General features: G+C 50.7%; 96 protein-coding genes, 1 tRNA gene, 1 other RNA gene and 2 pseudogenes (1 of these 100 cut by a window edge). 52 read left to right on the forward strand and 48 right to left on the reverse strand.

Annotated features, from left to right (window positions below; translation table 11 throughout):
• On the forward strand, window positions 1–206 hold the 3' portion of the coding sequence (locus I2E77_RS03320; RefSeq protein WP_195450630.1) for a Cof-type HAD-IIB family hydrolase. 586 nt of this gene lie to the left of the window's left edge; 206 of the gene's 792 nt are visible here — the last part of the coding sequence; its start codon lies beyond the left edge, outside the window; the stop codon is at window positions 204–206.
• A gap of 110 nt (window positions 207–316) precedes the next feature.
• On the opposite strand, the gene I2E77_RS03325 is transcribed toward I2E77_RS03320, so the two are convergent.
• Complete coding sequence (locus tag I2E77_RS03325; protein WP_195450631.1) at window positions 317–1,207, reverse strand: hypothetical protein; 891 nt, start codon at window positions 1,205–1,207, stop codon at window positions 317–319.
• A gap of 461 nt (window positions 1,208–1,668) precedes the next feature.
• Between I2E77_RS03325 and I2E77_RS03330 the strand changes: the two genes are divergently transcribed.
• Genes I2E77_RS03330 through I2E77_RS14065 form a run of 3 tightly spaced genes read left to right on the forward strand, consistent with a single transcriptional unit; the run spans window position 1,669 to window position 3,699 of the window.
• Window positions 1,669–2,493, forward strand: coding sequence for a helix-turn-helix domain-containing protein (locus tag I2E77_RS03330; RefSeq protein ID WP_442858918.1), 825 nt, complete (start codon window positions 1,669–1,671; stop codon window positions 2,491–2,493).
• The gene (locus I2E77_RS14060) at window positions 2,483–3,313 is read left to right on the forward strand and encodes an MFS transporter (protein WP_279323477.1); all 831 of its coding nucleotides are present in this window, start codon (window positions 2,483–2,485) and stop codon (window positions 3,311–3,313) included. The genes I2E77_RS03330 and I2E77_RS14060 overlap by 11 nt, the downstream gene beginning before the upstream one ends.
• Entirely contained in the window at window positions 3,313–3,699 is a 387-nt protein-coding gene (locus I2E77_RS14065) for an MFS transporter (protein ID WP_279323478.1), read from the forward strand. Before I2E77_RS14060 ends, I2E77_RS14065 begins: the two co-directional genes overlap by 1 nt.
• A 173-nt stretch (window positions 3,700–3,872) precedes the next feature.
• On the opposite strand, the gene I2E77_RS03340 is transcribed toward I2E77_RS14065, so the two are convergent.
• The 7 genes from I2E77_RS03340 to I2E77_RS03370 form a co-directional block, all read right to left on the reverse strand.
• Window positions 3,873–4,115 (reverse strand): hypothetical protein, encoded by a 243-nt coding sequence (locus tag I2E77_RS03340; protein WP_087232162.1) that lies wholly within the window; start codon window positions 4,113–4,115, stop codon window positions 3,873–3,875.
• Between the two features lie 336 nt (window positions 4,116–4,451).
• Window positions 4,452–5,993 carry a sensor histidine kinase gene (locus I2E77_RS03345; RefSeq protein WP_237966859.1) on the reverse strand — a complete coding sequence of 514 codons (1,542 nt, stop codon included), beginning with the start codon at window positions 5,991–5,993 and terminating at the stop codon, window positions 4,452–4,454.
• Complete coding sequence (locus I2E77_RS03350; RefSeq protein WP_087232167.1) at window positions 5,974–6,642, reverse strand: response regulator transcription factor; 669 nt, start codon at window positions 6,640–6,642, stop codon at window positions 5,974–5,976. The genes I2E77_RS03345 and I2E77_RS03350 overlap by 20 nt, the downstream gene beginning before the upstream one ends.
• Before the next feature lie 244 nt (window positions 6,643–6,886).
• A complete protein-coding gene (locus tag I2E77_RS03355) occupies window positions 6,887–8,140 on the reverse strand; it encodes an ABC transporter permease (protein ID WP_087232170.1) in 1,254 nt (417 codons plus the stop codon).
• Window positions 8,127–8,855 carry an ABC transporter ATP-binding protein gene (locus I2E77_RS03360; RefSeq protein WP_087232173.1) on the reverse strand — a complete coding sequence of 243 codons (729 nt, stop codon included), beginning with the start codon at window positions 8,853–8,855 and terminating at the stop codon, window positions 8,127–8,129. Before I2E77_RS03360 ends, I2E77_RS03355 begins: the two co-directional genes overlap by 14 nt.
• Window positions 8,848–10,623 (reverse strand): efflux RND transporter periplasmic adaptor subunit, encoded by a 1,776-nt coding sequence (locus I2E77_RS03365; protein WP_087232176.1) that lies wholly within the window; start codon window positions 10,621–10,623, stop codon window positions 8,848–8,850. The genes I2E77_RS03360 and I2E77_RS03365 overlap by 8 nt, the downstream gene beginning before the upstream one ends.
• Window positions 10,624–11,092: 469 nt before the next feature.
• Window positions 11,093–11,752 (reverse strand): CatB-related O-acetyltransferase, encoded by a 660-nt coding sequence (locus I2E77_RS03370; protein ID WP_087232289.1) that lies wholly within the window; start codon window positions 11,750–11,752, stop codon window positions 11,093–11,095.
• Window positions 11,753–12,205: 453 nt separating this feature from the next.
• On the opposite strand from I2E77_RS03370, the gene smpB reads away from it, so the two are divergent.
• The 9 genes from smpB to I2E77_RS03415 all read left to right on the forward strand — a co-directional run bounded on the left by smpB (window position 12,206) and on the right by I2E77_RS03415 (window position 19,099).
• Window positions 12,206–12,673, forward strand: a complete 468-nt coding sequence (gene smpB / locus I2E77_RS03375; RefSeq protein WP_087232179.1) for an SsrA-binding protein SmpB — start codon at window positions 12,206–12,208, stop codon at window positions 12,671–12,673.
• A gap of 12 nt (window positions 12,674–12,685) precedes the next feature.
• Window positions 12,686–13,034: a transfer-messenger RNA gene (ssrA, locus tag I2E77_RS03380) on the forward strand.
• A 417-nt stretch (window positions 13,035–13,451) separates the two neighbouring features.
• The gene (locus I2E77_RS03385) at window positions 13,452–13,949 is read left to right on the forward strand and encodes a helix-turn-helix transcriptional regulator (RefSeq protein ID WP_195450632.1); all 498 of its coding nucleotides are present in this window, start codon (window positions 13,452–13,454) and stop codon (window positions 13,947–13,949) included.
• Between the two features lie 4 nt (window positions 13,950–13,953).
• Complete coding sequence (locus I2E77_RS03390; RefSeq protein ID WP_195450633.1) at window positions 13,954–14,499, forward strand: hypothetical protein; 546 nt, start codon at window positions 13,954–13,956, stop codon at window positions 14,497–14,499.
• A 12-nt stretch (window positions 14,500–14,511) separates the two neighbouring features.
• Complete coding sequence (locus I2E77_RS03395; protein ID WP_195450634.1) at window positions 14,512–14,859, forward strand: hypothetical protein; 348 nt, start codon at window positions 14,512–14,514, stop codon at window positions 14,857–14,859.
• The gene (locus I2E77_RS03400) at window positions 14,856–15,965 is read left to right on the forward strand and encodes a hypothetical protein (protein ID WP_195450635.1); all 1,110 of its coding nucleotides are present in this window, start codon (window positions 14,856–14,858) and stop codon (window positions 15,963–15,965) included. Before I2E77_RS03395 ends, I2E77_RS03400 begins: the two co-directional genes overlap by 4 nt.
• Window positions 15,962–16,207, forward strand: coding sequence for a hypothetical protein (locus tag I2E77_RS03405; protein ID WP_195450636.1), 246 nt, complete (start codon window positions 15,962–15,964; stop codon window positions 16,205–16,207). Before I2E77_RS03400 ends, I2E77_RS03405 begins: the two co-directional genes overlap by 4 nt.
• Window positions 16,208–16,417: 210 nt before the next feature.
• Window positions 16,418–16,648, forward strand: coding sequence for a helix-turn-helix domain-containing protein (locus I2E77_RS03410; protein WP_195450637.1), 231 nt, complete (start codon window positions 16,418–16,420; stop codon window positions 16,646–16,648).
• A gap of 129 nt (window positions 16,649–16,777) precedes the next feature.
• Window positions 16,778–19,099 (forward strand): Druantia anti-phage system protein DruA, encoded by a 2,322-nt coding sequence (locus I2E77_RS03415; protein ID WP_195450638.1) that lies wholly within the window; start codon window positions 16,778–16,780, stop codon window positions 19,097–19,099.
• Between the two features lie 91 nt (window positions 19,100–19,190).
• Here the strand turns inward: I2E77_RS03415 and I2E77_RS03420 are convergent.
• Both I2E77_RS03420 and I2E77_RS03425 read right to left on the reverse strand, forming a co-directional pair.
• Window positions 19,191–19,460 (reverse strand): annotated as a pseudogene (locus I2E77_RS03420) (recombinase family protein); the annotation flags it as partial.
• Between the two features lies 1 nt (window position 19,461).
• On the reverse strand, window positions 19,462–19,665 hold the full coding sequence (locus tag I2E77_RS03425) for a transposon-encoded TnpW family protein (protein ID WP_015573777.1): 204 nt from the start codon (window positions 19,663–19,665) through the stop codon (window positions 19,462–19,464).
• 255 nt (window positions 19,666–19,920) lie between these two features.
• On the opposite strand from I2E77_RS03425, the gene I2E77_RS03430 reads away from it, so the two are divergent.
• The 3 genes from I2E77_RS03430 to I2E77_RS03440 are packed head-to-tail and all read left to right on the forward strand — an operon-like array spanning window position 19,921 to window position 23,096.
• Window positions 19,921–20,784 carry a sigma-70 family RNA polymerase sigma factor gene (locus I2E77_RS03430; protein ID WP_195450640.1) on the forward strand — a complete coding sequence of 288 codons (864 nt, stop codon included), beginning with the start codon at window positions 19,921–19,923 and terminating at the stop codon, window positions 20,782–20,784.
• 43 nt (window positions 20,785–20,827) lie between these two features.
• Complete coding sequence (locus I2E77_RS03435) at window positions 20,828–21,718, forward strand: hypothetical protein (protein WP_195450641.1); 891 nt, start codon at window positions 20,828–20,830, stop codon at window positions 21,716–21,718.
• Between the two features lie 22 nt (window positions 21,719–21,740).
• Complete coding sequence (locus I2E77_RS03440) at window positions 21,741–23,096, forward strand: ATP-binding protein (RefSeq protein WP_195450642.1); 1,356 nt, start codon at window positions 21,741–21,743, stop codon at window positions 23,094–23,096.
• 53 nt (window positions 23,097–23,149) lie between these two features.
• On the opposite strand, the gene I2E77_RS03445 is transcribed toward I2E77_RS03440, so the two are convergent.
• Window positions 23,150–23,503 (reverse strand): TnpV protein, encoded by a 354-nt coding sequence (locus I2E77_RS03445; RefSeq protein ID WP_195450643.1) that lies wholly within the window; start codon window positions 23,501–23,503, stop codon window positions 23,150–23,152.
• Window positions 23,504–23,662: 159 nt separating this feature from the next.
• Here I2E77_RS03445 and I2E77_RS14225 point away from each other — a divergent pair.
• Window positions 23,663–24,679 (forward strand): annotated as a pseudogene (locus tag I2E77_RS14225) (ATP-binding cassette domain-containing protein); the annotation flags it as partial.
• Between the two features lie 81 nt (window positions 24,680–24,760).
• Here I2E77_RS14225 and I2E77_RS13845 read toward each other — a convergent pair.
• Window positions 24,761–25,561 (reverse strand): helix-turn-helix domain-containing protein, encoded by an 801-nt coding sequence (locus I2E77_RS13845; RefSeq protein ID WP_243252510.1) that lies wholly within the window; start codon window positions 25,559–25,561, stop codon window positions 24,761–24,763.
• Window positions 25,562–25,590: 29 nt separating this feature from the next.
• The gene (locus tag I2E77_RS03455) at window positions 25,591–26,175 is read right to left on the reverse strand and encodes a sugar O-acetyltransferase (protein WP_087200398.1); all 585 of its coding nucleotides are present in this window, start codon (window positions 26,173–26,175) and stop codon (window positions 25,591–25,593) included.
• A gap of 375 nt (window positions 26,176–26,550) precedes the next feature.
• On the opposite strand from I2E77_RS03455, the gene I2E77_RS03460 reads away from it, so the two are divergent.
• The 4 genes from I2E77_RS03460 to I2E77_RS03475 all read left to right on the forward strand — a co-directional run bounded on the left by I2E77_RS03460 (window position 26,551) and on the right by I2E77_RS03475 (window position 30,183).
• The gene (locus I2E77_RS03460; protein WP_442858916.1) at window positions 26,551–26,769 is read left to right on the forward strand and encodes a cysteine-rich VLP protein; all 219 of its coding nucleotides are present in this window, start codon (window positions 26,551–26,553) and stop codon (window positions 26,767–26,769) included.
• Between the two features lie 102 nt (window positions 26,770–26,871).
• Entirely contained in the window at window positions 26,872–27,555 is a 684-nt protein-coding gene (locus I2E77_RS03465) for an ABC transporter ATP-binding protein (protein WP_195450665.1), read from the forward strand.
• On the forward strand, window positions 27,552–29,366 hold the full coding sequence (locus I2E77_RS03470) for an ABC transporter permease (protein WP_195450645.1): 1,815 nt from the start codon (window positions 27,552–27,554) through the stop codon (window positions 29,364–29,366). Before I2E77_RS03465 ends, I2E77_RS03470 begins: the two co-directional genes overlap by 4 nt.
• A gap of 295 nt (window positions 29,367–29,661) precedes the next feature.
• Complete coding sequence (locus tag I2E77_RS03475; RefSeq protein WP_087234748.1) at window positions 29,662–30,183, forward strand: hypothetical protein; 522 nt, start codon at window positions 29,662–29,664, stop codon at window positions 30,181–30,183.
• A gap of 273 nt (window positions 30,184–30,456) precedes the next feature.
• Here I2E77_RS03475 and I2E77_RS03480 read toward each other — a convergent pair whose 3' ends face one another.
• A complete protein-coding gene (locus tag I2E77_RS03480; protein ID WP_140400389.1) occupies window positions 30,457–31,671 on the reverse strand; it encodes an O-antigen ligase family protein in 1,215 nt (404 codons plus the stop codon).
• A gap of 443 nt (window positions 31,672–32,114) precedes the next feature.
• On the opposite strand from I2E77_RS03480, the gene I2E77_RS03485 reads away from it, so the two are divergent.
• Window positions 32,115–34,508, forward strand: coding sequence for a cation-translocating P-type ATPase (locus I2E77_RS03485; RefSeq protein ID WP_087234746.1), 2,394 nt, complete (start codon window positions 32,115–32,117; stop codon window positions 34,506–34,508).
• A 121-nt stretch (window positions 34,509–34,629) separates the two neighbouring features.
• On the opposite strand, the gene I2E77_RS03490 is transcribed toward I2E77_RS03485, so the two are convergent.
• From I2E77_RS03490 to I2E77_RS03505, 4 genes are all read right to left on the reverse strand, one after another.
• Window positions 34,630–35,490: a serine hydrolase gene (locus I2E77_RS03490; RefSeq protein ID WP_195450646.1), complete on the reverse strand. Its 861-nt coding sequence runs from the start codon at window positions 35,488–35,490 to the stop codon at window positions 34,630–34,632.
• 343 nt (window positions 35,491–35,833) lie between these two features.
• Entirely contained in the window at window positions 35,834–36,028 is a 195-nt protein-coding gene (locus I2E77_RS03495; RefSeq protein WP_087234744.1) for a hypothetical protein, read from the reverse strand.
• 94 nt (window positions 36,029–36,122) lie between these two features.
• Window positions 36,123–36,863, reverse strand: a complete 741-nt coding sequence (locus I2E77_RS03500; RefSeq protein WP_087234743.1) for a tRNA threonylcarbamoyladenosine dehydratase — start codon at window positions 36,861–36,863, stop codon at window positions 36,123–36,125.
• Window positions 36,853–37,554, reverse strand: coding sequence for a sugar transferase (locus I2E77_RS03505; protein ID WP_243252511.1), 702 nt, complete (start codon window positions 37,552–37,554; stop codon window positions 36,853–36,855). Before I2E77_RS03505 ends, I2E77_RS03500 begins: the two co-directional genes overlap by 11 nt.
• 677 nt (window positions 37,555–38,231) lie before the next feature.
• On the opposite strand from I2E77_RS03505, the gene I2E77_RS03510 reads away from it, so the two are divergent.
• Window positions 38,232–39,185, forward strand: a complete 954-nt coding sequence (locus I2E77_RS03510) for an ROK family protein (RefSeq protein ID WP_087234741.1) — start codon at window positions 38,232–38,234, stop codon at window positions 39,183–39,185.
• A 44-nt stretch (window positions 39,186–39,229) separates the two neighbouring features.
• Window positions 39,230–40,291 (forward strand): aldose epimerase family protein, encoded by a 1,062-nt coding sequence (locus I2E77_RS03515; protein ID WP_195450647.1) that lies wholly within the window; start codon window positions 39,230–39,232, stop codon window positions 40,289–40,291.
• A gap of 513 nt (window positions 40,292–40,804) precedes the next feature.
• Here I2E77_RS03515 and I2E77_RS03520 read toward each other — a convergent pair.
• The 4 genes from I2E77_RS03520 to I2E77_RS03535 all read right to left on the reverse strand — a co-directional run bounded on the left by I2E77_RS03520 (window position 40,805) and on the right by I2E77_RS03535 (window position 46,304).
• Entirely contained in the window at window positions 40,805–41,743 is a 939-nt protein-coding gene (locus I2E77_RS03520) for a transketolase family protein (protein WP_087234739.1), read from the reverse strand.
• Window positions 41,744–42,628: a transketolase gene (locus I2E77_RS03525; protein WP_087234738.1), complete on the reverse strand. Its 885-nt coding sequence runs from the start codon at window positions 42,626–42,628 to the stop codon at window positions 41,744–41,746.
• 167 nt (window positions 42,629–42,795) lie between these two features.
• On the reverse strand, window positions 42,796–44,556 hold the full coding sequence (locus tag I2E77_RS03530; protein ID WP_195450648.1) for an ABC transporter ATP-binding protein: 1,761 nt from the start codon (window positions 44,554–44,556) through the stop codon (window positions 42,796–42,798).
• On the reverse strand, window positions 44,556–46,304 hold the full coding sequence (locus tag I2E77_RS03535) for an ABC transporter ATP-binding protein (protein WP_087234737.1): 1,749 nt from the start codon (window positions 46,302–46,304) through the stop codon (window positions 44,556–44,558). Before I2E77_RS03535 ends, I2E77_RS03530 begins: the two co-directional genes overlap by 1 nt.
• Before the next feature lie 357 nt (window positions 46,305–46,661).
• On the opposite strand from I2E77_RS03535, the gene I2E77_RS03540 reads away from it, so the two are divergent.
• Window positions 46,662–47,228, forward strand: a complete 567-nt coding sequence (locus I2E77_RS03540; protein ID WP_191521102.1) for a hypothetical protein — start codon at window positions 46,662–46,664, stop codon at window positions 47,226–47,228.
• Between the two features lie 85 nt (window positions 47,229–47,313).
• On the opposite strand, the gene I2E77_RS03545 is transcribed toward I2E77_RS03540, so the two are convergent.
• From I2E77_RS03545 to I2E77_RS03560, 4 genes are read right to left on the reverse strand one after another with little or no spacing between them, the layout of a single operon-like run.
• Window positions 47,314–48,051 (reverse strand): hypothetical protein, encoded by a 738-nt coding sequence (locus I2E77_RS03545; protein ID WP_191362991.1) that lies wholly within the window; start codon window positions 48,049–48,051, stop codon window positions 47,314–47,316.
• Complete coding sequence (locus I2E77_RS03550; protein ID WP_191448639.1) at window positions 48,044–50,257, reverse strand: M1 family aminopeptidase; 2,214 nt, start codon at window positions 50,255–50,257, stop codon at window positions 48,044–48,046. The genes I2E77_RS03545 and I2E77_RS03550 overlap by 8 nt, the downstream gene beginning before the upstream one ends.
• Window positions 50,254–51,120 (reverse strand): ABC transporter ATP-binding protein, encoded by an 867-nt coding sequence (locus tag I2E77_RS03555; RefSeq protein WP_087234733.1) that lies wholly within the window; start codon window positions 51,118–51,120, stop codon window positions 50,254–50,256. Before I2E77_RS03555 ends, I2E77_RS03550 begins: the two co-directional genes overlap by 4 nt.
• 37 nt (window positions 51,121–51,157) lie before the next feature.
• Window positions 51,158–51,385: a hypothetical protein gene (locus tag I2E77_RS03560; RefSeq protein WP_195450649.1), complete on the reverse strand. Its 228-nt coding sequence runs from the start codon at window positions 51,383–51,385 to the stop codon at window positions 51,158–51,160.
• A 131-nt stretch (window positions 51,386–51,516) separates the two neighbouring features.
• Between I2E77_RS03560 and I2E77_RS03565 the strand changes: the two genes are divergently transcribed.
• The 4 genes from I2E77_RS03565 to I2E77_RS03580 all read left to right on the forward strand — a co-directional run bounded on the left by I2E77_RS03565 (window position 51,517) and on the right by I2E77_RS03580 (window position 56,532).
• Entirely contained in the window at window positions 51,517–52,209 is a 693-nt protein-coding gene (locus I2E77_RS03565; protein WP_191362993.1) for a response regulator transcription factor, read from the forward strand.
• Window positions 52,206–53,435: a sensor histidine kinase gene (locus I2E77_RS03570; protein WP_087234730.1), complete on the forward strand. Its 1,230-nt coding sequence runs from the start codon at window positions 52,206–52,208 to the stop codon at window positions 53,433–53,435. Before I2E77_RS03565 ends, I2E77_RS03570 begins: the two co-directional genes overlap by 4 nt.
• A gap of 68 nt (window positions 53,436–53,503) precedes the next feature.
• Window positions 53,504–54,187, forward strand: a complete 684-nt coding sequence (locus I2E77_RS03575) for an ABC transporter ATP-binding protein (RefSeq protein ID WP_087234729.1) — start codon at window positions 53,504–53,506, stop codon at window positions 54,185–54,187.
• Window positions 54,184–56,532 carry an FtsX-like permease family protein gene (locus I2E77_RS03580; protein ID WP_195450650.1) on the forward strand — a complete coding sequence of 783 codons (2,349 nt, stop codon included), beginning with the start codon at window positions 54,184–54,186 and terminating at the stop codon, window positions 56,530–56,532. The genes I2E77_RS03575 and I2E77_RS03580 overlap by 4 nt, the downstream gene beginning before the upstream one ends.
• A 192-nt stretch (window positions 56,533–56,724) precedes the next feature.
• Here I2E77_RS03580 and I2E77_RS03585 read toward each other — a convergent pair whose 3' ends face one another.
• The 3 genes from I2E77_RS03585 to I2E77_RS03595 form a co-directional block, all read right to left on the reverse strand.
• Window positions 56,725–57,648: a 3'-5' exonuclease gene (locus tag I2E77_RS03585; protein ID WP_087234727.1), complete on the reverse strand. Its 924-nt coding sequence runs from the start codon at window positions 57,646–57,648 to the stop codon at window positions 56,725–56,727.
• A gap of 38 nt (window positions 57,649–57,686) precedes the next feature.
• Window positions 57,687–59,507: a translational GTPase TypA gene (gene typA, locus I2E77_RS03590; protein WP_087234726.1), complete on the reverse strand. Its 1,821-nt coding sequence runs from the start codon at window positions 59,505–59,507 to the stop codon at window positions 57,687–57,689.
• Window positions 59,508–59,741: 234 nt separating this feature from the next.
• Window positions 59,742–59,817: transfer RNA gene (locus I2E77_RS03595), tRNA-Gly, on the reverse strand.
• Window positions 59,818–60,036: 219 nt separating this feature from the next.
• Between I2E77_RS03595 and I2E77_RS03600 the strand changes: the two genes are divergently transcribed.
• Together I2E77_RS03600 and I2E77_RS03605 are read left to right on the forward strand one after the other, a co-directional pair.
• On the forward strand, window positions 60,037–61,062 hold the full coding sequence (locus I2E77_RS03600; protein ID WP_191521105.1) for a DnaD domain protein: 1,026 nt from the start codon (window positions 60,037–60,039) through the stop codon (window positions 61,060–61,062).
• 5 nt (window positions 61,063–61,067) lie between these two features.
• Window positions 61,068–62,066, forward strand: a complete 999-nt coding sequence (locus I2E77_RS03605; RefSeq protein WP_087234724.1) for an ATP-binding protein — start codon at window positions 61,068–61,070, stop codon at window positions 62,064–62,066.
• A 175-nt stretch (window positions 62,067–62,241) separates the two neighbouring features.
• Here the strand turns inward: I2E77_RS03605 and prfB are convergent, their stop codons facing one another.
• Entirely contained in the window at window positions 62,242–63,372 is a 1,131-nt protein-coding gene (gene prfB, locus I2E77_RS03610; RefSeq protein WP_191362997.1) for a peptide chain release factor 2, read from the reverse strand.
• A 507-nt stretch (window positions 63,373–63,879) separates the two neighbouring features.
• On the opposite strand from prfB, the gene I2E77_RS03615 reads away from it, so the two are divergent.
• Window positions 63,880–64,308, forward strand: a complete 429-nt coding sequence (locus I2E77_RS03615) for an RNHCP domain-containing protein (protein WP_087234722.1) — start codon at window positions 63,880–63,882, stop codon at window positions 64,306–64,308.
• Between the two features lie 222 nt (window positions 64,309–64,530).
• Here I2E77_RS03615 and I2E77_RS03620 read toward each other — a convergent pair whose 3' ends face one another.
• From I2E77_RS03620 to I2E77_RS03640, 5 genes are all read right to left on the reverse strand, one after another.
• The gene (locus I2E77_RS03620; RefSeq protein ID WP_087234721.1) at window positions 64,531–65,040 is read right to left on the reverse strand and encodes a GNAT family N-acetyltransferase; all 510 of its coding nucleotides are present in this window, start codon (window positions 65,038–65,040) and stop codon (window positions 64,531–64,533) included.
• Window positions 65,041–65,335: 295 nt separating this feature from the next.
• Window positions 65,336–68,722, reverse strand: a complete 3,387-nt coding sequence (locus I2E77_RS03625) for a glycoside hydrolase family 2 protein (RefSeq protein WP_087234720.1) — start codon at window positions 68,720–68,722, stop codon at window positions 65,336–65,338.
• Window positions 68,723–68,747: 25 nt separating this feature from the next.
• Window positions 68,748–69,035 carry a hypothetical protein gene (locus I2E77_RS03630; RefSeq protein WP_140400387.1) on the reverse strand — a complete coding sequence of 96 codons (288 nt, stop codon included), beginning with the start codon at window positions 69,033–69,035 and terminating at the stop codon, window positions 68,748–68,750.
• A 99-nt stretch (window positions 69,036–69,134) separates the two neighbouring features.
• Window positions 69,135–69,932 carry an N-acetylmuramoyl-L-alanine amidase gene (locus I2E77_RS03635; protein WP_191363001.1) on the reverse strand — a complete coding sequence of 266 codons (798 nt, stop codon included), beginning with the start codon at window positions 69,930–69,932 and terminating at the stop codon, window positions 69,135–69,137.
• A 67-nt stretch (window positions 69,933–69,999) separates the two neighbouring features.
• Complete coding sequence (locus I2E77_RS03640) at window positions 70,000–70,551, reverse strand: hypothetical protein (protein ID WP_087234717.1); 552 nt, start codon at window positions 70,549–70,551, stop codon at window positions 70,000–70,002.
• Between the two features lie 84 nt (window positions 70,552–70,635).
• On the opposite strand from I2E77_RS03640, the gene I2E77_RS03645 reads away from it, so the two are divergent.
• Entirely contained in the window at window positions 70,636–71,100 is a 465-nt protein-coding gene (locus I2E77_RS03645; RefSeq protein WP_087234716.1) for a TspO/MBR family protein, read from the forward strand.
• A 330-nt stretch (window positions 71,101–71,430) separates the two neighbouring features.
• Here the strand turns inward: I2E77_RS03645 and I2E77_RS03650 are convergent, their stop codons facing one another.
• From I2E77_RS03650 to I2E77_RS03690, 9 genes are all read right to left on the reverse strand, one after another.
• Window positions 71,431–71,661, reverse strand: coding sequence for a helix-turn-helix domain-containing protein (locus tag I2E77_RS03650; RefSeq protein ID WP_087234714.1), 231 nt, complete (start codon window positions 71,659–71,661; stop codon window positions 71,431–71,433).
• 256 nt (window positions 71,662–71,917) lie between these two features.
• Window positions 71,918–74,566 (reverse strand): translation factor GTPase family protein, encoded by a 2,649-nt coding sequence (locus I2E77_RS03655; RefSeq protein ID WP_191395770.1) that lies wholly within the window; start codon window positions 74,564–74,566, stop codon window positions 71,918–71,920.
• Between the two features lie 315 nt (window positions 74,567–74,881).
• Entirely contained in the window at window positions 74,882–75,553 is a 672-nt protein-coding gene (locus I2E77_RS03660; protein WP_195450651.1) for a YczE/YyaS/YitT family protein, read from the reverse strand.
• A complete protein-coding gene (locus I2E77_RS03665; protein WP_195450652.1) occupies window positions 75,550–75,978 on the reverse strand; it encodes a MarR family winged helix-turn-helix transcriptional regulator in 429 nt (142 codons plus the stop codon). Before I2E77_RS03665 ends, I2E77_RS03660 begins: the two co-directional genes overlap by 4 nt.
• Before the next feature lie 253 nt (window positions 75,979–76,231).
• On the reverse strand, window positions 76,232–76,651 hold the full coding sequence (locus tag I2E77_RS03670; RefSeq protein WP_087234710.1) for a cupin domain-containing protein: 420 nt from the start codon (window positions 76,649–76,651) through the stop codon (window positions 76,232–76,234).
• Between the two features lie 95 nt (window positions 76,652–76,746).
• Window positions 76,747–77,247, reverse strand: coding sequence for an HD domain-containing protein (locus I2E77_RS03675; RefSeq protein ID WP_172749737.1), 501 nt, complete (start codon window positions 77,245–77,247; stop codon window positions 76,747–76,749).
• A 483-nt stretch (window positions 77,248–77,730) separates the two neighbouring features.
• Entirely contained in the window at window positions 77,731–78,741 is a 1,011-nt protein-coding gene (locus tag I2E77_RS03680; RefSeq protein ID WP_172749736.1) for an LCP family protein, read from the reverse strand.
• A gap of 340 nt (window positions 78,742–79,081) precedes the next feature.
• Window positions 79,082–79,705, reverse strand: coding sequence for a CatB-related O-acetyltransferase (locus I2E77_RS03685; protein WP_419761409.1), 624 nt, complete (start codon window positions 79,703–79,705; stop codon window positions 79,082–79,084).
• Between the two features lie 174 nt (window positions 79,706–79,879).
• Complete coding sequence (locus I2E77_RS03690) at window positions 79,880–81,259, reverse strand: MATE family efflux transporter (RefSeq protein WP_191441568.1); 1,380 nt, start codon at window positions 81,257–81,259, stop codon at window positions 79,880–79,882.
• An 838-nt stretch (window positions 81,260–82,097) separates the two neighbouring features.
• Here I2E77_RS03690 and I2E77_RS03695 point away from each other — a divergent pair.
• From I2E77_RS03695 to I2E77_RS14245, 17 genes are all read left to right on the forward strand, one after another.
• Complete coding sequence (locus I2E77_RS03695; RefSeq protein ID WP_140400385.1) at window positions 82,098–82,610, forward strand: hypothetical protein; 513 nt, start codon at window positions 82,098–82,100, stop codon at window positions 82,608–82,610.
• A gap of 77 nt (window positions 82,611–82,687) precedes the next feature.
• A complete protein-coding gene (locus I2E77_RS13850) occupies window positions 82,688–83,170 on the forward strand; it encodes a hypothetical protein (protein WP_243252512.1) in 483 nt (160 codons plus the stop codon).
• A complete protein-coding gene (locus tag I2E77_RS03705) occupies window positions 83,157–83,483 on the forward strand; it encodes a DUF5713 family protein (protein ID WP_191363187.1) in 327 nt (108 codons plus the stop codon). Before I2E77_RS13850 ends, I2E77_RS03705 begins: the two co-directional genes overlap by 14 nt.
• A 5-nt stretch (window positions 83,484–83,488) precedes the next feature.
• Window positions 83,489–83,692, forward strand: coding sequence for a hypothetical protein (locus I2E77_RS14230; RefSeq protein ID WP_087234703.1), 204 nt, complete (start codon window positions 83,489–83,491; stop codon window positions 83,690–83,692).
• Between the two features lie 12 nt (window positions 83,693–83,704).
• On the forward strand, window positions 83,705–84,436 hold the full coding sequence (locus I2E77_RS03715; RefSeq protein ID WP_087234702.1) for a DUF4241 domain-containing protein: 732 nt from the start codon (window positions 83,705–83,707) through the stop codon (window positions 84,434–84,436).
• A gap of 11 nt (window positions 84,437–84,447) precedes the next feature.
• Window positions 84,448–85,407 carry an NTF2 fold immunity protein gene (locus tag I2E77_RS03720; RefSeq protein WP_195450653.1) on the forward strand — a complete coding sequence of 320 codons (960 nt, stop codon included), beginning with the start codon at window positions 84,448–84,450 and terminating at the stop codon, window positions 85,405–85,407.
• Window positions 85,408–85,417: 10 nt separating this feature from the next.
• Window positions 85,418–85,624 (forward strand): hypothetical protein, encoded by a 207-nt coding sequence (locus I2E77_RS03725; protein WP_087234700.1) that lies wholly within the window; start codon window positions 85,418–85,420, stop codon window positions 85,622–85,624.
• A gap of 118 nt (window positions 85,625–85,742) precedes the next feature.
• Window positions 85,743–85,943 carry a DKNYY domain-containing protein gene (locus I2E77_RS13855; RefSeq protein ID WP_087234699.1) on the forward strand — a complete coding sequence of 67 codons (201 nt, stop codon included), beginning with the start codon at window positions 85,743–85,745 and terminating at the stop codon, window positions 85,941–85,943.
• Between the two features lie 111 nt (window positions 85,944–86,054).
• Window positions 86,055–91,397 (forward strand): suppressor of fused domain protein, encoded by a 5,343-nt coding sequence (locus I2E77_RS03735; RefSeq protein ID WP_243252513.1) that lies wholly within the window; start codon window positions 86,055–86,057, stop codon window positions 91,395–91,397.
• Between the two features lie 15 nt (window positions 91,398–91,412).
• On the forward strand, window positions 91,413–92,276 hold the full coding sequence (locus tag I2E77_RS03740) for a CbrC family protein (protein ID WP_195450654.1): 864 nt from the start codon (window positions 91,413–91,415) through the stop codon (window positions 92,274–92,276).
• Window positions 92,277–92,292: 16 nt separating this feature from the next.
• Window positions 92,293–92,484 (forward strand): hypothetical protein, encoded by a 192-nt coding sequence (locus I2E77_RS03745; RefSeq protein ID WP_087234697.1) that lies wholly within the window; start codon window positions 92,293–92,295, stop codon window positions 92,482–92,484.
• A 97-nt stretch (window positions 92,485–92,581) separates the two neighbouring features.
• Window positions 92,582–92,755 (forward strand): hypothetical protein, encoded by a 174-nt coding sequence (locus tag I2E77_RS14235; protein ID WP_243252514.1) that lies wholly within the window; start codon window positions 92,582–92,584, stop codon window positions 92,753–92,755.
• A gap of 43 nt (window positions 92,756–92,798) precedes the next feature.
• The gene (locus I2E77_RS03755; protein WP_191363183.1) at window positions 92,799–93,098 is read left to right on the forward strand and encodes a barstar family protein; all 300 of its coding nucleotides are present in this window, start codon (window positions 92,799–92,801) and stop codon (window positions 93,096–93,098) included.
• A gap of 23 nt (window positions 93,099–93,121) precedes the next feature.
• Window positions 93,122–93,901: a hypothetical protein gene (locus tag I2E77_RS03760; protein ID WP_087234695.1), complete on the forward strand. Its 780-nt coding sequence runs from the start codon at window positions 93,122–93,124 to the stop codon at window positions 93,899–93,901.
• Window positions 93,902–94,244: 343 nt separating this feature from the next.
• A complete protein-coding gene (locus I2E77_RS14240) occupies window positions 94,245–94,619 on the forward strand; it encodes a hypothetical protein (protein WP_442858917.1) in 375 nt (124 codons plus the stop codon).
• Between the two features lie 171 nt (window positions 94,620–94,790).
• The gene (locus I2E77_RS03770; RefSeq protein ID WP_087234694.1) at window positions 94,791–95,669 is read left to right on the forward strand and encodes a DUF4261 domain-containing protein; all 879 of its coding nucleotides are present in this window, start codon (window positions 94,791–94,793) and stop codon (window positions 95,667–95,669) included.
• A 132-nt stretch (window positions 95,670–95,801) separates the two neighbouring features.
• Window positions 95,802–96,035: a hypothetical protein gene (locus I2E77_RS14245; RefSeq protein ID WP_237966888.1), complete on the forward strand. Its 234-nt coding sequence runs from the start codon at window positions 95,802–95,804 to the stop codon at window positions 96,033–96,035.
• Between the two features lie 186 nt (window positions 96,036–96,221).
• On the opposite strand, the gene I2E77_RS03780 is transcribed toward I2E77_RS14245, so the two are convergent.
• From I2E77_RS03780 to I2E77_RS03795, 4 genes are all read right to left on the reverse strand, one after another.
• Window positions 96,222–96,647, reverse strand: a complete 426-nt coding sequence (locus I2E77_RS03780) for a GNAT family N-acetyltransferase (protein WP_195450655.1) — start codon at window positions 96,645–96,647, stop codon at window positions 96,222–96,224.
• Window positions 96,648–96,889: 242 nt separating this feature from the next.
• Window positions 96,890–97,291 (reverse strand): MerR family transcriptional regulator, encoded by a 402-nt coding sequence (locus tag I2E77_RS03785; protein WP_191363181.1) that lies wholly within the window; start codon window positions 97,289–97,291, stop codon window positions 96,890–96,892.
• Window positions 97,292–97,706: 415 nt separating this feature from the next.
• Complete coding sequence (locus tag I2E77_RS03790) at window positions 97,707–98,240, reverse strand: flavodoxin (protein ID WP_195450656.1); 534 nt, start codon at window positions 98,238–98,240, stop codon at window positions 97,707–97,709.
• Between the two features lie 166 nt (window positions 98,241–98,406).
• Entirely contained in the window at window positions 98,407–99,165 is a 759-nt protein-coding gene (locus I2E77_RS03795; RefSeq protein WP_191363179.1) for a carboxymuconolactone decarboxylase family protein, read from the reverse strand.
• A gap of 223 nt (window positions 99,166–99,388) precedes the next feature.
• On the opposite strand from I2E77_RS03795, the gene I2E77_RS03800 reads away from it, so the two are divergent.
• A complete protein-coding gene (locus tag I2E77_RS03800; protein ID WP_087234689.1) occupies window positions 99,389–99,838 on the forward strand; it encodes a MarR family winged helix-turn-helix transcriptional regulator in 450 nt (149 codons plus the stop codon).
• Entirely contained in the window at window positions 99,835–101,232 is a 1,398-nt protein-coding gene (locus tag I2E77_RS03805; protein WP_087234688.1) for an MATE family efflux transporter, read from the forward strand. The genes I2E77_RS03800 and I2E77_RS03805 overlap by 4 nt, the downstream gene beginning before the upstream one ends.
• Window positions 101,233–101,360 lie beyond the last annotated feature (128 nt).

A 101,360-nucleotide genomic window follows, 5' to 3' on the forward strand; every position in this document is an offset into this window, starting at 1 on the left:
AAGTGCTCGCCTACTACCATTTAACAAAGGAGCAAGCGATTGCATTTGGGGACGGTACCAACGATATTGAAATGCTGCAAGCGGTTGGCATCGGGGTCGCAATGGGAAATGCGACAGACGATGTGAAGGCTGCCGCAGACGATTTGTGCGGCAATGTAGCGGACGATGGAATTTACTACTATTGCAAGAACCATCACATCTTATAACCGTCTTCCCTTGCGTTTTTCAATCGATAACCCACGCCATCCTTATAATAGGAGCTATGAAAAAGACCGTTCTCTTGGAACATCTCCAAGGGACGGTCTTCCTTTTGCCCTCATACGGTATAAGAACTCCGGCTGTTTTTGATCTCTTTTGACGACCGCACAATCATAGAAACAGCCATACCCAAGATCACCACGCAGATAAATCCACTAGTAGCTGCAACCATCTGTTGCTGGAAGGCAGCATCTTTAGGGCTGCCGAACCGTGCCAACATGGCGGTCTCCAAAGATAGAATCGATACAAGGGCTGCCGCTAGGTTGATTGCCTTTGCCGCAGCCAAAATGGGACTATGATGCTTTCGGTACTTTATAAAGTTCTTAGTGGCAATGATAATGGAATAGAACGCATAGGCCGCCATAAGATAGATCAACGTCCCTGGATATTCGTAACGGCGGTTCTGCTGAACGATCAAAAGGACGATCACGGCGAGCGCTTGATTCATCAGCAGCAATATGATCCCGCAGAAACGATACCGGCGAAGCGCAGACCTTCTATTTTTCTCAATGCTCTGGGGGCTTTCGCGCCACAGCAATAGGAAACGCATCAGCGCCAATAACCCATAGTAAACTGCGATAGAAACCAGCCAAAGAGAGCGGTAGTGAACGCCGGAAATAAATTTGATAACAGCATAAAGGATATTGATTGCCAATGATAGATAGAGGGAAATGTGTACACGAAACGGGACATCTGTGATATAACGGTTGACCCAGACATTCTGGCGGGCAAAACCGGCACCCTTCCGAAAGAGCAGGAACCCATTCGTACATACAACCGTTAACGAGTAGGCCGAAACAAGATAGGCTATATATGCAACTGGGCTGGCATGCTGCGTATCGGATGAGAAAGTATATGCCAGCAGAAAGGCCGACAGAAGGACACTTAAAAGGACAACGGCCTTTCCTGGGAATAGGAGTTTATGAAGGGCTTTTTTTAACGGTTCCATTGGTTTCCTCCAGCTCTTCTCTTAAAAGACATTGCCTCTCTCCTCTTTTTCTTCGATGGTGATATCGCTTTTGATATCTCTATTTTCTAAGCCAAATCCTTCCATTCCGGGAGGGACGGATTTGCCATTTCAAGTCATCTATCGGTTGTGCTACCGTTTTATGAGAAAAGACGCATGAATGTCTTTTCATCAGCGCAAGTAGAACGTCCCTCTAATTTTTATTATACTACCAAAGAGATGTTAAAGTTTTGTTTACATCTAAAATTTTATGCGCAAAGGTTACCTTTGCAATCCATCCAACGATCGGTTCAGAACGCCTATTTCTAATCTCCTTACCTATTTATGGATGGCCCACAATCTCCGCAATAATGATGAAAATATTTTCCGCTGGTTCTGTTATGATGTGTCATAGAAAGGAGGAGATATAACTGGAAAACAAAACTATCTGTGTCAATGCCGTTATCGACTATGTCGAAAGTCATCTTGATGGCAAAATCGAATTGGAAATGATTGCAGGGGCTATTCACTATTCAAAGTATCATTTGCACCGCCTTTTTGCGGAAACAGTAGGAATGACCGTGCATGATTATGTGCAACGCCGTCAACTGACCGAGGCGGCAAAATTATTGATCTTCTCTGATAAACCAATCCTTGAGATTGCCTTTCAATGCGGATATGAGAGTCAGCAGTCGTTCTCGGCAGCCTTTAAATCCATGTATAAATTGCCTCCTGCGGCGTACCGGAACAATCAAAACTTTTATCCTTTGCAGTTGCGATTTCCTTTGTGCAGAAATATATCCATCCTAGAACCCGCAAAGCAAAACATCCGCCTAGCTGAACTTGCGGACATCCCTGCTTGGATGGACTTAATGCGGCTCTCTATCGATGGATATCCAATGATGGATGAAACCGTTTATTTAAAAAAGCTCAAGGGAAGTATACTCGAAAAACGCGCGCTTGTGCTAAAAGATGGAAACATTCTGATCGCTGCAATGGCGTTTACTTATGCCCCGGGCAGCATTGAATTCTTTGGTATACACCCTCAGTATCACAGTTGCGGTATCCAAAAGCTATTTTTAAACACTTTATTAGAAACCTATCTGCCCCGGCAAGAAATTAGTACAACAACCTTTCGTGTAAATGATAAAGCCGATTTAGGCCATCGCAAGAGATTGATACAACTTGGCTTTGTAGAAAAAGAACGGCTGACTGAGTTCGGATATCCGACACAGCGCTTTGTCTTTACTCCCCCTAAAAAGGAAGAGGGACACATCCATGAAAAATAGGCAACGCATCAGCTGGAAAAAACGCGCCATCCTCTTCCTAATCAGCCAATGCATCACACTTTTTGGCTCAACGCTTGTCCAGATGGCGCTCGTATGGTATGCAACCATGCAAACATCCAGTGGTGCATGGGTGGCATCCTTTACCATTTGCTCTTATTTGCCGCAATTTTTTATTTCATTTTTGGGTGGCATATGGGCAGACCGGTATAATCGAAAAATACTAATTGCCAGCGCAGATTCTTTGATTGCTTTTGTTACCCTTTTGATGATATTTGCAATTCCACTCATTTCATCCAATACGGCTCTATTGTCCAGCCTGCTTGTTATGTCGGCCATTCGTTCTCTCGGTGCAGGAATTCAAACCCCGGCAGTGCAAGCTGTGATCCCGCAACTCGTCCCAAAAGGCCAACTCATGCGGTATAACGGTATCTATGCAACCATGCAGTCCATTGTCAATTTTGCTGCGCCAGCTGCTGCGGGGGCTGTCTTTTCCATCAGCACACTACCTGCGACTCTGATGATTGATGTTGTAACAGCACTCCTTGGAACAGGCCTTTTGTCTTTCCTTGTTCTCCCGAAGCAAAACCCTATTGCTCAAAAGGATTCCCTTTGTTCCGACATAAAAACCAGCGTAAAATATGTTTTCGCAGATAAACCGATCGGAGTACTGTTGATTGTATATGGACTGTTCACGTTCTTTTGTGTCCCAGCTGGTTATCTCGCAGGGCTTCTCGTCCGGCGCACTTTTGGAGATACTTATTGGTGTCTCACCGCAGTGGAATTGGCCGGCTTTGCAGGCATGATGGCCGGGGGGTTATAATGAGCATATGGGGCGGCTATCAGCGCGGAGAAACGACTTTGGTGATGGGCCTTTTGCTTTTTGGATTCTTTGCAGCCAGCATGGGCTTTGCAAAAAACTTTATCCTCTATTTGTGCTTCATGCTTTTTTACGGAGTGGCGCTGACAATCGTACAAACAGCTATTACCACCATGTTACAGGAAAAAGCTATCCCTTCCATGCAAGGGCGTGTTTTTGGATTATTCAGTACAATGTACGCTGGATTCTTGCCGGTTGGTATGGCAATCTTCGGCCCATTGGCCGATATGGTCCCACTGCAATGGATTATCATTGGAACTGGAATCGCGCTTATCCTCCTTGGCGGTATCGTCACCCAAGCCCGGCAGCTCAGGACGGTTCAAAAATAGCTACTCCTACACAAACTGTAATTGCTCCGCAGCGGTTTGAGATCCGATCTCAAACCGCTGTTATTTTTCATAGGACTATACTTTGCATTCAAAAGTTCCCTTTAAAAGGATGGAACACCTTTGCAGGATCATTGCCCTGGCAGATCTCGTTCCACATCAGGTTCCTTTCCATACTAATTTGGGGATTCATTTTTTCTTTGTACAACTCGGAAGCGATTTTGAGCTTGTGCAATCCGTTCGTTGATTCTTACCGCTTGTACGCCGTGTTTCGCCTGCTGTGCTGCCGTGCAATCCGGGGCTCCGCTCTTGGTTTTTGCTTCCACTTTTGCCGTTTGGAGTACGCGCTGGCCCTCATTTTGTTGAACCTTAGCGCATTCTCTCCTATCCTGAAATACACTCTTTAGAAAATTGGCCATGGTTTTCCCTCCTTTATGTCACAACCGTCTGCTTTTAAAACATCCTCGGGCCCGTGGCTTTATGCTCTTTTGCGAATGCCTGCATTGTATCATCCAAATATTTTGAAAATGCTGAAGATTTGTTTACGAAACGTAAAAATATAGCTGTATCTACCTTCGTTGAGTCCGTAGGACACAAGGAAACGGGTTTACTGCCAACCGGAAAGGGAATTCCGGCTGTAGTAAACCCGTTATGTTCCCATATTATCATCATTCCGTTTGGATAGGGCCAGCCGCGTGCCTGCCAGAAAGAGACTGTAGGTCGCCCTCAAAATAGCTCGCCCTTTCGGCAGCTGGTTACGCCTTTGGGAAAACTACTGTAGCGCGGACCCCATCCGGGACGTTTTCCATCCGATACGCCGCCCTGTGCCGGTCTAAAACCATCTTGACAATGTACAAACCCAGGCCGCTGCCACCGGTTCCGCGGCTACGGGAGGCCTCTACACGGTAAAATGCTTCAAAGAGATGCGGGAGATCCTCTATCGGGATTTGGACTCCGCTGTTAGAGATGGTGAGAATTATTTTTTCCTCTTGCTCAAAGAGGCAAACCTGTACTGTCTCCCCCTCTGGCGAATAAAGTAACGCATTAGACAGCAGATTCCCTACGGCGCGCTGCAACAGCACACGATCGCCTTCGACAATCAAATTTGACACAGCCTCGACATATAACGCCTGTCCCCGTAGCATGGCCAGCTCTTCCATTTGCTGCACCTGCTGTTCCACCAAACGAGTGAGATCCAAGGATTCGCGCTTTAACGGCACGTCTGCACGCTCCATGCGTGAAACCATCAGAATTTCCTGTACCAGCGCTTCCATCCGGCTAGCGACCGCAAGGGAACGCGCGAGATATTTTTCTCGATCCTTGTAGATATCCACCCCGGCAAGCATCCCTGAAAGCTGTCCCTTCAATACGGTAATTGGCGTCTTTAGCTCGTGAGAGGCGGCGGAGAAAAAGGTTGTCCGCTGCTTCTCCAGCTCCCGTTCGCGGTCGATGTCCTGGCGCAGCGCACAGTTGGCCTCTCGCAAATCGTTCAGAGAGGTGGAAAGGCGCTCAGAGAGTTCATTGAGGTTTCGGCCCAATACGCCGATTTCGTCACCGCGCTTTTCCTGACATTTATAGCTGAAATCCAAATTTGCCATCCGTTGCGAAATACCGCTGAGCTGCACGATTGGACGGGTGATATAACGGGAATAGATAATCGCCCCTAATAGGGAGATCACCAGGACGACAATCAATAAAAAAGGTAGCACCTGGCCCAATGCTTCGACTGTCTGGTTGGTAGCGGTGACACTGCTGAGCACTGTCATCGTATAGGGCATGTCGCTTCCCTGAAACGAAAAGGAATATTGGGCTGCGTCGCTCGTCACGGTCACCAGCTCGTCGGAGACTTGGAATGTGTCCTCCGAAGGGCTTCCAGCCTCTGTCCGCACAGCGTCTGTCTTGCTCTCTTTCACAGGCGCGCTTTCCGAACCGTCCTGGAAAACCACGACGTTGTCCTCCTCTTCCAAGCAATCGCTAGCAGTTGCAATCGCAATCGAGTTTGGTAGCTCAACCGGATTTCCCTCTGCATCGCTTACCAAGATACTCACGCCAGTGTCAAGGATAAAACGGTCTACTAAAGGGCCGCACTCAGCCAGCGTGGTTTTTTCCAACGCTTGCGTCAGCGCCGTCGCCTTTTCTGCCAGGTCGCTGTTCACAATGGTGCTGTAGGAAATCGGCGTCGCCCAAGCAACAAATCCATAGGTCAATGCGCAAGCCGCCGCCAAAATCGAAAAGGTGATTAGGAAGATGCGGAGCGTCAAGCTGCCGCCAACCCGCTTAATGCACTTTTTCCACACGATACCCCACCCCCCGGACCGTCTCAATGTAATCTCCTTTGAGCTTCTTACGCAAGTTTTTGATGTGGCTGTCTACGATGCGTTCATCACCCAAAAAATCGTAATTCCAGAGTTTTCCCAACAAGACAGACCGCGTCAGGACACGCCCCTGATTTTGCAGAAGCTCCCGCAGTAATTCAAATTCCCGGCTGGTCAGGTCGACCGGTTGGCCACCCTCCGTCACCCGGTAGGCATCCAGGTCAAGAATCAGATCCTGATAAAGCAACAGGCTATTTTCCACTTCGCCATTTCCCGCGCGGCGAAGTACAGCGGCAATTTTCCGCAACAGGACCGGCATAGAAAATGGCTTTGTCACATAATCATCGACATCCAGATCAAAGCCCTTGAGCTGGTTTTCCTCCGCATCCAGGGCGGTGAGCATGATGACGGGCACGCTGGATTCCCGGCGGATCAACTCGCAGACGCCGTACCCGTCCACCTTGGGAAGCATGATATCCAAGAGGATTAGGTTCCAAACACCGCTGTGAAAACGATCCAGAGCGGCAAGCCCATCTCCTGCCGTACCGGTTTCATATCCTGCATCGCGCAGGTACGCGCAGAGCATCTCCTGGATATCCGGATCGTCCTCCACCACGAGAATTCGTTTCATTTTCATCAACTCCTGTTTGGAAGTATAACATGGAAATTTGAAATTTGTATGGATTTTTTACCGATCCCAGATTTTCCCTCGTAAAGGCCATAAAAACCGATTGGCCGGCAGGCCGCCCAGGGAATTATAAAAGGTCTCCTTTGCGCTGGACATAAAATGCCCCCGGATGAAGCTTTTGGCTTACATCCGGGGGCAATCGCCATTGTCTCTTTACAGCACCGGGTGCTTGAAAGACAGACGGGCTTTATTCATACCGCAGGGCATCAATTGGATCGAGTTTTGCCGCTTTATTCGCCGGGTAATAACCAAAGAACACACCGATCAACATGGAGAACCCAACCGCAATCACAATGGAGACGATAGAAGGCACTGCAGGCATTCCCAACAGGACACCGCCCGCATAGCCGAGCAAGGCGCCCAACAGGATTCCCAACGCACCGCCGATGACACAGATGATCATGGATTCCACGATGAACTGCGTCCGTATCGCACTATCTGGCGCGCCAAGCGCTTTGCGGATGCCGATTTCACGGGTACGTTCTGTTACAGACACCAACATGATGTTCATCACGCCAATGCCGCCGACTAGAAGCGAAATGCCAGCAATGACAGCAATCGCAGTGGAGATCGTGCCTAACATGTCGTTGACCTGTTTGACCATAGATTCCAGACTCTGCGCCTCGCAGTGCATCGTTTCATTTTTTACATAGAAGCGGTCGTTGAAAAATCCCGCAGATTCTTCCGCAAACGCCTGATAGTCCAGGCCCGGCTGGACAGCAATGTAAAAGTAATAGTATCCGTCGGGGGTATAATCCAACACACGGTAGGCCGTCGAAATTGGGATATAGATGGTGCTGCTCATCCCCGCCGAACCCATCAAGAAACTGTTCGCCTGATCCTCATAGACTCCAACGATCGTGAAGGTCTGACGTCCACCACTGTCCATCTGGATCTTGATCTCCTGCCCTAGGATCTCTTGATTGCCAGGAAAGAGCGTGTCTGCCAAAGATTTCGCGATCACAGCTACATATTTTCCGCGTTGCGTGTCGGATTCGTTGATGAAGCGGCCGCGAAGCATATCCACCTGTGTCCCGGTCGCACCCGTCGCAAACCCTTCGTTAACTCCTTCCAAGCTCACCTTGTTGTCCTCATGGAATTTGGTGATCACGCCGCTTCCGGCACTCTCCATCAAGCCAATGCCGACAATTTCATTTCTATATTTGTTCTGGTACTGCTCGATCATCTCGTCCGTGATGAGGTCGTCTTCCGTATAAGTATAGGAACTGGTGTAGTCGCGAGGAGTAACCTGGATTGCAACGTTGTTTACGCCCATGCTTTCCATAGAGGAACTGACCACACCGGTCATAGCATCGCCTACGGACGTAATCGCGATCACCGAACCAATACCGATGATAATGCCCAGCATGGTGAGCAAGGCGCGCATCTTATTGGAGATCAAGCCCGCGACAGCGAGGGAAATATTTTCAAACAGATTCATGCTGCACCTCCTGCTTTCCGGTGCGCTTGTCGCGTTCCTGAACGATCCGGCCGTCGTGGATGGTGATAATCCGCTCTGTTTCCTCCGCAAGTTCGTTGTTATGGGTGATCAAGATGATGGTCTTCCCTTGCTTCTTATGCAGTTCATGAAAAATGTCCATCACCAGGCGGCCGGTATTGCTGTCCAGAGCGCCGGTTGGTTCGTCAGCGAGGATGATCGCCGGGTCGTTGGCCATAGCGCGCGCAATCGCCACACGCTGCTTCTGGCCGCCAGAGAGTTCGTTGGGCATATGCTTGGCACGCTCCGACATTTCCACCATCGCCAAAAGTTCTTTCGCACGTTTGCTCCGTTCTCGTTTCGGAATCCCCGCGTACAACATCGGCAGTTCTACATTGCCTTGGGCGGTAGAACGCGGAATAAGGTTGAATGTTTGGAATACGAAACCGATCTTGCGGTTGCGTATCTGGGAAAGCTTCCGACTGTTCATCTCCGTCATGGGGACGCCGTCGAGCGTATATTCACCGGAAGTCTGGTGATCCAAAGCGCCGATGATATTCATCAGTGTGGATTTGCCAGAACCAGACGCACCTACAATGGAAACAAATTCCCCCTCGTGGATTTCCAGGCTGATTCCGTGCAGGACCTCCAGTTCGTTGGGCGTCCCGATGTAGTAGGTTTTTACAATATCGTGCATTTCGATAACTGTCTTACTCATCCGCCACAACTTCCTCTCCAGCCGTACTACCCGCCGCATCCTGCGGCAGTACGCCAGCTCCTGGCATGGTGGATACCGGCATTCCCGGCTGAATCTGCTTGCCGTCCGAAATAATTTGCATCCCTTCAACGAGGCCTGTGCCGGAAATTTCCACCTCATAGTCGGTCTCTAACCCCAGTGTGACTGGAACTGCTTCCGCAACCATACTTCCATCCTCCTGCGCTTTGACCGTATACACAACCGAGCTGCCATCCGCCGCTGTAGAAATAGCATCATATGGAACTGCGAAAACATTGTCCTTCTGCTCAGTGATAATATCGGCGCGGGCTGTCATACCAATGCGCAGGTTCGTTTCTTTGGAGGATACAACCACTGTGGCATCGAACTCCACATCTTTGGTATTTGCTGTGTTGGCGGCCTCCGCTGTTTCCGGTGTACGGACCGCTGAAGGGGAAATCTTCTCCAAATAGCCATCATATTCTTCATCCCCGGTGGCATCTGCCTTGATGATGGCCGCCATATTCGGCTTGAGGGAATTGACATCATACTCTTTGATCTTTACATCGACCTGAAGCGCGTCGGTATTTTCAATCTGGAACAGGACACCGTTCGGGGCCGCCCCCTCTGTCGCATAAACTGCAGTAATGGTACCGGAGGCCGGCGCAGTCACTGTACACTTGCTCAAACGATCCTGCATATTTTTGAGCTCCTCGCGCTGTGCGCGGTCATCAGCAGAAAGCTTGCTGGTCTCGATCGCTTGGAGATCGTCCTCTAAGCCGTGCGTCACAGCGGCCTGGGTAGCCTTCTGCGCTTTTAAGGCGTTGTTATAGGCATCCTTTGCAGCTGTGAACTCTGTTTCATATGTACCAAGCTGGTCATTCACCGCTTTTTTTGCGGCATCCAAACTCTGCTTCGCTGTATCGTATGCCTGCTGTGCATCGGTGACGTTCCGACGCAGCTGTTCGATGCTAAGTGTCTGCGTGCCGCTCATATAAAGCGCATCCGCCTCATCTTCAGCCTCCGCCAAGGATTGCTTTAATTCAAGCACATCGGCTTTGAGCTCCTCCACATCATCGTCGTCGTTTTTGACAGCGCGTTCATATTTCTTCAAGGCTTCTCGATAGTCCCTCTCCAAGTCAGTATAGTAGCTGCCAAGTTCATTGCGGCGGTCTTTCAAAGCTTTTTCTGCTCGGCCGAGTTCTGTCGAAGCGGTGTCATAAGCAGATTGCGCAGAAATCAACTCCGTATTGAGATTGCTGTCTAACTTGGCCTTGGCGTCATCTAGATCTTTCTGCGCATTGTCCATTCTGCGCTTGGCATCGTCTACATTCTGCTGAGCGGTGTTCAAATCGGTGTTTAGCCCCGCATTTAAGGTTTCCATCGCATCGTCGTATCGTTTTTGGTTTGTTTCAATCTGCTGTTGGTTGTTTGCACTGGCTGTTGAGATGGAAATCTGCTGCTGCTTAATTTGCTGCTGCAGGTCCTCAGAATCCAACACGCACAAGACATCCCCTTCGTTGACATGGTCCCCCACCTCGACTAAGATCTCCTTCACCGGATAAGTCAAGTTGGTATAAACGTTTACAGAGTCCGTGCTTTCAACATTGCCATTGGTGCTGATTGTGCTGCGCAGCGTTGTCTTTTGCAGCGGTGAGAGCTCCACTGGAAATGCAGCTGTGCCCGTATCACGCGGACGGAAGACCATAACGCCCACAGCCACAGCAGCCAAAACGCCAATGATGATCAAAACCTTTTTCTTTCTTTTCACGCTATTCAGCCTCCATCACATGTTCCATGCGCCATAGGTTCACCAACCAGTAAATCTCACAGCGCCAAAATATGCTGTAAAAGCGGGCTGTTTATTCCTAGAAAAAGTAAGCCTTTTGGAAAATCCCGCTGATACAGTTATATTGTACCAATAAATTAATACAATGGTACACTCGGTTTTTCAAAAAGTCAATACATCTATCATATAATTAAGATTTATTTAAGTTTCTTCACCTTTTCGTAAAATATATAAGCCGTTTATTAGATATAATACCTAAAACCTTTTGGAAAATCAACGGGAATCCTTCCATTTATTTTCCATTAGGCAAAAAGAAAATTGTTACAATTTCAATGCCGGCCGATAACGAAACGATTGAACACTCCCATAAAACCTCTTAAATTAGTACCGATATGAAAAATCCCCTCTCAAAAAGAGCGGGGATTTTTTAGGTCGCAGGTTTAACAGCAATTTAAAGGGTCGCTACTATATCCTGCAATCGCTTTTTTACTTGTTCTAAATCGGAACTGCACAATAGTGGAAGAATCCCTACCAACTTTTCCGGTGCAAAATCCCACCATTTTACTTGTAAAAGCAAATCGATGAGATCCTCGGAAAACCGTTTCTTGAGGAATTTTGCTGGATTTCCACCGACTACATGATAAGCTCCAACGTCTTTCGTCACCACCGAACGCGCAGCGATGATTGCGCCATCTCCAATTTTGACGCCGGGCATGATAAGACTCTCCCGGCCAATCCATACGTCGTTTCCTACCACTGTGTCCCCCTTAAAGGGCAGTTGCTCCAGGTGGGGCGGTGTATGCTCCTCCCAAGCTCCACCAAAAACATGGAAGGGATACGTTGTGACGCTGCTGATCCGGTGGTTGGCCGTGTTCATAAGGAACTGCGTTCCACTTGCTATAGAACAGAACTTTCCAATAATCAATCGGTCACCAAATTCTGGCCAGTTAAACAGCACGTTATTTTTTTCGAATCCCGTGGGATCTACTGGATCATCATAGTAAGTGTAATCCCCAACCAAAATATTAGGTGCGGTAATCACATTTTTTAAAAAACAAGTTGTTCCATAGGAATTTGGAAATACTACATTAGGGTCTGGTATCCTTTGTATCACGAAAAATCCTCCTTATGGCTGTATTTTCACTTCCTTTCCCCTTGCAGATGCCGTCGCTACAGCCCTCTTTTTCCGAATTTCTCGCATAATCGTTCCCCCTTATGTTATTAGAGTTCAAAGGCTGTCTTGCTGAACTTTTCTTTAATGTGATTAGGTCGCTGTCTGAGAGACTCCCCTGTCCTTTAGGAGGCTTCCTGGAGCGGCCTCATCAAAGAACTACAGCATGAATTCCTATATATTGCCTCTGAAGCACTTCAGCTTCAACACGGGTAACTCTGATCTAAATAATATTCTATGGGATCTCCCGCCGGATTTCAATGCTTGAAAAGCCGAAATTCTGCCTATGGGTTCTCTTTTTCTTTTGGCCTCTAGTGAGGTTTTTGTTTGACAGCAAAACAAAAATATGATATGCTATAAGACCACGGAGGCAGCGGAAAGGAGGGCTTTTTTATGCCGCATACTTCTTTGAAAACCATCGCACAAAATAAAAAGGCCTTTCACGACTACTTTGTGGAAGAAAGTTTAGAAGCGGGCATTGAGTTGTGTGGCACAGAGGTAAAGTCTCTGCGCAAAGGGCAGTGCAATCTCAAAGACGCTTGGTGCTCCGTTGTTAATGGGGAGCTTCTAGTCAACGGAATGCATATCAGTGCTTATGAGCAGGGCAATATTTTTAACAAAGATCCGATGCGCGTGCGCCGACTTCTGATGCACAAGCGGGAGATCATGCGGCTGTTTGGCCTTGTGAAGCAGGACGGATATTCTCTCATTCCTCTCTCTGTCTATTTAAAAGGTTCCCTAGTCAAAGTACAAGTGGGGCTTTGTCGTGGTAAGAAGCTCTACGATAAACGCGCAGATCTTGCAGCACGTGCAGCAAAGCGTGACATTGATCGCGCACTCAAAGAAAAAAACCGATCATAAAGTAGTAGATATGGGGCTGCAATGGTTTCGACGGAGGTTGTGAACCCTGGTAAGCGAGTAGCGGTGCGGACACGCTTAAAACTCCGCAAACTTTAAAATTAAACGACAACAATACTGTTGCGTACGCAGCCTAATTAGGCTGCCGTCTTTACCGGGAGTACCGCGGCTCGGATAAAGGCGTCGATGAGCGGTGAACGTGAACGAAGGAACGCCTTTACCTCCGTCATGACGCAAAGGCTACTAACGTAGGAAGCCTGCCTTTGGGCGCCCTATAGAGGGAATGTCAAAACATCGGCTATACTCGTAGAAAGCCAGGGCAAGTGATTTTCGGACAGGAGTTCGATTCTCCTCAGCTCCACCAAATGGACATTGCACGAACACCTATTTTTTCAAAGGCGGCTTTGCCGTCAGGGTGTGGTTGTGATGTCAAAACAGAAAACGAGGGCCAAGGTACTTATGTGCCTTGGCCCTCGTTTTTTATATACTTGTGCCTGATTGGAATTTAGTGCCTAATCATAACAGACAGACCACCGCAAGCAATGTGAGTGTTAATACACACTCACCTTTTCTGCTTGTTGGGGACTATACCCCAAACCCCACTGAACACAGAATTCATTCTGTGGCTGCACATTGCACCCGTACAGGGTGCATTTTTTGCCCTATCCATAGCAGCGTTATGCGGCTGTTAATCCCAAATCCTCATCTCAACCCCTTCCGAAACCATTGACAAATTTATTGTCAATGGTTATAATTTATACAAACAAAGGGAGGTGCAAATATGGAAGAAATTATTCGTATGCAAGAAAACTTGCTTTTAATTCGACGCACTGTTGGATGGACTGCCGAGGAGTTTGGTGAAAAAATCGGCGTCACCAGACAGACTATCAATAACATCGAAAGTGGTCGCAATAAGCTGACCAAAACACAATATATCGCCATGCGGAGTGTTCTTGATGCTGAAATGATTCAGAAACCTGAAGACACTGAAATGCTGAAAGTCCTTCTGGACGTGCTTGTGGATCACCCGGAAAACTACAGTGAAGACCACAGGAATGAACTTTTGGCGAAAGCAAATATGATGGCTCCTTCCATCCTTGCAGGCACTACTACCCGTGCGGATGTGTCTAAGGAGTGGATGAAAGCAGCCGGTGCTGTGGTTGGTGCCGGATTTCTTATGGGGCCCCTCGGAATCGGCGCGGGTATTGCCACCGTAAATGTGTGGCTTGCTAAATCAATCGCTGATAGAAAAAAGAAATCGAAAAGGGACAAGGAGTAATTTTATGGGCGGATATGTAAAAAAGAAAAAGGATATGGTCTTTCAGAGCGTGGACTCCCTTCAGCAGATCGTAAATGTTGTAAATGAGACTGCCGCAGCTGTGAACGATTCTAAACGAACAATCAAGGAAAGTGCAATCCCCGAAGTCCTCGCAGGTGCCCTCGGCGCCGGAATTGGCGGTGTAGGCTCATTTGCTGCCCTTTATGGTCTCGGTGTTGTTGGTTTATCCGCTGCAGGAATAACCTCTGGACTGGCAGCTGCTGGTGCTGTGGTCGGCGGAGGTATGGTAGCTGGTATATTTGTTTTGGCCGCCCCTATCGCAGCGTTAGCAGCAGGAGGTGTTGGAGTTGCCTCCCACCTTAAAAACAAGCAGTTACGCCAGGAGAAGGAACGCCTTTATAAAGAAGTTCTTGCTCGTCATGAAGCGATTATCAAGGCGTTAAAAGATGAAGCAGATGCTACACAGGATCGTCTGGATTATTTGCAGAGTTTGAATATACTACTCCAGCAAGCTGTGAAGGATTTGAGTCACGACTTGGGGGTGGCTTAAAGGAGGGTTTCTATGGGAAAGCAAATAAAACTATCCGGTATTGACTTTGCCAAGGCTGGTAACATCCTCGTTGAAGCAGGTAAGACCGTAGGCATATTTGTCAGCAACCATGTGCCGGAAGTCCTTACTACTATCCTTGCGGGTGTAACTATAGACAACATTCGTGTTCGGATGGGACGTAAAAACGACAAAAAAGCCTTTGTCGAAAATGCCCTCAAACAACAGCAAGTTATCAGAAAACATGATGCTGAAATCAATGTGCTGAAGGCCGAGGCAGAACAGGCACAGACAGCCCTGCAAAAGGTTGACCAGTTGGCGCAAATTGTAAATAACCTAATGGAAGGAGGTGCTTCCGAATGAGCAAGTACAGCGAAACCGAAAAACAGATAAATTCCGTACTTAAACACCAGGATGAAGCCCTCAAATCAATACACTTTCCGTCTACTGCCGAAGCAGATGCCACCGCCGCAAAAGCCGATGCCCTGCTTCGCAGTCTTGGATATCAGCCGGATGCGCTCAAAGGCTTAGTACCTGTACAGCCCAGAAAAACAATGGTTATCCCTACTTGGGAGCAATGCTGTGCCGAAGCAGAAAAGCACGTGGGAACAGACTGCGAATTAGAATCCCTTTTCACTGAGGATGAACTCCGCAGCAACGAACTCGCCATCAAGCAGCTCAACGAAGAATTTAATGCCGTGCATCGTCTTGACACCTTTGACATCAGTATTGCGGCTCTTGCCGGACTGATTGGAGCTACAGTTGATATTCTTCTTGTCGGTATTCCACAGAAAACCCCGGACGGATTGAAAGGCGGTCCTCTTTCCAACTACGTTAGAGACTACTTTGATAAGAAGTTCCCGGAAGAAGAAATGCAGAAACTTGCCAATTCAAAGGTTAGCAAGGTTCCGTATGATGCCCAGGACAATCGCCACACAACAATCCGTGTGGAAGGTCTTTCTGCTTACTACCACAGACTTCTTCAGTTGGGGCACGATCCTTTACTCGGTTTTGTATTTGGTGTAGCGGATATTGTAACCGGCAGAATGACTACTATCGACAAAGCTGGAAACATTGTGTCTCAGGTGATGGAGAACTATGTCGACCGCAAAGAATCCGATGTCTTTGCAGCGTTGGCGAAACAAGTCATTCATTTCAAATCGGACGTGACTACTTCTATGGGACTCCCCGTACCGCTGATGAGCCTTTTTAACTTTCTGCAATTTGGTAGCATTGGTGAAGAGGAGCAAACTATAGCCAAAATCGTTCAGGGTATGTACTATGAGGGCTATGATTTCATCCACTTCTGCTCCATGTCCATTCCTGCAATGCTTGTAGAGGTGATTGTCCGTTTGGGTTATGCTATTAAGCGCATAAAGGAAGGGCATAAAATCAAGGATTCTATGATACTTACACGAAGGCAAAGGACAAGTCGGCTTTCCGCTCAAAGTATGAGGCCGAACTGGTGATCTTTGAGGCAGCGAAAAGTACACTTCTTGCCATTCAAGGAGATGGTCAACTGCCAAGCCTCAAATCACTGAAAGCTGAGCAAGAGCAACTTGCGCAGGAACAGCAACGACTCTATGAAGAACGGGCAAACCTCAAGAAACAGGTTCGTATGATCGACACAATGAAAGCGAATGTTGATGACTACCTTAGCCCGACAGCAGCGCAGGATCGTGGTAAAAGACGAGGCAGCGAACTCGAATAAGCAGCGAAGACTTATTGATTTTCTTGTTAATCAATAAGTCTTCTCTTTATCCTCTAATTGATAAATTTCAATGTTGCTAAATACTTTTACTTGCGGAAAAACACATTTAATTGCGAGTAAGCGCAGATTATATTGTATTTCCGCAGATATTGTGATACAATGTATCGTGGTTAATTGTGACTACGCAAAAATCGGAAAGGAAAGATCAAGATGGCAGTATCATATAAAAAATTGTGGCATTTGCTAATCGACAAAGATATGAAAAAGAAGGACTTGCAAGAAGCTGCTAATTTGACCAGCCATGCGATGAGAAAACTAAGTCACGATGAGGCTATTACCACCGATACCCTTGCCAAAATTTGCAGATGCCTCGATTGCAAGGTTGATGACATTATGGAAGTAATTGAGATCGATGGTGATCAAGAGCTAAATTCCAAATGATATCAACTATACTTACCTATCAAAAGAAAATACTGAGCCACTTCATGGCATTGTAGCGATATTTGTTCTGCCAATTTCTACAATGTTATTATGGCAAACAAATACCGTGACGAACAGGATGATAGATATATGATAACGAACAAATCCATCCCCTTCCGTCCTAAGTTGGAGGGAGAGTTTAGAACAAGATTTTATACAGTCGTTCAGCAAATCAACGAGAACACAAAGACTTCTGAGTTGGAGAAAATTGCTGCACAGGAGGTTCACTGGGCTGAGCACGAATGCACTGTAAATCTTGCTCAAAGAAAAAAATACCGAGCAGTTTGGATGCTGCTTCGTGACTTAATTAGAGCATCTTGGAAGGCGTGCTATCGAGAAGGCGTATTGGAGATGCGCCTTCCTACTTTGGATAAGAGTGAACTTGAAGGCAACTCTTTATCTGAGATGAAGAGTCTTTTGAGAAGTTGGATGCAAGATAGCCGTCTCGAAAGATTGCAGATATATTCTGATTTTATAAATCGAATGGAGCGAGAGACTGCAACCAAAAAATCAATTAGCCATTTAATTGCTGATGGAGAAGAATTGTACGCTCGACTTCTTGCAATTTTCGAGGGTAGGATAGAGATTAGCGAAGCAATCACGCCATATCTGCAATTAGTTCGAGAAAATGAACGCGACGAATATACCGGACAAAAGCTTTCCGAGATTTGGAGATATTTCAGATTGTCTTGGTCTACTCCTGCAGAAACTACCCCCGGAAGAACAATGCAGTATCTTATCCGAGATGCAGCGCATCCGAATCACGCCGTCATGGGAATTGCGTCCTTGGAAAACACTGCAGTTCAGATAACCTGCCGCGATGATTATATTGGCTGGAACGCACCTTCCTTTATCGATAAACTAAAAGGCGAAGGAAGCCATGCTGCAGCAAAAAAAGCGTTTGAAAGGCTTCTTGAATATTTAGAGGACGGCATTGAAGGTATTGATTATTTTGATCTGTGTGCTTCGGAGGACATAGTTACCCCATCTGACGATATTATCCGCAAACTGCAGTATACTGCTTTGACAGCAGAAGAAGAACGCCAGGATTTGCTAAAGGCATATCAAGGAGGAAATGCCGGCACTATCTCGGAAGAAAAAAGCGAATTGGGTAGTATCTCTAAGGAAATTGAGCAGGCACTGTACCGGAGGAAAAGAGCTGATCAACTTGGTAAATTGCTTGGAGCAAAAAAGGCTTTATCAGATCTGCTAAGCAATGAAAAGTTCGATGAGCTTTGGAGTGCTTTCTGTGATAGTGACAATGGAAAGTCCTGCATCAGAACGGCACTCATCGCACAAAAAACAAAGCATATAGGCTCAAGCATGATGGAACTCAATGTTTGTGGTGCCATCCCTCCGTACAATGAGATTCTTGGTGGTAAGCTTGTAGCTTTACTTGCGACCTCCCCTCAGGTAATTAGTGACTATCGAGATCGATACTCTGACAAGAGGAGCGAGATTGCCAGTCGCCTAAAGGGTGAAGATGTTTGCAGACCAGCTGATCTCGTATATGTCGGCACAACATCCTTGTATTATGTTGGCTCAAGTCAATATAATCGTCTAAAAATTCCGGGATACATTTTCAATTCTTCCCACGATGTCAGATGGAAAGAGTTAGGGAAAACCGTTGGATTTGGTACGCTTCATATAAGCAAAGCAACCACCATGTGTCTTACCGAAGCAACAAGCGACGGCTTTTCAAGAATCAATCATGTGTTCGGAGAAGGTGCAAGTCCGAAGATGAGATTGATGACTATGGCTATTAGAGAACTTCTTGAATCTGATGAAAGCGATACGAAGGAGTTTTCAAAGCACGCTATGTCAAGAATAGTGTACGGTGCTGAATTGGCAAGCAACACTTTGAATTATCTGCTCGGAATTGATGAGTCACCGAACTATTACTTCGATACCAACGACTATGCCGGAGAAACTCAAAAAATTATTGATTTCTGGTTAAACCGTTGGGTAGCGAGTCGTTTGAATTATCCCCCTGTCTTTGAACGAGTTCGTTGCTTTGACAAGGAACAGTTTATGGTAAGCACTGCCCTTAAAAAAGCTTCGGAATGGAAATTTGAGAAATTAAAGGAGCCTGAAAAGATGGTACAAATACAATCTGATAAGACTGGGCTCGACTTCATACGCGATTTCTACCGTGGTAGCAGCGGATATGCTGACTTCATCGACTATGGATTTTTGTCGAGAGTTCATGTCGTTACAGAATTGGATTCAGCTATTATTGAAGCCGTAAGTACAGGAAAAGATGTTGTTCTTACCGGAAATCCTGGTGATGGTAAAACGCACATTATCCGAATCCTTCAAGAGCAGTTGGATACTCTTGAGGTTGATCCCATCATTGAGCTTGATGCAAGCACAATGACCAATAAGGCTACTCTGATATTCCCGGTGTGCTGATTGTTGTGCAAATTAGTCTTCTCTCAGGTCAAAAAAGAAGGGACTAAGCCAGAATCCCTTGAGTTTCAAGGCCTTTCTGATTTAGTCCCATTATCGCACAACAATCTTTGCACAGCAGGTGGGCCACCTTCCCGGCCTCAATGTCAGCGACCAGGCGTTTCCAGCCCGGACGCTCAAAATTGCCGCCCGACCATCCATCGTCCGTGTAGTGGACAAGGTTGGTGTAGCCCCGCTGCCTTGCATAGCTTTCGAGATACCGTTTCTGGTTCAGAATGGAGTTCGAGTCGCCCGCAACGTCATCGTCACGGGAAAGGCGCTCATAGAGCGCGGTAATTTTTTCTTCCGTCTGTCTGGTTGCCATATCAGGCGCTCCTTTCAGACTGACGGCTCATTTGTGGCAATTCCATTATACCACATTCCCCGTCCATTGCCAGCCCATCATTGCGGATCAGCCGCAAAATTTTATCTTCCATCGTCTCGTTTGCGGTTTCGCTGAGATGGACACGCACCTTGTAGGTGGTCTTGCCGATATGCCGTGTCAAAAAGATGCCCTTTGTTTCTGCCATTGAACCTCTCTTTCTTGCGCCCGGGGCGCAGCCGTTGTATAATGTGAATAGTTCCGTTTTGTGTAACTGCCAATCCGCACAGCTACTTGCGGTGCATCAGCATGGCGTGCTTCCTCCTTTCTCTTGCCCATCAGTCACTTTGTAACCTATTTGTTTGCTATTCGGGTTACTCCCTCTACTGATAGGAGAAAAAGCGGGTGTAAAACGGAACCATTTTCGCAGAAACACAAAATTATTTTTTGAGGGGGCGAGGTCATGGCGCAGATATTGGACGAAGACAGCCTGTTGGATGCAGCGGATGGCTTCGCCGGTTGGGACGACACCCTGGTAGACGACACGCTGGCGCAGGAGCTGGAGCAGGAACGTGCCGTAGAGCTGGAAAGCGAACTGGAGCAGGACGAGCGGCCCATTGACTATAACGCGGAACTGGAGGACGCAGAGGAAGAAGCTGCCCCCACCAGCGAGAAGCGGCTGAAACGGGAGCTGCGGGCCGAGGCGCTGCGACGGTTGGAGGATGCCGCCCGGACGGCGGAGGACTTCGCCGTTGTGGTGGAAGAATGGAACAAGCTCGACCGCAACCGGGAACGCCGGGAACGGGATCACGAAAACCTGCGGGGCGATGTGCCGTTGGAATATCAGGCCGTGCCGGAGCCGAAGATCGTGCCGCGCTGGCTGAATAATCCGGCGATGCGGCAGCTGTGCAGCGGAAATTTCCTGGACATCCTCTTTGACTGTCCCTACGAGATGCACCAGCTGACAGCCAATGCGTTTCTGTCCGGCATGATCGAGGAACTGAGCGAGGAACACAAGGAAATCCTTTATTTTCTCTCCATCCGGTTGTACAGTACCACCCAGCTGGCGCAGTTGCGCGGCCAGTCTGACCGCAACATCCGCAAGGTACGCAACACCATCCGAAAAAAGCTGCAAAAGAAGCTGTACGTCCATCTGTGCCGGATGCAGGACGAGGGCAAAAGTCTGACACTGCGGGAGCGGCAGTTCATGGAGGAATATGCTGCGTTGCTTGGGGAAAAGGGCAAGGACGCTGTGATACGCCGGGAAAACAAGACCAAACGGCGCAAGAAAAAAGCTGTCCTTGACGGCGGCAAGGACAGCGAGTAATATAAAATCAGATATATAAGATTACTGTATAGAGGGTAAGACTATGAAGAATCTGTTTGAACAGTCCCGTTCCCATTGGGTGCGGTATGACCGCTATGAGCTGAAAACCGCCGCCGATGGAAAGCGGTACGTCACACCGGCCAAAGATGCAAAGCCCGATGTGTATAACCCCATGAAGGAAATGCCCGGCATGGTGCTGGATGCTCTCAATGTGGGGATGCTGATGATGGGCCGCAGGACGGATGTGGACGTGGAAACGGAAATATTGGAATTTGTCACAAAGTACGGCCTGCTGGGCCTGATGACGGCGCTGCCCACCACGCCATCCTTCATGGATTACGAGGCGGTCTATCTGCCGAAGAACCACTTCATCAAGGCAGAAACGATGGAGACGGAGGATTATCTGGCGCTGTTCTATCCTTTTGAACAGCTGGACGTGGTAAAAAGGGGCGTGGAATCCGACTGGACGGTTTCCGGCGACCGCACGATGATCGCGCTGACCATGACCTTTGCCGACGAGCCGATGGCGAAAACGATGAGCTTCCAGCGAGAATATGCTGAACCATACGACTGGATCGCCCAACAGTTCAAGGACTGGGCTTTCACGCTGACGACCTCCATTTTGTACTACCACGACTATGACTCCATCGACGAAGGCACCCGGAACCTGTACCGCAAGGCGATGGCGGCCTTTGGCGGGATCGCGCCCAGTTACCATATCGAGCTGCTGGAAAAGCCGACGATTTACTGGGACTTCCACTCGCTTTTGCTGGGTATCCAGATGATGTTCAGCTTCATGCTGGTGGACGAGGCAAGACCGCTGCGGCTGTGCAAGCACTGCCAGAAGGTGTTTATGAGCAGCCGCGCCAACGCCGTTTTTTGCAGCGCACGGTGCAAGAACCAGTATAATGTTTATAAAAGCCGGGGAAAATAGAAAGAACAGGATGGTGACGAAAATGCCTGAGAGCCAGAATACGGAATGGAAAAGCAAGTGGAAGGACGAATATCTCGAATGGATCTGCGGCTACGCCAACGCGCAGGGCGGCAAAATCTATATCGGCTGCGATGACGAAGGGAATGTCGTGGGCCTGCCTAACGCCCGCAAGCTGCTGGAGGACATTCCCAATAAAATCCGGGACGCAATGGGCATTATTGTCGGTGTCAACCTGTTGGACGAGGACGGCAAGGAATACATTGAGATCGACGTGCCGCCGTATCCCATCGGCATCTCCTGCAAGGGCGTCTACTACTACCGCAGCGGCAGCACCCGGCAGATTCTGACCGGCCCGGCGCTGGAGGCCTTCCTCATGCGCAAGCGTGGCGCAACCTGGGACAACTTACCGCTTCCGGCTTTTTCGATGAATGATGTGGACGATGAAGTTGTTGCCCACTTCAAGCAATGGGCCGCCAAAAAGGGACGCATTGACCAAAGCGTGTTGGATGAACCCAAAGATGCGCTGATGGAGAAACTGCACCTGATGAATGGCCCGTATCTGACCAATGCGGCCATGCTCCTTTTCAGCAAAGACCCGGAGAAATGGCAGCTGGGTGCGTATGTGAAAATCGGCTATTTTGAGACGGACGCCGACCTGCTGTATCAGGATGAAATCCACGGCTCCATTCTGGAACAGATCGACAAGATCGTGGAGCTGGTGTATCTCAAGTACATGAGGGCCAAAATCACGTATGAGGGGATGCAGCGGATCGAGCGGTACTTTGTGCCGGAAGAAGCCCTGCGGGAAGCCTTGCTGAACGCCTTATGCCACAAACAGTACCAATCCGGCGTACCCATCCAGATCAGTGTCTACGAAGATAAGCTGTACATCGCCAACTGCGGATGCCTGCCGGAAAACTGGACGCTGGAAAACCTGATGAACAAGCACGCTTCCAGCCCCTACAACCCCAACATTGCCCATGTGTTCTATCTGGCGGGCTTTATTGAGAGCTGGGGACGTGGCATTGAGAAAATCTGCTCTGCTTGTGAAAAGGACGGCGTACCACAGCCGGAATATACCATCAATCCCGGTGACATTATGATAAAATTCACCGCACCGGAAGATCGGGTCATCCGTTCTGTTACCGGCAGGGTGACAGAAAAGGTAACAGATAAGGTGACAGATACGCTGGATGAGACATCACTGAAAATTCTGAATCTCCTTGCCGTCGATCCAGCATACACAACGACTTTCCTTGCCGAAAACCTGTCTCTGAGCCGGAAAACCGTGTCGCTTAGATTAAAAATGCTCAAAGGGGCTGGCTTGATTGAGCGCATCGGTTCCGACCGCAAAGGATACTGGAAGTTGCTGAAATAACGAAAAATGCCCTCACGGCAGGCTTATACGGCTTGCTGTGAGGGCATTGCTGCTTATTCTGCGTACACAAGTTCATGCAGAACGATTTCTTCTGCCCGGCTGTGGATGCCATTTCTCCGGCGCACCCACTCCATCTGATCGGCGGCTTTCAGTGCCTCGGTCACGCCTTCCCGGCGCATCAGGGCAGTCTTGATGATGTCCAGCCGGGTTTTGCAGGCAGCGTCGATCTCTGCCAAATGGGGAAAGAGTTTTTCCGTGAGCAGCAGGATACTGTAAAGGGCCGGACGGTGGTCTTTCAGATAGACACGGCGCATCCGGCCATATTTGCCGATGTGGTACTCCCTTGTGTCTGACAATACGAGATTGGGAATCAGATAATCCCCATATTGGGTGTAGGTCAGTTTCATAACGGCCTCCTTTGTGGGAATGTGTGGAGTTGACAGTTACGGTCAGGTGCAGGGCATCCCTCCTTCATCACAACTGTCTTTTCATTCGCCACAAATGAGCCGCAGTCATGATGTAATTTTCGGTGGTGTAATCCACCCTTTATAAATTACATCATGGGAATGTCATTTGTTGCTTTGAATACCCAGCTTGCAACTGCTATCTTAGCATTTGGTTTCATCACAATGTTTGTACCAATAGCATTTGCTAATACACTATCATCTAGGAACCTCAAATATTCCATGAAGCTCTCTCGGTTCACACAAAAATTAAAGGAATACTTTGGGGCATATTCGACAATAAAGAATTACTCTATCGAACAGTCAATCGCTAGTAAATTTAATGAAGCCAACGTTGACAGCGAGAACGCCAAGTTTGAAGCTGATACTTCGATGTCGTTAGCGAACAACGTGGGAAGTATGTTGTCGTGGTTCATGCAGTTTATGGGTGTAGGCTTAGGGCTAATATACGTTATTCGTGGTGAAATACTTGTCGGAACAGTAATTGCCGCTAGGTCTTTTGCAAGCGATTTGGCATCACCACTTCAAGACATAGTTACGAGCTTAAACTCTATTCGTTCTGTCAAAAAGATTGTTAAGAAAATTGATGAACTGAGTAAAACCGAACCTCAAAGTCAGGAACAAAATTCTGCGGATGCTTTAACTTCTGTAGATGAACAACTTGATGTTCTGTTTAAGGATCTGACCATAGAGGTCGAGGGAAAACATATCATTGACCACTTCTCTTTTACATTTAAGGCAGGCAAAAAGTATTTGATTGTCGGGAAAAATGGCGCCGGCAAGAGCACAATGTTTAAGGCATTGAAGAAGCAGATTCAAAATACCGGTGGGCAAATCTATATTGGCGACAGACCTCTTTCCAGTATTAGCAATGGCGAATTGTCTCGCATTGTCTCTTACTTGAACGAAAATGTTTCCCTTTTCTCCGGCTTGGTTCGTGACAACATTACTCTTTCCAGATCAGATGACCCCACTCGCTTTGAAAGTGCTGTCGCAAATGCTAAAGTAAATGTTGATCTTAACCGAGAAATTGTTGATGGAGGAATCAATGTCTCCAGCGGCGAACAACGACGTATTGAAATTGCAAGAAGCCTTTTTGATTCAGTCAGCATTTTGATATTTGATGAAGTTGTTTCAACATTGGATATCGTCTTTCTTCATGGTATCCTCCGTTTTGTAAAATTTGTTTTTGTCGCCCACTTATTTTCTCCCCCGCTGTGGGTTTGGATTTTTCAGCAAGTCCGACTTCTGTGCAATCTTTTTCAGCCACTTCTTTTCTTCCTCAGACAGCTTCTTGTAATTCAGTTTAAGCCGCTTACAGATAAACGCCAAAGCCGCTTGCTCCGGGTCGCTGTCCTCTCTGGCGGTTTCCTCGGCGGTCTGCAAGAAATCTTCCAGCGGGTTGTCCTCCGGAACGCTGAAAAAATCGTTCTTATGCGCTTCCCGCAGGTCAAAGGCTATCTTGTTTATGTCCTGCTGTATCACATAGCGGCAAAAGCTGTCATCGTCAATATGGGCGGCGACAAGCTGTTTTAACTGCGGGTCGGTCAAGCCGGGATTGTACTGCTTCATAATGGTTGCGCTCATGGTGTCCACTATGGCGTTTGCAGTCTGCACCTGCTTCACCGCCACGCCGTTCACATAGATTTCAAGGTCAGCCATAAGCCGGGGAAAATCCGGGTGTGCCGCCAGTTCACACAAGAGAGAATTGTCCACCCGCCCGCTTTTCAGCAATTCAATCATATCGTCACTCAAACGCAAGTCTGCAAGATCGGTGTTTGGGTGATTTTTGGTTTCGGACAGCCCCAGCAGATAATCAGCGGTCACGCCGTAAAACTTTGCCAGCTTGATAATGGCATAGTGGCTGATGTCCTTGAAGTCCTCCGCTTCATAGCTGCCCAGCGCAGACTTGGAGAGATGGGTTTGCTCCGCAAGTTGTTCCAGCGTCAAGCCACGCTCTACACGCAGGTCTTTCAATCGTTCTTGTATGGATAGTTCCATGCTTCCCCTCCTTGTCTACTCAACAAATATTATTTATTTTCACGCACTACTCGACAAGGATTTCCATAGGCAATTACATTATCGGGAATATCTTTTGTGACGATACTTCCGGCTCCAATTACGACATTATTTCCTATCGTAACGCCAGGCATAATGATAGCTCCACCGCCAATCCATACATTATTTCCGATGATAACTGGCGCTGTCTGTGTTTTACAAAATTCAAATGAACCATCATCCTTAGGCGCTCCAAAACGGTCATTTGCATTTGTTGGGTGAAAAGCTGTGTATATTTGCACATTTGGAGCAATCAAGGCATTATCTCCGATGCGGATAATATTATCGTCTAAAAAAGTACAGTTCATATTTACTTCGCAGTTATTTCCAAAATAAATATTATTGCCATAGTCAACGTAAAAAGGGGCCGTTATCCATAAATTTTTACCTTTTCCGCCAAGCAACTCACTTAAAATTCTTTCTTTTTCTTCAACATCAACAGAGTCTGTTCGATTATAATCCCTTGCTAAATCTTTAGCCTTATGCCATTGAGTTAACAACTCAGCATCCCCACAATCATAAAGTTGTCCTGCCAACATTTTTTCTCTTTCCGTCATAATTAGCCTCCCGAAACCTTGGTTTGTTTCTCTGTTTTTATTATTTTACCACAATTCCGAAAGCGTGGAAATAGCCTGTTTTTTAAGCCGATTTCCTACCTTTCGGATATACGGGACGGGCGGTCATTTAGGTGTAGACTTAGGGTAGTTCATCGATGAACGGCACCTTGAAAACAGAATGACCGTCCGAAAAGGAATACCCCGGCTGGGGAAGCACTGCAAGGAGCCAGCTTCTGGACACTTTGTCCAGAGGTCACTTCGGGACAAGTTGTCCCGAAGTTGCGGGGAGCGTGCCAACGCCGGAACACGCCGCAGGAATGGGGCAGGAAACCTTTTCGGGGAGAACGGCAACGGAAAGCAAAATGGAGGGAACGCATGAGAGATAACCCCTATAAAGACTTGCCGCCGCTGGAACGCAAGCCGGACGGTTCCCTTTACCGCATGACACCGGCGCAGAAGAAACAGGCGGCCAGCCTGATACGCCGGGAGTGCTGTTGCTTTGAGGACGGCAACTGCATTGTCCTTGATGATGGGGACACCTGCACCTGCCCGCAGACAGTTTCTTTCTCGGTCTGCTGTAAGTGGTTCCGCTAGGCGGTCTTGCCGCTGGACGGGACGCTGGAAGCGGAGATTTTCCGGGATAAGGATTGGTATGCTACTCTTTCTATAACAAAACAGAAAGAGGTGTTACACGATATGGACTTGTTAGAAGTAAAAAATATCTCCAAGACATACGGGACAGGCGAAGCTACCGTTCATGCCCTGAAGCAGGCAACCTTTTCCGTTCCAAAAGGAGAATTCGTCGCAGTCGTTGGTGAATCTGGTTCTGGTAAGAGTACGCTCTTAAACATGATCGGAGCACTAGATACCCCTACTTCAGGAAAAGTCATCATTGACGGCAAAGATATTTTCTCGATGAAAGAGCGTAATCTAACCGTTTTCCGCCGCCGGAATATCGGTTTTATTTTTCAGAATTTCAACCTGATCCCGGAGTTAACAGTGGAGCAGAACATCATCTTCCCGGTGCTGCTTGACTACCAGAAACCAAATAAAAAGTATCTGGAGGAATTGTTGACCGTGCTGGGCCTCCAGAAACGCCGCTGCCATCTGCCCAGCCAGCTCTCTGGCGGCCAGCAACAGCGTGTAGCAATTGGACGTGCACTGATTGCCCGCCCAGCACTGGTCTTAGCCGACGAGCCAACCGGCAATCTGGACACGCAGAACACCAGCGAGGTAATTGCCTTGCTAAAAGAAGCTTCCCGGCTGTATGAACAGACCCTTGTGATGATTACGCACAGCCAAAGCATCGCCCAAACCGCCGACCGCATCTTACAGGTATCCGACGGCGTGGTGACCGATTGGGGGAGGTGCCGGGAATGAGAAGTTATTTAAGCTTAATCCCCATCTCCGCAAAGATCCACCGGCGGCAAAACCGAATGACGCTGCTATGCATCATCTTTGCCGTGTTTATGGTAACGGCTATCTTCAGCATGGCAGAAATGGGTGCTCAAATGGAACAAACAAGGTTAGCAGAAAAACACGGCAGCTTTTCCCTTGCTGGCCTGATGGACAGCGCAATGGGGCAGACACTCCTCCTGACAGCAGTGGGAATGTTTCTACTCGTCCTAACCGCTGGGGTGCTCATGATCTCCAGCAGCATCAACACCAGCGTGGCACAGCGGACACAGTTCTTTGGCATGATGCGCTGCATCGGCATGAGTAAGCAGCAGATTATCCGTTTTGTGCGCCTAGAAGCCCTGAACTGGTGCAAAACAGCGGTTCCCATTGGCCTTATTCTCGGTGTCGTCACTTCCTGGGCGATGTGTGCGGCCTTGCGTTTTGTGGTCGGGGAAGAATTCTCAAACATCCCGCTGTTTGGTATCAGCGGGATTGGCATTGGCAGCGGGATTTTGGTCGGCATAATTACGGTTCTGCTGGCGTCGAGAGCGCCGGCAAAACACGCCGCAATGGTGTCCCCTGTTGCGGCGGTCTCTGGGAATCCGGAAAAATCCAGCGCATCGCGCCATCCCGTCCATGCAAGGTTCCTCCGGATTGAAACGGCGCTGGGGATTCATCATGCGGTATCTGCAAAGAAAAATCTGATTTTGATGACAGGTTCTTTTGCACTGAGTATCATTCTATTTTTGAGCTTTTCCGTTTTGATTGATTTTGTCAACCACCTGATGCCGCAGTCAGCGGCAACCTCCGACATCGATATTTCAAGCACCGATGGGGAAAATTCCATCGATAACCGTTTGGCAATGGCACTCCGCAATATGGAAGGCGTTAAACAGGTCTACGGCCGCAGGAGCTGCTTTGCTGTTCCTGCCGGGCTGAATGGTGACACAACTTTGTCCGGCACGGTAGACCTAGTCTCCTTTGATAATTTCGACCTGGAGGCGCTCCAAAAAGATGGTGCCCTCCAATGGGGCAGCGATTTGTCAAAGATCTACGGCGACAGCAGGTATGCCCTTGCCACCTGGGATCAGAACAGCTCTTGGAAAATAGGAGATACCATTTTCATAGGGAATGAGGAACTTACGATTGCCGGCCTGCTCAAATATGACCCGTTCAGCGGAGACGGACTCACCGGCGGAAAAATCACCCTGATCACCTCAGATGAGACGTTTGTCCGTTTGACAGGCGTTACAGACTATTCGCTCATTATGATCCAGACAACTCCCAATGTAACGGATGACGATGTAGCCGCTATCTGCAAGATTGTGGAAGAAAATGGTTATACCTTGAGCGATAAACGAGATCAACGCACTTCCGGCACATATTTTGCATTTGTAACTTGTGTTTATGCCTTTTTGGGAATTATCATGCTGGTTACCGTGCTGAACATTGTCAACAGCATCTCAATGAGCACATCTGCCCGGATCAGACAATATGGTGCTATGCGGGCGGTAGGCATGGACGTCCGCCAACTCTCCAAAATGATTATGGCGGAGGCCTTCACCTATGCTTTTTGGGGATGTGTAATTGGCTGTTCGATTGGCCTGCCTTTCAGCAAAATGATGTATGATTTCCTTATCACTGGCCACTTCCCCTATGCGACCTGGAGCTTACCCATCGGGTCACTGGCCATCATTGTTCTGTTTGTCATTGCTGCGGCTGTACTTGCCGCTTATTCCCCTGCCAAACGGATGCGGACCATGTCGGTGACGGAAACCATCAACGAACTGTGATGACAATAGGTGACGATGCAACTATGGGGAGAACGCTCTGCCATGGCCCAAACCGAAGATTCTCGTACGATCCCCCACTAGATAGCTATAAAACGTCACGTATTTGATGATGTTAACGGAAAACCCAAAACGCTATCGCGATCCTCAGGAAACATTCTTCTCCATAAAGAAGGATGCCGCATAGTAAAAAGAACCCTCCTATTGGAAGGTTCCATTTCGTTATGCTATTCATTTTCGAATACGATTTTGAGTAGGCGCTTCCCAATGCTTGGAAAGATGGAAAGGAAGTACTAAAATGTCAAGAATAAAATCTATCCGTTATATCCTCAGCATTTTGTTGCTATTCGTGGCGGCGGTCTCCGTCTATTTTAGCTTATACACCCTTTCCACGATCCGCCCCGTCTCCGATTATAAAGATATGGGGGTCTATACTTTTATCCCCAATGAAGTCTATCCCAAGCAGGTCCGGAATACCGCTACTGGACGGGCTAGGCGTATGCATCCTACCAAGACGGTCTACGTGGTCTGCTATCAGGCCACAGGCAGCCCTGAATATAAGTACAGATATGAAGCCGGCTCCATCGAAAGTGCCGCGCAAAGGCTCCTGGTTGATGGAAAACCAATCCGCCGGCGCGTCCTCACCATTCCGCAAAAGGATACTTACATCACCATCGACGCAGCTGAAACGATAGAATCTTATTCCACAAAGCAAAAAACCACTTGCTTTATCGTGGCCGGAGCCGCCTCGTCCTATCTTCTGGTCTGGATCCTCGCAAGTATTGTGATCCACAGAAAAAAGACGCGAACCACTGGATAAAAAATTCCTAGAAGCATGCAATATAAACTTATGCAACGGAACGGGAACGCAAAATCGATATATTCGAGAGGAAGCAGAAACTCTTTATACCCATCCGGCAAAACCTGCCGCCTTTCTGCAAAAAGCATAGGGATATTTTTAGCAGTTGCAAATCTCTTGGGAAGGTATCCCTGTGCCTGGTAGGGAAACCTCCATTCTTAAAACGGATGCATAAGGTTTGAACGGATCATCAAATTTTACAATTGATGGGACCGCACACTCCATGTCTCATTTTCATCGACGCAGGTACGACGCAACACGTGCATATGCCCCTGCTGGCTCACCGGACAGATGGAGTAACCTTGGTAGACGAAGCTTGCTCTCTACATAGTCGGCACAGATGCCTGTGCTGGAAAACAAAATCAGGAACAACATCCCTGTTTGAATCCAATAAACCGTTACATCCGTTACCCCATGCACTACAACAGCGGTAAAAGCAGCTGCCAGAAGGATGTTCATATCTGTGCAGATGTGGTTGCGGAAACGCAACCACAACACCTTGCACTGTATAAAAAGATAGATTCCTATCCCACCCGCGCCGAGCAAGCCGTAGTTTAGCAGGGCATCCAACAACAAGTTGTGGCAATGATATGTTTGATACCCGTCAAATACACGATATATCAATTGATAAGAGGTCGGTCCCATACCAAACAACAAGTGCGACTGAATCCCTTGGATTGCCGCGGACCAGATGGACAGGCGCTGTCCAAATGTGCTATCGATCGCTTCCACTCTTGGAAAAAGGATGGGGAATAATAGGCTGAATATAGCCGCTAAGCCAGCAAACGTCAAAAAGGCAGCCATCCATTTGTAATACTTCTTCAAATAGAACAACACCAAAACCGCACACAGCAGTCCCATACACGCCGACATGCTGGCGCAAAGATAAAGCCCTATTAAGTTGATGGCAATCACAACCCCATAAAAAATGCGCTCTTTTGAATTGGTAAAGATGCGATAGAGTGCGATTATCACGAGAAATTCGATCATCATGCCATAGTAATTGGCATTGGAAAACATAGAGACAGGCCGGTAATCCGGAGAGACGGCAAAAGAAGCTGCCTTTTGCACAAATGCAATTGCAGCACAAAATACGCTGGCCACACAGGCTGCATCCATCATCCGGTTAAAAAGAGCCCCCGTCATGACACTCCGCAAATAGAAGGCACAGACAACTGCAGCCAGAACCAACATGCTATAAAGCATCCCCATATAATTGTTGTAAATGGCCGAAACAAAAAAAGGGGCAATCAGTACCCCCATCAGCAGCTTACCATAAGGGGATTCCAAAGCCCTTGTACGCATCCGGTAGTTTACCATCGTCATAACAGCGACAGCGCCTACCGTAACAACGGACACATAAAAAGGAAAAAAGAGAGAGAGAACCAAGGCCATAGGCGCAATGGTATCGACCTCTAATTGTTTGGCCCAACGCAGAAAACGAAACAAAACAGATTCCATTGTCTTGGTGATAGGCCATTCCCCCTTTCTTTAGAAGTAAAGTCCATTCCTATCCTCATATGTCCCCGGCGGCGAAATAAAAAGATGTGTATTGACAGGCATCCATTGGCATGTATAGACCTTTTAATACGATACTCTATTATAGCAGTTTTTTTATTTTGAGCAAGAGAAATATTCGATTGAATCAAATCATAGTTTCCGGCGTTTTTTGGCTATTGCGCCGAATTTATGAACACTTTTTTAACGTTTCTTACAATTCCACCCGTAACTAGCATTTTTTTACGTTCCATAGTATAATCAAGAGGGAATTTGTCCTCTTTTTTCCAAGCATATGGCCCGGCACTTTTTTCCGCTGTACAAGATGTATAAGAGGACGCACGCCCGCCAAAATTTTTATCAGACGTTCCAAGGGAATGGGCAAAGGAGATTGTATGAAGAAACAGGTTGAACCATCTACGAACGCCGTAGAATCCCGTCAGGACTATTGTGAACGCTTTGAACCGAACTATACACAGGGGCTTAATGCACAGCAGGTCCAAATGCGCCAGCAACAGGGCCTTTCGAACGACTCCGGGGAAATCAAAACCAAAACGGTCGGCCAGATTATCCGTGGAAATCTAATAACGCCTTTCAATATTTTAAATGTCATTTTGGCCAGCATGGTATTCCTAGTCGGTTCCTACAAAAACCTCCTGTTTATGGGCGTTGTGATTTGCAATACCCTCATCGGGACCTTACAGGAAATCCGCGCGAAAAAGACCATCGACAAGCTCTCCCTGATTGCTGCTCCGAAAGCGCGCGTCGTCCGTGGCGGCGAAGAGCAGAGCCTACCGGTGGAGGAACTGGTTCTGGATGACATCCTGCGCCTATCCACTGGGAATCAAATCTGCGCAGACTGCATCGTACAATATGGGGCATGCGAGGTAAATGAATCCCTTCTGACTGGCGAAAGCGACCCCGTTGTGAAACAGCCGGGTGACCTTCTCTTTTCCGGTAGTTTTGTTGTCAGCGGCGACTGCTATGCGCGTGTTGAGCATGTAGGGACGGAAAACTACGCTGCCCAAATCACCAACCGTGCGAAGTATCTCAAAAAGCCCAACTCTGAGATCATGACCAGCATCAACAAAATCATTAAAGTGCTCGGTCTTTCTATCATACCCGTTGGAATCGCACTGTTTTATAAGCAATTTGTCATCTCGGCACAGCCCTTCTCGCAAGCTGTGGTCAGCACTGTGGCCGCATTGATTGGTATGATCCCTGAAGGATTGGTGCTGCTCACCAGCGTGGTGTTGGCGGTCAGTGTGATCCGGCTCTCCCGTTACAACGCCCTTGTGCAGGATCTATATTCTATTGAAACATTGGCCCGTGTGGATGTCCTTTGCTTGGATAAAACAGGAACGATCACGGAAGGAACCATGCAAGTAGATGGCATCGAACCGCTCTGTCCCATCGCGCAGACACAAGTGGAGGATGCGATTGCAGCGGTAACGAATGCATTGAATGACGAAAATCCTACTTCCCTAGCCATGAAACAAATGGGGTTTGCCGTTCCGGATTGGCAGTGTACTGGTACGGTTCCGTTCTCCTCTGCGCGCAAATGGAGTGGTGCAAGCTTCCAAAATGTGGGAACCTTTCTGATTGGGGCTGCGGAATTCGTTCTGGGTGAACGTTTCGAGCCTTTGCGGGAAAAGGTGGAGGCCTACGCCGTACAGGGGCAGCGCGTGCTGCTTCTAGCTTATTCCCAGAATTCCTTCCGTGAGCAGGAGCTCCCAAAGGAAATTGCCCCCATCGCCCTTCTGCTTTTGAGCGATAAGATCCGTGACAACGCCCGTGAAACACTGGAGTACTTTGCAGATCAGGGCGTGGATATCAAAGTGATCTCAGGCGATAATGCTGTGACCGTAGCCAATATCGCCAAGCGCGCAGGGCTGGAAAAGGCCGATCGTTTTGTGGACGCCACAACCCTAAAATCCTACGACGATATCCGGCAAGCCGCAGAAGAATACACCGTGTTCGGTCGCGTCACGCCGCAGCAAAAGCTCGATCTGGTCAAGGCGCTTAAGGAACAGAAACATACAGTTGCCATGACAGGCGATGGCGTAAACGATGTGCTGGCTCTAAAAGAGAGCGATTGCAGTATAGCAATGGCCTCCGGAAGCGATGCTGCCCGCACGGTCTCGCAGCTTGTGCTCTTGGACTCCAACTTCGCCAGCATGCCGCGCATCGTACAGGAGGGCCGGCGTTCTATTAATAACCTCCAGCGCTCTTCCTCCCTGTTCCTGGTAAAATCCATTTTTTCCGCCATCATTGCCGTTTGCTTCATCTTCCTGCAATGTGACTATCCGTTCCAACCGATCCAGTTCACCCTTATTAATACCTTTACCATCGGTATTCCATCCTTCATTTTGGCCTTGGAGCCCAATAAAGATCGTATTCGCGGAAGCTTCTTGGTCAATATTATCCGCAAATCTCTCCCAGGCGCGTTTACAATGGTTGCGAATGTCCTATTGTTGGTGGCGATCTCTCTGTTCCTCCATCTGCCCAATGAACAAATCTCAACCTTGGCGGTTATCCTGACTGGCTTCACGGGTCTTCTGACCTTGTTAAAGGTCTGTATGCCATTCAATCTACTGCGTACTGCCCTATATACGCTCATGGTGGTCGGGTTTGTCATGGCCATGCTGTTCTTCCAATCGCTATTCTCCCTTGTGGACCTCACCATTCCTATGATCGTAGTCCTAGTTCCGCTGCTACTCTTTGCAATCTGCATGATGAGCGCTGTGCTACATGTGATCGAACGCATCATCATGCGCAATGCAGAGTAATAGGGGATGCAACGCTAAAATTTCCAGAGCTTTAAATCCCCCTGTCGCAGCTGGCAAAAAGGCCGGCCCTACAGATTCCAAACGCCGTTGGAACCTGTAGGGCCGGTCCTTTTCTGTGCCTTCAGGACTCTTCGTTCTGGGAGACCTCTTCGATCCACTCTGAAATTTTTAAAAATGGTTCATAATCCGATTCAACATACCAGCTATCATAGCTATGCCCACGGTTGGTACAAACTGCTAGTATGTAGGGTTCCGGCGCGTAAATAATCGCAACGTCGTGCATCGCACCCTCCCAGGAACCAAGCTTCCGCGCCATGGGATATTCCGAGCGCAACATGGGCTGTTCGGTATGGAGCATGTCCTCCTTCAGTTTGGCTCCATTGGGGGAACCGCTTTCCGCATAACGATAAATTGCTTCCGCGATGATACCAGCGTCATGTGCGCAGATATTTCCGCGGATGGCCGCCCCTTCGCCCAATGAATCCATCGAGTTCTCATGAAGCAACCCCAATGTCCGCACAAATTGTTTAAATCCATCCGTAGGGACGGCTTCACGGACCATCAAAAAAGCGTTATTGTCGCTGTAACGGATGGTATATTCCAAAAGCTGTGCAAGCGTGTATTGGGTCCCCACAGGTTGCTCTTGGAGATAACCTGTTCCTCCCAAGCGATGGCGGGATTCATAGGTGTATGTCTGAGAGAGATCCACCGTTTCTGCATCGGCAAGTTGGTAAACATAGAGCGCATAGGGAGCCTTGACCACGCTGGCGATATAATATTCCGTCTCGTCATCAAAAGAATAGGTATTCCCGCGGGCCAAACTCTTATAATAGACCGACACGCCGCCTCCCAGTGAAGCGATGTGTTCATCCAACCATGCCGCCTCCTCCGGCGTAACGCTCGGCCCTGGTTCTTCCTGCACTTCCTTTGCCGTTTCAGATGGAAGAGCCTCAGAAGAAAGTTCTTCCTGCGTGTTACTCAAAACTTCCCCCACTCCATCTAAGGCATTTTGTAGAAAATCAGCCGAAAGCAAAAGGGGGTTTTGCCTTGCGAGCGATGTATCACGGATTTCTATGAAAAGAACGCCAAAAAGGATCAAAAGCATAACAGCAATCCCACCAGCCAGCCAGCCCTTCCTTTTATATTTTCTGTACACCGGGCATCCTCCTTTTCCTTCCAATCGATCCACACATTTCCTATCCCAATATGCTATATAAGATCTATTTTCTATTATATTCTGCATCTTTTCAGACCGCAAGTATCTTGAAAACAAAAAACAGCTATCCTACTGGACAGCCGTTTTCAAAACACCGTATTCAAAAATTTTACAGGTCGTCTGCATCCTGAACAGGATATATGTCGTCCGCCGGCGTGCCGGTATAGCTGCCACCGACATCCGAAGGGATGCTCCCCTTGTTCATTTCTGGAAGTGCGCTTGCCGCACGTTCGGCCCGTTGTTCGGCTTTGGAAGAGGTCCTCATCTGCACCTGATCCATCGCCTGTTTTTTTCGATTCTTCATGTTTCATCACCCCATGGTTAGTATATCCCATACAAGGGAAAATATCCGGGGCAACTACACCAGCGGGGATATCATATCTAGCAATCCCTCTCCCTCACCGGGCCTGCTGGGGCGATGGCCGGAGTCCTTCCGTCAAATCTTTGACGGCCTCCGCTGCTAAAAGGAACCCCGCAACCGGCGGGACAAACGCCACGCTCCCAGGCGTCTGCCTGCGAGGGGAGTCCTCCTGCAAATCGGGATTTTCTTCCCGCGGGACCGGCTCTTCCCGTGAGTAAACAACTTTCAGGGACGATACTCTCCGCTTTTTCAGTTCGCGGCGCATTACCCGGCACAAGGGGCATACAGAAGTCTCATAGATGTCCGCCACTTCAAACCGGGAAGGGTCCAATTTGTTGCCCGTGCCCATGCTGCTGATAATTGGGATCTCCTTCCTCTGTGCCACCTCCACCAGGGCCAGCTTTGCGGACACCGTATCGATAGCGTCTATAATGTAATCACAGCCGTCTAAAAAATCGCAAGGGGTATCCGGGAGGAAAAACAACGGGAAGGTCTGGATATCCGCAGCGGGATGGATACGCAGCGCGCGTTCCCGCATCACATCCACCTTTTTCCTGCCCAACGTCGAGTGGTCGGCAAGAATCTGGCGGTTGATGTTGGTCAGGCTCACCACATCATTGTCAATGAACAAAAGGTGGCCGACGCCAGTTCGCACCAGCGCTTCTGCGGCAAAGCTGCCCACGCCGCCCAACCCGAACACCGCGACCCGGCTATTTTTCAATTTTTCCATGCTGCTTGCACCCAGCAAAATCTGGGAGCGTGAAAACTCATTGCGCATCCTTGTCCCCTCCTGGCAAAAACACTGCTGCCACCGTCTGGAAAAGCACGGAAAGATCATATAAAGGGGATACGTGCTCCAGATATTCCAAATTTAGCTCCATTTTGGGCGGCAAAATCTGCTCCGCATATACCTTTTCCGGGTCCTCCGCCGCATCGAGCAGTTGATCCTCATCTTTAAAAGCAATGCTGGAAGGGGCAGTGACGCCAGGCCGCACCAGCAGGGTAGCCATTTGCTCCGGTGTATAGAGGTCGACATATTTGCGCACTTCCGGCCGCGGCCCAACCAAGCTCATTGTCCCGTTCAAAACATTCAGCAGCTGGGAAAACTCATCCAGCCGCAAGCGGCGGATGAACTTCCCTACACGGGTAATTCGCGGATCTTCCCCTGTCGTGACAGCAGGACCGATCTGATCCGCATTTTGGACCATGGTGCGGAACTTAAAAATTTTGAAATCTTGATTGTAGCGCCCCACACGGACCTGACGGTAAAAGACTGGCCCCTTGGAGTCCAGTTTGACTGCGGCAGCCAGGATCAATAAAAAGGGAGAGAGGATAACCAGCATCAAAAAGGAAGCTACAATATCCATCAGCCGCTTCAAAATCAGAGAACCCTTTTTTTTCTGAAGCAGATCCCAGTAAGGCTTTATAGCACCCTCCTGCATCGCTTTGGGCAACTCTTCGTATTTCATGATCAATGCTCCAACTTTCTTTTGATTTAGATTTGGGAGTACCAATATTCTATAAAATAAGACCAGCCTTTTTCTTGAGCAGAAGCTTTCATATATGGTCTCATGCTCTCCCAGCACTCAAAAATGCTCCATTTTTCCAAACGTGTGAGGTTATTATACCATAAAACCCCCTATGGGACAAATCTATCGGCATAGTTACTAACTTCATTCTTTGCAGATTCTACAGAAAAAACGCTATATGCTCCTTTACAATTTATCCAAATAAATGTTATAATAAATTAAGATTATAATTAAACTTGACTTGTATAAGAAAGTGGCCAACCAGGGCCGATCGCTTCAAAAGCTTAAAGGCAAACAATGCAATAGCGTGAAAGACTTTATCCGAACGGAATCAGGGCGGCTTGGCGATGGAGCATCCAGTCCTTTTATGGATGCATCTACTTGCTTTCCGGGGACCGGTACATATAGGAAAAGGCAAGTTCCGGTCTCTTATAACGCATGCATGGAGGAATTTGAAACGGCATGCGGCTGGGAAAGAAGACCGGACGTTGCACAAAAACAACGCGCTCCGGCACAAGGGCCCAGAAATGCGTGTGCTGTCTCCCCTTTTCCGTCTCAAAAAGCTGCCCTTGGAGCTGGTCGCACTTTCTATATGAAAACACAAGGAGGACATGAAAATGGCATACTATCTTGGCATTGACCTCGGCGGAACCAACATAGCCGTAGGCGTGGTGGACGAAAATTATCAAATTATTGGACGTGGAAAGAATAAGACCCGCGTCCCCTGTTCCTCGGAAGAGATGTGTGAACAGCTCGCAGTGACGGCCTTTGCCGCTCTGGAGGATGCAGGCGTTACGATCGACGACATCCCGTGGGTGGGAATCGGTACCCCTGGCACGGTCAACCGTGAATTGGGTGTTGTAGAATTTTCCAACAACCTGTATTTTAATAATTTCCCGTTGAAGCGTATGCTGCAAGAGCGCATGAAAAAAGAGGTTATCGTGGAGAACGACGCAAATGCAGCCGCCTATGGGGAATATCAGGCGGGTGCATTGAAGGGTGCGCGGAACGCTTTGGCGATCACATTGGGAACCGGCGTAGGAAGCGGCATCATCATTGACGGGAAAATCTATTCCGGTTCCAACTTCTGCGCTGGCGAAATGGGCCACACGGTCATTGTGTTTAACGGCCGCCATTGTTCCTGCGGACGCGACGGATGCTGGGAGCGCTATTCCTCCGCAACGGGCCTGATCATCAGCACAAAAGAGGCTATGCTTGCCAATCCAGACAAGGAGAGCCCCATCTGGAAACTGGTCGACGGAAACCTTGACAATGTAAACGGCCGTACAGCGTTCGACGCTATGCGTGCAGGCGACCCGGTCGGCAAGAAGGTTGTCGATGAATACATCGCTTACCTCGGCTGCGGTTTGGCTAACTGCGTCAATACCCTCCAACCGGACATTCTGTGCATCGGCGGCGGCATCTGCAACGAGGGTGAAACCCTGTTGGCCCCTGTGCGCGAATATGTAGACCGTGAGCAGTACGGCGGCGCAAAGGTGCGCACGAAGATCTGCAAGGCACAGCTCGGCAACGACGCAGGCATCATCGGTGCGGCACTTCTGGGCAAATAATCTCTATTTTTGCATTTCCAATTTTATTTGAGAAGGATTTGGATATGAGTATTGAACAAAAGATCTTTGGCAGCTTGCCGGACGGGACAAAAATTCATCTATATACGTTGACAAATACCAACGGTGTGCGCATTCAGGCAATGGAATACGGTGCGCGCGTTGTCGGCATTCAGGTGCCAGACCGCAAGGGGAATTTGGGCAATGTGGTCCTGGGCCACGACACACTGGAGGAATACCTCGCGGACGGCGATTTCCTCGGTGCAGCGGTCGGCCGGTATGCCAACCGCATTGCAGGTGGAAAAGCAGAGATCGACGGGACGCTCTATTCCCTAAGCCAGAACGAAAATGGCAACACTCTGCACGGCGGTTTCCAGGGCTTCCATCAGAAGGCTTGGCGGCTGAAATGCAGCAACAACGACGACGAAGCGCCTTCGATCACCTTTGCCTATCGCAGTGCGGACGGCGAGGAGGGCTTCCCTGGGAATCTCGACGTCTCCATCTGCTACACCTTGACGACGGACAACGCCCTGGTGATCGACTATACAGCGAAAACCGATGTATCCACACTCGTAAATTTGACCAATCACAGCTTCTTTAATCTGACGGGCGATCCTGCTAGGGATATCCTTTCCCATGAATTGCAGATCCACGCAGATTTTGTGACCGCTGCGGGCGAGGGCCTGATTCCTACCGGCGAATTGGTCCCGGTAGCCGGTACCCCGGCGGATTTCCGCAAGGCAAAAACGATCGGACAGGATATTCGGGCCAACGACCCGTTCTTGCGCCAGTGCAACGGCTACGATCACAATTTTGTCTTGGCTGGGGAGCCTGGCCGGAAGAAGGCGGCGGAGGTTTACGACCAGTCTACGGGGCGCGTCATGCTGGTGTTCACCGACATGCCCGGCATGCAGCTCTACACGGCAAACGGCTTTTCCGAGGGCGTTTGTGCCAATGGCGGCGTTCCCCTTCAGGCACACCATGCGCTCTGCCTGGAGACGCAGTTCTTCCCGGATTCACCTCACCACGCCAATTTCCCCAGTGCTGTCCTCCATCCCGGCGAAGTATACCGGCATACCACCACATACAAATTTGAGGTGCGAAAATAAAAGCACATCGTTTTCAATAAGGATTGGCTATATACAAAGATTCCACGCTCTGGAAGTAAATTGCTTCCAGAGCGTTTGCTTTATCTCTTGGAAACCACTCGCCCATGGGTAGTCTTCAAGAGATAATCACAACCACTAGAAAACTAGTGGTTTGCTCAGACCCCAGAGGGGTCAGTACTTGCTGACCCCTGGAAGGGGTACTGAAAAATATCATCGCATCGTTTTCCCTGCTACTGGTAAACCAGTTCTCTTTGGTACTTCATAGCATTCTGCGAGAGGGACACTTTTCGCGAAAATTCCCGCCTTCCTTTCAGAACCTCCGTACCATTCTTTTTCCTTTGAAGAACAAACGGTTTTTTTACTTTTTCTTTTGCCAAGGTTTTTTACCTACCCCCGGTAGAACCGGGGGTTTTGTCATGCTGAAAGCGATAAAAAAACCGGCGCGGCAGGTCTGCCCTGCTACGCCGGTTTGCTGTATCCATAAAGTTTATCGAAAAACGCTACTACCGCTTTTTATTTCTTCAAGACCTCTTTTACGACCTCCGCCACATGGTCTGCGCACAAGCCGAAATCCTTGAGCAGATCCACCGCCGGGCCGGAATAGCCAAAGCGGTCGTTTACACCGATCTTTGTCACCGGAACCGGGTTTTCACGGATTGCTTCGCACACTGCGTCGCCCAGGCCGCCAATGATGCTGTGCTCTTCCGCTGTTACAATGTGGCCGGTCTCCGCCGCCGCTTTGCGCAGCAGTTCTGCATCAATTGGCTTAATGGTGTGAATATTGATCACACGCGCGTCGATCCCCGCTTCTGCGAGCTGCTCCGCTGCCTTAAGGGATTCGCCCACCATCAGGCCCGTCGCCACAATGGTGATGTCCTTGCCGTCGCGCAGGGTTACACCCTTGCCCAGCTCAAACTGATAGCTTTCATCGTTGATCGTCTCAATGGCCAGGCGGCCCAAACGCACATAGACCGGGCCGTTATATGCAGCGATCGCCTTAACCGCGGCCTTCATCTCATAATAGTCAGCCGGATTCACCACTGTCATTCCCGGAATGGTACGCATCAATGCGATATCTTCGCAGCATTGATGGGTCGCGCCGTCCTCACCGACGGAAATTCCAGCATGGGAACCGCCGATCTTGACATTCAAGTGCGGATAGCCGATCGAATTGCGCACCTGCTCATAGGCACGGCCCGTAGCAAACATGGCAAAAGAGCTGGCAAACGGGAGCATTCCGGCCGCAGCAAGCCCAGCGGCGACGCCCATCATGTTCCCCTCTGCGATCCCGCAGTCGAAGAAGCGCTCCGGGTGCGCCTTCTTAAACATACCGGATTTCGTGGCGGCCGCCAAGTCCGCGTCGAGCACCACCAAATTTGGGTATTCGTCCATGAGCTCAACCAGAGCTTCGCCGTAGCCGTCTCTGGTCGCCTTCTTGATTACATCCGCCATTTATTCCACCTCCAATGCCGCAAGCGCCTGCTTAAGGTCCTGCATCGCAACTTCATACTGCTCTTGGTTGGGGGCGGTGCCGTGCCAGCCCACCTGGTTTTCCATAAAGGAGACGCCTTTGCCCTTCACCGTCTTTGCGATGATGACACAGGGCTTGCCCTTCACTTCGCGTGCATGGGCAAACGCCTCTTCAATCGCATCGAAATCGTGGCCATCAATGATGACAGCGTCAAATCCAAATGCGCGGAACTTCTCGTCGATCGGGTACGGGCTGCAAACCTCATCCAGCGTGCCGTCGATCTGGAGGTCGTTGTTGTCCACAATCAGGCAGAGGTTGTCCAATTTTTTGTGGGACGCGAACATCGCAGCCTCCCACACTTGGCCCTCTTCGATTTCGCCGTCGCCCAGCATGGAATACACGCGATAATCCTTGCCCATGATCTTCGCCGCTAACGCCATGCCGCAGGCCGTAGATACGCCTTGGCCCAGGGAACCCGTGCTCATATCAATGCCGGGAGTGTCCAACATGTTGGGATGCCCCTGTAACATCGCACCAATATGGCGCAGCTTTTGCAGCTCTTCCATCGGGAAATACCCCTTGAGCGCCAATGTCGCATACAGTGCCGGGCAGCAATGCCCCTTTGAGAGCACAAAACGATCCCGGTCTTCGTCCGCCGGACGAGTGGGATCCACGCGCATCTCTTTAAAGTAGAGATAGGTCAGCACGTCTGCTGCGGAGAGAGAGCCGCCCGGATGTCCGGATTTTGCATGATAAACTCCCTCAATCGCGCCCATACGGATTTTACAGGCCGCAATTTGCAGGTCTTTCTTTTCTGCTGTATTCATAATGTCCTCCCTTGAAATGATATGAGAAACAACCGCCATTATTATAGCGCATCAACGCAGAAAATGCAATTTTCGCCGGGATATTTTTGCCTATTTGCGCCATGCGACGACTGTTCCAGCGCATCTTGATAAAATTTTGTTGGAAAATACCGGTTTACAAAACCGAGAAAGGCAGGCAACGCCCTCTTTTCCTACACTTTCCTCTTTTAACTAACGGCAAACTGACTGTTGTACAGGTTGGCGTAAAAGCCGCCTTTGGCCAAAAGCGACTCGTGGGTACCCTGCTCCACAATACGGCCCTGGTTCATCACCAGGATCAAATCCGCACCCTTGATGGTAGAAAGGCGGTGTGCCACGATAAAGCTGGTCCGCCCGCGCATCATCTCTTCAAACGCCGTCTGGATTTTCCATTCCGTGCGGGTATCGATGCTGCTGGTGGCTTCGTCGAGAATCAACATGGGCGGGTCCACCAACATAACCCGTGCAATGCACAGCAGCTGCCGCTGCCCCTGCGAGAGGTTGCCGCCATCTTCAGAAATCACGGTGTCATACCCCTGTGGGAGGCGCAGGATAAAGGAATGCGCGTGCGCTTTTTTGGCCGCCGCAACCACCTCTTCCAGACTTGCGTCCTCCCGGCCATACGCGATGTTTTCCCGCACTGTGCCGGAGAAAAGCCAGCTCTCCTGAAGCACCATGCCGTACTGTTTACGCAGGCTGTTGCGTGTGACCGACTGAATATTGTGCCCGTCCACGGAGATCGATCCGCGGTCCGCATCATAAAACCGCATCAATAGGTTGATGATCGTCGTCTTGCCGCACCCAGTCGGGCCAACGATCGCAATCCGGCTTCCACTTTTTGCAGCAATGTTCATATCCTCGATCAGCTTACGCGCAGGATCGTAGGAGAAATACAGATGCTCGACCGCCACGTCCCCTTTGCAGTGCTCCAGAACAGCCGCATCCGGGGCATCCGGCCGTTCAGATTCCTCGTCTAGGACGGCAAAGAGGCGCTCTGCAGAGGCGAATGCGGTCTGAATCTGGGTGAGCACCCCTGTCACCTCATTGAACGGCTTCGTGTACTGGTTTGCGTAGGTCAGAAAACTGGAGATTTGGCCGATCGTCAACGGCGCGGGCCAGCCTGTGATCGCGCAGACGGCACCAAAGGCCGCAACCGCGGTATAAACCATATTGTTGACAAAACGTGTGCTGGGATTGCTCAAGGACGAATAAAACTGCGCTTTTACGCCGCAGTCGTACAGCCGCCCATTGATCTCTTTAAATCGCTCCTCTGCACGGCCTTCATAGTGGAAGGTCTTGACGGTCTTCTGTCCTCCGATCATCTCCTCCACAAAGCCGGAAAGCTCTCCTTGGGTCGCCTGCTGCTCGACAAACTGCCGGTGGGTCAGCCGGGCGATAAAGGCCGCTACGAACAGTGAAAGCGGCGTGACCAAAACCACCACCACCGTAATCACCGGACTGATGGTCAACATAAACAGCAAAGTACCGACGATCGTCACAACACCGGTAAAAAGCTGGGTGATCCCCTGCAACAAGCCGTCGGACACCTGATCCACATCGTTGACAATGCGGCTGATCAGATCCCCGTGCGCGTGGCCGTCGATGTATTTCAGCGGCAGTGTATTGATCTTCTCATACGTCTGGATGCGCAGATCGCGCACCGTCTTATAGCTGACGCGGTTGGTGCAATAGGTCATCAGCCATTGGAAGGCCGCGCTGACCACAATCGTGACCGCCAAAGTGATTAGGACAGGGACCATGGCAGCAAAATCCACCTGGTCCGGGCCGATCACATAGTCGATGGCCCGTCCAACCAAGATGGGACCATAGAGCGTCAAGGACACATTGATGATGGCGCTGACCAACGCCAAAAGCAGGAATCCCGCGTGAGGCTTCGCATAGCGCAGCAGACGCTTCAAGACAGATTTATTGATCCCGGACTTTTTCATTAGCGCGCCGCCTCCTCTCTGCTCAACTGGGAAAGGCAGATTTCCCGGTAGACCTCACAGCTCTCCATAAGCTCTTCATGCGTCCCCAGGCCCGCCATAGTGCCGTCGTCCAGCACAAGGATGCGGTCTGCAGCTTTCACCGTGCTCACGCGCTGGGAGACCATTAAAACCGTCATCCCCTGCGTCTCCGCTTTCAGCGCGCGCCGCAGGGCTGCGTCCGTTGCAAAGTCCAGCGCGCTGGCACTATCGTCCAAAATGAGGATTTCCGGCTTCCCCGCGAGCGCGCGGGCGATGGTCAGACGCTGCTTTTGGCCACCAGAGAAATTCTTTCCGCCCTGGCTCACTGGGCTCTCCAACCCAAGCGGCAGACGGTCAACGAAATCTTTCGCTTGTGCGATTCGCAGGGCGTTTTCCAGCTCCTGTTGGGTCGCATGGGCGTTTCCCCAGCGCAGATTGCTCGCAATCGTGCCGGAAAAGAGCTCCGCGAGCTGTGGAACCATTCCCACTTTCTCGCGAAGCTGTGAAAAGGGATATTCCTTTACATTGATTCCTTCCACGGAAACAGAACCCTCAGTGACGTCGTAAAACCGCGGAATCAAGCTGACCAGCGTCGATTTTCCGGAACCAGTGCCACCGATGATCCCGATCGTCTCCCCTTTTCTTATAGTAAAGTCTAAATCCTTTACAGCGTATTTTTCTCCATGCTCTCCCCCGTCTCCACTATAGGAGAAACTCACATGCGAAAAAGCGATTTCCGGCGCGCCCTGCTTGGGCGAAACCGGCCCATTCGCCGGTTCCGGGACGGATGTTTCCGTCTCAAGCACCTCGTTGACGCGGCCCGCAGAGGCAGCCGCCTTGGTAAAGGTGACCACCAAATTCGCCACAACAATCAGCGCCAGCAATGTCTGCGACATGTAGTTGACAAAGGCGATGACCTCGCCCTGTGTCATCCCGCCGGAAGTCACGCGCATTCCGCCGAACCAAACGATCGCGATCACGGCGAAATTCATAATCAAGTATGTGAGCGGGTTTAAAAGCGCGGAGAGCTTTCCAACCCGGATGGCGGTATCCGTCTGGTCGTTGGCAGCTGTGCGGAATCGCGCCTCCTCATGGTCCTGCTTCGAAAACGCGCGGATGACGCGCGCGCCGCTCAACCCTTCGCGGGAAATCAGCGAAATACGGTCAAGCTTTTTCTGCATGACTTTGAAATACGGCACCGACCGGCTCATGACCAAATAAAGCACCAACCCGATGAGCGGTGTCGCCACCAAAAAGACAATAGCAAGTGGAAGATCGATCAACATTGCCATCACTACGGCGCCGAGCGCCAAAAATGGCGCGCGGATCACCAGGCGGATTAACATTGCCACCGCATATTGAAGCTGGTTGACGTCGTTTGTAATGCGGGTGATCAGCGACGGCGTGCCGAAGCGGTCGATCTCCTTATGGGAAAATGTGTTGATATGGCGATACATCTCATTTCGCAGGACCGTTCCAAACCCCTGCGAAGCAATGGAGGCCATTTTCTGACAGACCAGCGCACAGCACAGGCCAACAACGCCCAACAGGAGCATCACGCCGCCCATGCGCCAGACATAGCCGACGTCCCCGGTGCGTACACCGTTGTCGATGATATCCGCTGTCACAATTGGTACAATCAGTTCAAAGACGGCTTCCGTCAATTTGAAGATAGGGCCCAGGATGACCTGCAGCCGGTAATTCTTCAGGAAGCGTGCGAGTTTTCGCATGAGACCAAATCCTTTTCTTTAACATATCCTCTATTTTACCTCCATTGGACAGAAATAGCAATTTATTTTGCTGGCTACTTCCAAAAAACGAATTTCTTCTGTGGTATTCTTTCACTGACATAAAAAGACAAAAAAGCAGAAATTTCTTTGTATGATTTGTCCCTTGTTTTCTATAAATAATCTGTTAAAATTTATATATAAGAAATAAGTCGATAATATTCACTGTAAAACTGAATATATAGACGATGGAGGTGCAAATGTCTCGCCTTTCCCAGCGGGCAGATAGAACGATCGATTATCTGCGTCAAGGAAGGCATTTGTATCTATTTCTAGGTTCTACACAATGGAGGAATTGCTATGAAAAAGAGAAATATGTCTTGGGTTGCGCTTTTGTTGTCCTTTGTCTTGTTCTTCGCCCCATTTCCAACGTCCTTTGCCGCGGTGGAGCCTTATGTGGAAAGCGACACCACCATGGACTTCACAAAGGCACAGGGTGATTACTATTGGTTCAAATTCACTGTCCACGGCTCGCATGCAGACCCGCAGATCGCCGCAGGAAACGGGACTGTCCTCAAGACGGGAAATTGCAAGAAGCTGAAAAATGCCGAAGGCGAGGATGAATACCGCTTCCAGGTATGGGCAATCGGAAAACCAGGCGAGGCATCTGCCATCTACACTACACTCCCAGGGCAAGAACCCGTCAAGCACTGTGTCATCACCGTAGGCGATCCGTTACCATCCACAAGCAACCGGCAAACTGCCACAGAAACCTCTTCCACAAAGCAGGGGCGGACCATCTATGTGACTCGGACTGGGAAAAAGTATCACTATAACAACCACTGCAACGGCGGCACTTACTACGAATCGACCCTGGAGCAAGCGTTGGCCCGCGGCTTGGAGCCCTGCAAAAAATGCGTTGGATGACCTCCTCCCTTTTTTGATACACAAAGAAGCCCTCCGGTTTTGCGAGACCGGAGGGCTTCTTGTCTTTTGCCACCGTGCGGGATCGTTAACTCTGCAACCCCTTCAGAACCGTTTTCCGTTCCAGATGGACGGCCAGCGCAGCGAACCCTACTCCGACGGCCAGGTAGACGGCTTTTGCAATCCATCCGGCGGCCGGTAAGGCAAACGCGGGATCCAATTGCTCCAATGTCAGCGGATATTTGGAGAAAAAGGTTGCTCCAAAGAGATCCCACTCCAACGGCAATGGCAGTAAGTTGGCCGCCAGTGCCACAGGCGCCAGCACAAGAAGCAGCGCCGGATGGAGTCGTCCCGCCATCATGCCGATCCCCAATACCAGAGCCAGCGCCGGCAGCAGGGAGATCAAAGCGGGAAGGAGCAAATCGTTTAAGGAAACGGCTGGGCCGAAAAGCACAAGCAAAAATATGGTTCCAAGCGTATACACACCGAAAGCCAACAGCAGCCAGGCCGTTACAGCAGCCCCGCATTTCACCAAAAGATAGCTTCCCGCATCCACGGGGGTCGCCGCCGTCAAAATGTTCACCCGGCGGGCCTCCTTGGAGAATACGTTCCACAGAAAGAAGAGCAATGCCACGGATAAAAGAGGCAGCTCCTGCGCCAGGTAATATCCAAAACTCCATGAGGAAAACGGCGCCGTATGCGCTACGCCTTGGATGACTTCCCTGTTCAGCGTCTGCCAGCCAAAAAAGAGACAGATCACCAGCAGGCCCAGAAAAAACTTGTTGCATACGGCCCGCCGCAGTTCATACCGAAAGATCTTACGCAAGGTCCAAATCCTCCTCTGTCAGAGCGCAAGCGCTCAGAAAATCTTGATATGTGAGATACGGGTATGTGGGATCAAGCTCACGGGTGAAAAGTTTGGCGAGGATCGCATCCATCTCTTCCTCTCCGCCAACGAGCTGCTCTGCCTTCAGGATCTTCAGCGGCATCTCGCAGTAGCGCCGCACACTCGAAAGGCTGTTCACAATATCTGCACGGTACTGTTCCGGCAACCGCTCCAGATACTCTGGATGGCGGACATAAAAATTTTGATAATAATCGTCCACCTGCTTTTGCCAAACATCCACATAGTTCTGTTTCGCATAGGCCTCGCCGTATTGCTCCTTCATCATCCGGTAAGTGGTGTAGACGGTCAACCCTTCCGCAGACCAGACATCTGTATAAGATTCCGGGGCAAACATGTTTCCAAGCCCCCACCACTGGTGGACAATCTCGTGGGCCAACACTTCACTTCCCCCAGCGCCTTTGAGAGGATCCTTCAACCCCTGTTCGTTGAAGCTTTCCTCCCCCATCACACTTGCACCAGCCGCGGCATAGCCGCCGCCGACATTGCAGATCTCGATCAATTTCATGGTGCCATCCCCATAAAATGAGAGCGGGCCGTAGTGTTCCGTGCAATAGTCAAACACTCGTTTCAAAACGCTGTCTACATTGCATTCCCGCATCACGCGCTCGTGTTTCGCGCTGTAATAAAACGCAACGTCGATTCCCGCGGCGTCAATGTGGTGCGATATGTAGTCCCCGGCATAGAGGATGATGCTTTGCCCGCTGTCAGTCAGCTTCCAGTGGACGGTGCCGTCCGGATTTTCGCCGGCCTGTTCGACCGTTCCCTCGGCAAAGAGCACCGGGGTCATGCCCTTTGGCAGGTCGATCTCCGCTGTGTAGGGCGGCGGCTCCTGGGTCTCCCAGACGAAATCCTTTGGTAAAGGAGCAAAATTCTGGTTTGCCAGGTAGAGGTAGTCGCGGCTGATCTCCAAGCTCCCCTGGCTGAGTTCCTGAAGGTTCCACTCCTGCGGGAACCCACCGTAGGCAACCTCCAACTCGATCTCCTCCTCCGCGGGCAAATCGACCTCCACCGTCTTGGTGTTTTGATCGTCGTCGTTGCAATCCCGGAAGGCCACCGAAGTCTGGTTCGCTGTGACCGATGAAACCCTGTAACCCGGGTTCACATATAAGGAAATCGTCTGCGGTTTCCCGCTGGTGTTATGCAGGGAATAGAGCGCCGTGCCGTAGAAGCGGCCTGTGGAGAGATTGGGCCTTGCCTCCACATGGATCGCGTCAAAAAACACATACTCGTTATAGGCGATATTGTAGTAGGCATCCATGTCGATCTCCGCCTTGCTATGGTCCAAGAACGGCTGATAGGTATAGACGACATAGCCGGAAAGCAGACATACCACAACCAACAATGGTAGATACACCTTGCGGACGTTCCTTGCAGCCGATCCAAAAAGTCCTTTTCCATACCGCCGGACGCAGAGGAAGGAAACAGCGCAGAGCCCGCACAGAAGCAGCAGCCAGAACAGCCGGTTGTACAGTACGGACTGTAAAAGCCGGGTGTTCCCGAAATCATCGGACATTGAATAGACCGGCGGGTTGATCCAGCGGAGCAGCCAGCTTTCGCTCCAAGCGGTCATACTGAGCAGAGCGAACGCGGCAAACAGCACCAATGTGAGATCCAGCCGCCGGGAAATCTGGTACGCCGACGCCGTAAAGAGGATCGCAAAGAGAGTAGAAGGCAGCATGAAGGAGAGGTATACCGCCACATAAAGCCATCCCCGGAAGACCGATCCGGTCTGTAGCATCGTGAACGGCATCCAAGCAATCAGGGTCACCGCCTGGGCCGTCAGCGCAGCGAGAGACAGCGCACCGATCCGGCAAAATCCCATGCAAAGCGGCGAAAGCATCGCATCGGTTAGAAGATCGACGCGGGAGCGGTGGCTGCGGCTGCATTCCAGCGCGGTTAACAGGGCGAATATGACAGCGCTACCGATCCCACCGGCTAACGCTGGATTCCCCAGGTATGCCCCTGTCAGGGAGACGGAGTATGCAGCTTCAGAAGAGGAGGCCAACGGCCTATAAAGCCAAAGGCCAGCCGCCGGGGACAATCCCGTGACCGCAATTGCCAACCAGGTCAACCGGTTTCGGAACAGCCGCCCAATTTCCACCCGGAAGAGGGACCAAGCTTTCATTGCAGCTCCCCCTCCCCGGTAATCCAATACAGATATGCGTCCTCCAGGGAGGGCTCAACCGGCTCGGCAAAAGGCGGCAATTCCGCCGCTACGCCCCGGCAAGCCACCCCTCTGGCTGTATTGACACGCGAGGTGATCTGTAAATGGCTGTCCGCCCGGCTCTCCTCACTCTCCAAAAACACCCCCACGTGTCCTTGCGCTGAAGCAATGAGCGCTTCCGGCGTCCCGGTGAAAAGAATCCTCCCGCGGTCAATGACGATCAGCTGGTTGCACACCGATTGGACATCCTCGATGATATGGGTGGATAAGAGGACAATTTTGTCCTGTGCCGTCCGGGAGAAAAAGTTGCGAAAGTGAATGCGCTCTTCCGGGTCCAGTCCCACCGTGGGCTCGTCCAGGATCAGGAATTCCGGCTCTCCCAAAAGGGCTTGCGCGATTCCAACCCGCTGGCGTTGTCCTCCGGAGAGCGTCCGGATGCGCGCCTTGCGCTTTTCCACAAGGTTTGCCGCTTCCATGGCCCTATCGATGGCAGCGCGGCTGTCCCGGATTCCCTTCAATGCCGCCATATAATCGAGAAACTGCCAAACCGTCAGTTCTTCGTACAGCCCAAAGGATTGAGGGAGGTAGCCCAGACGCGCCTTCAGCGCCTTTTCGCAGGCTTGCAGGGGTGTCCCGTCCACGGAAATGGTGCCGCTGGACGGCAGCAGTCCAGCCACCAGGAGCTTCATCAGCGTGGACTTTCCCGCGCCGTTTGGCCCCAGCAGGCCGATCAGATTGGGGCTTTCCAGCGTAAGATCCACATCCCGGAGGGCTTGTTTCCCTGTAGGATATGTCATGTTTAGTTGTTCAATAGCAATCCGCATGAATGGTTCCATCCTTTCCAAAATTGGGATGCCTCTATCATACGGAATCCATTTGGAGCCGCTGTGCAGTTTTTTTGTAGTTTTTATGGAGAAACAGACCCATTTTGAGATGATATGCCCCTAGCCCCATTTTGCAGGAAGTCCCGCTATTTTTTACAACATTTTCTATGAGGCCTCTTATCTTTTCATAGATATCTTCTATAGCATACTTTTCAAAAGTTTTGGGAATACAGCAATTCAAACAGGGGATATTGTTCCAATCCATGTTGGAACTCCATATAGCCCTGTACGACATTAGGAAAAGAATCCTCCATTCTTACACTTTTGTAAGCTGGCCGCCCAAGACGGGAAAAGTGTGGTACAATCGGAGGGGATTACAAAACGGGAGGGCTCGCTGTGAATCGATTGTTTCTTTTGGAAGACGATGACAGCCTGATCGATGGGCTACAATATGTATTGACAAAAAATGGGTACGAAGTGGAAGTCGCCAGATCAGTGGCACAAGCGCGGCTTCTCCTGGCGGAACGTCCACCATATGACCTTCTTCTGTTGGACGTGACCCTACCGGACGGAACAGGCTTCTCTGTGTGCGAACAGGTGCGCCGGACGGGCAGCGCTGTGCCAATCCTATTTTTGACCGCAGCCGATGAGGAAACCAGCGTCATCCGCGGCTTGGACTGCGGTGGGGACGACTACTTGACAAAACCATTCAAACTTGGAGAATTATGTTCGCGTATTCGTGCCCTATTGCGACGCGCAGGAATGCCGCGACAGGAAGAAGCCCTATGCAGCGGCCCCCTCCGGATCGACCTATTGGGCAGCAAGGCAACGCTGGATGGCCATCCCCTGGAACTGACTGGAATGGAATACCGGCTACTTTGCGTCCTGGTGCGCAACGCCAACCGTATTGTCACCCGCGGCGCTCTACTGGATATGCTCTGGGACGGAAACGGAAACTTCGTGGACGACAATACCCTCTCGGTGTATATGCGGCGGCTGCGCGGAAAGGTCGAGCAGGACCCCTCCCATCCAGAGCACTTGTTGACTATCCGCGGCTTTGGATACCAGTGGAAGGAGGCGGGCGAATGAACTTTTTACAAGAATCTGTTTTGCGCCGGTATTTCGCATTCTTACTCCTATTTTTAGCGTTGCTAACCGGATTCGGAATACTGTATGGGACGAACTGCATACAGGCCGAAAAAAATCTGCTGCTTGCGCATGACCGCGCATTTGTCTCATCCCTCCTAGAGGAAGACATCCCTCCGGAGACGATTCTCCGCGCGCTCAAACAAGCAAAGGAAACCGAACGGGGCGCCGCTTTGCTGCGGCAGAGCGGCTGGACGGAACGGACCTCCGCCCTTTTTTTGCCCCAAGTCCGGCAGGCGGCTGCCGTATCCATGGGGACCGCTGTGGGAGGGGTTCTTTTGCTGGCTCTGTTTCTGATGGGTGGCTCTCTCTTCTTTCTGACGCGGTTGGACCGCCTCTACCGGCGGGCGGGCGAGGCCGTGGAACGATTCTCCGGAGGCGATTTCACTCGCCGCCTGCCGCGCGGCCGAACCGGATCGTTCTCCCATCTGCTCGCCGCAGTGGACGAACTGGCCGTGGCACTGCAATCCAAAAGCGAGGCAGAGCGCAAGGCCAAGGAATTTCTCAAGGACGCGCTCTCGGACATCTCCCACCAACTTAAAACGCCTCTGGCAGCACTGGCAATGTACAATGAAATCATCCTGGAAGAGCCGGAAAACCGTACTACCGTTCAGGAATTTTCTCAAAAGGCAGCGCAAGCCCTCTCCCGAATGGAAGGGCTGATCGGCACTCTATTAAAGGTAATGCGCTTGGACGCGGGCAGCGTCCCCTTCGAAAGGGGGATTTACACGATGCAGGAGCTGGTGCTCCGATCAACAGAAGAACTCACAACACGTGCGCAGCGGGAGGGGAAACACATCTGCTTCGACGGCCCGCCGGAGGAACGGATCTTCTGCGACTTAGCCTGGACGAGCGAAGCGGTCGGCAATCTGGTAAAAAACGCGCTGGACCATACAGAGATGGGCGGCGAGGTTTGTCTATCATGGCAGCGTTCGCCCTTGACGCTCCGCCTGTCTGTGGAGGACAATGGGTCTGGCATCCCACCGGAAGAGCTCCCGCACATTTTTAAGCGTTTTTACCGCGGCAAATCTTCCCAGACAAAGCAAGGAGTGGGGCTGGGCCTGCCGTTAGCCAAGTCCATTGTAGAGGGACAGGACGGCGTTCTGACGGTTCAGAGCACACCCGGACGCGGAACAATCTTCACGCTCTCCTTCCTTACCAAAACGTAAGATACCATTCACCGGAACGTAAGGTGCAGACCGTATGATGGAAGCGATCTGATAAGGAGGTATCCTATATGGAAGTATTGCGTGTAGAGAACCTTTGCAAAGTATACGGCAAAGGAGAAACAAGAGTGGAGGCGTTGAAAAACGTCTCGTTCTCCATGGAAAAAGGTGAATTTGCAGCAGTGGTCGGGGAATCCGGCTCCGGCAAAAGCACGCTGTTACACTGTATCGGCGGGTTGGAGCAACCTTCCTCCGGACACGTCTACCTGGATGGCCGGGATCTGTTTGCACTGCGAGAAAACCAGCGCACGATCTTCCGGCGGCAAAACATCGGGTTTATTTTTCAATCCTTCCAGCTGGTGGAGGAATTAACAGTGGAGCAGAATATCGTCTTCCCCCTCCTGCTGGATGGACGCAAACCAGATGAGGCACGTGTGGAGGAGCTTTTATGGATACTGGGATTGATGGAGCGCCGTCATCATCTGCCGAGCCAGCTTTCAGGCGGGCAGCAACAGCGCGTGGCAATCGGGAGAGCGCTGATCGCCAAACCGATGTTGGTCCTGGCGGACGAGCCCACAGGCAACCTGGATTCGAAAAACAGCCAAGATGTTGTTGAACTCTTACACCGCGCCTCACGGCACTACCGGCAGACCGTTCTGATGATCACTCACAATGTACACTTGACGGATGCGGTGGACCGCGTGTTGCAGGTTTCGGACGGCGAGTTGCGCGATTGGGGAGGGATGCAGGAATGAAACGCTATCTGGACCTCATCCCGATCTCCGCCAAACGGCACCGGAGGCAAAGCCTTATGACGCGGCTGTGTATCTTTTTAGCTGTATTCCTTGTAACAGCAATCTTTGGGATGGCAGATATGGAACTGCGCTCTCAACGGCAACAGGCGATTATGGATGGCGGCAATTGGCACATTGCTTTCCGGGACATCACAGAAGAACAAGCCGCGCGCATTGCCGCCTGGCCAGAGGTGAAAACATCTTCCTGGTATGGCGTTGTGAATTATGATTGCGACGAGGGGTACACCCTTTCCGGGATCAAAACAGCCATCTGCGGCGCTGACCCCGCTTGGATGGGAATGTTCCCCGCTGTCCAGGTGGAGGAGGGTTCCTTCGATGCCGAAGGCAGCGGTGTACTGCTAACAGAGAACGCCCGCGCGCGCTTGGATGTACAGGTGGACGACTTCATCCAGCTATATACCCCGGACGGGCGAGTCCTAGATCTACAAGTCACAGGCTTTGTGACCAACACCGCCATGTTGGACCACGAGGACGCGTTCGGTTTGGTTATGAACACGCAGACTTTCCGCTCCTATTTTTCTGGAGATACGGCACAGGACGCAGATTCCGTTTATTATGTGCAATTTTCGCCGCTTTGCCGCATCTTACAGGTAGTAGAATCGATCAAAACAGAGCTGCATTTAACCGACGCACAAGTTTTTCCCTATGGAAAACTCTTGGGCTTAATGGGCCAAAGCGATGACCCCTTAATGCTGCGCCTGTATCTGACCGCAGCGGTACTGGCAGTCCTCGTGGCGACGGCCGGCATACTGATGATCGCCAGCAGCCTAAACAGCAACATCGCCCAAAGGATTTCATTCTTCGGTCTGTTGCGTTGCCTGGGGGCAACACGCAAACAGGTGGCGCGCTTTGTCCGTTTAGAGGCGCTAAACTGGTGTAAAACGGCAATTCCGCTGGGGCTTGCGGCAGGCACGGCACTCGTTTGGGTACTCTGCTCCCTGCTTGTGAAGCTCAGCCCCACCTATTTTGCCGGGATGCCAGCTTTTGGGATCAGTGGAATTGGCCTTACCTGTGGGGTTGTGATTGGCTTAGTGACCGTCCTGCTCGCAGCACGTGCGCCTGCAAAGCGTGCAGCAAAGGTCTCGCCTCTGTGCGCTGTCTCCGGAAATGCAACCCCCGTCTCGCCGGTACGCCGTGCAGCAAATACGCGCTTGTTCCGTGTGGACACTGCACTGGGGGTCCGTCATGCCACGGCCAGCAAAAAGAATTTCTTTCTGATGGTCAGCTCCTTTGCGTTCAGCATCATCCTATTCCTAGCGTTCAATATGGCGATAGATTTTATGCATCAGTCTATCACACCACTGCGTCCGTATTCCGCAGACCTGTCAATCATCAGCGCAGACCAAACCTGTTCCATCCCACCCGAGCTAGGACAGCATCTTGCAGAGGACCCGGTGGTCAAGCGTGTGTATGGGCGGATGTTTGCTTATGGGATTCCCGCTACCATTGATGGCCAAGAGGGGACTGTGGACCTGATTTCCTACGAAATCAACCAGTTTGGATGGGCCTCCGGCTCCCTCCTAGAGGGTTCCATTGATGAATCCCTGAACGGAAATGGACTCCTTGCGCTCTATGGCAACGGAACCACGCGCCATACCGGCAGCACGGTGACCGCAGACTTTGGGACGGGCACACAAACGCTCACCGTTTCAGGGGTACTGTCTGATTGCCCGTTCCAAAGCGAACCTGGTGTGGAAATCTTCATTTGTTCAGAGGGAACCTTCCGCACGTTAACTGGGCAGGATGGATACACAATCCTGGACCTACAGTTGAACGCAGATGCAACCGACGCAGACGTTGAAGCGATCCGTACCCAAGTGGGCAGCGGCACCACCTTCTCAGACGACCGGCGCTCAAACAGCGAGGCCATTGGCGCCTACTATTCGTTTGCATTGTTTGTTTACGGGTTTCTCTCTGTAATCGCTCTGATCGCGGTTTTCAACATTGTAAACAGCATCTCCATGAGCGTGTCCGCGCGGGTACGGCAATACGGCGCTATGCGGGCCATCGGTATGAGCAGCCATCAACTGATGCGAATGGTAGCGGCGGAGGCTGCAACCTATTCACTGTTTGGCATTCTAGTGGGTTGTGCAGTTGGGCTCCTAGCAAATTGGTTCTTATTCCGAATCACGGTTACGGCCAACTGGGGAATCCCGTGGTATATCCCATGGGCAGCACTGGGCTTGATTGTCCTATTGGTGGCATTCTCTGCCGCACTGGCAGTTCGCGGTCCCTCCCAGCGTATCCGCCGCATGTCCATCGTTGAAACCATCCACGCGGAGTAGCATTTCTCACATGCACATTCCCCTCTGATTGCCCAATGTCCCTAGAATTAAAGCGCCTACACCTTGCTTGGTCATCTGCTTTCCTCAGATTCCTGTCTTGAAAATCCTACCGATTGGAACAACAAACAACCCCCTCAAAGAATGAACAAAACGTTCATCCCTTGAGGGGGTTCTTTCGCTTGTTAGGATTTTTCAACACGATTCCCCATTTGTGGAACCGTTCACCGCACACTCCGGAGCCTCTGCTGGGACCGTTTCTTTGGGGTGCTCCTCCTTTGGCTTTTCCCGGAATGGGAGGATATATTTTTTCACGATCAGGCCCTCGTACTTGAGCTTAAACTGTACGCGCCCGAAAAAGCGGTGCTGGCAATGGCGGCAGATGAATTCTGCACGATAGCTCTTGTTTTTAAGCTGCCATTCACTTACACGGTGTGCCCGCCGCCCGCACACATCACAGTTAAAGAGCATGTCGCTGCGCTTGATCAGTGGGTTAGACAAGTCGCAGATCACTACGGTCTTAAATTGGATGCGACGGTAAAACTCTGCATCGGCCTCTTGCACAAAGGGGGCAAGGCTCTCCGGCGTATAAAGCTTTTGCAAGCAACGCAGCGAAAGCAGGCTATCTCCTAAAGCGCGATGATGATCAAAGCCGTCCTCATCGATCTCCAAAAGCTGGGCCGATGTGGAAAGTCCCATCTGCTGGGTTTTATCATAGTGGAGCATTTCCTCGCAGTACGCCTGCAAATTGACATAATACTGTAAAAACGGGATATGCTCATCGCCGCAGAAGTAACGGCAATTCTCGATTAGCGCAAGGATGTCGGACGTGCCCCAGGTCATAAGGACCGCGTCGCCCATCCATTTTTTAAAGCGGCTGATGACCTGCATATATTGTAGGCCGCCCGCGAGATCCTCATTCGTAATGCTTGTGAGCGTGCGGATCTTGCCGCTGATCTTCTTTCCCACCTGCGGCCGGACCAGCGCCTCAAAAGTGTCGATGATATGAAGCTGTTCGTCCACCTTGACCGCGCCGAACTCAATGATCTCGTTGATAAAGCTCTTGATGCGGCGGCTATAGGTTCCATTCCATTCCAGGTCGAGTATTACAAAATTCATAAGATCGGCCGTACCTCCAAGTGGAATTCCGCGCAGGATTATTTTTTCCGGCTTGCCATCTTCATGCGCGTTTCCTTATCAAGGATCTTTTTGCGCATACGGATGCTCTTGGGTGTAACCTCGACCAGCTCGTCGTCCTTGATGAATTCGAGGCACTGTTCCAAGCTGAGGATGCTTGGCGGGACCAACTTGAGCGCTTCGTCGGACCCAGCTGCACGGGTGTTGGTGACATGCTTTTTCTTGCATACATTCACTACAATATCTTCACTCTTAGGGCTGACGCCGACGATCATGCCTTCATAGACTTCCAGGCCGGGGCCGACAAACATACGGCCACGGTCTTGCGCTTGCCAAAGGCCATAGCCGGTGGTCTCCCCCGCCTCGTGCGCGATCAAAGACCCCTGCTGGCGGCTCTGTAAATCGCCCTTATAGGGTTCGTAGCAGTCGAACACATTGTTCATGATGCCGTTTCCGTTGGTGTCGCTGAGGAATTCCTGGCGGTACCCCATCAAACCACGCGCTGGAATTTTGAATTCCAGATGGGTCACGCCGGTGTCGCGCGTGCCCATATTGACAATTTCTGCCTTGCGGGAGCCGAGTTTTTCCATGACGACGCCGACGTAATTGTCCGGCACCTCAATCATGAGCAGTTCGATCGGCTCGCAGCGTTTCCCGTCAATCTCTTTATAAATGACCTGCGGGCTGGAAACCTGGAACTCATATCCCTGACGGCGCATCTGCTCAATCAGGATCGAGAGATGCAACTCACCGCGTCCACTCACCTTAAACGCCTCGGTGGTGTCAGTTTCCTCCACGCGCATGGCGACGTTGGTCTCAACCTCTTTGAACAGGCGGTCGCGCAGGTTGCGGGAGGTGACGTACTTGCCCTCGCGCCCTGCAAAGGGGCTGTTGTTGACCATAAAGATCATGGAAACGGTCGGCTCGTCGATCTTGACAAACGGCAAAGGTTCGATGCAGTCGGGCGAGCAAATGGTCTCCCCGATGTTCAGATCTGTGATGCCGGAAACTGCCACGATGTCGCCAAGCTTTGCGCTTTCCACCTCGACGCGTTTGAGGCCTTCAAACTGATACAGCTTAACAACCCGGACGTTCTTCGTGGTACCGTCGCGGTGGCAAAGCACGACATTTTCGCCGTCATGCACCTCGCCGCGCTCCACACGGCCGATGCCGATACGTCCCACATAATCGTCATAGTCCACATTGGAGAAGAGCACCTGTGTCGGGCCGTTCAGCTCACCCGTAGGCGCAGGCACTTCTTTGAGGATCATATCAAACAGCGGCTTCATGTCCTTACCGGGCACTGCGGGGTCCAGCGTCGCATAGCCGTCCCTGCCGGATGCATACACCACAGGGAATTCGAGCTGGTCGTCGTTGGCCCCCAACTCGATAAAGAGGTCTAAAACCTCGTCTACAACCTCAGCTGGGCGCGCACCGGGCCGGTCAATTTTATTCACTACAACGACAGGCTTTTTCCCAAGGCCCAAAGCTTTTTTCAACACAAAGCGTGTCTGAGGCATACAGCCTTCAAAAGCGTCCACCAGCAGCAGAACGCCGTCCACCATCATGAGGATGCGCTCCACCTCGCCTCCAAAATCGGCGTGACCAGGCGTATCGACAATGTTGATCTTTGTATCCTGATAGATGACCGCCGTATTTTTGGAGAGGATGGTGATGCCGCGTTCCCTCTCCAGATCATTGGAGTCCATCACACGCTCCGCAACCTCCTGGTTCGCGCGAAAAATGCCGCTCTGCTTCAGGAGCTGATCCACCAAGGTAGTCTTCCCATGGTCGACGTGGGCAATGATGGCGATATTTCTCAGGTCGTTTCTTACATCCATATATGATCCCTCTTCTTTAAAATTCACAAACGTTTATTATTATAACATACTCCGCGCAACAGTGGTATGGATTTTGTCATAAAATTTTCTATGGGGACGTGCGCAGTTTTTCTTCGTTTTGCACGGACGTGCCTTCTGCTAAAAACTATATTGCGTAGCTTTTCGAAAGCCATCGCTTGCGCAAGGCTTTCGAAAAACAAAAAAACGGCTCCTCACATTGTGAGGAGCCTAATATGGAGCGAACGACGAGGCTCGAACTCGCTACCTCCACCTTGGCAAGGTGGCGCTCTACCAGATGAGCTACGTTCGCATATCTTGCATCCGTTTTGCTTGGTGCGTGGATTATTATACGACAGCCTTTCCAGTTTGTCAACACCTTTTTCCAAATTTTTTTAAATGGATTTGAGCATCCTCCTAATAGGGTTTCCCATTTTGAGCTGGACATGCTATAATACAATATCATATATTATCATGTGTTGTACTTTTTTGGCATCATGTCATTTCGAATCGAACAACTGGAGGGAGCCATTTGTACTTACTCAACCTGGGCGCTTGGAACACAATCTTTGCTGTGCCGTGCGCCGTTGTGGATCAATATCTAAAGATTGCCAGCCCAAACCAGCTAAAGGTGCTGCTCTGGGTCCTGCGCCATGCGGACCACGGCTTTGAACCGAAAGAACCCGCACAGGCGCTTGGCCTTTCAGAAGATGCCGTCGAGGAAGCGCTGCTCTTCTGGCAGCAAGACGCCAATCTGCTGACAATTAACGGCGTGGAGATCAAACCTACAGCGGACGGGACGCAGGCGATTCCCGCAGATTCCCCTTCCCCCGCTGTGCCGGCCGTTGCTGCTCCTGTGCCAGAACCTCCTGCCAAGGCCAGGCCCGCATCGATTCTCACCCGCCCGCAAAAACCGGACAATGCATTCGTTGCCAAACGGATGGCGGAATCGGAAGAAATCGCTTATCTGATGCAGGACGCCCAACGCATCCTGGGACGGCTGCTGAGCAACGGCTGTTCTGCAACACTTTTAATGTTGCACGACGACTTCGGCCTCCCAGTGGATGTCATCTTGATGCTATTGCAATATGCGGCCAATGCAGGCAAAACAAGCACCCGGTATATCGAAAAGGTCGGTATGGATTGGGCGGAGGAGGAAATTTTTACCCATCAAAAAGCGGAAGAGAAGCTGCGCAAAATTGCGGAAAATGCCAAGGCGTGGCGCGTGGTGGAACAAACCTTGGGCATTGCGCACCGCTCCCCCACTGCCAAAGAAGAAACCCTTGCCGCTGCATGGGTCAACGACTGGGGCTTTTCCCCCGCGCTACTGCGCGAAGCATATGAGCGCTGCGTAGATACAAAAGGTCAACTGAGCCTGAGCTACATGAATGGCATCCTCTCCCGCTGGCACGAACAGGGCATTACGACGCTCCAGCAGGCACAAGAGGAGAAACTGCGCAAGGCCGCAGCCCGTAAGCAGGAATCTGCTGCAAAAAGCACCTATGACATTGACGAGTTCGAGCGCTCCGGCGCCTTCGATCATTTTAATGGGGAGTGACAGAAGTGGGATACAGCAAAGAGGTCTATCTGGCCGCAGCTACAGCGTTATCGGAACAAAAAGCACGCGCAGAACAGGAAGCGGAGGCACACCGCACAGAGCTGTACAGCGCCTTTCCGCGCGCAGGGCAAATTGAGAGAGAACTTGCCTCCACAGCCATCACCGCAGCGCGGGCCGTGTTGGGCGGTGCAAACGCCAAGGAACATTTGAGCCGTCTCAAAGAACGCAACCAAGCCCTCCAAAAAGAGTTGGACGGCCTTTTGGAGCAGGCGGGCCTTCCCAAAGACTTTCTAGAACCCCATTATGCTTGCTCCTACTGTTCGGATACTGGATATGTGGACGGCCATATGTGCAGCTGTCTAAAAAAGCGCCTGCGCGCAGAGGCGTATAAAAGTTTGAATGCACTCACCCCCCTCTCCCTCTCTACGTTCGAGACGTTCTCACTCGATTACTACTCCGAACAGCCGGAGGCATCTGGACGGTCGGAACGCGGGACGATGACGCGCGTCCTGGATGTCTGCATGACATACGCGCAAAACTTTTCGCTACATAGTTCCAATCTGATCCTGATGGGCGGAACAGGTTTAGGAAAGACTCACCTCTCGCTTGCAATTGCAAATACAGCGATTGCCAAGGGGTTTGGTGTGGTATATAGCTCTGTGAACAACATCGTCGCAAAATTGGAACGGGAGCACTTCGGGCGTGAAGAGGAGAATGACACCAGTTCGTTGCTACTCGACTGCGACCTCTTGATCTTGGATGACCTCGGGACCGAATTCCGCACAGCGTTTTCTGTTGCAGAGATCTACAACATCGTCAACACACGCCAGATGGCGCAAAGGCCCACGATTATCAGCACGAACCTGACCATGAAAGAAATCGAAGAGCGCTACACGGAGCGCTTTGCCTCGCGCATCTTGGGCGGCTATGTGCGTCTATCGTTCTGCGGGCGGGATGTTCGCCTACAAAAGCGGATGCGCGCCGCAGACCAAAGCAACCGCTGACCCTTCTTCCAAGGACGGGCCATTATTTTTCCATAGGCCACGGCAGTACCGTTTGTAGAGCGGCTGTTTCAAGGTACATCACCCATATACAAAACAAGCGCAGTTCTGGCGGAAATCCCTGCCGGAACTGCGCTTGTTCATACTCTGTCAACTACGGTTATTCCCCTGGAAATTATTACGCATCGCCGTAATCGCCCAGTGTGCCAAGGCTCTGCGCCTTTAAGTAAGCGTTGATAAAACCGTCGAGGTCGCCGTCCATCACGGCATTGATATTGCCCGTTTCAAAACCAGTCCGATGGTCCTTGACCAACGTATATGGCATGAAGACGTACGAACGGATCTGGGAACCCCAGGCGATCTCCTTCTGTACCCCCTTGATATCCTCGATACGCTCTAGGTTCTCACGTTCCTTAATCTCCAACAACTTGGATTTCAACATACGCATCGCAACGTCCCGGTTCTGATACTGGCTGCGCTCCACCTGGCAAGAGACGACGATACCGGTCGGGATGTGCGTCAAACGCACAGCGGAAGAGGTCTTGTTGACCTTCTGGCCGCCTGCGCCGCTTGCGCGGTAGACATCCATCTTGATATCGGCCGGGTCGATCTCAATCTCGATGGTGTCATCGATCTCGGGCATAACCTCCAAGGAGGAAAACGACGTATGGCGGCGGCCGGAAGCGTCAAACGGCGAAACACGCACCAAACGGTGCACGCCGCTTTCGCTCTTTAAAAAGCCATAGGCGTTCTCGCCCTCAATCAGAATACTGGCGCTCTTCAGTCCAGCTTCCTCGCCGTCCAGATAGTCCAGCGTGCTCACCTTAAAATTGTGGCGCTCTCCCCAACGGCAGTACATGCGATAGAGCATTTCCGCCCAGTCTTGGGCCTCTGTGCCACCTGCGCCTGCATGAAAAGTGAGGATGGCGTTTTTATTATCATACTCTCCGTTGAGCAGTGTGGAAAGACGCTGTGTCTCCAAGCTCTCACGAATATTTTTCAATTCGTCTTTGGCTTCTGGGAGCAAGGATTCATCCCCCTCCTCATTGCCAAGCTCAATCAGCGCCATCGTGTCATCATAAGCGGCGGTCAATTTCTCATACGCCGCAATTTTATCCTTAAGTGAGCTGGACCTCTGTAAAATCTTCTGAGAATTCTGCGCGTCATCCCAGAATCCCGGCATCGAAGCCTTTGTGTCCAGCTCCGCAATTTCGTTTCGCATACGTTCCAGGCCCAGCGCCTCAGCAAGGTCGTCGATTTCCGGGCGCAGCCCCTCCAGTTCCAGCCTTAATTCATCAAATTGCAGCATACTACCATCCTTAAACATTGATTTCATCTGTGGCAAACCAAACGTTTCCCGTCTAACTAAATTAGTATATCGGATTTTCCGAAATTTGTAAAGAGGCAGCGCACTGCACCACTTTATAGCGCAAGGAAGATACAAGGGATTTACTTTTTCCAATCCTATGCTATAATATAGGAAACAAGACGAAGGGGAGTGGCTTGATGTCGGCTATCTGCAAATGATCGGGCAATAAAAATGTTATCCATCTAAATAGGATGGGTTTTTTGTTGTGCGTTTTTTGCGGATTGTTGTGCAGGCTGGTCTCTTTCCAAATCTATTTTTGGCTGAATTTTTTTGTTGAATCCTTTTTCAATGGCATTGTACAAAAATTGTACAATGCGCTTTTATGCCCAACAAATTCGTCTAGAAAAGCGTACCGGATAACCCATCGTATCGAGGGTTATCCTTTTTTATTGTCCTGACACTGGTATCATACAACTGCATTCTATTGTGTTAAGGAGAATAAAATCAATGAACCGTGAAAACAAAAAGAAACACTTTAAAAAAGGGTATTATAAAACACATGCATGTACGGATAGCTTTACCTGTAAGCAGTGCGGACGCCTGGTGGTCTCTGCAGGAGCCGGAAGCGACCACCGCAACCACTGCCCGAACTGCCTTTCGAGCCTCCATGTGGACATAGAGCCAGGAGACCGCGCATCCGATTGCGGCAGTCTCATGGAACCTGTCGCGGTATGGGTCCGAAAAAACGGAGAGTGGGCGATCATTCATCGCTGCCGCCGCTGTGGAAAGCTTAGTTCCAATCGGGTAGCCGCAGACGACAACCCGATGAAGCTGATGTCCATCGCTATGAAACCCTTGTGTGAACCTCCGTTTCCACTAGAACGTATCGAGGAAATGACCGAACTGATGGCCGGGGACGGTACTATCAAATTTTGATTAGGGCGTTCCGGATGAAAGTTCATCGCCGGCCATCCTTCTAACGATTGAAAAGGCCTATTTTTGCTTCTCGAACCACATATTCACAAAATAAGCGGCCCCCAGCCTGGGGAGCCGCTCTATTTTTGCACTTACAGAAAAGGCAATGAGGCAATAGCCCGGTGAACGCCGGATAGAATCTTTAAGTTCTCCTGAAAAAGGTTCCTGCTTTGGGAACGTTTCTCAAATGCCAAATTCCTTTGCATAAATCACCGCTCCATGGACTGGCTTTGCATCCTCCCGCAGGCGGATCGCCAAAAAGTTTGCGGGTGGCATCCCTTCCGGGATCTCTATGCCGAACGATTCCGCAGGCAGATACCCACAGCGCGGATAGTAGGTTTCGCTCCCCAAGACCAATGAGTAAGCATATCCCAGTCTTCTGGCAATCTGGTGGCCTTCCTGAATCAAAGCGGTTCCAACGCCCCGCCTTTGATACGCCGGAAGCACAGAGAGCGGTGCCAGAACAAGAACGGTATCGCCTCCGACTTTTGCCTCTGTAAACAGGATATGGCCGACAATTTTGCCATCTATTTCTGCAACCAACGAAAGTTCTGGCACAAACGCCTCTCCCTTCCGCAGAGCGGCGACTAGATCCTGTTCGGTTCCATCGCTATGCTCTGCGGAGGCAAATGCCTGCTCCACAAGGGAATATACGGCCTCATAATCGTCCGGCCGTTCTGTTCGGATGTTCATGTTTGTTCCTCCAATCGCGTGTCGTATTGCCCATGGCCCCGCTCTTTCCGGCGTTTCCATCATGTTTCAAGCTTTTTGCCCTCCATGCTTGCTGGGAAAGCTTCTGGCCTTTATGAATGATCTTTATCCTACCACAGCCGCTGGCCTTTGACAAGGAGCAGAGGAACAACCAGGAAGTATGACTCAGGAGTCCATGGGCTGTTACGCTCTTTCGGGCTTAATTTCCCCCTAAAGCCGTATCCGATTCTTCGCCGTTGCCTTTATTGGAACTGCATTTTAAGTACTTAACAACCATTTACAGCTTTTCAATCCAGAATTTGGAGAGCGTTGCATGCAACAGCCGCGTCTTGTCCAGCCGGTTCATCAGATAAATTTTTGAAACGTCTTGGAACGGCTTGAGTGCCAGCATGTCAAACGGCGTATCCGTCGCAGAGCCGCCCTGCTTTGCCACCAAAACGTCACTCAGCACGATGTTTCCATTGTCGTTTGATACAGCGCCGTCAAACGCGGCGGTGGCTACATTGTTACAAGTGATGTCCATAGTCATATGGGTCATGTTCAGCATATATTCATAGTCGTTGTACAAGCCGCCATTGTTGCTGTCCCTCTCGATGCGCAGCTGTGCTGCGGTTGGGCTGTTATAGTAACAGTCCAGAATGACCGTGCCCTCGTTGTCTACCAATTGGAAAAACCTCGATCGGTCCCAGGTGCTTGCAAAGCCGGCATACTCCATGTGCATCCGGAATCCGTTTGTGCATTCACTCAAATCGAATCCGCTGATCGTCACCATCTCCGTGGAGGAACCCGAAGCCGTCGTTTTGAGTCCGTTTTCGGTAAATCCAGACGTCTCATCCCAGGCGAACCCCTCCATGGTACAGGTCGCATTTCCCGTGGAATCCTCCACCGACGGGTCGTCATTGGAACCCGTGGTAAAGTCGAAATAACAGAGATACTCCGGCGTCTCTTCCGCTGTTACAGGAATACTCACCGAAGCACCGTTCCAGTCAAGCGCAAGGTTCAATGTGCCGGAACCCGCCTCGGAAGCCGTCACCGTGACGGTCGCGCCGGACGGGACAGCACTTCCCGCCAGCCCAGTGAGCGCTGCTGTATAGTCCAGCTCCACATTCGCTGTGTTGGGGACATAGGAGACGTGGACCTCCTTCGCCTGTCCCACCTGCAAATCCAGCTTAGAAACATCCGCCGCGATGGATTCCGGGAGTATTTGTCCGGAGATCGCGCTAGTCAAAAAGGTCACCGTATCGGACAGCACTTCTTCCCCGCGTATACCGGTTACGGTGTACACTTCGGAGGCGTTCACAAATGCCACCGGATCGAACTCCCAGACGCAGCCACATTTCACCGGCGCATACAGCGTCTGAACCGGTTCCCCGTCCCGAGAGAGCGTGAGCTGTTCACAGTTCGAGTACACTTTTATTTTTATAGTAGCCGTCTCCCGCAGGCGGAACCGGCGGCTAGTGATGTAACAGACAGGTTGATCCGACCACGCCGCCTGATAGAGGTAGTATATATCTTTTTTTGTTTGACGGTCGCGGGTGATCAGGCCCTTGTCATTGAGGAAAGGTGTACCGCCCTCGTTGCGGTTGGACACAGCAAAGTCGTAGAGGAGCCAAGCCGCGGTATAGACCAGCCAAGGGCGCTCTTGGATCTGCGCGAGGTATGCCTCGTGGAACAGGTTAGCATATTCTTCATCGTGCCGCGCGCCGCCAGATCCGGTCTCGGTGGTCTCCATCGGATTGTCCGAGTGTGTATTGGGATTGTTGCCCGCACCATACTCTCCAACTGCCCAGAATTTCTGTGTTCCAGTGCGATAGGCATCCATCTGGGTACCAAACTGATTAAAGGTACCGCCATACCATCCTTTATATTCATTTGAAGCGATAAAATCCGCCTGCCAATCATCTGGATCAGAACCGTCGAAGGTAGGCCCATAGGCGGTGAAGCCCACATAGCGCGTAGGGTCCAGCATCTTGGCTAGCGCGTAGAATTCGTTATTCCAGGCCACCGCCATCTCAGAAGAAAACCCGCCCTGTGGGGTCCCACCGGAGTTCCAATGCGTGCAATTGAGCTCATTGGAGAGGCCCCAGAACACGATGGACGGGTGGTTGTAGTAATTCCGAATCATGCTCCGCAGGTTTTGTTCAATGCTGTTGTGGTACGCTTCGGAGGCATCTGGACCAAGGTGATTAACCCATGGAATCTCTGTCTGTACAACCAAGCCCAATGCATCGCACTGTTCAAACGCATAGGCATCGTGTGGATAATGGGCAAGGCGCACAAAGTTGCAGCCCAGCTCTGCAATGTCCGCGTAATCGGCATGAAATTGTTCTTGCGTCATCGCGGACATCGCGCCGGGATAGTCTTGGTGCAGCGCTACGCCACGCAGCGGGTAGGGACGGCCGTTGAGTAGGAACCCCTGCTGCGCATTTATAGAAAAATAACGGAAGCCAATGCGCACGCTCTGCTCGTCCACCTTGTCAGGGGCTGCAAGCTCCGCCTTGACCACATACCTGTATGGATCTTCTATGCCGTCCCAGAGGTGTGGGTTCGCAATCTGCCCGTCATAGGATACAACTTGCAGGGTATGCGCAGGGATCTCCGCTAGCACCGTCTCCTCCGCTACGGTTGCACCCTCCGTATCGCATACGGTGAAAGTCACCGCCGCTTGTACGCTACATCCCGACCGGTTGTTTACCGCTGTTTCTACTGTAAAAGCAGCGGCTTGCTCGGAAATATTGTTCTGCGTCACGTGCATCCGGTCCATACCATATGCCTGCGGATCAAAGGAAACGCGCCCAACCCGGCACAGATAGACCTTTTCATGAAGCCCGTTGTTGAGGTTAAAATCCCCGGACACTGGGATCACGTCCTCGGACGGGGAATTGTCGCAGACGATCAAAATCTCATTGCTCCCCTGCGACAGATAAGGGCTTATGTCCACGATGTTCGGCGTGTAGCCGCCTGGATAGGCGTCACAAAAACGGCCATTGACATAAATCTCGCTGGATTGCCCCGCCGCACAGAACACCAGCACAAAGTCGATTGCCGCATCCTCCCGGCTGACAAAAAGATCTTTCCGATAGTACGCCTTCCCGCGGTACATCGAACCGCTCATTCCATCGGAAACATTACAGGTGTGCGGGATATTAACTGTTTCCCAAGAGGACTGGTCTTTGGAAAAAGCCCAGCCTTCGCAGAAATCCACGATTTCGTACGGCACAGCGCTGCGCCCAAACAGTTCCTCCACCGCGTCCCGGATCGCCACCATCCGCGCTTCATACGCCGCAAATTCCGATGGGAGCGGCGAAGGCGCCGACTCCACAGAATTAATGCTACATTTGACATGGAGCATCAATTGGGCGGATTTTTTGATCCGTCCATCCGGAGCCGATGCACGCAACTGCGCATAGACCGGCCCGTCTTCTATCAGATAGGCCCGCCGGATAGGAATCCGCAGCAACAAGTCCCCATCCAACGCTTCCGGCTCTACCGCCCAAATATCTTTTTGTCCTTTTCGCTGGACATCCAGAAAAAAATCCCAACCGGCATATTCCAGCCCAGACATCTGGATATCCAACGTACGAACACCGTTCTCCCCCGCGTAACCGATGTCACATTCCTCATCCGCAGCGGTAAACGTCCAATCCTCATTTAAAAGAATCATGTTACTCCTCCCTTATTTTCCTACTTCAGGATGTCTTATTCCCCTTCATCGCACGCATGGCGTCCACCGCTCCATTGCTTGCTAAGCTCACCAGGAGCGCATTGAGCGGCACCAACGCCCAGACGGTCCAAGGCTGCATCCACCCCCCTGTGGCCGCGGTTGTAACCGCCAGCAGCACCAACGCGATCAGGAAACTAAGCCATTGCGTCGGCACCTTTTTAATAATGCTCTTTAGCAATTGGGTAAATAGGCCTGTACATGCGGTTGCGCCCGCAAAGGTTCCCAATGTCCCCCAACTTAAAAAGCTGTTCATATCCACGAAATACCTCTCCTCCCCAAAACATTCCAATAAATATTACGCGAACCTCTACTGAATATTGTGGCCCTCATCCTCCTCGTGTTTCCTTTTTATTTAGACAATCTGGGCGACAAACCGTTTGACCGGACGTCCTCCAGGCGAGGTGGTGTAGATGCCCGCCATATCCCCTGGTTTGCCAATCGGTACAATTGCTGCCAGCTTGTCCTCCCCGCGGTTGATCGGTACGATGGTCACCACATCTCCCGTCCCTGCGGTCACCTGGAGTTTTGTTGCATTGGTTCCAGAAAATTTTGCCGTATAGTAACCGCCGCGTTTGATCTGTATGGTTCCACTGGTATCGCTTTGCACCTCCTTTTGCTGAAGCCCTTCTAAGATGGCATCGAACGGGAACCGCTCACCAGGACAGTCCGGTTTTGTTTTCGGATTGATTTCGCTATGCCCTACAATATATTCCCGCGTCGCTGGGATGGTGACTCCATAAAGGCGTTTGACCTCCGTAATGATGTACCGGTGCAGTTCGATACTTGCTGTAAGCTGTTCCGGAGTCAAGGCTCCTCCGCTTACGCAGACATGTTCGATGCTAATGGTATAATAATTGGCATTGGTACACCGGTTTCGCACCACCGCAAGGGTGGAATGGCCGTAGTATCGGCTATCCGACGGGCTTATGCTGGTACCGTTGGCCCATGCCGCACGGTCGAGTGCCACCAATTGGTAAATCGCGCCATCTTTGTCGATGACGAAATGGGCCGAAGCTTCTCTTTTAGGGTCGCACAGCGTGGCGAGTGCTCCCGCCGCTGTGCTCCCCGCGGTGATGTGGTTGACAATCCGGTCCGGCTTCCAACCGTACCGGCTCCCGTAGTTCGGGCTTGGATGTTGTTGAATCGTCATGCATGTTCCTCCCTGTACTTGATAGCGTTTCGCCGCATGTAACGCAGCAATCAGCTGCATATATAAATCACTGCGTATTTGGCGCAGCTGCATAGTGTATCCGTCTTCCTCTCTGCACACCGCGAGACGGGCATTCACTGCGGCAATCTCCGCTTGATACTGTGCGATGCTCTCTTCGAATATCTTCCTCACCCCCTGAGGCAAACTTTTGTTCTTTGATTTGACGCATTCGCGCTTGCTCTTGTTTCTCCGGCACACGGATTCCGTCAAGGACCTTCTTGTGCAGGCGAACCGTTTCCTGTAAAGAAAGATGCAAATGCTCTGCAATTTCCTCCCAGGTCTCTCTGCACAGATAGCGCCGTTTCAGGAGTTCCTGGGACTGCTGGCCCGGTGTTGTCCGGATCACATCCAATAGCTCCTGCTTGATGGTGAGAAGCTCGTCAATTTTCCGGTTGATTTCCATCTCCGTGGCGCGATAATGGCGCAATGCTTGGACTGCCATCCCTGGAATCCGCACGGCGCAGGCCCGCCAGGTGGTTTGTATGTCACACAAGCGGTCAATCTTTTGGTCCAGATAGAGGTAACGCTCCAAAAAAGCTTGTTTCTCATCTGTTTTCAATGATCAATCCTCCCCTTTCATTCTTTTATGAGGCACATGATTTCACCGCTTTTTTCATACAATACCGTTAAAGGAGTTGATATTATGAAAATCCGGTGGAAACCGCTTCTCATTCAGTTCGCTATCAGCTTGGGTGTGGCTGGGCTGTCTGCGCTTTCTACGATGAATTCCATGGAACTCTACCAATCGCTCAACCGGCCGCCGCTCTCCCCTCCCGGCTGGCTGTTCGGCGTTGTTTGGACGATCCTTTTTGTCCTAATGGGTCTTTCTGCATACCTGGTTTGGATCACTGATTCCGAGGACAAAAAGCCTGCCCTGCGGCTCTATGGCATCCAACTGGCTGTGAATTTTGTCTGGTCAATTCTATTTTTCTGCCTGCAAGCCTATTGGTTTGCTTTTCTATGGCTACTTTTGTTGTGGGTGCTGATTATCGCCATGATCATCGCGTTCATGAAGGTCTCATTCCCAGCGGCAATGCTCCAAATCCCCTATCTCCTCTGGGTGACCTTTGCGGGGTATCTCAGCCTATTTGTCGCCCTGCTCAACTAAACCGTTTCGTTTGTACAGCCCCAAAAGCATCCTGGTACAAATGCGTCTTAGGATTTCTATGGCGGACGATCCCACATCTTTTGTTCCATCATTCCCCCGCTCCTCTTTCCTAAAAGGGATTGATCATGGATATTTGCCCTTGCTGTCAACCGATAACCCTCTGGGCAGTAGGCGGCGCTTCCGTCCTTCCGGCTAAAAACAGAGCTTATGCCGTATTTCGATCCAGATGCCGTCTCCCCGAAGGGCACCCCTTCCAACCCGTATTTCAGGCAGGCCCCGTGAGCAAATAAAGCCATCCCCCGGTTAGTGGAATGATTGCCAGTCCCCAAATCACGGTTTCCTTCCCAATAGCCAATCCACGGACACATGGAGCGCATCCGCCAGCGGCCCCAGCTCAAAATCGAGCACATGCCGCGTCTGCCGCTCCATATTGGAAAATCCTGTCGGGTAGAGCTCTATGCCATTTTCCCGTATCTTTTCCAAGACATCTTGCCGTTTCATTCTTTGCGCGATTCGCGCCAATTTCATTCGTTTGCCAATCAGATTGTTCTTCTGAACCATCTTACATCCCTCCAAGATATTGATCGAATGGCTTGTGCTAAAAAAATCGAGTTACATGCTTTTGTTTGCCGTTTGTCTACCACTTGCTCTATTCAGTTGAAGCGTTTGTTCTGTTACGATTTTGCAAAAACATCTTTTTAATATATCTATAGTATAGTACATTTGTTCGCTATTTGCAAGCCTATATCGAAAATTTGTTCTGTTTCATGTAAAAAAATTAGGCCCCGTTTTTACAGGACCCAATTCCCAATTTTAATTATTCCTTCTTTTCCATTGCTTTATCCATGGCTGCCTTAACCGTCAACGTGCGGCGATGGCGGTTATTCTCCGCCAATATTTCCTGAATCTGCCGGTTCGTAAAACCGATTTCCTCTTGGAAGGCCCGTGCTGAAACACGCAATGCACCGTGCCCCAGAATAATGAGCTGTTCGGCTGCATCGGAGGTGGCCACCCGGACACGGTACTTCTTCGCAATCTCATAAGTGGTCTTTTCGATGTAAGCATCCGCGGTTTCGGCCTCCTTGGTGTATACCACATAGATATTGTGATAACGGCTCACCTCGCCCACCCCGCCCGGCACCTTGTAGGCATCGAAGACCAAAATTACCTCGCATTTATGAAAGCCTTGGTAATTGCTGAGCAGATCCATCAACACCTGACGGGCTGCGTCGATATTGTCCTTGGCAAGCTCTTTGAGTTCCTCCCAAGCAAAAATGATATTATATCCGTCCACCAGCAAAAATTCCGGCCGGTTGTCCCGCGGTGGCACCGGCCAAAGCTCGCCGGCGCCCGCCGCTTCGCGCTCTGAACGTGGCCGGATCGCCTTGGGCTTAATCTCCCCATATGTGCGCTCAAAGATCGCTTGCAGTTCTTTGTCCTGTTCCAAGCCGCCGGAATACACCACCGCCCGCGGGGAAGCGGCCGCGCCTTCTTCTACAGCTTGCCCGGGCGCTTCCAGATCAAGGCCCTCCAGATGCATGTGATCCCGCACCTGATCCCACTTCACCACAAATCCTGCCCCATGGCTGCAAAATACCGAATCGGCAGGGTTATCTAGATCCTGTTCGCTGTTGTAGCCGACCGCCTCCACAACCTCTTCCTGATTGTGGCATACCTCATACCCTTTCAGCGTGCAAAACAGACGTCCCTGCCCGCGGGTATATGCGGCAACCTCCGCTGCATAATCCCGCATATTCGCTACCGGCGCAGAGCCAGTCAGCACTGCATCATTTCCCAGCGTTTCCGGAGGAGAGATCGTCCCGGCCATGCGTTGTACATCCGACATCGCACGCCCCACATATTCGGCGGGCAGTTCCAAGCGGAAATTGTACCACGGTTCTAAAAGGACACTCTCTGCACACATCAAGCCCTGCCGCACCGCACGATATGTTGCCTGCCGGAAATCGCCTCCCTCCGTGTGCTTCTCATGCGCGCGTCCAGCCACCAATGTGATCTTCATATCCGTGATGGGGGAACCGGTGAGCACGCCCCTGTGGACCCGTTCCTCCAGATGCGTGAGAATTAAGCGCTGCCAGTTGCGATCCAGAACATCCTCGCTACACGCTGTGCCAAATTGCAAACCGCTCCCCCGCGCTCCTGGCTCCAATAATAAATGGACCTCCGCATAATGGCGCAGCGGTTCGTAATGGCCCACACCCTCTACCGGAGCAGTTATGGTTTCCCGGTAAACAATATTTCCCGCGCCAAAGGCCACATCCAAGCCAAAGCGTTCCCGGATAATCCGCTGCAAAACCTCCATCTGTACTGCGCCCATAAGCTGGATATGAATCTCCCGAAGCTGCCCGTTCCAAACAATATGAAGCTGTGGATCTTCCTCCTCTAACTGGCTCAATTTCTGCATAGCGGTGTGGGGGTCATACCCATAAGGCAATAGCACTTGATACGTTAACACCGGCTCAAGGACGGGCGGCTCCGAGGACGCTTCCATGCCCAACCCTTCACCGGGATAGGTCTTGCTTAAGCCTGTCACCGCACAGACGGCCCCAGCGAGCGCTTCATCCACCGCCTGATATTTTGCGCCCGAATAGATGCGAATCTGGTTGACCTTCTCCTCCCAGACCTTTTCCTCCGGCAGGTCGGCCCTGCGGTTGCTCAACAACGCACGGACCTTGAGGCTTCCACCTGTCACCTTTAAATAGGTGAGGCGATTCCCCTGTGGATCCCAAGCGATTTTGTAGATTTTTGCGCCAAACGCCTCCGGGTAGGTTGGGCAGCGCGCATATTGCTCCAACCCATGTAAGAAGGCGTCCACACCATCCAACTTCAGTGCAGAACCGAAAAAGCACGGGAACAGCTTACGCTTTAAGATTAACCCGGCAATTTCACTCTCTGTCACTTCCCCGCGCTCTAAGTAACGGTTGAGCGTATCCTCATCGCACATAGCAACGCTTTCCAAAAAATCCGCCCCGCTCTCCGCGCTGAAATCCACGCAACCGCCGTCAAGACGTGCCTGAAGCTCGCCCAACAGAGTAGCACGATCTGCGCCAGGAAGATCCATTTTATTGACAAACAGGAACGTTGGAATCCGATACCGCTTGAGCAGATGCCAGAGCGTCAACGTATGGCCTTGGACGCCATCCGTCCCGCTGATGACTAGAATCGCATAGTCCAACACCTGCAACGTCCGCTCCATCTCGCTGGAAAAGTCCACGTGTCCGGGCGTGTCCAACAGTGTAATCTCCCATTTGCCCAAGGGCAAGATCGCCTGCTTGGAAAAAATAGTGATGCCGCGCTCACGTTCTAAGGTATCGGTGTCCAGGAAGGCATCCTGATGATCCACCCGTCCAAGTTTTTTGAGGCATCCGCAGCGGTAAAGCATTCCCTCTGAAAGGGTGGTCTTCCCCGCGTCTACGTGTGCCAGGATCCCAACGGCCAATTTTTTCATAGATTGCTTTCTCCAATATCATTTTCTTTGGATATTCCCCGTGCAAGCCGTCCAAAGATTTTGCCGATATCTCCGCATTCATGCGAATGCACTTTTGATCGGATTCCTGGACAAAACCGCCTGGCGGACTCTGCAACATACTCCTCCAACCGCAGGAACCGGTGAGACGTTTCGCAAAACCGAACTTTGCCCGCAATGTGAGGTCAGTGCAGTAATTATAACACATTTTTCTCCCCGATGGAATGCGCAGCCCCTGTGAAAGACAAAGGCTACGAGGAGATTCCTTATGGCTCTAAACCAGCTGGAATCCCTCTACTACATTTCTCCAAGCATACTATCCGATTCTGCGAGTGCATGGATCTTTTGGATGGACTTAAAATGAAGGTTGATCCAATTGACAAACCGTCCAGCCACGATTGCGGACACCACCGTTCCAATTCCGACTCCATTGAATTTTTGGAAAAACAGCAAAGAGAGGATTCCAGCAATCACAATCAATGTAACATCAAAATAAACCTTAACTGTCCCAAATTTAATTTTTGTTGTTTGGGCAAGCGCGCGAACGATTCCTTCCCCAGGGACTACAAGTACGTCTGGCGCCACTTCGATACAGATCCCCAGTGCCAAAATCAAACATCCAAACAACAGGCTCAGGATACGGAGCCACAATGCCTCTGGCTGGAAAAAGGAAAGTGCGCTCATGCTTAAATCGATCAACCCACTGAACAGCACATTCACTAAGATCTGAAAGAACTGGATTGGATGGAAATCCTTCTTCAAGAGGACAACCTGCAACAAAATAAAAAGGATATTAAATAAGAAAGTCCACATTCCAAAACTGATGGATGGGAACTCTAAGCTAAAGACATAAGGGATGCTGGAAATCTGGGAGGTCCCCATAGCGCTTTTTGTGACAAATGCAATGCCAAACGAATTGATCGCAACACCTAAAATAAAAAACACATAACGATAAATCCACTTTTTCATTCAGACTCCTCCTCTAAATTTGTAATCAATAAGCGTAAGGTATGTAAAAACTGCTGTTGCTCGTCCGGTGGAATTCCTCGAAATGCCTTCGTATCAACATCTATACAAATGGCTTTCACCTGCTTGGCCAGTGCCCTTCCCTGCTCTGTCAAATAGATATGGGATGCACGCTTATCGGATGGATGTCCCTTCCGATAAACCAAATTTTGCCGTTCCATACGGACGAGCAAATTAGCGATAGTGGATTTGTCGATGACACATCCTTCCCCGATCTCCTTCGCCATCACCCCGTCCTTTTCCAGCAAAAACTCCAAAATCTTTGGCTGCCCAGGGAAAAGACCCAAAGCCAAAATCTGTTGTAAAATAGCCCGGTTACTATAGTAGAATCCCTTCCGCAGCAAAACATGCAATTCTCTATCTAGCATCATTTCATCTCCATATAGTTTTAATTCAAACTATATAATAGTATAAATTCATGCAATCGATATTGCAAGATCCTTTTGGAATTTTAGGTTAGGGGCCATATAAAACATACGTTGCCTATTGTTTTGTTCCCATTAAACAAAAACACATTGGAAGGCTGGCGAATTCTCCCAGCCTTTCAATGTGCTTTACCCACAAAAATATGCAGCGAAAAACGAAGCCATTCCTCTTATTGGAGATTATATATGTATGGATTTACGGAAGTTTGTTATATTCTTCCGGATCAACTGGCTCTAGCCACTCCGTTTTGGAACCTTCTCCCGGCACATCGATTGCCAAATGGGAAAACCAGCTGTTTGGAGCTGCCCCGTGCCAGTGTTTTTCTTCCCCGATTTGGACGACATCTCCCGGTAACAATTCCCGTGCAGGTTTTCCCCATTCCTGATAATAGCCCCGGCCTCCCGTGCACAAAAGGATCTGGCCCCCATGGACATGCCGGTGCCAGTGATTCCGGCAGCCCGGTTCAAAGACCACATTTCCCACACTCACGCCCGTTGTAGTCAACATCTGCAAATAGCTGGTTCCATCAAAATACTGACCAAACGAGTTGATCCCTCCAATCTCAAATACGGAAGCCGGCCCTAATGCTCTTTTCATCTCTTCTTTGTTCAACATCCATACCTCCAATCGAAATTCTTAACCCTAGTATACAACTTAGAGTAAACTCAAAGTCAAGGCTTTTCCATACCGCCCTTCAACCTTCCTTTTCTTCACGTTTTCCTTTGATCCTGTAAAAGGAACAGCTCTTTCCCGGCATCGCTATGAAAGAGGCTTCGGACATATACACGTTCCTCCTCGGAAAGAGGTTCCTCGTAAGCATTGACAATAAGATCCGCTTCGATCAAAAGTTGGAGCAACTGGGAATGTGGCCCTGTATAACAGTGGTGGTTGACAACCAACTCCAGGACGCGCGGCAGATAATCGGGCGGATAACCAGCTTGTTGCAAGAAATCCCGAACCAGACCTGGCGCTTCTTTTTGCTGGTTTGCTTGGCAAGCATCTCCTTTATACCGCTCTTTGCAATACTTAATCGGGATATCATGAAGAATCGCCGCAGCCTGTAAGATCTGCCGTTCTTCTTCCCCTAACCCAGAACACTCTCCCAAGAGCTTGGCTAAAGCGTAAACTTTTAAGATATGTTGGGTCCTCCGCGGATGGCCCTCCTCATAGAGCAAAGCATCCAGCAGAAGTTTTGTTTCAGGTTTTTTCATCTTTCTCCACCTCCTCCAACCCAAGCACATGGATTTCATCTATTTTGGGAGAGAGGAACCGCACATCCCCAGAACGGTTTTCCGCCGCAATCCCTTTACAGAAAAAGATCTTCATATGAAAAAAGCAGCAGTAGGTGGGGCTGCATATCCTATACCCAGAAGCAGATGTACCTCCTATTTTGTACCCATAGTGGTGTCCACATGTTGCGACCGGCCTTGTTGCCCCCTACTCTCAGAGACTTCATGGGCGTTTCTTCTAAAACCAGTCGCATGCCGGTTGAAATGTTTTCTTCTATCTATTTTATTGTACCACTGGCCAGCATGCGGATCAAGTTCCCATTCAGCCGTCCTCACAGGCCAAAAGTATCCCAACGGAACGCATGGGAGACATGCATATTCGAATTCCATACGCAAAATCCCCAACGCGCCTCGCAAAAGAGAGCCGCTTGGGGCATTTCTGCCTTTTATTGTAGGGATATCCCTTTAATAGGTGCGCAATGGAAGGTATTCTGTCCGCAGCAGTTCCTGGATACGCTCCAGATCCGGCACCAGGACGGCCATCCCACGGATCATCGCATCGTAATAGGTTTGATCGGCAGGGACCCGGTATGATTGGATCTCCATGGAACGCAAGCCTGGGAAAAGCGTGCCCATCAAGGCGAGAATTTGCCCATCTGATAGATCCGTGGTTAAAGACGGCAGCATCGCATTCAGAAGAGCTGTGATCTCGGATAAACCTAAGTCTTTCATTTTCTTAAAGGCCGCTTCCAAAATGGCCCGCTGCCGCGCCGTCCGGTAAAAATCATTGTCTATGGCCCGGATGCGGGCATATTCCAAAGCCATTTCCCCATCCAAATGATTTTTCCCGGCAAAGGTTCCCTTTCCAAGATAGTTTGCCTCTTCCGCAGTCAAAACAATGTCCACACCTCCTAAAACATCGATCACCTTTACAAACCGCTCAAAATCTACTTCGATATTCCCATCAATGGTAATGCCGAAATTCTTGAACATCGCATCATCTAGGAGTGGGAACCCCCCAAAATAATAGGCCGCATTCAAGCGGTTGTCGGAGTACCCGCCCGGTATCTGGACATACAAATCGCGCATGAAGGAAATCAAAGAAACTTGGTTCGTCTTTGGGTTAATGCTGCACAAGATCATTGTGTCCGACCGCTGGCGGCCCTCGCCCTTCCTGCGATCCTGTCCAACAAGCATGAGATTGATGAGTTGTTCATCCTTTAATGGTTCTACAGGGGCCCATAGAATCTCATTAGAATCCATCGGGCGTTCTACTCCTGAGTTGGTTGTTTCCGGCGGCAATTCATCCACTTCGAAGTCCTCATCCTCTGGAGAGATCGTGGAAACAGTGGATTCGTCCACCCGGTTGATCTTATTGAGATAGTGCTTGGCAACCAGTATCCCTGCACCAAATACGATTAGCAAAACTAGGAGTATCCCTCCGACGGTCACAGCGGCTTTCTTCCAGGCGGCCATATGCTCCTCCTTTTCTCTTAAGCTCCGCAGAACAGCATGTTTTCTGCTACGCATCGCGTTCATCCCATGCAGGGGAGTACCGATCTGCTCCTGCGTGTTATCCAACTAAAGAAATAGGTTACCATCGATTTCCCTATACCCTTTTGGCATTTTTCGGTTATCCTTATTCTCCCCGGTTTAAAGCCGGAATTCCTCTGGTGCTTTTTTCCAAGTCTTCCTTGCATCTGTTTTCCTCCAGTCCATACTTTCAGGCAGATCAATTGATCATCGCCATATAAAGGCGGTAATCTCTCGCATATGGGTTTGTTGGGATTGCTATGCGTCTGGCTCTTTTCAACAGTTACTTAATTTGATCGATACGGCCCGACTGGATTGCCGCAAGATGACCAGCAATTTTTTCTTCTGGCCAGTCCCACCATCGAGTTGCCAACAGCGCTGTGATTATTTCGTTAGAAAAGCGCTTTCGGATAGGTTTAGCTGGCACACCGCCCACAATGGTATAAGGCGGGACATCTTTTGTTACAACCGCCCTGGTCCCAATAATGGCACCATCCCCTATGGTAACTCCAGCGAAAACTACGGCTTCATATCCAATCCATACATCATTGCCAATAACAATGTCCCCTTTGTTATCCCATGCCCTGGTTATACGGCTGACATCAAGTCCCCATTCCTCAAAGAAAATGGGAAAAGGATAAGTTGCGAGCGAAGCCATGCTATGGTTGGCGCTATTGAATAAGAAACGGGCACCGCAGGCGATGGAGCAAAATTTGCCGATAATCAGCCGATCATGGTTAATAGGATAATGGTAAAGAACATTATTCTTTTGGAAATCAACAGGATCCTTTACAAAATCGTTATACATGGTATAGTCACCTACGATAATGCTGGGATCAGTAATAACATTTTTTAAATATACGGTTTCTCGATCTTGTGACCGAGGATAAATTTTTTGCTTGTCCATCATAATTTTCTATCCTCCTTAAAAATTAAGTTACTCATATGAATAACAGATCGATTGACTTTTGGCATTCACTAAAGTCTCCTATTTGCATTTCGGGCAATACAATGGGAATTGATACATTTTGTATCATGACGCATTTTAAGTCTGGTCTAGGCATAAAAGCCATCCCAACCATCAAAACCTTTCTCCCTTGTTGCTTGATTGGATGAGCGTTTTTCGTTCCCACTTTTTACTTATAAAATAGAGTACGCCCACAATAGCAGGCAAGATTGGCGAAAGTGCCTGGCCATAATAAATGCCAGAAAATCCCATGTGAAGTGTAAAAGCCAAAATCCAGCTCACAGGCAAACGCACAATCACTGCGTCCAGTAAAGCGTTAATCATGGCGACATTTGCCGCGCCAACACCAATAGCAAAGGAATCTAAGGTATACATGGCGGCATAAATCAAGCTATTGATACCGCAACAGATACGCAAATAGTAAATGCCATCACTTATTACTTCCGGGCTAGTGCTGCCAAAAAGCAAGATTAAGGGTTCAGCAAAAAGCTGTATGCCAATTACGGCAACGAATGTTACAGAAACATTCATCACTAAACTGATTTTTACTACCTTTCGGGCGCGCTCCATTTGCCCAGCCCCCATACACTGGCCTATCATCGCTGTTACCGCCTGTCCAATAGCCCAGCAGGGCATACCAGCAAAGGTGTTGATTTGCAACCCCACATTAGAGGCAGCAGATACAGCCATACCAAACTGATTGAGCATACCCGCCACAAGCAGATAAGCGGTGTTGACCACGACCATCTGAATTGCTGTGGGCAGGCCGACTTTCACAATGGCGGCCAGTTTATCCCATTGGAGCGTAAACCCCCTATGATTTCTCATAGAGGAAAATATCTTGTGCCGCTTCAAATAGAATAAAGAAATCACAAAGGAAATTCCTTGCGCAGCAATCGTTGCGTAAGCTGCTCCTGCCGTTCCCATTCCGAAAGGTCCCACCAAAATAATGTCTAAAACGATATTGATAATGGTAGCAATTCCCACAAAATAGAGGGGAGATTTCGAATTTCCAAGCCCTTTGAGCACAGAGCAGACAGCATTATATCCAAAGACGAACACCGTCCCACAGCAAATGATTTGCATATAGTCGCAGGCATCTTGATATGCGTCTGCTGGGACATTTAACATCTTGAATAACGGTTGGTAGATTGCCAAACTCACAATCGTTACAAGCAAAGAAGATACCAGCGAGAGCAAGGCCAACATTTGAAAGGACTCCGCTTGCCTCTTTTTATCGCTTGCCCCTTTATATTGAGCAATCAATACAGCCCCGCCCATTGTCATACCAATACAAATTGAGTTGATGATATAACACAATTTAGAAGCGTTGCCAATGGCCGCAAGGCCCGTATCTCCTACAATCTGGCCGACTACAAGCATATCTACTACATTGTAAAAAGATTGCAGTATATTTGCTAAAAATAATGGGAAGGCGAAAACAGCCAGTTTTTCCGACACACTCCCGGTTAACAGATTGTGTTCTTTAGTCATATCTATTTCCCTCCAAAAGAAAAAAAGGCACACTACATCGTGCGCCCTTTGCATAGTCATTTAGAAATGAGCATACAAAAGGCCACAAACAAAACATTGTCTGTGGCCTAAACAGTCAATTACTTAGCGTTAATCTAATAAAAGGGTATAAAACCAAAGGCAGTCTCTCTGCCTTGGCCTTTCCGCTTTATAAATCAACTTTCCGAAAAGGCTCCGCACAATGTTTCGTAGTATAAACTTGTGTGGAGCCGAAATCAATACAAAATTTTCCGAACAACATCGCACTCATCTCTTACATAGTTCTATTAAAATTTATTGTAACCAGTTTGCCCTTTGTTGTCAACATAAAAGGATCCCAGTACGTACTTTAGAACAGCCCATATGCTCCATGATGGAAAACATATCTACACATATTTTGTGGGTGATGGCCTTGAAGGAAACATATGAGCTAGGAAGCAGTCCCTGGCTTCAAAGCAACGAGTTAGATAGGAAGACATTCAAATTGATCCATCCGGTACTGCAGATGTTACATATCTCAGTTAAATTAACGAATTCAAAAAAGTTAACCAGCAGAATTAATAAAATATTTCCAATATCAAACGCCTTATGATATAATAGAACATAATTATTTCTGTGAAGGAGGTGCCACCATGGGCAGAGTTATTGGACAGCCCCCGACTGCCCCTAGAAATGAAAAAGCTATTTTGTCTGCCAGAGAAACCACATCCGCCGGTAAATGTGGCCCCTCCCTTGTGGCCTTTTCATGCCCTACATTCGTCTGCCCTTGTAACAGTGCGAAGCAGGGTATTTTTTATTGTCCTGAAAGAGGTGATTTGGTATGGGTCTACCAAAGCGTGACGGCGTAAACGGCCGATATTACCTGATCCATAAGCCAGAGGTTGCCCCTGAAGTGCTGGAGGTTTGTTACTACGGAAATTTGCTCACGGTAAAAGGTGAGCCAAATCCCTATATTGTGGATGGGGATGGAGCGCCTGGATTGGTGGCAGCCCTTGACCCGGAGAACGGCGAGGAATTCGTCATCTTCGACGCTGGGCGGCACGGCTATAACAATCTGTTCTGTGATGAACATGATCCGGCCGAGCTGGAACACCGCCCTCTCCAGCGGTATGAGATCCCCGCCTCCAAGCTGGTTCTGGAGCTGGGCTACAGCATCGACTATGACGACGAGAAAGAGGACTTTGAGGTAGACGAGAACGATACTGTAGAGCTGATTCGCGGTGGGCGGATGCCCTGGGAGCAGATCAAGCGGGACGGCATCGACTACATTGCCCTTTTCTATGTGGATGAGAAAGGGAAACAAGTCCAGATTTTAGATGCGGAGCTGGCATGAGGAAGAACGCGGCATGAAGGTACTGCGCGTGGTAGGCGATACGCCGGCCTGGACTTATCAGCGAGATTTATCACAAAATGCTCCCTGCCAGCACTCATGAGGCTGCCCTCCATCCAGAATTGTCGGCAGAGAAAACGAAAGCGGCGCTGGAGCCGATCCTGCTGGCGCGGTTTCCGCGCATGGATTTTGATTTCCGCTTTTGCTTTCGGTGCCTGAACCGGGATTCCGGTTGGGTGTCCAAGTCCAGGCTCAGCAAAAACAAAGGCATGAAAGCGGACTTTTATAATTGGCGCAATCAAATATTGCAAAATTCCCAGGATATTTCCCCGCTGAAATTCGGAATGGCACAGGACGAGGTCGTGGAAAACTTTGGCAAGCCCGATGCTGTTTCCACGATGAAAAGCGGTGGAAAACCTTTGCTCCTCAAATACCATGACATTGAGTTGCATTTCGATAGAAAAGTCCCTCATGGACTTAATTTGATTTACAGCGATGATGCAATCGAATTGAGCATCACAGCCGATCACGAAGAAAGGAACAATCAAAATGAAAACATTTGACCCGAATTATAAACTGTTGGATGAGATGTACCAGGACGAATACTATCCCGATTTCCTGGTGGACAAGGTAAAGGATGCGCTCCAGAAGGTCATCGACCTTCTGGAGCGCGGCGCGGCTGGCACCGAAGTGGTGCAGGAAACGCTGGATGAGGCGGTCTGCGGCATCAATGACCTCCAGGAGGAGTTTGACGAGAACGACAGCGAGATTGAAACGGTGGCGCGGGAGTGTATTGCGGCAGATGTGGCCTACATTCTGGAGTGGTTCGATATCCCCATTGATACCGAAGAGGCCATCCGGGAACGGGACTGGTAAGACCCATGGCAGAAAAAGAACTGGTCGTTTGCGATGAGTGCGGCAGCCTGTTTTTCAAGGACTCCTCACAGATAATGGGGCTATGCCCGGAATGTGCCCATATTCTCTATGACTATCCGAATTGTCCCCATCATTTCCAGAATGGCCGGTGTGTGAACTGCTACTGGGACGGCTCAAAGAGCGAGTACATCAAGAAACAGATTCAATAGGAGGAAGCCATCATGCCTACAACAGAATGGATGAACAAATATGAATCGGTTAAAGACAAGCTGGCCTGCAAAACCGATTTGAACGCGTATTTTACAGAAAAGGTAATCGGAAATATGGGAGTGGATGTGCTGAACATCGGTACCGTCCATTTCCCCACCGGAACCATCTTCGCCTGCGATCCGCTGGTGGAGCTGGAGGACACGCCGCCGTTTATGCAGACGATCCCCGCTGGAACTTATCCCGTGAAGATCTGCGTAGTACCCAGCAAGAAATACGGCGACCGCTACGCCTGCGTCAAGGTGGAGGTCAGTCAGGAGAAGCCCGTCCGCTATGAGCTGGGCATGATGGGCAAAGAGGATCTGGACGAGGAACTGGGCGAGGACGACTACTTTGGCTTCGGTGTGGATGCCGGGATGGGGTGTGTCGCAGACATCCAGACCCAGGCGGCCTTCAAGACATACTGGGCCAAGCGGCTGGAGGAGGACCCGGACATCGACCCCTATAATGACCTGTTCTGTGACCTGCTGGAGGAAAACGCGAAAGCCCACCCCAAGTATCAGGGGAGTTACGGCGACTGGCTCAACTGGACGGTGCCGGACACGGACTGCGATCTGCCTATCTTTGCCTCCGGCTGGGGGGACGGATACTATCCCGTCTACTTCGGCTATGACGCAAGGGGCGAAGTCTGCGCCGTGTATGTGCGCTTCATCGACATTGAGGCCAGCTACAAGGAGCAGGCGTAAGGAGGTAAGCGATGGAATGGCCGAAACGAGCGCGGACAGCGGACTGGAAAAACGGTGTCCTGACACTGGATGGAGAGAAACGGTTTGAGATCCCGGAGCTGACTATGGACCTTATGGAGCGGCTAGCCAGCTACGTCCTGGTGGGTTTCCATGTGAAGGGTCGCCCGGTAACGGATACTCTGCTCGCTCCCTTTGCCAGACATAAAAGCATGGTCAACTTCGGCGTGGAGGACGGGGCGCTCACCGACGCCTGCTTCCCCGCCTTTTCCGCCATGCCTAAGCTGCGCTATCTGCTGTTGGACGGCAATGCCGCCATCCACGGTGACGGCCTGGCCGCGCTCCAAAACTGCAAGCTGGACCTTCTGACCCTCAACCGCACCGGGCTGGACGATGCCGGACTGCTCCAGGCAGCCTCTATCCCCAAGCTCTCCCACATCCAAATCGACCATACCGCCGTTACATACGAGGGCCTGCTGGCCATCGCCGACAACAGCCGGATCGAGCCGGTGGCCCATGTGCAGTTCACCAAGGAGCAGATGGAACACTTCTCCCAGCTCCAGCGGGAGAAGGCCAAAAAGCCCGTCCAACTGGATGAGCAGGCGGCGGAGGAATGCCGCAGGGTGCTGTCCGCTTTCTTTGCAGAAATGACTGCGTGGGAGCGGTATATGGAGCAGGCCGAGTTTGGGGATGCCGAGGCTGTGTCCCGCTTACTGGCGATCTGGGAGAAGTATGTGAGCGAAAAGCCCCGCCCGGGCTACCGGCCCCTGGGCCTATCGTACAGCGTCCAAGGCACCTACAAGGACGAGCAGTTTCTGGACGCGGAGCAGCTCACCCGGAACAAGCTCTACATCTACACCAGAGAGAAATACACTGGCTTTGACCGCCGCTTCCTCATGAAACGGGTGGGCGAGGGCTGGAAAATCGACGCGGTGCAGGAGCGGCTGGACGGCTGGCAGCGTGTGGAATTGTGAGGGATACAAAATGACATCGAAATTTGAAGCATCCGGTTTAGATGGGCAGTGTGAGTTGTTTGGCGTGAACATTTTCAAGTACCGCTGGTTCGACTGTCGGGGAACAGCAACGGTAATCGATCCCCATTATGGCACGGAAAAAGTGTTTCATGTCTATGAGGTGGAGATTGGCGGACATGAAGAAAATGCTGTCCCAAATCTCGTGATCGAGGGGTAAAAATGCACTTGACGGAATATCAGGAAGCAGCACTTTGGAGCGGCACGGTGTTCCGCTTTCCCGCGAAATATCCTTTTGAGTCCACGGTGGATTTGATGGTACACGGCGCTCCGTCCGGGTGGGTGTTCCTTACGGATATGCCAAGGACAGCAAAGCCGTGTACTATGAGAACTTTGTCGGCAAGATCAAAGTCTTGAAAAAGGCTGACCCTGTTACCTTTGTTTCCAACGATGACGGCTATTTCGGATGGGATGCCAAGCACTTCTATATCCAGAATAAACAGGTGACGGAAGAAGAATGGAACCAGAAACAACACTGACGGGAAAGGACGAACCCTATCCCCGCCCCCTGCGGCTTTGCGCGGGATGAGGATGGCGTATTCCAGCAGATCAAAGACTGGAAACCACAACAGGATGAGGAGGAACCTGATATGGACATTTTGCAGCAGTGCCAGAAATGGCATGAAAACGACGAATTTCAGAAGATTATCGACGCATTGGAGGCCGTTCCCGCCCAGGAACGCACCCCGGAAATGGACAGCGAGCTGGCCCGAGCCTACAACAATCTGGCGAACCCTTATGAGCCGGGGGGCCGGGAACTGCTCAAAAAAGCCATTGCCCTGCTGAAACCCCACGGGGAATATTTTGAAGGCGACCATCTCTGGAACTTCCGCATGGGTTATTCGTACTTCTATTTGGATCAGGAGGGCCGGGCCCTGCGATACTTTGAAAAGGCCCTGGAAGCCCGTCCTGGCGATGAAGACACCAAGGAGTTCATCGAATGGTGCAAAAACCGCATTTCTCTTCCTCAGTTTAGTGAATGCTTCCGGGAGCGGACAGAACTGTGGTGGGAGACCTTTGCCGAACAGGAGGCGGAGTTCCGCCAAATGATGGACGAGGACAAGGACCACACGCGGGGCCAGGGGCTGGTGGACCAGATGAAGAAATCCCTTAACCTGGTCTTTGACGAGATCTGCTTCGAGATGGGTTTTAACGGTGAGAAGTATGAGTTGATCCTCACCCCGGAGGGGGACAAGGTCAAGCTGTTTGAGCTGGTCTATTTCCAGAAGCACGCCCCAAAGGAGGCGCTGGAGCACTGGAACATCTTGGTGGGCCGCCAGCGCCTGGGGAGCATCGGCCTACGCACTGACGACGGCTGGGACATCTCCGGGGCGGATGTACAGGTCTGGCTGGAGAATCAGGGGGAAAACAATTTTGCCCTCTCTGCCTACTGCGAAAAGCTGCTGCCCATGCTCCAGGAGGAGGAAGGCAGGGTCTGGTGGATGCTCACCACCCTCACCGATCAGGTGCTGGGCGAGATCCCCCACATGAGATATATAGACAGCTTTGATGTGCTGGAGGCGCCCAAAGAGGAGCCGCCCATCCCCATGTTCCAGCTGCCCGCCAAGCTGAAGGAAAAGGGCTTGGATCTCTCCGCCGACCCGGAGGGCTATCTGGAGAGTTACCTGGGCTATCAAATGAATCCCAATGAAGACCCAGATGCTGACTGGCGGCTGGATGTGATAGTGGGTTCCACCTGCTGTGTCCCTCTGATCAACGGCTATCTGGGCGCAGACGACGACTTTATGGACAACCTCCACGCGGACGGCGCGGTGGCGGGCTTCTTCTGCTACCCGCTGGACACCCTACGGGAGGAGGAAGGCAGCCAAAAGATCTTCGACTTCCGGGAGAAGCTAGAGGAAGCACTCACTGCCGGGGATGGTCCGGAAGTGCTGACCCTCACCGGCGGGGCCACTGGCCTCTACTGCGGCTATGTGGACTTCATCGCCTGGGATCTGCGCACCGCTTTGAAGGCCGCAAAGGAATTCTTTGAGGGCAGCGATATCCCCTGGGCCAGCTTCCACACCTTCCGCCGGGAGGCTGGCACGGTGGGCCTAAAAAGCCCTTCCGAGGACGAGCCAGATTGCGAAGAGCAGGAGGAAACGCTGACGGGGATGGACTACATTCCCTATACTTCTCAGAACGCGGAGGCATTCTTCCAGCAGCTGGAGCAGTGGAACAATGAGGACGAGTACACTCGCTGTATTCAGGCATTAAACGCCATTCCGGAAGATTGGCAGAACTACCGAACCGCCTACGCCCTAGCGCGGGCGCTGGAAAACTACGCCATCCTGGGTGACCATCAGGAGGGCACTCCCCACTACAAGGGGGACAAGGCCCTCCTTCGGGCCATTACGGTGCTGGAATCCGTCCAGGAGGAGGGTCAAAACAAGGCGGAGTGGAACATGCGGATGGCCTATGGCTATCAATATCTCTATGCACAGGAAGAAAAGGCCATCCCCTACGCTCAACGGTGGGCGGAACTGGACCCAGAGGATGAGGATGCCCAGGCGGTAATCCGAGAATGTCTGGAAGAGATCCAAAAACGGCAGCACAGGGCCAAGCGCCAAAAGGAAGCCAAATTTGTATGCGGCGATATTCCCTTTGAAGGCTTCGATTTTACAAATTTCTGGGACGATGACGAATACGCCTTGAAGGAATATGTCAGCGATCCGCCTTCAGACGAGTTGATTGCCAGTGTGGAGGAAGAATTGGGCTATAAGCTGCCCGCCTCCTACATCTGGCTGATGAAGCAGCACAACGGCGGAATGCCGGTGAACACCTGTTATCCCACGGACGAACCCACCAGCTGGGCGGAGGACCATGTGGCCATCACCGGCATCTTCGGCATCGGGCGGGAGAAAGCCTGCTCTCTGTGCGGCGGCCTGGGTAGCCAATTCATGATCGACGAGTGGGGGTATCCGGCCATCGGCGTGGCCGTCTGCGACTGTCCCAGCGCCGGACATGACATGATCTTCCTGGACTACCGGGCCTGCGGTCCCCAGGGGGAGCCCGCCGTTGTTCATGTGGATCAAGAACAGGACTACAAGATCACCCCTCTGGCGGACAGCTTTGAGGAGTTCATCTGTGGCCTGGTAAACGAGTCCGCCTATGATCTGGATGCGGACGATGATCCCGACGACAATGAGGATGCAACGGATGAAGAAGCCGAGTCCGACCACAAGGGCGTCTTTAGCGGCTTTGTCCTTCTCTCCAAAGGGAAATGGGACAAGCAGCAGTTTATCCGGGATATGAAGGAAAAGTGGGACATCACTGTGGAGGAAGATGAGAATAAGAGCGACCATGCGGTGGTATTCGATGTAGGAGATATGATCGCCGCTGTCAGTCTGATGCCCTATCCCATTCCGGGCAGCGAGGCAGAGACGAATGCCGAGAACAACTATATGTGGCCGGATGCGGTCAAGGCAGCCAAAGAGCACAGCGCCCACATCATGGTGGCAGTGCTGGGCAAGGAAGAAGATGTCCTGGAGAAGGGTAAACTCTACACCAAACTCGTGGCTGCCTGCTGCCGTCAGAAATACGCCACTGGCGTCTACACCAGCGGTGTGGTGTTCGAGCCCCGGTTCTATGAGGGCTTTGCTGATATGATGAAGGAGGGTGAACTGCCCATTTTCAACTGGATCTGGTTCGGCCTGTACCGGGATAAAAGCGGGATGAACGCCTACACCTATGGCTTGGATGTATTCGGTAAGGACGAGATGGAGGTGCTGGGCACCGATGCCGAGCCGGGTGATCTGCGGGACTTCCTGGCCAGCCTGGTTTCTTATGCGCTGGAAAACGATGTGGAACTCCACACCGGGGAAACCATCGGTTTCTCGGCGGACGACAAGCACACCATTACCCGTAGCCCTGGTGTAAGCCTGCCGGAGGAACAGATGACCCTGAAAATTTCCTGGGAATCGTCGGACGGCGGCCCGGATGACGATGGAAAGGAAGGCCCGGACGGCGAAAAGTCCCAGGATGCGGATGAGCCTGGTGAACCCGAGGTCTACACCGAAGAGGAGATGGAGGCCATCGAAGAGCATATCCAGCAGTATTTTGGCAAGTTCGAGAATGTGTTTCATGAGCTGGCTTCCCCCGACATCCATGTGGACATCTGCATGGTACCTCCCTCTGCGGGGCGGGACTACTACACCCTGGTCACCATGGGCATGGGCGCCCACCGAATGAATGTACCGGAGGAACTGGCGGAATACAATTTGGAGCGGGCAGAACTCGCCATCGCCCTGCCGAAGAATTGGAAGATGAAGCATGAAGATCTCAAGGACGAGCGGTGGTACTGGCCAATCCGCCTGCTGAAAGTCCTGGCCCGTCTCCCCATTGCCAGCGACACCTGGCTGGGCTTTGGACACACCATGGACAATGAACAGCCATTTGCGGAAAACACGAAGCTCTGTGCTGCCATCTTGACCGGCCCTCAGGGCACGGAGGATGGCAGCGAGGTCTGCGCCCTGCCGGGCGGCGAGGAGGTCAACTTCTATCAGGTGATCCCCCTTTACCGGGACGAATTAGAGTATAAACTGGCCCATGATGCAGATACCCTGCTGGACAAAATGTCAGGCATCTGCTTTGTTGTGGAGCCCGACCGCCAGGATGCCATCACCAGAGGCACCCTTTGCAGCGGGGATGACGAGGACGACTATGTCGTGGAAATGGACGACGGGGCCTATCACCTGGAGACCATCCAGGAGAAAAATCTGCCTATGGACGAGATCAACGCCTACAACCACATGGCGATCTACCTGCGTTGGTGCATAGAGCGTGACCTGATGGGCGAAGAATTCCTCGCAGAATATGGCGCAGTGGTCAAACAGGTCAAGGCCGATCCTGACAGTGTGGATCTGCGGGAGTTTATCCGGGATAAGTTGGACAGCCAGCTCGTCGGTCCCCTGTTCAACAAGATGGGCCGAGCATTTGCCTCCTACTACTATGGGGAGCTAGACAGCCCCTATTACCCCAGCGACATCGACAATTACGCCATCGGTATCATTGGGCAGGAGCGCAATTACTCCGACGAGATCCAGGACGAGGCATACCTGTTTCTTCCCTTTGACGAGGAATATTACCGGGCCATGGCAACGGTGATCGAAGAACGATTCGTCAACTGGCAGGGGCAGGACTATGACGAGGACACCCTGGAGCCCTCCGATGTGGCCCAGGCCATCATGGAGTATCTGGATTGCGAGTGCACCTATTTTCCCTCTATGAAGGACGACGACCCCATCATGGCGGCGTACAGTTATGCCAAGCGGGACAGCTCCCATGAGGGCTTTATACCAGTGCTGATCAAGCCGGAGGAGTCTCTGCTGGAGTGCCTAGTGATGAACGCCGACCCGAAAAATGATGCAGACTATTATGAATTTGACCCCAAAACCGTAGTGGAGTACCGTAAGAAGATGCTCTCTGCCCCCATCAAGGACGGAAAGGCAGTCCTTGATGCCCTGACGGATCAGCGCAAGGCAGAAGCCGAGGATGACGATATGGATTGGAAGGAGGAGCGCCTGGGCGAGATGGAGGGTGGCTATGTCAACTGCCGCTTCTCCAGCTACTGGGACGATGATACCGAGATGACCTATCCCCTCATTCTAGCCAAGATCCCGGTGAAGAACCCCTGGGAGATTTTTGCCTACCTACCCTTCGGCAACTGGAATGAGTGCCCCGGCACAGAGGATCTCATGGCCGTCGCCAAATACTGGTTCGAGCAGTACAGCGCTGTACCTGGCGCGATGTCCCACGACGAGCTGGAATTTAACCTCCCGGCTCCGGTTGCTGAGGACAGGGCCATGGATGTGGCCGTGGAGCAATACGGCTTCTGCCCCGATGTGATCGACCAGGGGCCGGAGGACGCCACCGTGGGCACTTTAGCAGATGTGTTGCAGCAGTCCACCGTCTGGTACTTCTGGTGGGATTGATCGGATGGTGTTTCTATGAACGAATACCTGAAACAATACATCAAACTCCAAAAGCCATTTCGTGTCACCCAGGGAAACCCGGACAGTGTCTGCGCCCTCTACGCTTTCAAAGACGAGTTGGAACAGTCCGAAGACAAACAGGCTAAGGAAATACTGGTGGATGTGTACGACCTGCTGGGTTTCAAAAAAAGCGCCTACGACCTGCTCTGCCAGATCGGAGACCGCTCCGATAAAAAGATCCTCAAGCGGCTGGGCACACTGAAGGACTATTCGGAGAAATGGGGAAATCACTACGCCCTCCCCAAGCCAAAAACGCCGGAGGAAAAACGGAAAGAGAAAGAGCGGTGGGCCCAGCTGGGCCTGCCCGCTTTCCAATATCATCCTGACCCTCTGGATACCGGGGCCTTTGAGGAATCCCAGGAGGGCGTTGTCTGCGACTGCTGCGGCAAGACTACACATATCTTCTATACAGCGCCCTTTTTCTCCGTGGAGAATATTGCGTATTTGTGCCCTGCGTGCATCGCCAGTGGCGAGGCCGCCCGGAAATATCATGGCAGTTTTCAGGACAACTACTCTTTGGACGATGGCGTAGACAATCCAGAGAAACTGGATGAGCTCATCCACCGTACCCCCGGCTACTCCGGCTGGCAGCAGGAATACTGGCGGGCCCACTGCAACGACTACTGCGCCTTTCTGGGCTATGTAGGCGCCAGAGAACTGCGGGCAATGGGCGTGTTGGAGGAAGTGCTGGACGACCCTATGTGGGACGAGGAGCAGAAGGATATGATCCAGGAATCCGTCAATGGTGGGCATCTGCAATGCTATCTGTTCCAGTGCCTCCACTGCGGAAAGCACCTGGTCTGGATGGATTTCGATTGAGGAGGTTTCCGCACCCATGGAAAAAATCTTTCTCATTCCTGCCACGAACAAGCAATGGCGAATCGAAATAGATGGCCAAACCATCCGAACCTGCCTGAACGGCGGGAAGGTCAAAGAGCTGGTCTGTGACTCTGCCTTCCAGGTCAAAAGCAGGGCCGCCAGCGGCAGGAACTGTCCAATGGCAACTGTTCCGGTGAGATTTACATAGCCATCTGGGACTGGTGCGAAAGTGAGCTGGACATGGACGTCCGCTTTCCTGCACCCCAGACAGATAACACCCTGGACTGCGTCCTGCTTGAGGGGAGTTGGCAAAGGTACTGCTGGCGGCGCTGGAGGAGCAGGGTCCACCGGAGCTGGCCGCCGAGATCGCCCCGGACTGGGATTTGCCCGCCGAGGTGGTGCAGAGTGGGTTGGAAACGCTGCGCTCCCATTTGGAACAGGTGCAAGGTGATACCGTTCTGCTGTATGAGATGACTTGACAGGGCGAGGCCCCATAGAATGTGAAAAGAAGGTGTTTGGAAGATGAGAGAGGTGTTTACTATCGATGGCCGCCGCTTTTCCAATATGGCTGGCTTCTACCGAGAGGCGGAGTGGGTGTTCACCTGCGGTTTAGACTGGAAGATTGGCCGGAACCTGAACGCATTCAATGATATTCTCCGGGGCGGTCTTGGGCGTCATGGGTATGGCCAGCCCATCCATATCAAGTGGCTGGCCTATGAAAAAAGCGTCCGTGATCTCGGCAAAGAGACCATGGACACCATTGCGGAAATCATTTTGGATACGGACAATTCCGGGCACGACTGTACCCTGGAACATCTTTGACCGAACAGAAAAGGAGGCACACCATGGGACTTGACATCTATGCCGGGACACTGACCCGGTACTATTCCCACAACTGGAAAACCGTTGTTCAGCAGTGGGCGGAGAAAAACGGATATTCCTTCAGCAGGATCTCCCCGGATGGGGAGCCCGCCGGCAACGAGGAGGAGCTTTCCCCAGCGGAGGTCCAGGCAACAGTGGAGAACTGGCGAGATCAAATCTTGGACGCCATTTCTCAGCCGGACCAGCCGCCCTATGCCCCTTGGCCGGAGGACAATGAGAAACCCTATTACACAGACAAGCCCGATTGGGATGCCTTGGGCGCTATGCTGCTTGTAGCCGCCTGTCATACCTATGGGCAGCCGGTGCCGCCCACTGTAGAAAAGGACTGGGATTTTGGGGAACATCCCCTGATCGCCCGCCTTGCGGAAGATCCGGAGCGGGTGTGGTCCCTGTTTCGTGGGGCCACCTGGTGGATTCCCCTGTCAGACAGCTTTATGTTCCAGGCGCCCTTGCCCACTGACGCCCAAACCATAATTGGTACCTTGGGTGGGTTGCGGAAGGAACTGGAGAAACTGAACCAGCTGGCGTGGCGGGCCGATGAGGTCACCATCCTCCGCTGGACCGAAACCGAAGGCTACCCAGTGGATGGCACCATAGGCCCGGACGGGCAGTACAGCAAAGCGGACATTCCTGAACATACCCAGTACGATACCCAGTCCCTGGCCAAGTTCTCCTTCTCCATGTTTTGGCAGGCTATGCGGTTTGCAGAGGAGCAGCAGGTGCCCATCCTGCTGGATTATTGATGAAGTTTTGAGCGGAGGCCGATTCCATGGAGCAAAACCACCCATCCGATAATTTGCGAATGCCCTGCCCTACCTGTGGGCTGGGCCTGGGTGAAAAAGAGGGGAAGCGGCCGAAGAAGGGCGACTTCCAAAGGAAGGGAAAAATGGCCTAACTTACCTGGTTTGGTTTGAGCGAATCCGCCACAACTATCTGGACTATGAGAACAGCCATGGAAATATCGAGGTAGGCTTCCACTATACAATTTATCAAGGGGATGACCTCCCTTATTCTTTCGCCATGGAAGTGCCCACGGGTGGCACCCGCTTCCAGCTGCTGACAGAGGACCTACAGCTGGACACATAGATGCTGGATACCTTCATCCTGCTGGTCCAGGCCAACTACCTGGATTATATCGACCTCTTTGAGGCTGGCCGGGCGAAGGCGCTCCAACCGGTCTGCGCTCCCTTTACTCAGCCGGAGGACTACAGCTGGACCATTCAAGTGAAAGAGCGGATGATCGAGAGCTATGGAACGCCGGAGCAGCTGGCGGAATACCGGCGGCAGGAGGAATTGCGCAAGATGCCGGAAAACAAAGTGCGCCAGTGGATGGGGGCACAAATCTTCCATTTCTCCCATGCCCACTATGTGGATTATGACTGGGCTGCGAGCCGCACTGTCGAGGAATTGGATGCCTTTATAGAGGACTTTGTCCGGGCGAAAAAGCAGTATGACACATGAAGCGCGGAGAACGAGGCGGACTATCAACTCTACCGTCAGGAAACGGATACGGAAAAGCGGACTACCGGGTCTGGTGCCTGATCGGCCACTCCCGTAATCTGCCCAAGGAGATTGTCCATCAAGCGTTGCAGTTTAGATTCAAGTTATCCCAGACAAAAAGGAGGAAAAGAAATGAGCGATGAAGTATTCCAGCAAAATCTGGACAATGAAAGAGGCCTTCGGCCCGGCGGCCCCTTTCTCATCCAGATGCTGTTCAAAGAGCCGGTGGCAATGCCCGGCAAGGATGAAATGACCGCTGTGATCGAAAAGCATATCGGGGCGGTAGAGTGTTTCTGCCACAATGATAAGACTGCGGGCTTTGCAACCTTGGAGCATATTGCGGAGTTCAAGGATGGCAAAGGCCCTGCACAGCTCATGGTGATGGGTTGTACCAGTTTTAAGGGCGATGGATTCGACGCTTTCCTGATGAGCCAGATGTGGGACTGCCAGGAGGATCGGGAACGGATTTTCCAAGAGTGCCAGTATCAGGTCGTAGCCATTGATATGCTGGCGGCGGCGCTTCCGGCCTTGGAACGGGCAAATCTGGATGCTGACTTTTTAGACGCTCTTGCAGAACTGTATCCCACCTGTGAGGCATTCTACTTCCAAAATTGCGGCAAGCTCTTTCTGGCTGAGGATGTGCGTTCCCACCAGATTGAGGGACCGGATCGCTTCATTCGCTTCGGGGTCAATGTCCGTTTCTTCAACATTCAGGGCACCGAGGATATGCTCATCGACACTGTGGGCATGAGCACCCTGTTCTTGCCGGATCTTCAGTACCACTTCCATGGTATGAACCCCAACTGGGTGGTGAACCATGCCTACAATGTGGCGTCATATATCCTGGCAAATGACAACCCTGTTGAGGACGGGGAAACCATGGACGGTATCATGGATGGTCAGATAAGCTGGAGGGTTCAGTGGAAGTGCCAATATGAGGACGCGCTAATCCAGCCGCCCAGAGAGGTGCTGGATATCAACATGGGGAAATACGCCTCGGGAGGCCGCTGATTTTTTTATGCAGTACGCCAAACTGTCTATGATAATTCGAACGCTTTAATCTTTGCTGGGGTTGACATTGTAGCGGTCAATCGCACACAAAATCAGTATTTCATTGGGAATAGGCTTTTCGAATATGCCGAATTGAAAATGCTGGCGGATGCAGTTGCATCTTCCAAAATTATTTCTGCAAAAAAGTCGGAAGCTCTGGCACAAAAGCTGGGATGCTTGACGAGTATCCATCAGGCAGAATGGCTCAAGGGGTTTGTCAGCTTATCCAGCTGTATGAAGCCAGGCAATGAAAAAGTCTCCTACATAATTGACAGTATTCAATCTGCTATTTTGGATCACCAGCAAATGGAATTTCCATACTTATGAATACATTTCCTTTGCCTCATTCCTAACTTCCACTAATTTATTTGCTGAGGTTTTTAGCGCCCCCGGTAGAACCGGGGGTTTTGTCATGCTGTAACCGACATAAGAAAAGCCGAAAGCCCTAAATAAATCAAGGCCCTCGGCTTTTAATCCGGCATCGTCCCTGGCAGGATCCGAATCATTCGATTTTTAGGAGACGGTTGCCGCATATAGGAAGATATAAAATGGTTTGTTTTTTTGATATGGATTCTGATTTTTCTGTTTTGCCACGCAGTGCATTCCGTGGGTATCATAAAATGAATAATTGCATCCTGTATCGGTATATAGAAAGAAGTTTTTATGTGCAAAATATGCCTGTGCCTTTTCAAAGAGTGCTGTTCCAATCCCCTTCCCCTGCAAACTTGGTTCCACTGCAAAAAGTGTGACCTCCCCATCAAATTGGCGCCCACTCTCTTTTAACAGTTTGGCGCACAGTTGGTCGTATTCCGCCATTCGTGTCCGCATAACCTCAACGGCCTTTGTATGTAACTTCTGCGGAAATTCCACTTTACCCAACCGAATGGGGTTCAAACAGAATTTGTCGTCTATGGCCAAAAAGCCGGCGATCTTTTGCATCCAAAGGGCCACCTGCACGGATGTTGAATGGCTTAAAGTATTCAGCAGGTATTCCCGCGCCATGTGCCACCCAATTGTATGGCCTCCACACATGGAATCCATCTTCCATACTCTCTCCACAATCCGTGTCAAAGCATCCAGATCCCCGTCTTGCATAGCACGGAACTGCAACATAGAAGAACCTCCTAGATCCTCTTAAGATATTATTATCTTACAGCATCTTTTGTTCCTTCAAAGGACCATCAACCGGTCTGTTTCTCCTCATGGAAACGTCTAAGCTGCTGTTCCTTTGTCATTAATCCCTGCTCATACCGCTCAATTTTCATATTCAGCCGGTCCAGGGACTTTTGCATATCTTCCATACGGGCAAGCAGCTGCTCCCTCTGTTCGATCAATAACGCCTTGCGGGCATCGATCGTATCGTCGCCCTGTTGGAATAAAGCCACATACTCGATCAAAGCTTCAATCTGTACGCCGGCCGCCCGCATACATTTCATCAATTCCACCCAGCCGCAGGATTCCTCATCATAATCCCGAAGGCCGCTCTTTGTGCGGGGCACGGGTGGGATCAACCCAATACGTTCATAGTAACGTAGGGTATCAGCGGATATTTCATATTTTCTGCTCACTTCTGCAATCGTCATATGAATTCCTCCTGGTTCGTTCTGATTTTATGCTATTCCAAGGGCCTGCCCATTTTCGGATTGCCTCCACAGAGGCCAAAAATCTGTTCCCCTGGAATTGGATGCCAATCCCTTTTTCTACCTTTGCCCTGTGGAGCAAGCGGCCTCGATATCCTCTTCCGCATGGCCTAGCCATCCGCTATTGGTCATAGGCGAATCGCCCGTTAAGTCGGTATCCACGGTTTCAACGCCGGCATATACCCATGCTCTACTTCTTCCCCTGCTCCACCACAACAGTATGGCTTTTCTCATAGAATGTAACGGTCTAGATCTCCACCATATCCATGTAGCTGCCGACGCAACATCTCTGCCGCCTGCTTAGTGTGCCCTGTGTAGGATCCGTGCGTTCACTTCTACGCCCTTTTAGGAACTCCATTTAATCTCCTGCTACAGGGATTCCCTCGGATTTTAGCCAAGCGGCAATTTCTGCACGCGCTGTACCAACGGAACTTCCACGGACCGGCAGCCCCTTTTTCAGAGCCGCTGTTGGGCACAACCCTCGGATATCCGCTTCACTATGGCCCATGCCACTACCTTCGTTCGTACAAAATGGCAGGATGGTTTTTCCAGCAAAATCGTACGACTCTAAAAAAGTCCACACTGGCATGGGCATGGTTCCGCACCAATTTGGATACCCCAAAAAAATGGCATCATAGGCGTCCCAATTTCGAACACAATCCAATACCTCCGGACGGGCCCCGCTTTGCAGCTCTTCCCTGGCCTCGGCTACACATTTGCGATAATTTTCCGCATATTCCCTTGCGGGTTGAATGCAAAAGAGATCCCCTCCGGTCAGATTTTGGATCTCTTTTGCTGCAACTTCCGTATTTCCTACAGGAAGATCCAGGATCTGGCCATTGACATAGTTTTCGCCTTTGCGGGAAAAATACGCAATCAAATATTTATTCATAGCGATCGCTCCTTCTTTTCGGATAAACCATCGGGGACAAGTCCGCCTCAAATGGCTGCCTCCCGTTCTTTTCCTATTAAGACTAACACATGCAGCGCACTCCATGTCAAGTAATCTTAAAAATATTTCATTTTTAAACAGGCACTGCCTACCATATGGTACTCCGTCAAGCTTCCTTTTCTGCTGCATCGTTGACACAACGCAAGGCATTGAGGCTGCGTGGATAGCCGATATAGGGCAAGCATTGGGAAATAATGCTTATCAGGAAGGCTTTATCATTTCCAATACGCATATTGGCGGCTGCATGGCTGGTGAGCTGCGGCTCACAGCCCCCCTGTGCGGCTAAAAAGCAGAAGGTAATCATCTCGCGCTGCTGATAGTCGAGCCCTTTTCGGGTGTAATAGTCCCCAAAACAGTTGTCTGCCAGCCAACGATTGATATGGCGGCTCTCCTCCGGGCCAGACCGATAGAAGCCACGCATTCCCTCACCAAAAATGTCCACCTGTACCTGGACCCCTGCCTCTAACTGGTTCTCCATAGTGGTTTCCGCCTGCCCCTCCAACGGAAGCAGAACACCCTCGGATATTAGGCATGCATTTACTGCGTCTAGGAAGGGATACACCCGCCCAATCCCCAAGTAGGCAACAGACTGATAAACAATTTCCTTGATCTCGACCGGTGTAACACCAAAACGGAGTGCCGCCGGCACCATAACTTTGAACATATCCAGCCCTTGGCAACCCAAAAGCGCTGCTAAAATTGCCATGAAACGGGTGCGTCCATCCAAGGCGTCCTGGTTCACAACCTCATCAAAAGCGAAGTTGGTAAACCTCTCTATGAATTCTGGATCTGTTTCCGAGAGCTTTGATGAATACCCAGGAATCATTTTTTCCAGGTACCGTTTTGAAAATTCTGTAATTGCCATATTCCGGATCTCCTTTCACACATAGCCGGGGCGTTGGCAACATACTCCCTTGCATAAATCTCTTTTAATAAGACTTTAGCATTTCGAGTGTACTCCATGTCAAGAGGAGAATGCAAAAATTATGCTTCCACTTGACGAAAAAAAATTTGGAACTATAATTAGTTTTAAATAGAACAGTTTTTATAGAAACTATTTAACGTATGACACCAAGGGGGATTCCTATGTGAGCCAAAAGAGCAATTTCCTGGTAAATATCCGGCGGATTATCAAGCTGCATGAGACTATGCTAAAGCAAATCTGCCAGGATTATCACCTTTCTTTAATTGAGGCAACAATCATCAGTTTCTTGTACAACAATCCTGGAAAGGACACAGCCGCAGATATTGTAGAACTACGTATGTTATCCAAAGGGAATGTATCCCAAGCGGTGGAGAGTCTGATTCAGAAATCGATTCTTCAGCGGAAACAGGACACGGAAGACCGAAGAAAAATTCATCTCTCTTTAACGCCAGCCGCCCATCCTATTACACAAGAATTGGAAATCATCAGCAAAGAGTTCCTCGAAGAGGTCTTTTCCGGCCTATCTCAGGAGGAGTTGGAGCTGCTGGAACGGATGAATGATCGGATTATAGAAAACACAAAAAACGCCATAGCAAGGAGAGAAAAGCTATGAATGAGGAAAAAGATTTTTTGGAAAAAGAACCGGTTGGAAAGCTTTTGTTGCGCTTAGCCCTTCCTACGGTTACCGCACAGATCATCAATATGCTTTACAACATTGTCGACCGTATGTACATCGGCCATATTCCTGAAACAGGGGCCATGGCTCTTACAGGAGTAGGAGTCTGTATGCCATTGATTATGATTGTGACGGCGTTTGCAGCATTTGTGGGATATGGCGGCGCGCCAAGGGCTTCTATCTTTATGGGAAAAGGCGACCATACCTCTGCGGAAAAGACGCTAGGAAACTGTTTTGTCATTCAGATCTTGATTTCCATCTTACTAACAGCGGCCCTCTTGCTTTGGAACCGTGATTTCCTCATGGCGTTTGGTGCCAGCGAAAATACCATCCAATATGGTGTCGACTACATGAACATCTATGCGATTGGCACTATTTTTGTCCAGCTTACCCTTGGGATGAACGCATTCATCACCGCGCAAGGATTTGCCAAAACAGGGATGCTCTCTGTCTTGATCGGTGCTGTCGCCAATATCATCCTTGATCCCATTTTCATTTTCGGATTCGGGATGGGCGTCAAGGGCGCTGCCCTAGCAACTATCCTCTCGCAGGCTATGTCGTGCATATGGGTTTTAGCCTTCCTGTTTGGCAAGAGGACACATCTAAAGATTAAAAAAGAAAATTTGGGGTTGCAGGCAAAGATTGTTTTGCCTAGCCTTGCACTTGGATGTTCTACTTTCGTTATGCAAGCAAGTGAAAGCGTTATCTCTGTCTGCTTTAATTCATCGCTGCTGCAATACGGCGGTGATATCGCTGTAGGCGCGATGACCATTCTAACCAGCGTCATGCAGTTCGCTATGCTCCCTCTACAGGGGCTTGGACAGGGCGCACAGCCCATTATCAGTTACAATTATGGCGCTGGTAATGTGGAACGGGTAAAAGCAGCTTTTAAACTTCTATTGAAAGCCAGCCTCTGCTATTCTATATTGCTCTGGCTCTTTGTAATGTTCTTCCCACAGGCGTTTGCCGCCATGTTTACTTCGGACGCATCCCTGATGGAGTATACAAAAACTGCGCTGCGCATCTATATGGCTTGCTTGCTTCTGTTCGGTATTCAGATGGCCTGCCAGATGACATTCACCTCTTTGGGAAAGGCAAAGGCTTCCATCCTTGTGGCGGTGATGCGTAAGTTTATTCTGTTGATCCCGCTCATCTATATCATGCCAACGCTCTTCACTTCCAACCAAACTATGGCGGTGTATATGGCCGAACCCGTTGCAGATTTTCTTGCGGTCAGCTTTACGGCCATCCTTTTTACATTCCAATTCAAAAAAGTGATCGCGCAAATGACCACCTCTTCTTCATCCAAGAAAGAGCATGTCACAATATAAAAGAAATGGGAAACTGGGGCTTCCGAAAAATGAACTGCACCCCATTTGTTAGACAGTATGATATACTGAATAACAAGTGGGGTGCATTATTATGCCGAAAGGAATACCAAACAAACGCTATACACCAG

It is taken from the genome of Anaeromassilibacillus sp. 1001302B_160321_C8, assembly GCF_015554745.1.
In the GTDB taxonomy this organism is placed as follows: domain Bacteria; phylum Bacillota; class Clostridia; order Oscillospirales; family Acutalibacteraceae; genus Anaeromassilibacillus; species Anaeromassilibacillus stercoravium.

Bases quoted from the DNA above. Each gene is read 5' to 3' on its own strand.
- I2E77_RS03325 (WP_195450631.1), bottom strand. From the start codon at position 1,207: ATGGAACCGTTAAAAAAAGCCCTTCATAAACTCCTATTCCCAGGAAAG.
- I2E77_RS14060 (WP_279323477.1), top strand. From the start codon at position 2,483: ATGAAAAATAGGCAACGCATCAGCTGGAAAAAACGCGCCATCCTCTTC.
- I2E77_RS14065 (WP_279323478.1), top strand. From the start codon at position 3,313: ATGAGCATATGGGGCGGCTATCAGCGCGGAGAAACGACTTTGGTGATG.
- I2E77_RS03340 (WP_087232162.1), bottom strand. From the start codon at position 4,115: ATGGCCAATTTTCTAAAGAGTGTATTTCAGGATAGGAGAGAATGCGCT.
- I2E77_RS03350 (WP_087232167.1), bottom strand. From the start codon at position 6,642: ATGAAACGAATTCTCGTGGTGGAGGACGATCCGGATATCCAGGAGATG.
- I2E77_RS03355 (WP_087232170.1), bottom strand. From the start codon at position 8,140: ATGAATCTGTTTGAAAATATTTCCCTCGCTGTCGCGGGCTTGATCTCC.
- I2E77_RS03360 (WP_087232173.1), bottom strand. From the start codon at position 8,855: ATGAGTAAGACAGTTATCGAAATGCACGATATTGTAAAAACCTACTAC.
- smpB (WP_087232179.1), top strand. From the start codon at position 12,206: ATGCCGCATACTTCTTTGAAAACCATCGCACAAAATAAAAAGGCCTTT.
- I2E77_RS03385 (WP_195450632.1), top strand. From the start codon at position 13,452: ATGGAAGAAATTATTCGTATGCAAGAAAACTTGCTTTTAATTCGACGC.
- I2E77_RS03390 (WP_195450633.1), top strand. From the start codon at position 13,954: ATGGGCGGATATGTAAAAAAGAAAAAGGATATGGTCTTTCAGAGCGTG.
- I2E77_RS03395 (WP_195450634.1), top strand. From the start codon at position 14,512: ATGGGAAAGCAAATAAAACTATCCGGTATTGACTTTGCCAAGGCTGGT.
- I2E77_RS03400 (WP_195450635.1), top strand. From the start codon at position 14,856: ATGAGCAAGTACAGCGAAACCGAAAAACAGATAAATTCCGTACTTAAA.
- I2E77_RS03410 (WP_195450637.1), top strand. From the start codon at position 16,418: ATGGCAGTATCATATAAAAAATTGTGGCATTTGCTAATCGACAAAGAT.
- I2E77_RS03415 (WP_195450638.1), top strand. From the start codon at position 16,778: ATGATAACGAACAAATCCATCCCCTTCCGTCCTAAGTTGGAGGGAGAG.
- I2E77_RS03425 (WP_015573777.1), bottom strand. From the start codon at position 19,665: ATGGCAGAAACAAAGGGCATCTTTTTGACACGGCATATCGGCAAGACC.
- I2E77_RS03430 (WP_195450640.1), top strand. From the start codon at position 19,921: ATGGCGCAGATATTGGACGAAGACAGCCTGTTGGATGCAGCGGATGGC.
- I2E77_RS03435 (WP_195450641.1), top strand. From the start codon at position 20,828: ATGAAGAATCTGTTTGAACAGTCCCGTTCCCATTGGGTGCGGTATGAC.
- I2E77_RS03440 (WP_195450642.1), top strand. From the start codon at position 21,741: ATGCCTGAGAGCCAGAATACGGAATGGAAAAGCAAGTGGAAGGACGAA.
- I2E77_RS03445 (WP_195450643.1), bottom strand. From the start codon at position 23,503: ATGAAACTGACCTACACCCAATATGGGGATTATCTGATTCCCAATCTC.
- I2E77_RS13845 (WP_243252510.1), bottom strand. From the start codon at position 25,561: ATGGAACTATCCATACAAGAACGATTGAAAGACCTGCGTGTAGAGCGT.
- I2E77_RS03455 (WP_087200398.1), bottom strand. From the start codon at position 26,175: ATGACGGAAAGAGAAAAAATGTTGGCAGGACAACTTTATGATTGTGGG.
- I2E77_RS03460 (WP_442858916.1), top strand. From the start codon at position 26,551: ATGAGAGATAACCCCTATAAAGACTTGCCGCCGCTGGAACGCAAGCCG.
- I2E77_RS03465 (WP_195450665.1), top strand. From the start codon at position 26,872: ATGGACTTGTTAGAAGTAAAAAATATCTCCAAGACATACGGGACAGGC.
- I2E77_RS03470 (WP_195450645.1), top strand. From the start codon at position 27,552: ATGAGAAGTTATTTAAGCTTAATCCCCATCTCCGCAAAGATCCACCGG.
- I2E77_RS03475 (WP_087234748.1), top strand. From the start codon at position 29,662: ATGTCAAGAATAAAATCTATCCGTTATATCCTCAGCATTTTGTTGCTA.
- I2E77_RS03485 (WP_087234746.1), top strand. From the start codon at position 32,115: ATGAAGAAACAGGTTGAACCATCTACGAACGCCGTAGAATCCCGTCAG.
- I2E77_RS03495 (WP_087234744.1), bottom strand. From the start codon at position 36,028: ATGAAGAATCGAAAAAAACAGGCGATGGATCAGGTGCAGATGAGGACC.
- I2E77_RS03500 (WP_087234743.1), bottom strand. From the start codon at position 36,863: ATGCGCAATGAGTTTTCACGCTCCCAGATTTTGCTGGGTGCAAGCAGC.
- I2E77_RS03505 (WP_243252511.1), bottom strand. From the start codon at position 37,554: ATGAAATACGAAGAGTTGCCCAAAGCGATGCAGGAGGGTGCTATAAAG.
- I2E77_RS03510 (WP_087234741.1), top strand. From the start codon at position 38,232: ATGGCATACTATCTTGGCATTGACCTCGGCGGAACCAACATAGCCGTA.
- I2E77_RS03515 (WP_195450647.1), top strand. From the start codon at position 39,230: ATGAGTATTGAACAAAAGATCTTTGGCAGCTTGCCGGACGGGACAAAA.
- I2E77_RS03520 (WP_087234739.1), bottom strand. From the start codon at position 41,743: ATGGCGGATGTAATCAAGAAGGCGACCAGAGACGGCTACGGCGAAGCT.
- I2E77_RS03525 (WP_087234738.1), bottom strand. From the start codon at position 42,628: ATGGCGGTTGTTTCTCATATCATTTCAAGGGAGGACATTATGAATACA.
- I2E77_RS03530 (WP_195450648.1), bottom strand. From the start codon at position 44,556: ATGAAAAAGTCCGGGATCAATAAATCTGTCTTGAAGCGTCTGCTGCGC.
- I2E77_RS03535 (WP_087234737.1), bottom strand. From the start codon at position 46,304: ATGCGAAAACTCGCACGCTTCCTGAAGAATTACCGGCTGCAGGTCATC.
- I2E77_RS03540 (WP_191521102.1), top strand. From the start codon at position 46,662: ATGAAAAAGAGAAATATGTCTTGGGTTGCGCTTTTGTTGTCCTTTGTC.
- I2E77_RS03550 (WP_191448639.1), bottom strand. From the start codon at position 50,257: ATGAAAGCTTGGTCCCTCTTCCGGGTGGAAATTGGGCGGCTGTTCCGA.
- I2E77_RS03555 (WP_087234733.1), bottom strand. From the start codon at position 51,120: ATGCGGATTGCTATTGAACAACTAAACATGACATATCCTACAGGGAAA.
- I2E77_RS03560 (WP_195450649.1), bottom strand. From the start codon at position 51,385: ATGGATTGGAACAATATCCCCTGTTTGAATTGCTGTATTCCCAAAACT.
- I2E77_RS03570 (WP_087234730.1), top strand. From the start codon at position 52,206: ATGAACTTTTTACAAGAATCTGTTTTGCGCCGGTATTTCGCATTCTTA.
- I2E77_RS03575 (WP_087234729.1), top strand. From the start codon at position 53,504: ATGGAAGTATTGCGTGTAGAGAACCTTTGCAAAGTATACGGCAAAGGA.
- I2E77_RS03580 (WP_195450650.1), top strand. From the start codon at position 54,184: ATGAAACGCTATCTGGACCTCATCCCGATCTCCGCCAAACGGCACCGG.
- I2E77_RS03585 (WP_087234727.1), bottom strand. From the start codon at position 57,648: ATGAATTTTGTAATACTCGACCTGGAATGGAATGGAACCTATAGCCGC.
- typA (WP_087234726.1), bottom strand. From the start codon at position 59,507: ATGGATGTAAGAAACGACCTGAGAAATATCGCCATCATTGCCCACGTC.
- prfB (WP_191362997.1), bottom strand. From the start codon at position 63,372: ATGCTGCAATTTGATGAATTAAGGCTGGAACTGGAGGGGCTGCGCCCG.
- I2E77_RS03615 (WP_087234722.1), top strand. From the start codon at position 63,880: ATGAACCGTGAAAACAAAAAGAAACACTTTAAAAAAGGGTATTATAAA.
- I2E77_RS03620 (WP_087234721.1), bottom strand. From the start codon at position 65,040: ATGAACATCCGAACAGAACGGCCGGACGATTATGAGGCCGTATATTCC.
- I2E77_RS03625 (WP_087234720.1), bottom strand. From the start codon at position 68,722: ATGATTCTTTTAAATGAGGATTGGACGTTTACCGCTGCGGATGAGGAA.
- I2E77_RS03630 (WP_140400387.1), bottom strand. From the start codon at position 69,035: ATGAACAGCTTTTTAAGTTGGGGGACATTGGGAACCTTTGCGGGCGCA.
- I2E77_RS03635 (WP_191363001.1), bottom strand. From the start codon at position 69,932: ATGACGATTCAACAACATCCAAGCCCGAACTACGGGAGCCGGTACGGT.
- I2E77_RS03645 (WP_087234716.1), top strand. From the start codon at position 70,636: ATGAAAATCCGGTGGAAACCGCTTCTCATTCAGTTCGCTATCAGCTTG.
- I2E77_RS03650 (WP_087234714.1), bottom strand. From the start codon at position 71,661: ATGGTTCAGAAGAACAATCTGATTGGCAAACGAATGAAATTGGCGCGA.
- I2E77_RS03655 (WP_191395770.1), bottom strand. From the start codon at position 74,566: ATGAAAAAATTGGCCGTTGGGATCCTGGCACACGTAGACGCGGGGAAG.
- I2E77_RS03660 (WP_195450651.1), bottom strand. From the start codon at position 75,553: ATGAAAAAGTGGATTTATCGTTATGTGTTTTTTATTTTAGGTGTTGCG.
- I2E77_RS03665 (WP_195450652.1), bottom strand. From the start codon at position 75,978: ATGCTAGATAGAGAATTGCATGTTTTGCTGCGGAAGGGATTCTACTAT.
- I2E77_RS03670 (WP_087234710.1), bottom strand. From the start codon at position 76,651: ATGTTGAACAAAGAAGAGATGAAAAGAGCATTAGGGCCGGCTTCCGTA.
- I2E77_RS03675 (WP_172749737.1), bottom strand. From the start codon at position 77,247: ATGAAAAAACCTGAAACAAAACTTCTGCTGGATGCTTTGCTCTATGAG.
- I2E77_RS03680 (WP_172749736.1), bottom strand. From the start codon at position 78,741: ATGGCCGCCTGGAAGAAAGCCGCTGTGACCGTCGGAGGGATACTCCTA.
- I2E77_RS03685 (WP_419761409.1), bottom strand. From the start codon at position 79,705: ATGGACAAGCAAAAAATTTATCCTCGGTCACAAGATCGAGAAACCGTA.
- I2E77_RS03690 (WP_191441568.1), bottom strand. From the start codon at position 81,259: ATGACTAAAGAACACAATCTGTTAACCGGGAGTGTGTCGGAAAAACTG.
- I2E77_RS03695 (WP_140400385.1), top strand. From the start codon at position 82,098: ATGGGTCTACCAAAGCGTGACGGCGTAAACGGCCGATATTACCTGATC.
- I2E77_RS13850 (WP_243252512.1), top strand. From the start codon at position 82,688: ATGCTCCCTGCCAGCACTCATGAGGCTGCCCTCCATCCAGAATTGTCG.
- I2E77_RS03705 (WP_191363187.1), top strand. From the start codon at position 83,157: ATGAAAACATTTGACCCGAATTATAAACTGTTGGATGAGATGTACCAG.
- I2E77_RS14230 (WP_087234703.1), top strand. From the start codon at position 83,489: ATGGCAGAAAAAGAACTGGTCGTTTGCGATGAGTGCGGCAGCCTGTTT.
- I2E77_RS03715 (WP_087234702.1), top strand. From the start codon at position 83,705: ATGCCTACAACAGAATGGATGAACAAATATGAATCGGTTAAAGACAAG.
- I2E77_RS03720 (WP_195450653.1), top strand. From the start codon at position 84,448: ATGGAATGGCCGAAACGAGCGCGGACAGCGGACTGGAAAAACGGTGTC.
- I2E77_RS03725 (WP_087234700.1), top strand. From the start codon at position 85,418: ATGACATCGAAATTTGAAGCATCCGGTTTAGATGGGCAGTGTGAGTTG.
- I2E77_RS03735 (WP_243252513.1), top strand. From the start codon at position 86,055: ATGGACATTTTGCAGCAGTGCCAGAAATGGCATGAAAACGACGAATTT.
- I2E77_RS03740 (WP_195450654.1), top strand. From the start codon at position 91,413: ATGAACGAATACCTGAAACAATACATCAAACTCCAAAAGCCATTTCGT.
- I2E77_RS03745 (WP_087234697.1), top strand. From the start codon at position 92,293: ATGGAAAAAATCTTTCTCATTCCTGCCACGAACAAGCAATGGCGAATC.
- I2E77_RS03755 (WP_191363183.1), top strand. From the start codon at position 92,799: ATGAGAGAGGTGTTTACTATCGATGGCCGCCGCTTTTCCAATATGGCT.
- I2E77_RS03760 (WP_087234695.1), top strand. From the start codon at position 93,122: ATGGGACTTGACATCTATGCCGGGACACTGACCCGGTACTATTCCCAC.
- I2E77_RS14240 (WP_442858917.1), top strand. From the start codon at position 94,245: ATGCTGGATACCTTCATCCTGCTGGTCCAGGCCAACTACCTGGATTAT.
- I2E77_RS03770 (WP_087234694.1), top strand. From the start codon at position 94,791: ATGAGCGATGAAGTATTCCAGCAAAATCTGGACAATGAAAGAGGCCTT.
- I2E77_RS03780 (WP_195450655.1), bottom strand. From the start codon at position 96,647: ATGCAAAAGATCGCCGGCTTTTTGGCCATAGACGACAAATTCTGTTTG.
- I2E77_RS03785 (WP_191363181.1), bottom strand. From the start codon at position 97,291: ATGACGATTGCAGAAGTGAGCAGAAAATATGAAATATCCGCTGATACC.
- I2E77_RS03790 (WP_195450656.1), bottom strand. From the start codon at position 98,240: ATGAATAAATATTTGATTGCGTATTTTTCCCGCAAAGGCGAAAACTAT.
- I2E77_RS03795 (WP_191363179.1), bottom strand. From the start codon at position 99,165: ATGGCAATTACAGAATTTTCAAAACGGTACCTGGAAAAAATGATTCCT.
- I2E77_RS03805 (WP_087234688.1), top strand. From the start codon at position 99,835: ATGAATGAGGAAAAAGATTTTTTGGAAAAAGAACCGGTTGGAAAGCTT.